Genomic DNA, 115,343 nt, shown 5'->3' with positions numbered 1-115,343 from the left:
ATATAGAACCCTCAATATGTCGCCATTTTCGTGCACTTGTTCTAACAGTAGTTCAACTAGAGATTCGTACTTTTCCAATGAAGTCGTATCACTTTGAATATGGTAAAGTGCCGAGACATAAGCATCAGAAAAATCTTTTAAATGGTTTTGGCTAATCGCGTAGGGAGAAAGTATACGACTCTGCTCTAGCACGATATCTCTAAAGTCATCGTCACTAAAAGATGGAGACATCAAGATTCCCCAATCATTGGCAACGCCAACGCGATCCTCCCAAAATGGTGAACGACGACCTGCCACAAACGTACAAAAATCATTAGGATCAGCGTAAGTTTCCGTCGCAATATTTTCAGCTAAAGATTGATTCGGCGTATAAGAGTCTTGAGTTTCGCTAAGCACTAACTTGCATTCTTTTAAAGCAAGTCCACCAACAGATGCTTTTCCACTGGAATCTAAAGTTCCACTCCCAATGACAGCTCCAGAAGGTTCGGCTAAAGAGAATTGCGCATTAGAATAAGGCATACCGTTTGGATACTTACACTCTATATCCAGCGTATACGTCCCTTCCTGATCTTCCGTAACAGAAACCGATGGGTTTTGAGCGCCGCCCAAACACATAGTGTTGGCTTTGTTCATGGTCATTTGATCGGACAGGCGACATACGCCCTTGCCTTCAAACTTAACCGTTGGTGAGGCTGAAATGAATTTTGCTTCGGCTTCTATCGTGCCGGATGCAACGCCTTTTTTATCGCCGCCCGCATCACCGGTACTTTTTGAGAATGTACTGCCTTTGATTGCGACACTGTTACCACCATCCATAGAGATAGTCGTTGTGCCACCAGCAAGATCTGCTGATTTAGCATTGTTGCCATAAGGGATAGGAACGATCGGCTTGCCGACCTTCGTTAAACAAACATCTGGGAGCGTTGCATTCGCTTCACCACCTGAGCCTTTATGAACTACCGAAAGTCCATTTGCACCAACTGTTACGCCCATAACCAATCCATTTGAATTTTGTTGATTGAATAATAAAAGAGATCGCATATTGCAATCTCTCTAAATGACTAGTGAATTTCACTAAACCGCTAGTGATATTCACGATAAAGCTTAAAACTGGCAGAAGATCTCATTTCGAGATCTTCTGTTTATCGATACACTTCAAGCAATTGCTGAAACTTTAAATCTATAACGATGTAAGTCGCGGCATACATGATTGCGAAGGTAATCGCACTGACGCCTAAAATCAGCTTGGGTGAAATCACCCTTTTTAACGGTTTTTTGAGGTATTTGGCCTTAAGGTTAACCAGAGAGACTTTCTCTTGCTCCGCCAAACGTTCATCACGTACTAAGCGATAAATGGTATTGCCGATTTCTGCGAGCTTTTCGTTACCGCGCTCTTCGCGGCCATATTTGCCTTGAAAGCCAAGTTGAAGCAGCAAATACAAGAATTCGATGACCTGACGGTATTTGCGCGGGTCTGCTTTTAAACGCTCGAGAATAACGAAGAACTTATCGCCGCCAGATGTTTCGTTGTGGAACTCTGACAACAAACTGTTTTGGCTCCAATGGCTGTTAGCGCCCCACTCTTGTCGGCAAACCGATTCATCAATCGCAGCACACAAACAGTATCGGATGACCAAAATGGATGCGCGATCCAATTCCATTTCATTGAGCTTACGTTCGCCTTTTCTTATCTCGCGAGCCACTTGTTCACGGAACGGCATTGGGTCATCAAGCCAAGGAATTGAGGACATACAAGACAAACTGGCGATCAACCATGAGAATTGATCGACCAAAGGGTTGATGCCCATGTTTTCAATGTTTAAGTCTTGTACCGCGATGTTACGAGATAAGTCAGGCGCTGGCATCACCTCCATCGGTTTGCCAGGCTCTGGTTGGAATAAGACTACGGTGACGTCGGTTTCTGCATAACTCATAGACGAACAGCCCATAGTTGCAACGACAAGTTAGCAAAGTCGCCGGCTACGTGAACCGCTATCGCAGCAGTGTTTTTCAGTGCCGCCCACTCTTCGCCTGTCTTATCCAGTTCGAAGTAGGTGTAACCTGCGTGGTAAGGCAATGCTCGAGGTACGACTGGCATTGGTTTAATCTCGATGCCCGGCAGTTGAAGGTTAATCAAGTCACGAATGTTATCGATAGAACCGATCTTCGTTTGGCTAACAAACTGAGTATGTAGAACATCCAAAGTAACATCAGCTTTAACCGCAAGAATAAAGGTTGTGGTATCGATGATCTTGCTGTCTGGAATCGCTGCCGTTCTAATACCATAGTTTTGGTCTCTCAACGTCAGTGGGATTGCACGTTGCTCAGACATCACACTTAGTGTCATCTTCGCACTATCCAATGTACGCGATAGACAGCTGGTTAGGTCGCCATGGTTGTATTTGGTGAACTCGACTGGACGACGAGACGCTGAACACAAAGTCGAAAGCTCACCTTCCGCCTGAAGAAGAATGCGATAAAACGACTCAGGATGAACCCCTTCAGCGCTTGCAAAGTGCCAGAATAGCGGCTCGTATCGGTTTAGGGCTTGTAGCAGCATGAAATCAGAAACTGAAGATACGCCTTGCTGGTCAACCACACCTAAGCGCTGAACGATAGATTCTGCACGGTGTTTCAACATAGATGCGAATTCGGTGGCGAACTTGTTCAGTACGGTTGAAGCATGGATATCAATACAAGTCGGAATAAAGCTTTCATCCAAGATAACACTGCCGTCTGGCTTTACTTCTGAGATCTTTAGAATTGGAATCGATGTGTAAGCACTCTTATCTTCATGGTCATACATCAAACAGAAGTTAAGCTTACCCACTACGATGTTCGCCATATCTTCCGAATCATAACAAGCGTCAACCGCCTCTTGAGATTCCATCGTGTAACGTGCGCCGTCTTTCTTGGTACCGAATAGCTCAGAGCGCTCAGAAGGTAGCGGACAACAAAGGTAAACCACCTTGTCAGCAATCGAAGGATCAACGTCTTTCACTTCTGGAAGTTCGGCCAGCAGCGGCAACTCAAATGGCGTTCTGTCTTGAAGAATACCTTCAGCACGAGTGATACCAATTTTGCCCAACGCCAGCAGTTGCGAGTTAATCTCTAAACGCTTAATGCCCCAATGCAAAGGTGATGCATTTGCGCTCAACATGCTCGACAGTTTACTTTGCGAACGATCGAGTTGCTGAAAGTGCTGCGGCTTCATGAACATTCCATCTTGCCAAACAACTGGATTGTATAAAGACATGCTTTTATTCCTTAAAAGTAAACTTGTTCAATGCCGCGAGTGTTGTCAGAAATTAACTCACTGCCTTCTAACTTGAGTTTGATGTAGTACTCACTCTTCTCTTCAATCACTTCGACTTTACGCCAAGAAGAGCCGTCGATATCGCGAAACGCGACTGAGAATCCAACCGCACGGGTTGCTGGGTCAAGCTCCAAGAATTCGTGGATCTTTTCACCAGGCTGCATTTGGTATTCATAACGTTTGATGTATTCATCACCCAGTGATGCTTTATCGTTCTCAAACAAAGCGAAGAAGTCTAGGCTGCGAAATAACACGGGTGATGTCAGCTCATGAACTCGCAAAATAACTGGAGAGGATTGCCCACCTTCACGAACATTCAGAACCGAATACGCCTCGATCACTAATTCGATTGAGGACGTTTCTGGCGTAATACCTGTTGATTCTTTAAATTGCCCCCACATGGAACAACCGGATAGCAAAGCGCATCCGAGTAATATAGCTATACTACGCATGGCTTCCCTTAATCGCTTTGGTGTAGTTTTTCTTGATCAAGCCTTTCAATGACGTCTCATTCATTTGGCGACGGTTATTGGCGTAAAACTCAAGATACTCACCCCATAGCTTTGATTTGGTGGTGAACATGGATTTACTTGCGACGACGTTTGCAAACGTGACAGGGTCATTCGTCTCTGATTGTTCAATCAGCAACTCATTGAGAGCCTTGTTAAAAATAATTTGATGATCGTTGAGCTCATCCAACATTTGCTCCACCAATTCATTCGGAGACAGCAAGTTTTGGCTATTTAGCGTCAACATCAGCTCCGCTAAGTTTGAATCCGCTTCACTTAAACCCTGTTCACCTTTGAGTGACTCAACTTCATGCAGGTCTTTTTGCAGGTTATCGATACATAAACGAAGACATGTACCCATCTGTTTAAACAGCAGAGCTTCGTTACTGATCAGATCTGGGTTGCTAATGCCTAAACCTTCATAAAATGCCTTACCAATATCGGAAGAATGCGCAGAGCTCTCAGTCCCTAGAGGATCATTGCTTACAAAGCCGACTTGGTTCTCTGTCGCTTTCGTTTCTGTCTGAGTAGGTTGTGCTGATGGAATAAAAGCTTGTGTTACCTCTTCCCATTTCTGACCAACAGGCTCTGCTCTTTGAGCAACATTTGATGTCGCGTGATCAAGTGGTGTTTGATATTGAGGCTGTTGAGGCTGGATAACCTCTGGTTCCACCCTACTAGTTTGAGGTAGAACGGCTTCCGTTTGCGCAAAATCTTCTGGAATGAACGCCGCTTGCTTAGTTTGTTCTGCCGCGGGTTCGACAGATGCTTTACTCGTGGCAGCGCCGCCCAACCAATCTTCTGGGATTAAGTTTGGAATATCGAACTCAGAATGGATGCTGAAGCTGTCATCAACGACTTGTCGCGTGTTTTCGACTGGCTTAGCCTTTGCAGGCTCAGGCTTTTCGACATCGCGGATAAGATGGTCGTCTTCACGCTGCATCGAAAACTTTAGATGCGCAATAGGATCGTCAGTATTGACATCATCTTGCTTGGTCTCCATGAACAAGTCTTCTAATGCACCGACTTTTTCTTCCTCTTCTACAACCGCCTCACCGAGATTGACGAGTGGATCATTCGATACACGTTCTGGCGCAATGTCAGAAGCAATATCTTGCGCTGCTGTGACATGCTCTAGCGAAACACCAATTTCGTATTGACCCAGAGAAATCACATCGCCATCAACGATGGACACAGGTTGGTTCTTTAGTATTTTGTTACCATTCACCATTGTACCGTTGGTTGACACATCGCTGATGTAGTACGTATCTCCGTATACACTGATCAGACAGTGTGTGCCAGAGATGAAACGGTTATGATCAACTAAAGGCAGTGTACAGCTCGACGCTCGACCGACTGAACCACCACCCTCTGGCATTTCAACATGCTTCGCGCCCGTATATTCCTCCGGGCACTTTGAAATGAATAGGACTAGCTGATGTGTTTGCATTGCTAAACCTTAAAATAATAGAGAAACAGACAGCTCTAACCCACCAATTCCATCATTGACTACTGGAAGAATGTAGGAAGCTTGAGGGATGATTTGGATGTGTGCATCTGGATTACTGCCAAGTTTGATTGCAGTGCCAAGCGTGACTACCGCGCCAAGTTCAAACTGGTCGATATCTTCAATCGCTTCGTAACGAAAGCCGTCTGGGTCTACCTTCCAGCGGTTGGAGTATTGAGAGTAACCTAGTGACAAACCAGCACCGATGTAAGGAGTAAAGATGCTCCAAGAGCTCAATGCGTATTGTGGGACAACACGGAACTCGTAGTTGGTCACTTCTTGATACACGCCATTTGAAGGTGCATCAACATCTTCTGCAAGGTAGTTCAAGCCAAGCCACCAGCGCCAGCGGTTGTTGTTCTCATCAATAGGGCGAGTGTGTACCAGTCCGTATCGCAGTGTATCTACGTCACCACTAGAACCTTCGTCATAGTCAATACTTTCAATCGTTAGCATATTGACTGAGCCGCCGTATCGTTCCCCTTTAGCAACCGCAAAAGTAGAAAATAGGCACATGGCTGAGATTAGCCCAACTTGACTTGGTTTTAGCATTTCGTCCCTCTTGGAAAGCCTTGTAATAATATTCAGGGGCGAAAGATATCAAGTCTCTTTTCTTTTTCAATATGGTAAAAAATAGCGCCATCAAATAAGGCAATTCACCTACAAATAAAAGCAATTTAACTAGCGTTATATTCATTTAAACGGTTGACTCTATTCCATCAAAAAATCAGAAAATTAATCACACCTCCTAAATTAGACTCAACTTAATTAGAAACGCATACATTCGTACTGTGAAAACGATCTCCAAATTTCCATCACCATAGACTATACAAGCGGTAACTAATCAAGGTAGTCTTAATTTTAATAATATGACGTCACTTCAGACATTTAGATACATTAATAACTGATAAAAATATTAAAAAATGTATTAACCTGCAACATTTTCTCAATTATTGGAATGCACATCACTTTGTGTAGTGCCAAAAAAATCAGCATAAAACCTCAATTTTGTGAACGCATGTCACACTAAATCAAATTATATTGATTTAGATATTATTTATTATTCTATTTCTTTCTTTTGCCTATAAAATCCATAAAAAAAAAGATGATAGTCCCGTCTTTATAATTAAAGAGCCGGCTGACTACCCTTCATATATCAGTGGAATTGGAAAATATGTTTTTCAGCGACTTCGCTAGAAGGCCGATCGATGAAAGTAATCCAAGCGGCTCAAACCCTAATGGCTTAGATGATTTTGACGAAATTAAGCGCCAAATAAATAACCTTAATAAAGTGACTGGTCGAGTATCATGGAAAACGATTCAAACACTTTCTAAGAAAATTCTCAGTACTCAGGGGAAAGATTTTCGTTGTAGTTGCTATTTTACCGTGGCGGCTACGCACAACGATGGCTTGAAAGGCTTGGTGGAAGGCTTGAACTCACTGCTCGACTTATGTGTTGTGTATTGGTACACCGCCTACCCAGAGCACGCGAAGGCCAATGCACGTATCAGTGCCATCGAGTGGATGGTCGAATACACTGAGAAGCGAATTAAAAAGCATCGAGCCTTACTAGAAGAGCTCCCGCTTATTGAAGCGGCGCATCAACTGTGTTTACGCATCGAAGAAGAACTGCGCCTACATTATGGGATTAAAGCGCCATCATTCGGTCGCATTCGTCGTATATTGAACCAATGGATTGAAGAGATTAAAGAAACAAAAGCAAAGGAAGCCAAAGCATTAGAAGTCAAACAAGCGAAGCCAGAAACACCATCGAACCCAGGTGGCATCCAAGTCAATATTGCGCCACCACCAAAAACAGAAACCAAGCCGACGCCTCAGCCGCAAGTAAAAGAAGCGCCTAAGTCCAGCCGCGCGGTTGTATTTTCTGTTATTGGATTGCTTGTCGTTGCATTTGCTTCCCATTTTGTTTACAAGCAGCACAAATACCAGACTCTGAAAGATGACATTGAACACTCGTCACTAAAACAGCTAGCAGCAATCGTCGATTCATTGAGCGTTGAGAACAAAGAACACCGCATCGCTTTACGTTCTGCGACGGTCGAACGCCTTGATACATTAATGACCGATTGGGCAATCGATCCTGTAAAAGTCAGCGAGGTGAATACCATTGATGAGCTTACTAGTGAATTGACGGAGATCTACCCGGATTCATCATCTGCTCAGCAACTTCGAGAGAATTTTTTAGACCAACGTTCTCGTTTCGAAAATGAATTCGATGTCATATACAAACGCTTTGCCTATGCTAGGACGGTATTTGCCAACGTAGCGAAACAGAACACCGACAAGGACTCGAAGAAAGCGTATGAATACAGCAATTCGCTGTTCCCACTTCTTGGGCGGATTGAGTACGCAGAAAAGAATGCGCAGCAAAAGGAAATTGAACGCTCCCTCCTTTTACTGAACACCTACCTATATAAGATTAACCAGTTGCAAACTGCAACAAACGACAATAAATAACAATACAAGTAAAGAAACTATAGGCTTATGTTCAAACAAAAAATACTAAGAAACCCGATTGTGGTTTCTACCATAGTGGCTTTGCTATTAGCCGCGATATTTGCAGCAGTGTATTTATTCTTACTTGAAGATTCAGATAAGCTATATCTATGGATTGGCCTTGGCGTCATTTCTGCATTTTATCTTATATTCCAGTTGTCACTATGGTTTAAGAAAAAGAACAACTCGAAAGCCCAACGTTTGGAAACCGAGGAAGAAGCCCTTTCTATGGTTATCCGCCCTCTTCTTTCTCATTCAGGCAAGAAACCAATCTACCTAATGATTGGTAATAAGGGGTCTGGCCGACGTCAATTTTTGTTTAATTCAAGCGCAATTAAACCAATGGATCGTTCTCGCACTGCAAAAAACGATTTCTTTGAATGGTATGAATCTGACGGTGCGGTTTATGTAAAACCAGACCAACGCCTCGTATTCCAAGAAGTATCCAGTAGCGATGCTTCATTGTGGAACACGTTTGTTGATGAAGTTATTCGTCACCGTCCAAGAAAACCGTTTTCTGGCTGTTTATTTTTTACTGACTTTGAGTTCATGATCGTCTCAGAACCGGAGCAAAAAGATTACACCATTACCGCACTATTGCAGCGCCTAAGTTCTATTAGCGAAAAAACATCATCGGCACTACCAGTTTATTTGATGATGTCTAAGCTTGATAAGTTGGACGGTTTCAAGGAGTACGTACATTTCAGTTCTCTGAAAACTCGTGTGGAGTTCCTTTCTATTCCTCTTAAAGAAGCGAAAGGCGTCATCACTGAGTACTACCGAGATGGTTACCGTAATCTGGTGAAAGTACTGGAAAGCAATGCTCTGGACGCTTCTGCAAATTCGACAGACATCGATGAAAAGCAAGCAATTCTGTCATTTCCGAAACAGTTCGAGCTTTGCCAAGCAGAAATCAGTTACGTTCTTGAACGTCTTTGCGATGCGAACAGCGGCGCTTACTCGCTCGACATTCGTGAGATCTTCTTCTGCTCTAGCTTACAAGGTGGTCGTAAATACAACCTGTTAGCAAAAAGCTGCAGCAATTACTTTAATCTGCCGATCATTGCTTCAGAGCACACGCAGTTGACAGAAACGCCTTACTTCTCTCGCTTCCTAATTGACTCTCAGATTTTACCTGAGAGCGACTTTGCGGGTGAAAATAAAACGTATCTACGCTTAATCCAACGTCAAAGTCATTTGGCCATGTTAGCGTCCGTGATCTTGTTGGCTGGCGGTACCTACTTCTTTGTTACCACACTAGACAGTAACTTGCGTGTGATTAACCAATTGCTTGGTATTGATGACAACGGTCAGGTTGAACAAGAAGCAAGCTTCAATCAGCTTCTCGTAAACGCCACTCGCGCTATTCAACCTTCGTACAGTGCATGGCTAGAAGGCTCTCGAGCTCTAGATGAAGAAGTACTTCCACTGAACATTAGCCGCTTGGACCAAAGCACACGTCTGGCTTACGAAGCACTGCTTAAAGAAGTGGCACAACAGCTTATGCCCGTTGTGGAGAGAGGTTACCGTCTAGAGTTGACGCACAACCAACATGACGTTGCCGCGACACTGCCATTGCTAAAAGGCTACTTGATGCTGAACGATCGCTCAAAGCGTGACATTCAGTTCCTACGTCGCCAGACCTTGCAAACCCTTAATGATTTGAGCGACAAGCCGGATGTCGTAAACCAGGCAATGCGCTATTTAGACGCTTATTTCCGCACTCAGTTTGCGCCTGTTGATATCAATATGGACATTGTTCGTGCCACTCGCCGTTCATTACTGGCGAACTCTAACGTCGACCTTGTTTATGCGGGTATTTTGAATCAAGCCGATGCTATCGACCTTGGTACGCTAGATCTTCAACGCGCTGTTGGCTTTGAGTTCAACAACGTGTTTAACGAACCGCTAGACGACAACCGCTTAGTGATTGACAAAGTCTACACGTCCACTGGCTTTAGCACCTTCTATCGCCCTCGTGTGGACCTGATGTCACAGCAAGTTATCAGCGATAACTGGGTTCTTGGCTTGTCTAATCACGTGATCCCTACGAAACAAGAGCAGGATAAGTTTAAAACTCAGGTACGTAAGAAGTACACCGATGACTACATCAACTACTGGCGTAATGCACTGAGTGAACTGAAAGTACAGCACTACAGCAATGTGGGAGACTTAACGAATGCAATCGACCTGATTTCTGGTCCGTCTTCTCCGATGACCACGGTATTAAAACAAGTGTACGCGAACACCCAGTTTTCTCCGGTTGGTGAAAAGAATGCATTAATTGCCAATGTAAACCCTAAGCTAGCGGAAGTTGCAGATACGGCCTCAGAAGCAGTAGAAGAAGCCGTACAGCCAGATTACTTACTGATGAAGCGTGTTGAGCAAGCCTTCCACTTGTTAAACCAACTTCAAGTCAGTGAGACACCTAACTCCCCGACTCCATGGGATGAAACCATTGCAGCATTAAGCCGTGTTCGTACTTACATGAAAGACATCGCTGATGCGCCAGATCCACAAATGGCCGCACTTGCAGCAGCGCAGCACCGCATGAACAGTACAGAAGCGGATCCGCTTATCAAACTGAAGCAGATTGCGCAGAAGTCTCCAGAGCCAGTGCGTAGCTGGTTACTTGATGTGGTACAGCAAAGCTGGTCAGTGATGATTGCTGAGTCAGCAAAAGGCATTCAAACCCAATGGTACAGCGAGATTTACACCAAGTTTAAAGAGCTAGGGCTTGGCAAATACCCATTTGATCTGAACGCGACAGAAGAGATTTCGATTGAAGACTTCGAGCTGTTGTTCGCATCAGGTGGTTTATTAGATACGTTTATTCAGAAGAACTTCGCACCGTTCTACGATACAAACTTGTGGACACCAAAGCAGGTAGATGGCGAGACAATGCCTCTTTCGCCTGCCCTATTGGTGCAATTGCGCAATTACAACGTTATCCGTGATACGTTGATCAACAAGAGCACAAACCGAGTTTATATCCCGTTCAGCGCGAAAGTATTAGACCTTGATTCCAGTGCTATCCGAGCCAGTCTGAAAATTTCAGACACGGATATCAACTACTATCATGGTCCGAGCCGAATTCGTGAGATGGAGTGGCCGCCGCAGAACGGTGACTTCAACATTAGTATCACGATCCAAGATGTGACAGACGAGGGCAAACAGCACGTTCTTAATAAGAGTGGTCAGTGGGCGATATACAGATTGCTAGGTGATTCGACCCTGACAAACACTCATAACGGTAGCTTCGTCAGTGACATAAAAGTGTCTGGAAGGGACTTGAGCCTTCGTATCACTCCTTTGACACAGAAAAACCCATTCACTCTTGCCGAGCTGTATAACTTTACACTCCCTGAGTCGATTTAATAACAATATAAAAACCAGAATAGGCAGAACAAATGATTTCGAACATGACTTTACAAGGCTTAGACAAGTTAGACCGCAAAATACTATCCAGTCTGTTATCTAACGGACGAGAGTCGATTGCGAATCTATCACGAAATATCGGTTTGTCTCGTACTGCTGTTGCAGAAAGAATCAATAGGTTGGAAAAGACAGGGATCATCAAGGGCTACACTGCTCAGATCCGTGTTGAAAATGAGGGTCGCAAAGCTGCCAGCTATCTGCTGATCTCTTGTGAAAAGGGCAAGAAAAATGAAGTAACGAACGCCCTTAAAGAGATTCCAGAGGTACGATTGACCAGCGTTGTGGGGGGTAGCTTCGACATTATTGCTCTCATCGAAGCACCTGACTTGCAGTCTATTCACCACCTATGTAATGAAATTGAATCTTTTAGCGGAATTCAGAAACTCGACACAACAGTGGTACTCCACCAACCAATTAGTCGATAAGTTTTTTAGGTTCCCGCCGAACGTTCTTTTCAGACTAAAAAGCCGCGAGTCAATCGCGGCTTTTTTGTACTTCAATTTTCGAATTCCTGGCAGCCAATGCTATATGCTACCAATCAAACGTATCTTGGCATCTTTCTCACCTGGGTTACCAAGCCAAAAGGTTTGACCCAACTGATTCCCTTCCCCATTACCCAACTGATTCTCTGGGATAGAATCGAGATTCACAGTTAGCTTAAGGTCCCAAGACATCGGGTCGCGTAGAATAAAACGCATCAATCCCACCAGCGTCTTGTGCAGCTCGCCATCGTAGGAAAATTGCCTAAACGTCTCAAAATCAATGTTGTCGATGCACAAGTTAAATTTGCCGTTCAAATCCGCAATACTTTGCCCCAAATGTAAGGTCTGCCCTAATACACAGTTGGCACGGTTAAGCTTGTTGCGTTGACTTTCTGCAATGTCTACTCGTCGATACACCCACTCTTCGATTCGTACACTCGGTAGCGAGAAGTAATGGGAAACAATACCGGAAATCAGCTTAGGAGATCGTGTGCGGGTAGACAGCTGGTTAACATAAGAGAGGATCTTTGCTCGATCTAACTCCGCGACATCGCAATCTTGCATGACATCAGACAGGCCGGCCAAATGCAGGATCCGCCCTGAGAATGCGTCACTTGCGCCGCTTTGGTACTGCACGTGATAACGGTATTTCTTCCAGACACGGTACAGCAAGCTAGTGTAACGATTGTGGAAGAAATCAAAGAAGTCTTTTACCGGGTTATCATCTGGGTCACGACCAGCAAGCTTTTCGGTATACGACGCTGGCAATGGCGAACTTGACCCATGTAAACCTAAAAAGTTCGTCTCGACGCGCGAATACTGTTGCCCATTTCTTTCCATGTGAGTGATAAATTCCATATCACTCTTTGGAAAAGCCATACTCGGCGAGACACTAAACTCTATGCGCTCTTGGTGGAAGTACTTGTTCTCACCAACCGCGACAAAGTTAGAATTTGGCTCTAGCTGGTAGTGCTTCTCAAGCAACAATACCGCTTGATAGAAGCTGAACTCATACGACTTGTCAGTAAGTGTTGTAATCATAGAATCGTCTGCTGTCCAATCAGGCTTGCCCAGTTGTACACTTCACCTGTCGCTTCATCAAACACCTCCAATTCAGTAAAGGAGTTCACACTCGAATACAAACGGATGAATTCATTGAGTACGGTTGCCATCAGGAACATATCGCCTTCATTTACGAAGAACTTCGAATTGGTCACCAGCTTAAATTGGTTACCACGTACAGATACGCCACGGAACACGCGGTCAATCGGTTTCATCTCAGACGAAACAATACCATCGAGTCGGTGTATCGACGCACGATGAGCTTGTCTATCGACACGAGAGTGGAAGTCGTATGTCGAGAGCAGTACTTTCAACACATCAATGTTCGCCAGTGACAAATAGTTAAGTGACATATTGGCGATCAGCTGCCACTGAAGCTCGCCGTTCACCTGTGGGCTCACCGATTGTGTCGGCTTGGTGATGTTTTTAAATGTCGCATACGTCGGCGATTTGTGGGTCGCATAAGTAATGTCGCCCACTGAAAGGCGTTCAGCTAGATCGGCGTTGCTGCATTGCAGTTTCATCAGTACGGTTTCTGTACCTAAATCCGCAATATCACCATTATGCGTATGGAACGAAATATAGCGCTCTAACCCTCTTCCGCTTACTCGCTCGCCGACTTTTGATTTGTAGAACTCTCGCTTATCACGCTGGTTAATTTGGTGCTCAAACGATTCGAATTCGATCAATGGTTTACGGCGACGCTCGTCTTTGCTCCAACTCTCGACCTGCTCAATTCCGTAGACTTCATAGTGGTCTTGAGTATTGCTTTGAGGGCGTACTTTGTATTCATTGCGACGATGCTCCAAACGAATTGGATCGCCATCTTTTTCAAATAAGTTCACAGCAGGGGTACAATGCAGCCTGAAGTGTTTATCTTTAAGCACAACCTCTGATGGCAATGCGCGCTTAAAGAAGAATTTCACTTTCACTGTACTGCGCTGAGGAATGCCTTTTAACCACTCTAGACCTTGAATATCGAAGAACATGAACTTCTCAGGCAAAGAGAAAAACTCTTGCAACAAGCGGTATCCTGCGAAAGAGTTTTTGCTATAAGGCAGCAGCGCTTCGTCTTCTTCATGCCCTACCGGCTTGACATATTCTGGCCCCAAGCGATGTTTGTAGCCGCCACCGACATCCAGCTCCACGTAATCCAAGTAGCGGAACAGCCAGAGAAACACAGTGCGAGTAACATAAATTTCACCATGCAAGTGCAAACGCAACGTATCTAAACCAATTCGAGACAGCTCTAGACCATGCTCCGTCGACAACGTTACATCAACCGCTGAACTGGTGCGGCTGTTGGTTTGTTCAATATTGGTTATCGTGATTGGGTATAGGTTCACATCGTAGCAAGTGCGGAAAAGGCATTGCGTGCCCTCGACTTGCTCACTGGCCATTTCTGCACCACGTTTTACCACCGTTTTCTCAGTAACACTTCCGGTATGCGGTTTTAGCTCACTGATGCACAAAGACGGAATTGAACGCATGTAATGCGGCCACAGCAAAGTCATCAGAGATTGCGTCAGTTCTGGCAGTTCGTCGTCGATCTTCTCTCGAATACGCCCAGTCAGAAAAGCGAAACCTTCCAGCAGTCGCTCGACGTCTGGGTCGAAGGTTCCTTCAGAGAGAAAGTGAGTTAACTTCGGATGATATTTGGCAAACTCACTACCCGACTCGCGCAAATACGTGAGTTCATCTTGAAAGTATTTACTGTTACTCAAGTGGCACCTACTAAACGTTAAATTGGCCGTCGGTTCCCATGTAGACATCGATCGACATTGGGACTTTACCGCCGTTATGGGAAACTTCGCCGCGAATACCAAAGCCGAGTTGTAATGGGTTATGGTGGTCTTCACGGTAATGAACCTCGACATTCAGCAGTCGCGGTTCAAAGCGTTCTATGGTTGATGTGATGTTTTGTTGAATGTGACGAACGAGGTTCGTGTTATTGGAAAGCACGTCGTTAAAATCTGGCAGGCCATATTCATTGTCGATCATTGCATTACCAGAGTGGGTATTCAGCAAATCAGCGAGGTGAGAGTGTATGGATTCGATCAAATGCTTATGAGACACTACTTTCTCGTAGCAATTTTTTGGCTCACCCAACTCAATTCGCTCTAAAAGACGATAACCTTTTTCCATGTTCGGTCCTACGAAAAAAGCAGCCAGTCTTCACTGGCTGCTTGATGGTTTCAGTAATGGGTTACTGGTCTAGTTTACCCACTAGAGACAAGTCGAAGCTTGCGCCCATGTACTTGAAGTGAGGACGGACAGACATTGATACTTTGTACCAGCCTGGATCGCCTTCTACGTCTGATACCTCAACCTTAGCAGCACGCAGTGGACGACGCCCACGAACTTCCGCTGGCGGGTTTTCCTGATCAGAAACGTATTGACGGATCCACTTGTTCAGTTCGATTTCTAGGTCAGAACGCTCTTTCCAAGAACCGATTTGCTCACGCTGTAGCACTTTGATGTAGTGTGCCAGACGGTTGATGATGAACATGTAAGGAAGCTGAGTACCTAGCTTGTAGTTCATCTCTGCTTGTTTGCCTTCTGGCGTGTTCGCAAACACTTTTGGCTTTTGAACAGAGTTAGCAGAGAAGAATGCCGCGTTGTCAGAACCTTTACGCATGGTTAGAGCAATAAAGCCCTCTTCTGCTAGTTCGTACTCACGACGGTCAGAAACAAGGATCTCAGTTGGGATCTTAGTTTCAATTTGACCCATTGCTTCAAAGTTGTAAACCGGCAGGTCTTGAACTGCACCACCACTTTGAGGACCAATGATGTTTGGACACCAACGGTACTTAGCAAATGACTCACTTATCTTAGAAGCCATTGCGTACGCAGAGTTACCCCATAGGTAGTTATCGTGGCCATCTGTAACTTGCTCATCGTAGTCAAACGCCTTAATTGGGTTATCTTCTACTGAGTAAGGCGTACGTAGCATAAAGCGAGACGTACATAGACCTAGGTAACGTGCATCTTCGTGTTCACGTAGACCGCGCCATTTCGCGTATTGTGGGCCTTCGAATACTGACTTAAGGTCTTTCAGGTTTGGTAGCTCTTCGTAGCTATCTAGACCAAAGAACTTAGCCGAAGCAGACGTGATGAAAGGTGCATGAGACATTGCACCCACGTTCGCCATGTATTCCATCAACTTAATATCTGGAGAGGACGCTGACATCGCGAAATCACAGATAACAGCACCAACTGGTTTACCACCAAATTGACCGTATTCACGTGTGTAGATCTGTTTGTAAAGACCAGACTTCACCACTTCTGGAGCGTCTTCGAAGTCATCAAGTACTTCATCTTTCTTCGCAGAAATCAGTTCAATTTGAATGTTCTCACGGAAGTCAGTGTGATCAACAAGGTACTTAAGACCACGCCACGTTGACTCAATCGCTTGAACTTCTTCGCTGTGAAGAATCGCATCAACTTGCTTAGACAGTTTTTGATCGATTTCAGAGATCATTAGGTCAACCAAAGATTGGTCTACTTTCTCTGTGTTCGAGCTGCTTAGTAGCTCACTGATGAACGCTTCTACGCCGCGTTTTGCAACGTCAAAACCTTCATCACTTGGCTTTAAACGAGTTTCGTTAAGAATGCTATCCAGAAGTGAGCCTGATTCAACTAAGGCTGCTTCTTGTTCTGGAGCTTGTGCTTCTGCAGACATGATATCCCTTACTCTTCTTTCGCTTCTTGGTCGTCGCCAATGCTTAGTTCATCCAACAGTTTCTTTCTCGCTTCTTCGTCTTGAAGAACCGATGCGATCTTCTTACGGAACGCAGGAACGTTACCTAGAGGGCCTTTCAGTGCAACCAACGCTTCGCGAAGCTCAAGCAAGCTGTTTAGCTCAGGTACGCTTTTCGCGATCGCTTCAGGAGAGAAGTCCTTCATGTTTTGGAACGTTAGATCAACACCGATTTGGCCGCCTTCTTCGTCAGAAAGGCGGTTTTCAACGTTCACTTTAACGTTTGGAGACATGCCTTCTAGCACTTCGTTAAAGTTGTCTTTGTCGATATTGATTGGAGTACGTTCTTCGATAGGCGTCTCATCTGCACGTGCAGTAAAGTCACCAACCACCATCATGCTCAGCGGCAGTTCTACGTCGTCTTGCGTATCACCAGTTGCTGGAACATAACGGATATTAATTCGCTCTTTAGGAGCCACCGAGCCGTCACGTGACATAATTAGTTCCTTATTTAACTCTTTAATTAGTCATAAATTGCTTGCCACTCTTCATACTTCTCAGGCAAAAGATCCTTACTTCTGAATAACTGATGGAGTGTTTTTCGAATCAGATCTTCTAACTGTGACGATAAGTGGGGTTCCCAGCTCGCGAGATTAAACGCTTTTTGTACTTCCCAACCCTTCTCAAGATAAGGCAGACACAATGGGTATAATCCAACAGACTGGTAAGCTGCTATCAATTGTAAATACAGCATAAACTGTCCACGTCCCGAGCTATCCAGCTCGAGTTTGCGGGCAAGTTCTGCGGCATATTCCCCTAGGTTTTCTAGAGTGATATCCTCCATCGGCAGCGAATCTTCTTCAGAGATCACAACTGTTTGCACTACAGGTTGAGAAGTTGAAGAAGCTGCATCTTGAGTCGATAACCAGCTCAAGGTTGCTTCATCTGCAAATGGTATAGAATTCTTAAATGAGAGGTGCTCAATGCCCTCTAATGAATCAACAAAACGTTTCACTTCTTGCTTTACAGCAATGGCCGCATCATCAAAGCCCAAGTTATTGAGCATCGAGTACACGAAGTGATGCCCCGTCAGCCAGAATGGTGCATCAGTTAATGTACGCTCCAAGCGTTTAATCGTGTCGATGTCGCTTTCTTGATTAGCTTTGTCACGATAGTCCGCCTGTTGATCCGAAGACACCGCCAAGCTCAATGGCGTTTCGTTGTTTTGATGATCAGGAAGACCATCAATGTCATCCCAAGTCAGATGACGATAAATTCGGTATGCCAAAGGGTCACTTGGGTTAGCGTGAATCATCACTTCCGCGACTTTCTTAAGCGTACGTTTCGATGCCGTCGGTGATGAGAAGTCCGTATCAACATCGACTTCTTGTGTGACGGCCTTCTTGACTGGCGCTGGCTTCGGAACTGGCGACAGAGGCTTAACTGGTGCGCTTTGAGCCTCTTCAGGCTTTGGCGAATCAACAGCAGTATTCGTTTGCTCAGGTTGAGTAGTGCTTACCGGCACAGAAGGCGCTTGTTCAGGTTGAACTTCACTTGCAGAGCCGTCATCGCTCTGGCCATCGACAGCAGCTTGCTGAGATAACATATTGAGCTGAGTACGGATCTCAAAAAAATCTGCTTCTGAATCTTGATAAACGTCGTCGTACTGACGCTGCACTTCTTCGATAGTAGAAATACAACTTGAAACCAACGCCCAAGACTGCGGGCTTTCCGCTAACTTACCGCTTACCAGTTTAAACTGATGGTTTAGCCATTCTACCGCGCCATCTCTACCACGCTTACGTGAAGGGTAAAGCTCACCACCAAACTGACTTAACGCATGACTAAGCAGCTTCAAGCCTTGTTCGAAACCTTGTAGGCCAAACTCTTCCGTTAGTGCCCGAATCAAGTAACAGATCGCTTTTAAATCTTTACTGTGCTGCACTAAGACTTCTGTTGCGTGCGTTTTAACGACCGTCCAATCTACCGTTTCACCAAATAATGAGCCGAACTTCTTCACTTCGGATTCCATCATTTCGTAGCAAAACTCGTAGCGCGCGTCTTCACCTACTGGAGCAGCATCAGAAATTGGCGTAAGCAAACGTTCGATATCGATCACTGACATTAGCCTCTCCCCTCTGCTTGGTAGTCTCTTAACGCTCGTTCAACCGCTATGGCACCGCGTGCAGGACGAGAAAGTTGATGGCTTTTATCAATGGAGTCCGTTGCCATGCTCTCAAGCAAGTCGGTGATTTCACCAAACTTCTTAGGTGCATTTCGCTCAAGATCGGTAAGGGAATCGTGCAGTTTCTGTTTATCAAAGACGGATTGCTCAGTGACCGTGCTAAATAGGATGTATTCGCTACGAGCGACAATCAGATCTTTGACTTTTTTGGTTAGTTCTGGAGTATTACCAAAGTACGCCTTCGCCGCTTTCGCCTCTACGATGGCTTTGGTGTAGTAATGATCCTTTGCATGCAGCTCAATAGAGTCATTGATGTTCTTCATGACCTTGTTTGGCAACACTTGGCTGTAGAAATACGCCTCAGATTGGTTTAGTAACCAAGCAGCTTTCATTTCTTTGTCCGCAAGCTGCACTTCACCATCAAGGATCAAGCTGGCAATCTGCTCCTCTTTACTTCCTACGATGGCAGAAATTTTCATCGAGTCGACCGAAGCCACATTCAAACCCGCCATCACTTTAGTCAGAGTTTTATCTGCATAAGGGAATAGCGCGCCATCATCGACAAGTTTTTCGCGCAATGTGACTAGCTCTTTACGCAGATCGACCAACGTTTTTGGTAACTCATCGGCCAAGGCTTGATAAGCCGTCAATTCACCTTGGTTCTTTTTGTACAGCTTGGACAGCTTCGTTTGCTGAACTTGGTACGCTTCACGATATGGCGCCGTCGATATAACGTCTTTTTCCATATCATTGAGCGCCTGTTCAATCGCCCAAGGAGGTTGCGCCAAGAAAGAAGCCGTTTGCGCAGGCTTAATAGTGCTAACCAGCGGCGTTCCCGCTTGTGAAATCGTTGGTTCAGATTTTACGATTGCTTTCCACTCTGGTTGATTTTGCTCGTACAGATAATGGCCTGTCACTGCCATCACACTTAATACCAAGCTTGCTTCAAGCACTTTAAAACGGCCGTAACCGCCTTTGTCTTGAGGCTTACAATGCGTCAGCAATAAATCAGCATTACGCAGACTACTAAAAATAGGCGCATTCGATTGAGAATCGATAGACTGAGTATCAATGCGGGCAAGTTGCTGAGCAAAAGAAATAGCGGTATAGCCATGCCCTCTTGGATTATTAATCACTTGCTTGAGCAGCTTCCAAATATGATTTGGAATCAGTGCCGGACGCTTACGATCTTTTAATTGCTTGTGCCATGCATCACCAAAAATAGAACCAATAAATAAATGGCCCGTCAGCAGTGCAAGTGAATAAACATCGTCTTGTGGCTCGGTCGTGCCAGTCTCAAGGTAAAGTGGCGACGCATAACTTAAACTCGCTTCGGCGTGAGATTCAGCCTCACCGATATAGCGCGCTGCACCAAAGTCAATCAGCTTGACGTAATCGCCTTCGCTAACCAGAACATTCGATGGTTTGATATCAAGATGACAAATACCTCGAGTGTGCATAAATTCAAGCGCACCAGCGAGTTGGTAAACTAACCAAGCAATGTGATCGTGACGGAAACCTTTAGAGGAATGACGCTCCATCTTTTCTGCCAGTGATTCACCTTGGATCCACTCGTACATTAAGTATGGACGTTCAAATTCGTTACCGATTTTAATGAAATCCGCAACGCTTGGATGTTGAGAAAGCTCTAGTCTACTTGCCTCATTGACCAACATTTTGCTGGCAATATCTGGCGCGTCCTCATTGACGACTTTACAGCAGATTTGCTTTTCAGGTTGGCCTTTTTTGGCGAGATGGTAAACGGTTGTTCTACCATTTTTCGACGGCAAGGTGTCTAGTACATCAAATTGTGAAAAAAGCACGTACTCAAGCTTTGGCTTATTTTTCTTCGCCAACCTTTGCTCGTTATGTTTCTTTTTCTCAATGGCTTTGACAACCAATTGATCAATATATCCTTTGGCCGCTCCCTGCTTATCAGACACTTTGCACTCTTTTATCGAACAAATATTATTAGGACGAAATAATATTGTTTGAAACATCCTTGTTTCAAGGCTGGTATTTAAAACGAACAGTAAGTCTATTACTTTAGTTATTATTACTAAGTTATTAGACTCTTTGACTTACGCTTTCACTACATCAGTCATGCTGTTTTCTCGTATTAAAAAAAAAGTCATTATTATACCCAAGTGACTTCAAGATGCAGGATTCAGAGCGTTGTCACTGATTCAAGTTCAAGGAAAACAACGCTGCGTAATAGCAAGCTCTTTCCAAGTTGTTTGACGACGAAATTGTTTCAGTGACACGCTCCCAAAGGGCGAGTTGTCTTGGTTCGTATGCTTCGTTAACAATTTTTGATTTAGAACCACTAGATCTTCTAATTGTTGCCTCGCCTTCAAACCAAGTCATTCTCGCTGAACCTAGCACCTTGAGGTTACTTGGGTATATAAGAGCGTTTTCATTAATATTAACGTGCTGATTCACACTAGCAAGCGAGTAATTGGAGTAGCCCTTTGTCACCATTAAAATCAAACATCAGTAGCGATGAAGGTTGGTTAAAATGATGATTTTTAACTGTAAATGCCAAGAGCGCTAGTGAAGAGCAACTGCCCATTGTTCCCCATAATTCATTGATAAGCATAGGCAGTTCGGGATGAGTAAAGCGCTCTGCTTTTGCGCCCAGCGCGAAACCGTAATCTTCGCTGTGCGCGCGCAGGTTCGTCATGTCAGAATACACCTCTCCGAAAGCATTAAGCTTTTTACTCGCACGCTGTACAAGGCGGTACATGCCTCTACGGTCTGTCGTATTCAGTTCGGTATCGATATAACCAAGTTGCGCTAAAGGCTTAAGCTTAAGTGTTTCTACGGTATTTCTTCGACAAAGAATGAGGCCCGAGCCCCCTTCACTTGGAATCACTCCCCATGGATTATTAGTACTCATGACCATGTTATCGTCGATAAGTTCTTGCATCCTGTTGACCATAGAATCGACGCTAATGCACATCATGGCATCGTATTTATCCAACGACTTCATGGCTTGTAGCACGAAGCTAGGACCGCTTGCGTGAACGGTTTCGACCACAGAAAGAAAGTCAGAATAGTCACTTTCACCAAGCCATTCTTGCATCTTCACTAATGAAATTGTCGTAGGCACAGCAAGAAGTAATGGAATCGGCTTCAAAGAACGAGGCAGCTGGGCCAAGAGCGAATCCAATAAGTTCGCCGTTAACTCACAGGTTTTTTCGAACAAACCGCTTTCTTTGGTATATTCAATTTTCGCGAATGTGAAACGCTCAATTCCGTCCTCACCAACGACTTGGTCGAACCTCGCTAAGTCAGCATTTGCTGCATCAGTAGCGATATCCAAGTTCATGCCTGTGGGCGTCATCACTTCCATCCCCAGCACGTAACGACCTGTAGAATTATGCATGCTCGCTCACCTCTTCCAACTTAGTGATAGACGTAGACACCAACAAATGCTCTTTTCCCTGACAAGGAAATGCAGCCGTATAACTGATTGATATGGTTTTCTTCTCAGCATCGACAAATAAGGTATACATCGCCATATCAACTTGATAGGCGCCATCTTTGAACGTGGCAATGGCACGGTATTTCTCTTTCGGTATACGGAATGAGAGCGTGTCATCGTGACAAAAACCACTCATCATCAAGCGCTCACCACCATGAAGAAAGCCTTTGCATTGTTGATCTGCAGGTGCGCTTTGGAAGAAACGTCGGTCAAAATCCAGCGGTAGCATTGGCTTGCGGTTCTCAATCCAATTTTCATCAAACGTACCCGCCAATTTTTGGCGAGATTCGAAGAATGGAGGAACAGGCCCAAAGCCCGCGACTCGAATATTTTTTGACGTAGAGCTCCACTCTTCTCTAGGATAGAAAATCGAAGGCACTTGCTGTTCAAGCAGCTCTTTGCTGGAGTCCGCAACACCACCACCAATTCGGTTACGCAAGTCGCCACCTATCGCGCAGGTGTAATCAATGTCCTTTTCAATGAAAGGTACAGGCTTGCTAAGTGTGATACTACCGCCATGCTCTACCCAAACCCGATCACCATGTATCGCGAGGGTTTTATCAATGTGGCCATCAATCAACACGCGGCATTCTTGGTATGTCACCGGCTTTTTCGCGTAACTGCGAGCTTTACCGTAAACAAGTACATCCGTGTTGTCTTTGGTATAAGCGAATTCGTGGTCGACCTTCATTGCAGAGAAGCCTTCTTCGCCCAAATATTGGGGATCATCGAAGATTTCACTTTCACCTAATTCATGCCAAACCACACCATCGAATTGCCAAATGCGTTTAGCGACAACAACCCAAACTTCATCGCCGTTTTCGTCACGTTGAAAACGACCTTTAAGTGATAGCTCAGGGTGCGCTTCAATATCCCATAATTGCATTGCTATTCCTTAAATTGAATCGTTCGCTCGCAGAAGGTGCGGCCTTTAAATTATTGAAGTTCCAATCTTGCTGATGAATTGGCATCACCATATCCCAAGGTACGTATGCTCGGGATTGAATACAGATTTGTCGCCATAGCCAATCTCGGAACAGCACGTCAACGTTGGCATCTTGCATTGCCGCTAACGTGGATTCGAAGCTCAATGCGTATCCCAATCGGCTTGGCAGATTTTGAATGTGCTTTTCGTCTTCTAACCATTCATTAAGTAAGTCGATTACTTCTTCCCACTCATACTCAACACCAACGTCTTGTGGCATTAGTGGTAGAAGCTTCCCGTAAACCACATACAAAGCTTGAATCCAAGTTTCACCGCCATCCTCTTCTAGAGTTTCCAAGTGCTCAATGATTTCTGGGACTAACTTCCAATCGCCACTCAGAGCAAAATCAACGGGGGCTAATGAAGAAGAGATATCGAACGCTTCAAACTCTTTTAGCTCTAGTAGCTTCGCGAAGGTCAATACTTGGGCCGAGGGCAAACCACTCGGTTCAATACCAAAGTACTGTCGGAACCAAGTGCCTCTGTCACGCTTGGTGATCAAACGTTCAAACAGATACTGCTCACCATTTGCATGGTCGTTGATCCACTCAATGCCCTCTTCCACATCCTGCAACGCTAAAAGCGGTAGCGCGATGTTAGGACGTATGATTTCAGCTTTGTGCCAACGTTTAATCAGCGCAACACTCAAAGCTTGGCGCAGACGTAAGCATTCAAAGTAAAACGGACTGGATTTCGCTTTGCCCTCAATGAGCTCCGACATCACGCTATCCATGTGTTCAACTGGAGATTGCGTGACAATGAGCTTGGCGGTGTGTACGTCTAATTCTTCGAGTGAGCTCAATCCACACAAGAGATTATCGAGCTCAGAGCCAAGTTCTTTCTGTAGCATCAGCCAAGCGTAGATTTCTGGCTCTTGGCTTCTTAGCTGATGAATTAACCCCGGAGCTAATCGATAAAACGACAGATACACTTGTTTGAGCTCTTCTATTTGGCGCTCAATCAGTTTGAGGTAATCCAGATCACGACTCGGATAGCCTCGTTTATGAAGTTGTACACGCTGCTTGATTAAAAAGCCGATGCTCTCAGAAGCAATAGACAGCTTTTCATTACAAAAGCTCAGCCAAGTTGGCGGCAATTGGGAAAGGTCGTTCACAGCACGCTCAGCTCTTGCTAACGCGCCTTCGACTTCTTGATTGGTTATGGGTGTCTTTAGGTGCTCGACACCGATTCTTTGTCGCATCTACTTATCCATTGTTAGCGTGCGATAACGCGATTGCAGTTAGTTAAACTCGAGTGGCTAGTCAATTCGTTACCACGAGATAAAGAGTTAAAACGAGCTAACTAGTTAATCGCGATCGTTCCGCCTTGAATTTTTTGTGCTTTTTCTGCTTGGGAAGTGACGTACTTCGCTTTAGTCGTAATGCGGCTATCGCGCCCGCTGTAACGAGTTTCAGTTTCACCACTTTTGACGATCAGTTCTTGCTCCGTCTCTATGACCATCTTCTTAGCTCGCAATACAAACTCATCAGAATCATCGAGAATCGAGAAGAAAATGTCCGTCACGAGAGGCAAGCTTAAATCGTCGTTCAAGAATTCGATTCGACAACTTAATGAATTATCGATAGCCATTTGTAGTTCAGAACGGCGAAAGCCTCGCCCTAACCTTGCCGTTAGCGGTTGGTTAAATGGATTACCATCAAAATCAACGCGAACACTGCCTGTTGATTCGTTAATGGCGACTATGGTTCCAAAACGCGAAAAGCAAGCCGGTGTCTCGGCTTGCTGTTTCGTGATGGTTTCTGTAATAAGAGGTTGTTTTTCCATCATTAGTTAATCGCTACGTTACCACCCTTCACGACGACTTTATCGCTGCCTTCAATGGTGATTGAAGATCCTGAAAGCTTGATTGAACCATCACTGTTCATCACTAAGGAAGACCCACCAGTTTTCAGCACAATCTTGTCACCACTGATGATTTGCGTTGCGCCATCGGCTTTGTAAGACGTATTGCCTTTTACTGATACGGTTAAGTTACCACCCACCGTTTGGTTATCGTCTGCACCAATGTCTGAGCTTTTCGACGCACCAACCGTTAAGTTGCTGTTCTCGCCCACATCCAAGTCATCGTTTTTGCCGATCTTGGTTGTACGGTTATCGCCAATCTCTAAACCAGAATTGTTCTTCACATACTGAGTTTCGTTGGCGTTGTAAGTAACAGTGACGTCTTGCTCTACGGTTTCAGTAAACATGCTGTTTACTTGGGTTGTCTTGTGGCCATCAATGGTTTCTTTGTGATCACCATGGACTTCGTTCGTCTGATGACGCGCAACTTTTAGGAACTCGTCTTGACCGATATCGCGGTAACGGTTGTTGAGTACCTTCGTCGACATGTCTTTTTGAGCGTGAATGTAGACTTCTTCTTGGTTCGCTTCGTCTTCAAAACTCAGTTCGTTGTAGCCAGTGCCTTTATGCGTTTGGGTACGGAACGTAGTACGAGTTTTGTTCTCCGGTAACGAGTACGGAGGGAAGTGAAGACCGTTATAAACCGCGCCAGTCACTAATGGGCGATCTGGGTCGCCCTCAAGGAAGGTGACAACAACTTCATGACCAATACGTGGCAAGTAAACAGCGCCCCATGTTGGCGCAGCCATAGATTGGCTTACACGGATCCAGCAGCTTGCGTGTTCATCGTTATCGCCGTAACGATCCCAATGGAACTGAACTTTGATTCGCCCAAGTTTGTCGGTGTAAATCTCTTCACCTGCCGGACCGACAACTACCGCCGTTTGTGGACCATCAACAACAGGAGGTGCAAGCTTTGGCGCTTTGAACACCACATCACGTGAGATACAAGAAAACTGGTTGTAATACGTGGTTGGCATACCGTTTGTTTCGTCTTCATGCACTTGCGGATCTTGGCCTGTGTGCATGACAGATAACATGATGTAATCACGGTTGATTTCAGAACGAGGGTGATCGCTAATGCTGAAGCTGTAGCCGGACGCTAAACGCATCACATCACTGCTTGCTTCGACTTGTTGATTGTCGACGATGTGCTCAGACATCCACTCTGTTGTTCTCACCTGCCCCATTGCAGGATCAACATAACGGCCAGGGTAATCAAACTGCTTTAAATCTTGGTCAAGATCGCCCGCATGGGTCATCTCTTGAGGGATTTTAGGCTGTTCGTAGTTGTAATCGGTGTAAGTAACTTGGCCTGTTCTCACGCGGTTAACAAGCTCAAGATCTGAGATATGTTCACGATCAGCAACACCGCCACCGTCAGCATGGAAAACAATCGGACCGATGTAAGAAGCGTTGAGTGGTGAACTCACCAGTGGCGCAATCGCGTCGTTGCTATCTACAATCACCATGGTGTGATTGGCTTCGGTATGGTCAAAGTAATACCACATACCGTGCTCAGCCATCATTCGCTGAACAAACTGAAGGTCAGATTCACGATATTGCAGTACATACTCTTTTGGCGGATACGTCCCAGAGACTTCAAAGCGGTAATCCGTCACGCCTCCATCATCAAGTACTTCGGTGATGATGTCTTGCGCTGATTTTTGTTGGAATATACGACAGTCTTGACGCTGAGATAAGAACCAAGCTTGAGGCACAAGAACTAACTGGTAGCGAGAAAAGCGACGACCCGTTCCAAGGTAACGAACTTCGTTTACCACGCCATTAAAAACGCGCGCAGCCCCTACCCCTTGTCCATAAAGAGTCAGCGTTCCCGCTTTGCGAATTAACGCATCAAAAGAGATATCTGGATCAAGTGAAAGTAATGAGAGACTGATGTGAAAAGGTTTCGACAGCTCTTCATTCACTTGAAAGCTTTCTACTCGAAAGTCGTGCCCACACCCTGGCACTTCAAATTTAAATTCTACGTCATTCACCATATCTTTTACCTGATACAAATAATCGAATTAGGGCCAACAATTGTTGGCCCTGAAACTTTACGCAAAAAGCAATTATGCTTCGCGTGGAGCACGCCAGTCGTCGTTACCAGCTGTACCACAGTTTTCGTGAGTTACTTCGATTGCACGGTAAGTCAGCTTAAGAACTTCTTCTGTCACGCGGTCTGCTGTTGCAGCGTCTTGACAGTGGTTCATGCGAGTTTGGATGTCTACTAGTAGTGCATCAATCAGTTTGATTGAGTAGTAGTGCTCTTGCTTACCTTGAACTGAAGTACGGTAGAAACGGATCACACACTCAGGAAGTTTTTCGCCAGATACTAGTGCGTTGAATAGTAGTGGAGAACAACGGTCTTGAACTTTAGTTACAACAAGTGGACGGTGAACACGTTGACCAGTAGGCTGACCACTTTGTGGGTCACGCGGTACTGTTAGTACGTGGTCTAGTTCTTGAACTAGGAACTCATCAACGTGAGCTTCTTGCCATGTGTTACCTACAGAATCTGCAGAGTAAGTATCTTTAGTGATGTGACCTTGAGTTTCACCTTTGATAGACATATATGCTGGAGTTGGCATCGTTATTTCCTTTTCTAAAATCTGTTTTGTTTAAATCACCAAATCGCTTATCACCGCGACTACTTGGTATAATCAAACTCCGTGCCAACTTTTATAAACCTTAAAATACAACCACTTAGGTTAAATTCAGCTTTATTTATCAATTTATTAAGTACAATTTATTGGATAAAAAACCAAAAAGTTGGAAAAAGATAATAATAAATTGTTTCTCAGATAAAAAGTGAAAATAACCATATATCAAAGGGAGAATAAAGTTATTAACACTGGCTATTTAGTTAGATTAACCATTAATTAATTCAAAATAACAAAGAAGCGTTATTCAAGATAAATATTCACACTAATATTGTCATTAAAATCACCAACAAACGATAGTCAAAATATCTTGATAAAAAAAGAGCGTTATCACTTTTAGTATAATAGTGGCCACCTCTTTTCCTCTAAAGAATAAAATGGCTATGATAAATATAAACCTTTCTTCATTAATTCAGCGTCTACACCCGATTGCAAAAGTGGCATTAGAAGACGCGGCTGCACTTGCAGTCTCTGAAAAAGCAAACGAAGTTCAAATTGAGCATTATTTACTGAGTCTTTTAGAAAGGCCAAATAGTGATTTTGACGTCTTATTAAGTCATTTTGATTGTTCTGAGAACTTATTAAGACAATCGGTTCGATCCACACTCGATACCAACGCCAAAGGAAATGGCAGCAAACCTGTTTTTTCTGCTTTATTAATCGAATGGTTACAAGAAAGCTGGCTGGTTTCTTCTTTAGATCTATCCGAAACACAAATCCGCTCTGGCGCCCTACTCCTTACTCTTGTTAGCAACCCTCTCCGTTACGGCCAACACGGTTACGCCTCTATCCTCGAAGCGGTCAACCCTGACAGCCTTAAGCGTAACTTTGCAGAGCTAACAAGCCACTCTATTGAGGCGCAAGTCGCGACTTCCGAAAAAACACAAGCTCGCGAAGATGGCTCGGCATTGAGCAAGTTCACGACAGACTTCACTGGTAAAGCACGCAAAGGCGAAATCGATCCTGTTTTCTGTCGTGACCAAGAAATCCGCCAAATCGTGGACATTCTTGCTCGTCGCCGTAAAAACAACCCTATCGCTGTCGGTGAGCCGGGCGTTGGTAAAACCGCAGTCGTAGAAGGCTTGGCGCTAAAAATCGTACAAGGCGACGTACCAGACAACCTTAAAGGTGTTGAGCTTTACGGTCTGGACATGGGTCTTCTACAAGCAGGTGCAAGCGTAAAAGGTGAATTCGAAAAACGCCTAAACGCAGTATTGGATGAAGTGAAAAACTCGCCAACGCCAATCATCCTATTCATCGATGAAGCACACACTCTAGTCGGCGGCGGTAACCAAGCGGGCGGCAGTGATGCAGCCAACTTGTTAAAACCTGCCCTAGCACGTGGCGAAGTGAAAACAATTGCTGCAACAACCTGGTCGGAATACAAAAAGTACTTCGAGAAAGATCCAGCGCTTGCACGTCGCTTCCAGCTGGTAAAACTTGATGAGCCTTCTCCAGAGCAAGCGGCATTGATCATTCGTGGTCTGCGCCCAGCTTACGAGAAGTCACACAATGTTTACGTGCGTGATGACGCGATCACCGCAGCTGCAGCGCTTTCTGCTCGTTACATCTCTGGCCGTCAACTACCAGACAAAGCGATCGATGTACTAGATACGGCATGTGCGCGAGTGAACATCAGCCTTAATGCTATCCCTGCTTCTGTAGAAACACTTCAGCAAGAACTTGCTGCCCAACAGCGCGAGCTTGAAGCACTTGAGCGTGATGCTCTGCAGCAAACTGGTGACAAGCACAGCCTTGCTAACATTCCGGACCTAAAACTGGCAATGGAAACAACCAAAGAAGAGTTAGCAGAGCAAGAAGCGCAATGGCACAAAGAAAAAGAGCAGATCCAAGAGATGATTGCTCTACGCTCTCGCTTGCATGAACTGGTGTTTGGCGAAACAAACGAAGAAGAGCTTGTTGCAGACGAAGATTCAGAACAAGAGCAAGACGTTTCTCCATATGCAGAAATGGATGAAGAAGCGGTTCGCATTGCAATTTCAGCCTGCCAAGAACAGCTAGACGCAATCCGCAATGGCAACCCACTGGTTCATTTTGAAGTTGGCCCAGATGAAGTCAGCCACGTGATCTCGGACTGGACCGGTATTCCAATGGGTAAGATGCTTCAAGACGAAGCAGAGACCACGCTAAAACTGAAAGAAAGCCTAACACAAAGCATCAAAGGCCAAGAATACGCTATCGATGCACTGTCTGAAGGCATTCAAACGGCGAAAGCTGGCCTAGGTAATCCAGACGCACCAACAGGCGTATTCCTGCTGGTTGGCCCAAGTGGCGTGGGTAAAACTGAAACGGCTCGTGCGATCGCTGATCAAATGTTTGGTGGCGAGCGCTTTATGACGACCATCAACATGTCTGAGTTCCAAGAGAAGCACACGGTATCTCGCCTAATTGGTTCACCTCCGGGTTACGTAGGTTACGGTGAAGGCGGCATGCTGACAGAAGCGGTACGTCAACGCCCATATTCTGTTGTACTGCTAGATGAAGTGGAAAAAGCCGACCCAGAAGTGTTGAACCTGTTCTACCAAGTGTTCGACAAAGGTACGTTAAACGACGGCGAAGGCCGCACCATCGACTTCAAGAATACGCTGATCATCATGACCAGCAACCTTGCGACGCACGAGATTGAATCTTTGGTTCATCAATCAAAAGACATCGATGCAAACATCATCGCAGAAGCTATCCGACCTACTTTGAACCAACACTTCAAACCGGCGCTGTTGGCACGTATGTCTGTGCTTCCGTTTGTTCCGCTATCTGATGAAGCAATGACAGAAATCATTCACCATAAGCTGAACAAAGTCTCTCAGCGTCTACAGAGCCATCACAAATTGTCTCTGAGCTACGAAGAAAGCTTGGTTGAATTCGTACTGGGTAACTGTCGCCTTGCTGAAACAGGCGCACGTAACATTGACGCGGTCATCAACCGTCAGTTACTGCCGCAGCTATCGACACAGCTACTGGTGCATGACAAGGATGATTCACATACGCAAATCGCAGTTTCTGTCGATGAGCAAGGAACACTAACCTATGCGTTCAGCTAACCATAGCGAACTTAGCAACGCCCTACTTGCGATCAGCCAATCTTTGGCTGATCGCAGCCAGCTGACCCAAACGTTAGATGCCGTGTTGACCGCTGCGAGACAAATGACACTCGCAAAGCATGGCATCATTTACGTTTTAGACCAGACTGGTCAAGCGTTGATCCCAAGTACCGCTCACCATAACGATAAAACGATTGTTTCCCACCCTTGGGAAGCATTGCAGATAGATTCTGCCAGTGAGAACGACCCATTTAACTTTGCGATTCGCAATGGTGAAGTGGTGTTGATCAACGAGCTGTATAAGTACAACGGTTACGACTGTGAAAGCATTTATCAAAGCGAGCAGATACTTGGACTAAAGAGCGAAAACTTATTGGCTTGGCCACTTATCGACAACGATAGTAAAACCATCGGCCTGTTAGTATTACTCGATTTAAGCGTTATCGACAACGAAGCCGCACTCACTGAGTTCTGTCGTATGGCCGCGAGTAATATTCGCCAAGCAGTTTGGTTAGAGCAATATGGGCAAGTGATTAAAAGCCTGAGTGCCGATAACCAAGCACTGCTCCGTGAGAACACTCAGCTTAAAAAGCGTACCAAGAAAACCTATCAAGGCCCGATTGCAGAGAGCGAAGAAATGCTCAATGTTTTAAATCGTCTTGATAAGGTGCTATCACTTCCTGTCGACGTTCTGTTGCGTGGTGAAACTGGTGCAGGTAAAGAAGTGATCGCGAAGTACATTCACGAGAACTCTAACCGAGCAGACCAGCCTTTGATCGTTCAAAACTGTGCGGCTATTCCAGAGCAGTTATTGGAATCGGAACTTTTTGGGCATAAGAAAGGCTCATTCACGGGCGCAGACAAAGATAAAGTGGGCCTGTTTGAAGCAGCCAACGGTGGCACCCTATTCCTAGATGAGATTGGTGATATGCCAATGCTACTTCAAGCTAAGCTGCTTCGAGTACTGCAAGAGCGTAAGGTTCGCCCTATCGGTGCCAGTAAAGAGATTGAGGTAGACGTTCGCGTTATCGCAGCCACCCACTGCAATCTTATGCAGCAGATCAAAGACGGCGGGTTCCGTGCTGACTTGTTCTATCGCTTGAATGTATTCCCGATTACGCTGCCTCCATTGAGAGAACGTGAGTCAGACATTATTCCTCTCGCAGAACATTTCGTGCAGCACACGACCAAGACCCTAGGCTTACCGCAAGCGCCAGGGTTAAGTGCCAACGTGCGTAAACAGCTGCTTGCTTACTCTTATCCGGGTAACGTTCGTGAGCTGAAAAACATCATCGAACGCTCGGTACTGCTGTCAGATTTTGAAACCATCACTCACATTGAGTTCGGTGAGCAAATCCCAGAAGACACGCCAAGTATTGAAGTAAAAGCGGCATCACCTGCTCCAGAACAACCTGCTTACGAGCCAGCACAAGCGGATTTAGAAGGCGCGGCAATCGGCCTAAAGGACGTTGTCAGCCAATACGAGCGCACAGTGATCATCGATTGCTTAAATGCCTGTAATTGGCACACCAAGAAAGCCGCCGAGCAATTGGCGCTGCCAATGAGCACACTCAACCATAAAATGAAGAAATACGATATTTCTGCAGCTGGTTAAGCGAGAAGCGAGAAGCGAGAAGCGAGAAGCGAGAAGCGAGAAAATCTTACTTCAGTTTGCATTGGTAAGAAAAGAAAAACCGCCCGAAGGCGGTTTTTTTATTTTCCATCAAACAACCACTTTTTGAGGATTTGCTCTCGTTGTGCAGATAGTGGAAGCTCCTTAGCTACTGAGTAATCTTTCATGATTGGTTCCGCATTCATCCAAACACTCAAAGGGGTAGCCTTATGGGACATCTTACTACGATTTAAACTTGCTAAGTTGGAATCAGCATCGTCAGTCGTTCCTGCAGTATATTCAGAAATAGCTTTAAACTCTTTCTCACTCATCTCATACCAACTATGGTTGTAATGGATTTCTCGCAAGTTGAACAAAGTTGGCGCCGTTGTATCTATAGCTCGAACAGGGAGCCTTTGTGATGAAGCGTTTAAAGAAAGTCCAGCTTTCCCATCAATATCGAGCATAATGTATGGGGCATCGTTTCCTCTAGTAATAAACGGGCGTAAGCCAGTCATCTCTTTCCCGGTTGCATTAATGTATTTTAATGATATCTCGACTGCGTATAGATCAGTGTCGACAAAGTCTGGTGATAAAACACCTTCCTTAACCACCAAGTCGTTTACAAGTTTACTTAGGTTGCTAGAAAGATGATCCGATACCTCACTCAGGCTTTGCGGTATTGATTTAGGTTTGAATGACACCTCTTTCTTCTCGAGGTTCACTTCTACCTTTCCTAATGGATACAAATCTACATCTTGATGTTCAAAATTATAGAGACCTCTTGCATCGTTTGCTTTCAAACGAATGTCCACGGGTAAGCGCTGACGGTCAAACCCTCCTCGCTCAAGTATTTGTTCTACATTTTCAACAGATTTTGTACTGACGATGAGCAACAACTTCGTTGCTTTTTCAGAAGTATCATAGGATGGCTGCTTCTTCGTCCAGCCGATCGCCTCCATTATATCGTCGTGCTTACTTCCGGGAATGAGGCTCTTCACGCTAGCGTCATAAATGTACAAATTTGCCTTAGCATCTGAGAATAGCTCCGGATATTCGACCGCTTTTTTGCCCGCTCTTGCTAAGAAAGTTTTCTCATATAAGAATTCATGCTCTTTTGACATAGTCAAATTAAAGATGGATGCCTTATCCGTACTAGAGGTAATCTCCTTACCGTCTTGAGTTTTAAGTACGAGCTCTCTCTTATACGTTAACTTTGATTCTGTTTTACTGACATTTGGTACACCGACTTCTAGAAGGTAACGCATCACATAAGCCGCTGAGTGCTGTTCATCTACCTGACCAAACACCGACTTCCATTCTTTGCTACCGTAGTCATCAGCAATAGGTTTGATGCCACTCATGATGTTGCATCCAAAGTAATAAGTAGGACTTACAACAACACCGTATAGTGTCGTATCTGTCTCTAACATTTGTTTCTCTGTTAAATACGCCCTCTCAGTTTCAACTAGTGATTCCGGTGCAATTTCACGAACATATTCAGTAGTGTAAGACCCAAAATCGTCAAAGAACCTATTTTGCCGCACAGGTCTAACACCCACAGGCACAAGAGTAAGCAAACCTTCTTCTTTGAACTTGGTCAGCGTTTCATCCTTCATATCAAGAATAATAAGTACTCTAATTGGCATAGTCGGCGTAATGGCTTCACCGCTATTAACCCTGTCTTCGAGTGGGAGCCATTCATCATTGACTTTTACGGAAACCATATGCCCAGCAAACATAGAGTCATCGAGCTTAGATAAATCGGGCGCTTTTAACAGAGATCTAAGCTTAGTTAAACTAGGGTCCGCAACAGTATGTATAGGACAGAATTTTTGATATACCTGCGATTGTTCAAGCGCTTTTACCCCAACCTGAGATTGCTTCGCTCGGTATGTTACGTAACTCGTCATTGCAGCAAAACTCAGCACACTTTCCGAAGCACTACGGTAAATATTCTTTGTTTCTAGCCAAGCTTCATCAAGGTGGAAAGAAGGAAGCCAAGTCCCCCCCAAATCCCAATCATCACTTAAAAGATAGGTCTTTATATAGCCTTCAATATCAAGATCTCTTTGCCCTGACGTCAAGTGATTAACCGCGTTATATTCCGAAACGTAATTCGTTGTTTTGTTCTCTTCTTTTATTTGAGATTCAAGTAGAAGCAATCGCAGCAGCCCATTGAGCGCTATAGCGCGTTTTATATATGCCTTGCCAACAACACTCAGTTCATCGAACGCAGGTAAACCGCGATACAGTAACGCCTGTCCGACAACATCAAATTCAGAAAAACGTTTCTGCTTCTCTTTGTATTCTTCTACTTCTTTATTAAGAATTTTGGCTGCACCATCCAGAGTAGAAACCAAGGTTTCACCTGACCAATACAACCCATATGCTAACGCCGCTCCTGGCCCAAGCATTGGCGCAGCAAAGCCTAATGCAATATCAAAGGCTTGGCCGGAAAATTTCCAAATGTCCTTGTGGACTTTCATCTCTGCTAAAACCGCTTTTTGTCGATTTTTCTCCAGAGCTAGTAGCCAACTTCGACAAGCAGGGTATTCAAAAGCAGAGTTGAGGTAGAACTTCATCTCCGCTCGACGACTTAAGCGCCTATTACTCGTATCATTATCGGCATAAACGCCTTTACCCAGAGCCGATATTCGATGCTCCCACTTAATGGCATCAGTGCCAAGATCTTCTAAAATAGAAGATTTAAGCGCCGCAGCACGTTTTTTCGACAGTTTAGTGTTGTATTCCACCGAGCCAATATCACACGTATATCCTTCAATGTTCAGCAACATTTCTGATTCTGTATTACGCAGATATTCAGCCACTTTAGAAACGAGCTTCTTATCGGAATTGGTTAGTTCATCATTTGCACTATCAAATTCAAAAAACAGTGTGAGATAGCTTGCCTCACCCTCTTTTGCCTGTTTTTTTTCTAATAGCGGACTACCATTTAACAGCACTTTATGACTTACACTTTTATCAGAGAATGCTTCAAGGAGCGCTTTTTTATGCTCCGCTTCAGACTCAAGCAGTGCCTGACGATCTTTTTCATCACTCAATAAAAGTGTTGATATTACCGATTGTGTTTTCTGACCATATTCCTTTGATTTATCAATATAGGCGTTAAACGCCGACTCGGAATTCTCAATACCTTTCGGAATTTCAAGGCCACTAGAAACAAGTTCTGCAAAGCCAAAAGGCTTATCAAGTGCATATTCAATAGCCCGAACGGCCGGCTTTAAAGGGGTTAAGATCTTATCGTCAACCTTATGCCAGAAATGCTGTAACACCGGGGGAATCGTATAAACGCCCGGTAAGGCCCCCCCAAGATGATTTGACCAGTTAAGTGCGTTCGCTAAGTCAGAAATAGGCGTAAGTGTACCTTGTGCTGGCGGCTTTAGCTTTTGTGCATAATCTAAGAACCCCTTAGCTTTAGCATCAATACCGACCGCGAGTTTTAACGCATCTAACGTAGCCCCGGCTTGGCCTCCATTCAAACCTGCGCTGAACGCTTTGTGGACTGTTGTCATGCTGAATGGGTCCATCACACCAGAAGCTGATGCGGCTATCACCTCTTTATATTTACCAATTGAATTGAGAATATTAATCGACGGCTGCACATCATTGGCAGGTTTGTTTTCGCCAGTGTAAGGTTGATTCTTACTCCAATCGAGCCAGCCTTTAAACGTATCTGGTGCATGTTGAAACAGTGACTCTTCAACAGAGATGGGATCACCAGAGAGGATTATGCTGCGCCCTGCTATTGAATAAATAGGCAAGTGTAAGACTTGCTCAGATAATGAGTAACAATTGTTTGGGATATTTAACTTGGCAACCTGAGCCATTTGGCTGTCCGACGATACATCTTTTGCCTCCCAGTACCGCTTAATTCCTTCTAGATCTATATCAAAGCGAACTAATTGTTTGATTTGAGCATCCTCATCTAGATGACCGCCCGTGATCCAAAATGTGGCAACATATTGGGTTACTTCCTCTGCCACGTCAGAGTCACTGGCCTGATTAGCAATATCAAAGTATGTTATCGGCCTCACACGACTGGTGATTTTATTGCCTATATCTTTAGCATCCCCTTTGATGATTAGGTTTTCCGGCTGTCCAGACAAAGTAACTTCTGCACCCTCAAAATAGTCGGCAGAGAAAAACAGGTTGATAGTCCAAACCTGAGGAATACGCAGATAATAAAATTCCTGCTTATACTCTCCGCTATAAATTCCTTTATACAGGCGCTGATATGCCCCTTTATTTTGCGCTTCTGCCGCTTCAGCTTTATGGATAAAGAATCTCGCTAATTCGGGAGCTAAAAATCGCCTCTCGGTAGGGTCTTTGCTTCGCTTTTGGTCCTGTTCAATATCTCTGTTAGTTACTACGCCAACTTCAATGCTTTCATCACTAGAACTTACAACATCCTTGGCCAAGGCTGTTAAGCGTTGTGTCCAAGCAGTATCTTCAGACATGACCGCAGCGGGAATTAAGTAAGGTGGAATATAGACGGGTTTTAGCTTATCAGTCGTACTAGAAATCAATAGTGGCGAAGAAGAAAGCTTGTTCCCATCAAGATCTTCAACCGATTGAACCTTGGTATTCCAACCTTGTAGCCGGCCTGACGAATCACTGAAGTATAATGGTGACTCATTCTTACTATTGCTACCATCCGCAGTTTTATCTACCGCCAACTCGGGTAGGGCAAGCGTAAAACCGGGTAATGGATAGAGCCCATTGCCAGTAATAGCCTTCCCATCTGGTCCGACTAATTGCCCCATCAAATAGAGAGCGTGCTGTTCAATCTTAGCCCTAGCCATTATTACGCTCCTCTAGAACGGTTCTTGCTTTTTCGATGTCAGCATAACTTGGTAGCGGATAGAGTGACTCACTCCAATTATCCGTCTTTTTATGCTCAATTACATAACGACTAAAACCCAAACCGAAAGCTGATTGTTTTACGCGCTCGCCATTTTTCAGCGCCCTATATGTGTATATCATCTCTGTAGTAGGGCTATTGTCGGTCGGTTTACGTAACACGCGAGTAATATTTCGACCATGAGCGGGGATGAACCACATATCACCGCCGTTGAAAGCCAACAAATCAGCTGTAGCAGGGAAGTTACCCATTTTTTCAGATGGTCTGCCCGAGCGGTATGCCGCACCTCCAAGGCAATAAAAGCCATCTCCATACTTTCCGCCCCAAACATTACAATCGTAGCTATCCGGAGTAAAATCGCCGCGATCGACCAGTTTTAAGGTTTTGGCATCAAACACGAATGTATTACCGCATTTGGGTACATCGCTCTCCCCAAAAGTTCCAAGGTATTCGTCATTCTCCCACCCACAGCCAAACCCCGCCAAACTCGAATCAAAACTCAAATAAATCGCTTGCTCTGACTGGCTCATATAAGGCTGAGCAAAAGACGTCATATAACGTGCGTATGAACCATTTACATCAGTAAATTTCACTACCTCTTTGGTGTCTAGCTTAACCAGCAGAAGCTCATCTCTTTTTTTCACAACAACTTGTGTGCTGTCTGTATCCCACATGATGTCGTGACGAGTTGAGCCAGACTCCTCACTAATGTTTGTTACTTCTCCGTTATCTAGATCGTACAACACGGTGCTATTTTTCTGAGGGATAACAAGGTAGCGACCGTTTGGCGAGCGTGACATATATTTTGCGTAATCAGTCGTACTTCGATAGATTGGCGGCGGAAATACCCCCTCAGGGATCAGCAATTGAGGGTTAGTACCGTCTATATTCACAGCCCAGTAACTAACCTTAGAATTGTCTTCTGGGTTTTCGACTGTAAACAGCAACTGAGGGAGTTTCACATTCTCAGTATTCCAATTTGCCACCTTCGAGTTCGTTGGGACTTTAAAATCATAACGATAAAGCCAACTCTTAGTATCTCCCCGGTTTGTATCTAACCAATCAGCTAACAAGCCTATTCTTGCTTTTTCATCAAAATAGGGTTTAGTAGCAATGTAACCAACGCCTGCGACAACAACAGTCGTCAAACCCAAGCCGAGTAATATTTTCTTTTTCATTGTTAATCCATTTTCTAATTTTGTTACAACGACCAATCCAGCACTAATGACTCAAAGCGTTGTTTCTCTCCTGTTGTCATACCTTTAGGCTTGTCGTTTGGCAGAGCTTTTGGCGGAGTTTCAGTAGCGCTCTCAGGTTCAACAAATAAATCGTTGTAAGCGACCCGATCAAAAAGTATGTGACGACTGTCTGGATCTTGGTCATGTACCAGGGACATAGTAAAGACCCCATCCGATGGTAGCCCACTTAATAACGCTTGCTGCCAATCGTGGTCTTCCCCTTCATAAAATTCTAAATCAAAGACGTCTCTATAATCGCTATTGTGATCAATCACATAGAGTGAATTCAAAGCGGTGATGCCAGACGTACCAACATCCACCCGGAATAATAGGCCACTGTTTTTGCCATCCACATAAGCAATCACGGTGTTGCTCTGGTCATAGCTGCGAACGATGGCTTGTTGGTCACTCAGCCAAGGCATGTCGTCTTCGGTAACTTTGTGGATGGCTGCGCTGTCTACATCGGAGGTGAATTCTTTTGCACTGAATGAATGTGCGTCACTGTAACTGCTTAATTCATCTAATGGTGTACTGGATTTCTCTAGCAAAGCAGCATCCGATTCTAATGCTTCAATTTGAGCAAAGCGCTTTTGCTTTGGTGAGAAAATGATCTTGAGTCCATTTTCTCCCTGTTGGACTTCGCCCGATATTTTGTAAGGTGCCCAGAAATGCGCCATGGCAAAACCGCTTGCGCTTCTTTGTATTACCTGAGGTGTGTCTTTTTTCTTTTCTTCTTGCTCTAGGGTACGGTAATACTCGACGTCAACATCTTGGTAGTAACCTTTCTCGTTTATCGCCATCTCTCGCCAAAGCTTCCCTTTCCAGAACACATAAAGGAAACCACCACGCAGGTCAGAAGCTTTTGCTTTGTCGTTGCTACCATCTAAGTAAGCCAATGGTCTAACCGGCACCAACACGTTATCCCACTCATCCATCTGCGTTTCTTTATCGACGGGTTGCAAATCTTCGGCGAGTTTAAGCAAGATTGGCTGAGGCTGGTCGGAACAAGGAATTTTGATATAAAGCGTTTTGCCTTCAGCATCCAGATCTTTAAACGTGGCAAGGCTACGGTGTTTGTTCTCGGTATCAGCCTTGCCTACAGCAACTTTTTCTTTTTGAGCGTCGGTTTTTCCCAACATCAAACAGGCTGCATTGCTAGACCACTGCCCTGCAAACTCGACAACAATTTTGTGTTCTGGACTTGGCTCATAAGGCACATGGGCGTAACTGCGAACCAAAGTAACATCGTCCGTTACCTGCTTATAACCCGCTTTATAGACTTTGCTCTCACCAGTCGATGAGACAGATTCAAGCTGTGCTTTTAGCCTTGGGAAACTTTGTAATTGGGTATCTGTTAACGGTGTTCTACGAGAGAAGGAAGACAACGCCACCCAGTTCCCACTTCCTAACTCATTTCGAATAGCCGTTAGCAAGCCGGCGCTAGACTTTTTGGCAGAGATTGAGATCTTCTGAGCAAGCTCTTTAGGCAGGTTTCTGAGAATATCTTCTGAATTTCGCACACGCGAAAGCTGCCCTATACATTCATCAGGTGTAAGGACGTAGGATAGCTCGTTGGAGGAAAGCTTCGAGCTAGGTATAAATTTGCAAACTAAATGCATTTGAATTCTCCACAACCAACATCGTAAATATGGTTGCGGTGATGTTTAAGCTGATAAGGCTTACTGGTACGATTTGGTGTGCTAATGCTACTAATTTAATTCATAACATTCAATCACATAGAAAAGCCTAAAGAAAAAACAAAACAGCCCAAACGGACAGTTTAACAACCCATAAAGTCATTTTAACTAGTAGTTTAAACTTATTACCTACCCCTCTTATTCAAAAAGAAGGCTTTCAGCAAATCAGTTTTTTTTACTTTTGGGCAGAAGTTAACAAATTCAGATTAAGCGCTGATTGCTACAGGTTGAGGTTTTTGTAGGGGTATGCACTCCTCAGTAGCAATAATTAGCTTATCGCTACTGAGGAAGTATGAATAAAAAAGGTGAGTGCGTGTCACACTCACAAAAACGCGTAATCGCTTTGATGTGATGCTAGGCTGGTGCCACTTCATTACAATTACACAACTGATAGGTAGTACCCTACCTTATGCAGAACTCTATACTTGGGGTATAGAAGTGCGTGTAACTATATAATATTGCGAAAATTTCTCAACGTGGCACATTCACCACCACATATCAGTATTGACCCGCACAATCACTTTAATAATAACTAAAAGCAAAATTGCTCTAGGCATACTAGATGTTTGACCTTGTAGAAGGACCGTCGATTCATTTGGCTTAATTATGAAAAATACGAATAATTTGACTTAGATCACTTAAATACTGACAAAAAAAGCGAGCTAAATGCTCGCTTTCTTTTAGGCTGCTTTCAGGGAGGGTAATTCCGCGGAATATCTTTCCCAATAGTTTGGAACAACAAGCGCTGTAGTACTTGAGTAATTGAATGTTGTACTCATCTCGTCAGCGATCGCAGATAGTGAATTGGTACCATTTGCATAAACGGTTATTTCTCCGTCTTTCAAGGTAGTCAAATCAAGATCAACGGTCCATGTACCATCATCTAGCACCGTTGCGCTGCCTAGAACCTCCAAGCTATCGGTATCAACAGCTTTGAGTGCTATTGTGTCCCCCGCCTCAAAACGAATAGTTGTGCCATTGATAGTTGCTGTTGTACTACCCACTACATCACTGATGGTTCCGATCGTGATCGTTGGAGTAATTGGCAATGCATATTTTTGGTCCACCGTCACCGAGTTACCCGATTCGTCCTCAAAACCACTGACGGCTAGGGTTGCACTCAGCACTGTATCACCCGGATTTGCCAAAGAAGCCACCTCTGCTTTCCACGTTGTAGCATCTCCCTGCATCGTGAAACCTGATACTGCTTCACCCGCAAGCGTCGCTTGAATGGTGTCTCCTTTAACCGCTTTACTGAACGTCAAAGTGACTTTCACAGGGTCATTCACCAAGTGATGTGGCTTATCAAACGATGCATTAGTCAGCGAAGGCAATGCCTGCTCTAACAGGAACTCACCCTGTTGCAGCGCTTCCATATCAATGCCATCGACTGTACTCGTCCCCGTTACCACTACTTTGTACCTGCCATTTGGTTGACCGCTAAGGTTTATCCCACGGCTCGTCCAGTTGCCGTTCTGAACCTCAGCATCACCGGTTGCGATAGTTGCTGAAGCGTCTAGAGTTTGGATTTCTACACTCAGGGTTTGACCATCAAGACGTTTCGCGGTGCCTGTAAACTGATAGTTTTCTGCCTCGCTCTCGTCCACCTTATCCACAGTGTTAATGGTCAACGTTGGCGTGATTGGCAATGTATATTTTTGGTCCACCGTCACCGAGTTACCCGATTCGTCCTCAAAACCACTGACGGCTAGGGTTGCACTCAGCACTGTATCACCCGGGTTTGCCAAAGAAGCCACCTCTGCTTTCCACGTTGTAGCATCTCCCTGCACCGTGAAACCTGATACTGCTTCACCCGCAAGCGTCGCTTGAATGGTGTCTCCTTTAACCGCTTTACTGAACGTCAAAGTGACTTTCACAGGGTCATTCACCAAGTGATGTGGCTTATCAAACGATGCATTAGTCAGCGAAGGCAATGCCTGCTCTAACAGGAACTCACCCTGTTGCAGCGCTTCCATATCAATGCCATCGACTGTACTCGTCCCCGTTACCACTACTTTGTACCTGCCATTTGGTTGACCGCTAAGGTTTATCCCACGGCTCGTCCAGTTGCCGTTCTGAACCTCAGCATCACCGGTTGCGATAGTTGCTGAAGCGTCTAGAGTTTGGATTTCTACACTCAGGGTTTGACCATCAAGACGTTTCGCGGTGCCTGTAAACTGATAGTTTTCTGCCTCGCTCTCGTCCACCTTATCCACAGTGTTAATGGTCAACGTTGGCGTGATTGGCAATGTATATTTTTGGTCCACCGTCACCGAGTTACCCGATTCGTCCTCAAAACCACTGACGGCTAGGGTTGCACTCAGCACTGTATCACCCGGGTTTGCCAAAGAAGCCACCTCTGCTTTCCACGTTGTAGCATCTCCCTGCACCGTGAAACCTGATACTGCTTCACCCGCAAGCGTCGCTTGAATGGTGTCTCCTTTAACCGCTTTACTGAACGTCAAAGTGACTTTCACAGGGTCATTCACCAAGTGATGTGGCTTATCAAACGATGCATTAGTCAGCGAAGGCAATGCCTGCTCTAACAGGAACTCACCCTGTTGCAGCGCTTCCATATCAATGCCATCGACTGTACTCGTCCCCGTTACCACTACTTTGTACCTGCCATTTGGTTGACCGCTAAGGTTTATCCCACGGCTCGTCCAGTTGCCGTTCTGAACCTCAGCATCACCGGTTGCGATAGTTGCTGAAGCGTCTAGAGTTTGGATTTCTACACTCAGGGTTTGACCATCAAGACGTTTCGCGGTGCCTGTAAACTGATAGTTTTCTGCCTCGCTCTCGTCCACCTTATCCACAGTGTTAATGGTCAACGTTGGCGTGATTGGCAATGTATATTTTTGGTCCACCGTCACCGAGTTACCCGATTCGTCCTCAAAACCACTGACGGCTAGGGTTGCACTCAGCACTGTATCACCCGGGTTTGCCAAAGAAGCCACCTCTGCTTTCCACGTTGTAGCATCTCCCTGCACCGTGAAACCTGATACTGCTTCACCCGCAAGCGTCGCTTGAATGGTGTCTCCTTTAACCGCTTTACTGAACGTCAAAGTGACTTTCACAGGGTCATTCACCAAGTGATGTGGCTTATCAAACGATGCATTAGTCAGCGAAGGCAATGCCTGCTCTAACAGGAACTCACCCTGTTGCAGCGCTTCCATATCAATGCCATCGACTGTACTCGTCCCCGTTACCACTACTTTGTACCTGCCATTTGGTTGACCGCTAAGGTTTATCCCACGGCTCGTCCAGTTGCCGTTCTGAACCTCAGCATCACCGGTTGCGATAGTTGCTGAAGCGTCTAGAGTTTGGATTTCTACACTCAGGGTTTGACCATCAAGACGTTTCGCGGTGCCTGTAAACTGATAGTTTGCTGCCTCGCTCTCGTCCACCTTATCCACATCGTTAATGGTCAACGTTGGCGTGATTGGCAATGTATATGACGTGTTATCCTCGCCCACATTACCTACTAGGTCTTTATATTGACTCACCACTAAGCCAACACCGAGATCTGGTACGTCTGGGACTTTCACGCTTCCGGTCCAAACTTTCTTATTTTCATCATCAGCAATCAAAGTAATGTTGTTAGCGCCTAATGTAGCCGTGGCCGCTTGCAAATCTTTATCAAACTTAAGCTCAACTTGGACATCTTCACCGATTTTTTGATGCAGTGGATCAAACGTTACTTGTTCAAGCGTTGGCAACACCCCATCAACGTCCAGTTGAAGGCTATTTCCTTTACCATTTATATTATTGGCACTCTTGTAAGTGTTATCTTCAACCGATATGGTTACTTTTTTATTTACATCTTTTGGAGTTACGTATGTAACTGTCCAAGTTATGTTGTCTGTGGTACTCCAAGATAAAGGTTTTAGCTCACCGCCATTATTCTCATCTAACTTTACGTCTGAAATATCGAATTCTTTTTCTTTGACTTCTTCAGTAAAAGTAAACGTAAGCGGGACTTCGACGCCACCAGCCAAAGGTGTGCTTGCAGTCGTCGATATTGTTAGCTCAGGGACTGTCGCTGCCACCACTTCGTAAGTTGTCTGTCCATCCTTTTGATTGCCGACAGCATCAGTCGCGATTACTTTTATCGTATAGTCTCCTGGCGATAATAAGTAGCGGAACACATAAGGGGCGCCATCGTTAGTAGGTTTCTTGATTGGGTCTGGCCTTACTGTTTGACCCGAACCATTATCAGCCTCTGATCTTACCGAACTTAAGTTTTTATCAGTCACATCAGCAGTTACATCCAAATAATATTTGCCATCATCTGTCGCTTCGTCTTCTTGCTTGCTATCGCGAATCGACACTTCAGGATCTTCATAATCAACAACTGATTCGATACCTTTGGCATGATAGGTCTTATTAAAAAGCTTAAAGTCTGTAACAGCACGTCCCATTGAGTCAGTGACTGTCAGTTTGTACATGTATTCAGCTTGGTCATCAATTGCAAAATCCATGGTACCTTCAGCAATACTAGGAGTCGGGTTTGATGACGTGAAATTACCGCTGAAGTTCAGCGGCTCTCCGCTGAACTTCGGCGGTTCTTCGCTAATTGGGAGCATATCAATGGAATATCGAGTTGCCTTGACATGCTCCCCCTCTGTAGACGTAATCGTGAACGATTGACTTGCTTTGGTGAATGGTATGCTCTCATTATTCAGCAAGCTAGATATATCAGTAAAATCGAGACTAATAGTCGGCGCTGTCAGATCGATAGCCTTGTCTTCACTACTCTGGTTATCCACCGCATCTTTCGCGATTACTTTAACCTCAATTTCATTAAGACCTGAAAGCTCACCTTTGGAAAGCTCGAAATAAGTTATGTATTTCGTATCGTCTTCCTTGTATATTTTTTCCTCTTCAAAATCAAGCACTTGCACCATATACTTAACCTTGGCTAAACGGCTGTCGTCATCTTTCATATCGACAAAAGTGAACCTAACTTTGTCATCTTCTTGCTCAGTAACCTTGATGGCATCTCCAATAACAGGAGCAGTATTATCGAACCTAATATTTTCAACGTCTGCTTTTCCGGCGTTATCCCAAACATCTTTAACAGTTACATTTATATCTAATAGTTCGTTTGCTAAACCCTCATCCAGCTTATTGCTACGAAATGTTGAACAGAGAAATGAATCGTCATCAGCACAGTCAGTGAAATTTCTGAAATTATCAGCATTATTTTTGAGGTCATAAGACTCATTACCAAAGGTAACACTGACATTTTCTATTTTCGAGTTTTTGGCAAGCTTAACTCTAAAGTCCACATCGAGGAATGTACCATTTAATACATCATCAGCTACAGGGCTTGTAATACGAACTACCGGTTGTTGAGTTGGTAATATAAATTTAAACGCATAATCTGGTGCTAAGTTGCCTACATTATCCTTTATGTTTTCAATTTTGTAGGCATGCTCACTATCCACCTTTCGAAGAATATCGTAATACTTTTCTTTGTAACGGCAAACAGTTTTCTTATCGCCATTGACGCCACAACTCTTGGCATCAAATGTCGTATCCCCAGACATCTCACTTAACTGAGGTTGATCGTTCTCGGACTTATTTACTCCTGACAACTCATCTTCGAATATCAGGTCGAATGCAAGGTACTTAGTTGAGTCATCTGAGTTGTAGCTTACCTCACCACCTTGAAATTCGAATTTACCATCTTTAGGTGAGACTGTATCTGGAGCCTTTGCATCCATCATGTCAAAGTTAAACTTCTTCACTGCTACGGCTCCATTAGTGCCCGTAGTTTGCACAATCAGAACAGGGTCTGGATACGAAGTACCCTCCGAGTCAACGCTACAACTAGGCTCTTGACCCGAAGAGACATTCTTCTCGCCAGAGGTAGGCTTTCCTTCTGGGGGATTAGGTGCGACGTCGCTATCATAATGTTGACGAACCCAACATTGAATTTTGGCTGCTTTTACTTCACTTTTCGTTGTGAATTTAACGTCTAACACCCCGTCAGATTGATACTTTTGAAAATCTTTAGGCTCATCAATTTCAAGAACTACACCATTACGCTGGACGCTTAACATTGGGTTAATCTCGGTAGATAATGGAGTACCGTTATGTTGGACCTTATTTTCAACACTAATGCTTAACGCATAGTTTCCATCAGTTTTTAGGTCAAACTTGGTTAACGTCGCTTCCCAAGTGTCCTCTGAACCGTCGACTGGATCAAATGAAAAGTCTGTCGCTTTACTTGCCTCCGAGTATTGATAAGTAGATTTAATTTCTTTAACACCACTCACATCGGTTACTTTTAAAGTTAGCTTGATGTTACGACTGTCATATATAACACCACTGGGAATTTCACCACCGTCTGAGTAAGCAATCGTAAGACCCAATTGGGGACGCTTACTACTCACATTAACTAAAAAGTCTTTTTCTGATGAGTTACCACGAGTATCTGAACCTTTAACTCTAATCGTATGCTCACCATCACTTTGCCCACCTAAAGGGATTTTAAGAGCGTCGGCGTTGACTATTTTCGTGCCCAGAGCCCCCGGAGCTGGATCATCACCCTCAAATATCAAATACTCTAAGTTTTCTCGATTTACCCCTTCAGGAGAAATGTTACCATTAGGACCTAAATCTGTAGCTCTCAGTTCGAAGACATAATCACTTCTGTAATAACCATCATTATGCCCGAGCAAGCTAAATTCTGGGCCTTGATTATCAAAAACTACGCTATTTGTATTCGATTGACTTTCAAAACCATGAACATCTTTTGCTTTAACATAGAGACGAATGAGATTTCCTTCAGTAGGGTTAAGGTGAATATTCTTAGTATCATCTTCCACAAGTGGCATTTCGAACTTTTGACTTGGGTTCTCAGGCTTAAACGTTTTTAACACTGTAGGGTTATCTACCTGGAACAAGGACACTTCCTCAATACCAGAATCATCTGTCACAGATTCAAAAAGTACATTGAACTCACGTCCTACTACGGTGTTTTCTTTATTCAAAGCGTCTTCAATCCAAGGGGTAGAAAGTAGAATTACTGGTCCCTTGTTATCAACTTTGAAGCTGAACGCACCCTTCCTACTCTTATTTGCTGGAAAGGCTTTATCCGTTGCCGTTACATAAAATTCATTTTTGGAATCATAATTAAAGGCTTCAGCAACCAATTGAACTTTAACATCCGGCTGCTCGCCAATGAGGTATGGTTGTTCGCAAACGCTTGTATCAGGATCGCAAGCTTCTAACGTCTCGGACTGACCTGAGCCTTTCCTTAGTTCGACTTTTACATTGCTACCTTGACTAAGATCACCCCAGTCGATCACCGGAGTCCAAACATCGTTGCCACCCAATCGCTCTGTAATTTCCGCATCCTTAACCACTGGCGGTTCAGAGTCTATATGGATAGGAAATCTTGGAGCTGCGTTGTCGGCATCTGATACCGCGTTCCCTAGGTTATCTTCCGCGCTAACTACCGCTAACCAGTCACCATCACCGGGGTTAATTGTTGTTCCTTGGGTAGAGCAATCTTCCTGACTGCATAGGCGCACGACAAAACGATCGCTTTGGTTAGTATAAAACTGCTCATATGAAACTGGGTATCTCTCACCTGATGTCTTATAGAAAAGTAAGCTACGTTTCTCGAGTTTGTCATCAACCACATCATCCAACGCAAAAGTTAAATCGTGGATGTTATCTTTAATACTCAGATAAACATCTTGCCCAATAGGGTTTTTATCTGGTCCTACAGGAGGGATGTAACTCGCTATCGGATAGTCGTTATCTACATGAAGGCGCGCAATATGGGGTTCTTTATAAGTGTTGCCTTTGGTATCAGATGCCGTTATTTCAAGCGCAAACTCGATGATATCGGTGAGATCTGTTGATTCTGTATTTAGGGTAAAGAAGTACTCTTTTCTAAATTTATTACTGTCGCCAGACTCTTGTGGTTGAAGCTCCAATGGAATCGCAGTATTGGGGTCACCCATGGCATACCACATGCTTTGGAAGTTCGGGGCTTGGTCACCTTCCTCTACGACCCCAGATGGATCTTCTAACACTACTCTAGATACTACTTCACCCGCGACATAAAGCTTGTCACCAACCATTGTTTTGCGGCCGTCCACTATTTCTATCTCTGGGTTTGGTGGAGTCGTATCAATACTTTCACCATCACCATCAATGATATCGTCTTCACCAAGTTTTGGATTAGCCATGGAAATATCATCGGCAAAAAGCTGAGCAATGTTTTTGGGGATCTGATGATTCTCAGTCATTACTTTATACAAAGCTTCTGCAAGGTCTTTGCGGTAGGTATCAGAGTCGAATTCGTAATCATCCAATTTGATTTGATTCCCACCAGCGCCAATTCCATTGGCTTTACCATCGTAGCTAAGATCGTCATAAATAGCGGAGGCGAAATCAGAAGAGTTATTACGAGGCGTATCTTGTGCTAAGTCGTCAATGGCTTCAACAAGAAAACGATGCAGGTAGTCGTTAGATAGATCGCTAGGAATTGGCTCCTCAAGCATCTCATTTGTAGCGTAAGCCGTCACGGTTGGATCGAATCCGAAGAATGAATCATTACCGCCCGCTAAAGCGTATTTCACTTCCGTCAAAATTTGTGAGGCGCGTTCTGATGTCTTGTTACCCGCCTCTACCTGATTCCAACGAGAGTCAAATAGTCCTGTTTGGTAAGCAGCAAGCTCAGTCACGTAATACGTTTTTGATCCATCAAGTTCAAAATATGCGCCGATGTTGGCATTATTTAGATTAACGCTCGCTTTAGCGCCTGCATCATCTTTCCATTGATAGTAGTGAGGGTCCGTCCCTTCTACGCCAATCAAACGTACTCGCATGAATTCGTAATTAACAACGTCCGTCGTGGTTTCACACGAAGCAACATCAAGCGCGGTAGTTTGATCACTTTCTTGCTGCTGAATGGTGGTACAACTTGCTAGAGAGGTGAATTCACCACTTGGGTTCAAACCTTCTAATTGCACACGTGCGCCAATGAAAGGGGTCACAACTGTCATCGTAGGTAGGTCAAAACTGCTTCGGAAGTAAACTTCTTGAGTCGCACTCTCATTGTTGGACCCATCGATGGTTTGAATCACCAGTTTTTGACTGGCGTTTTCTGAGACGTTCTTAAAACCATCACCAAGTACCTCTTTTACGAAAGGAACGTAATAAATAACTTCTTCGACTCTGCCTCCACTATCTAAAATAGTTTCGTGGGGGATACTCGCAGTGATAGCGTCCGTCGATGCTACGGTTTGTGTTGTGTTTTGAAATGCGTAGTTGTTGTCGTTATTTTGGCTTACGTAGTACTTCACAACGAGTTTAAGCTTATCGGCACTTGAGCCTAAAATCGTATCGGGGTTCACATCAGCAACTCGAACTCGTACATACGGAATCTTATTCTCTTTCAATACGTTGACGTGGAAATCAGCGAAATCAACGCCTTGAATGGATTTCAAGCCAGAAGCAGCATAGACATAATCGATCTTCAAGTAGTCTCGGCTCGACTGCACGTTATCTGAAGTATAAGTATCTTGCGTGTAAGCTCCTTCGTATGTAGATCTTTCTCCATCGACAGTCACATTGACGTAATTCATCGATGTCCCTTCAGGGTATGTGATGATCTGAGCAGGGGCTTCGTCATCTCGGCTTACTGCATGTGGTTCTGTACCGACGTTGTCTTTGGTATCAGTGGCCTTGATATCGAAGGTAGTCCTTGAAAGGAATTCGCTCGTCTGATAGGGCTCTGAAAATTCACAAGCACTGCCTGACTCCGCCGTTACAGGTTTACAATCCACATTTTTTGGTAGCCCACTTTTAAATGACACGCTGACAGATTTAATGTCTTGAGACGCTTCTTTTACTATGCCCTCTAGTACGTACTCTTCGACTTCTTTATTGATGGTTGTACCAGATGTAACTGAAATGACCGGTGCGTCATTATCCCACTCGAAGTTCACGTAGTGGCCCGAATTGCTACCAGGAATAAGTTCATTGCCTAAAACGTCTGCCGTGTAAAACACCAAACGTGCTGCAGTCACATTCGACAGGTCACTATCTGAGTCGACCTCAACCGCATCAATCGCTTTTGTATCGACACTTACCTTGATGTTTGTTTCACGAACACCGACTTCAAGGTCGGTTGTATCTACCGTACAGAACTCACTACCGGATGTCTGCTGATCGTTACATTTAAATTCATCCGACCAAACACCGTTAAGTTGGTATTGCACATAAGCAGAAACAGATTGAACACCGATCTCGTCATTGAGCTGGATATCTACATTATCTGTTCTAGCCAATACATCATTATCGGTACGCGTGACAATTGGCGGAACGGTATCAATTTCTGTTCCATCGCGTGGTGGAATAACACCATCAGTTTCGCCATGGCTACCCAAGTCATTAATTTTTCGACTAAATGCAACGTAATCATCAGCGTCCGTCCCTGAGATATTAAGCTCTGGATCGTTCACCACAATCAAAACGTGCTGGGAAAGATCTTGAGTGTAGACGTCGCTGGTAATTCTCTGCTGGCCAAACGTAAGCGGCGTCACCGCACCAGTAGACTCACTGATCTCTAAACCATCTAAAAGACCATCAGCGATGACATCGCGAAATTGAATGTCAGCGAAATGCATTGAGGTATAGACCTTGTCCTCAGACTGGCCGTATTTTTGAATTAAGTCATATGAGTAAGATGAATAGGCAGTCAGCAAAGCACCATATTGGTGTCCTGGTGAAGCAAAACTGCTCTGGCCACCTTTGGTGATATCAATTGGCTTGGTTTCGTTAACATTAAACCCGTACATGCCATTGATACTATCTAAGGCTTCAGAAACCGCATCTGAGCCGGATTCACCATTGGCGATTTTATACTTCGCAAGCCCAGAGACGATATTCGTCAGTGGTGTGAGCATTAATTGTTGGTCACTACCTTCACTAAAGTTCACGACCCCCTCTAAACGCAGGGTTTTACTCGCGCTCGACGATACAATCTCTTTTGTAAGGGGATCGGTATAGCTACCCTGTTGCGCGACAACATACAAAGGCATCGAAGAAGATTCGAATTCTAGCTTGTAGTCACCAAAGGCATTGGAAGTTGTGCTGTCTAGCTTACGACCAACCTTTCCATCCTTGTATTCAAACACATCGATCTTGGCACCGTTGACCGGAGCGTCAAAAACGTTACCCGATATGCTTCCGGTATCCCTTGCTGGCGGAGTGCTATCACCACCATCCCCACCGCCACATGCACTTAATAAAAGTGAAGCAGCCATGAGACCTAACGTTGGTTTTATCGTATTTTTAGTGAACATAGTAATTTGGCAGAGTCTATTTTGCCGCGATTATATTATTGTCTGGAATTTTCTCAACGTGACAAAATAACCATAAAATTAAGCATAAACGCTAAACAAATAGGCAGTTTTCAACCTCTTTAGCAGCGCTACTTCACATCTATCGTTATTTACTTAGTAAAAATACAGGAATTGCCATTAGCGGCGTGTAAGATTTTATTTTAAATATTATACTCCCCTCAATTTTTCGCCGATAAGCATAATTTCGATTTAATGACAAGTTTAATATTAAGACAGTATACTCAAAACATTGCGTTACCCCTCGTATTCATTGCATTCGTTATCATTGCTGGCGTGTCTTTCACTCATTACCTGCTCACTCCGGAAGAACAGGTTCAACCTGTCACCAGTAGGCTTCAAGCAACTGTTTTTAAAGAGATAAAAAACAACGACATTGAACACATCTACGAAACCTACTTTCAGCGGGAAAAGATCACTACTGGTGTTGTTGATTACTCTTTCGTGACCTCTTTAATTAATGCTGGACTGTCTCAGCATGAGATAAAGTCTTTAATAAAATTAATTGAGAATGAATTCGATATTATAGGTTCGGTCCGAAAAGGTGACAAATTCTCTATAAAAACCAAAACCAATAGTTATAATGAAAAATACATCAGTTCTTTTTACTATTCTGGTAGTAAAAAAGACTTCTTTGTTATTAATGATGGCAATAACAACGCCTACGATCAATATGGTAATAAGTTAATTCGCCAGCCTTATTATGCATTTCCACTAGCAAAAAAGTACAAAGTGAGTTCTGATTTTAATTTAAAGCGAAAGCACCCAGTTACCGGTCTACTCGCTCCACATCTAGGTACCGACTACGCAGTGCCGATCGGAACACCAATACAAAGTATCGCAGATGGTATTGTTGTTAAGTCACGTTACAACCGCTTTGCTGGTAACTATATTAACATCCGCCATAGCAACGGTTCCCTATCTCGTTATTTACATCTATCTCGTAGCGATGTTCGCGCAGGTGACCACGTAACTAAAGGACAGACTATCGGCCGCACAGGTAATACAGGAAGAACCACTGGCCCTCACTTACATGTCGAACTCATTGTAGATGGCGTCCCTGTTGATTATGCACGTTACATCCGAACTAACCCTGCGCCGCCTGCAAACACGCAGATGATGCTAGCGGCAAGAGCAGAGCGTGCAGAGCTTATTAAAGAGCTGCATAAATACGCCTCTTAGTTTATGGGGTGATTTCTTTTCAGCTCATCGCGAAACAAACTTTGGGACATGATGAGCTGAGATCCCATCACTGTTAATGAGCTTCGATTCGAAAGTGACCAAATGGGGCCAAAGCTGTACCTAAGTCCTTAAATATCCTCCTATCGCTCTTGCTCTAACATTCCCGCTCTCCCAATAAGTGTTAAAATCATCACATGACTCGCTGTAGTGGTAACGAGTGGTGATAATTAGCCCCACTCCCTTAACATCCTCTTCAATGATGTAAGTAAGACGAATAACCCACCAGCATAACCATGAAACAATAAGTCGATTTCTCAGATGGTTAACAACTCTATCCAGTGGCTTCCGGGCCACATGTATAAAGCTCAGAAAGAAATCGAAGATGTTATCCCACAAATTGATGTGATCATTGAAGTGAGGACATTTCTCAATTTTTAAACGAGTTAGAGAAAATGCTTTCAATCTCATACCATCAGCTGCCCTTAGCGAAACACAAAATGCCCCACAATATTGCGGGGCATTTTTCTATCATCAATCGGTTAATACTTATTCCGGCTTTGGCACGACACGCATGTTGTCCATATAGTAATCAGGAATAATACGAGGGTAAAATCTATCGTCTAAACACTCATAAAGGTACTCTTCATCATCTCGCCCCTGAGGTGGCAAACCACAGACTTTGATCGCACGAGTTTTGTTAACGTATTGTTGCATTTGGTTATCAGAAATCTGTTCAACAAAATAGAATTTATTGCCTTTGACAACGCCACCATATCTGCGGTCAAACATACTTTGACTTAGAGCGAAGCTCGCGACTTCGTTGTTATTTAAGTTGCTGTAAACTTTCAGTGTGTAATGACTAACATCGACATCAAATAGCTGGTCTCTTGACAGGACTAATTCTTGTTTTGCAAACATAATATTTCGATACACGATAGCACCACTATCATGCACTAAAGTCACACGGTAACCCATGATATCTTGGCCATATACTCTTACGTCCACGCCCGTTATCGCTTGTAATCCATTGAAAATCCATTCCCAAGGGTTAATTACAGATGGAAGAATTTTATAAAGCGTCGTCATCGCAGTATTGCCGCCAGTCAGGTCTTCAATAATCGCAGAGCCTTCACTTTGATCAAGTAACGAGCCCACAGTAATTGGGAAATTTTGACTCCTAAAATTCGGAACATAGACACACAACTCTTCAAGCGTAATACCATTAGTAAAACCACTACCTTCAATCTCGTCACTGTTACATAATTGACGCTCTGCCTCTCCGGTGGCCACTTTAGGAATGTGTTTTACAACCGCATTTACCGCACTCGTTAAATTGAATGTTTTGCCGATATGTGCAAGCTTAAAGTTCGTTGTAACAGCGCTGTTCATCGCCTGAGAAGCTGAATTGACGAAAGTTGCACCTGTAGGCCCTGTTGTTATCTTCACCATTGAATTGAATAGCCGGCGAATATTTGGAACCATGGCTTTTTTCCAGATATCAGAGCTTAGATTTACATTAGCAACACTGTTTGTCATCACCTCCCAAGAGACTTGGTCTATATCACCTGGTTTTGCATCGTTATTTATCTGTTCTTTTGACACAAATAAAGTGGATTCATTTTGCATAATATAAGAACGAAGGTTAGATAAAAACTCAATAACAGAAATCCCTCCATCAACTGGCTCAAAGTACTCTGCAGGATAAAGAATTTCTGCGTTCCTCGTCGGTGTCATCCCAAGCCCGAACAACATCAACTCTGAAAGACTCATTTCTTTGTACGCCACATAAGAGTTGTTCCAAGTTTTAACTATCGGAGTAGTCGTACACTCGGCACACCGAACTAGATCTCGAATTACATCTTTTAGAAGCTTGTCTAACTCCCTTTCCGCAGTTGTCATCGATAACTTTTCTAAAAGATATTTTTGTATAAACAGTAGCTCTTGATAATGGATTTTCTCTGCTTTTGTTGGCTTTGGCGAAGAGAAATCTATTTGCTCAATTTCAGCATCATGAAACCGCTTTGCTTCGTTATTATACTGAACGAACAATTGTTGTTTTGCCCCGACAAAATCTAGCCCTGTTTTACCGTTGTTTTCACTCAGCTCTCGGCGAATGATTGACTGTAATTCAGGATTAATACGAGCGTCCATAATGGACTGGGTGTCTGCGATAATAGGGCTAAAATAACCCTGATCTCCATGATGAACGTCGGCAAGAACGATTTTAGTATTACTAATCATCTCGAGCTTTATATTAAGATATTGCTTCTTAATTGGCTCTTGCTCTTGATACCAATCCGAAGAAACCGAATCGTATTTTTCTTTTAGATAATCTTTGCAAGCCTCTTCTTCCGCACGATAAGTTAAGCAATTCTTTGAAAGAACCAGCTGAAATAGATATAGGGAGTCATGATACTTAGGATCCACTTGGTTATAGAACGCCGTTTGAACAACCGACGAATGGTTTACGTCTTGTGCAAAAGAAGTATTCGACAAAAGCGCGCTCATTAATAAGAACGGCAAAGTCTTAGATATTTTCATGTATTTTTATTCTCGCTGAGATTTTATGCTTCTCCGCTAATAATAAAAGTAACAATAAAACTATCAATCAAACTTAATGATAAAACCATCAAAAAGATATAAAGAAAAGCCTCCCCCCCCTGTTAATAGTAAAAATATATTTATGTGTTCACATGTTAAAATGAATGATTAAAAGTAAAGCAGCCTCAAGCTTTAAGGAGCAGATTAACGAGGAGTTCCTTGAGTGATAAAATAGAGACGGTGTCTTTAGGATAGGACCTTCGGCTTCAGTTCCTCCCCAGATCCTAACAACTGTTGTATCACTTGCTCTGAGAATGCACACATGTGATCTAATAATCATTTGAGTATTAAAACCGCTATCGACACGCCCATAGTTCGACAAACCACCACGCTTATTCTGTTTGACCTACGCCAATACCAACACCGCTCAGCCACCAAACCAAATCAGAGAAACTAAGTTTAACGAGTAATCTGTTAAGATACTCTCAACTACCTATCTTAGTTCTTACCTATGCTCTCTGAGCTTGAGCTAATATCATATTAGAGGACCACTCAAGAGCGACCTTTATCGTCCCTTTATAGATATGGCTTTACACGCCCTATCGAAACCTTACAATGTGCAGCAACTATATTTATCAAGGTTTATCTCTATGTCTATTCAATGGTTTCCGGGCCACATGCATAAAGCCCAAAAAGAGATTGCAGAAGCGATCCCTCAAATAGATGTCATTATCGAAGTGCTTGATGCTCGTATCCCTTTCAGCAGTGAAAACCCTATGATCGCGGAGCTCAAGGGCGATAAGCCAGTAGTAAAAGTGCTTAACAAACGCGATCTTGCGGATCCGGAGTTGACTCAAGTTTGGATTGACCACTTCGAGAAAGAGCACAACGTAAAAGCGATTGCCATTACTACTTCTCAACAGTCAGAAGTCCAAAAAATTATGGAGTTAGTACGTAAGCTTGCTCCGCATCGCGAAGAAATTGGCAAGAACATTCGTACCATGATCATGGGTATTCCAAACGTTGGTAAATCCACCATTATCAATGCCTTGGCGGGCCGAACTATCGCAGTGACGGGTAACCAACCAGCGGTTACACGTCGCCAGCAACGCATTAACCTTCAAAATGGCATTGTACTTTCAGATACTCCTGGGATTCTTTGGCCAAAAGTAGAAAACCCGCACAGTGGCTTCCGTCTGGCTGCAACTGGCGCAGTAAAAGACACGGCAATGGAATACGACGAAGTGGCATTTTACACAGTCGAATACCTAGCCGCTCACTACCCGAAGAAGTTGAAAGAGCGCTACCAAATCGATGAGCTTCCAGAATCGGATATTGAGATCATGGAAGAGATTGGTCGTCGTCGTGGTGCACTTCGTGCTGGCGGTCGTGTAGACCTTCACAAAGTATCAGAGATCCTTCTTCATGAACTTCGCCAAGGCACCTTGGGCCAGATTACTCTAGAGCTTCCTGAGATGATTACTCAAGAGCTAATTGAGGTAGAAATCGAAACCGCTCGTAAAGAAGAAGAGAAAGCGAAACGCAAAGAAGAACGTCGTAAACGCTACCTTCGCAACAAACGATAATAGCGCTCCTATCTCCCTTCTCAAGGCACGTGTTACACGTGCCTTTTTTTGTGCTTAAATTTTTCATTTCAGTGCAAAAGCGCGACGCTTTTCTCATTACTTATGGAATGAAGACCACTAAACGTAGATCACCACTCAATACCTTCCAATTTGCATTTCATCTAAGTTTCGTAGGAAAAACCAAACAAATTCATAAATATTTATTATGTAATTTGACGATTATTTTTTAAGCACGATCTTAGTTAGACCCCCGAACAGTAAGGATTTACAAAGCTCACCCAACCGTTAAATGCGGAGTTTGCAGGCGCACGCAAACTTATGCAACTTGACTAATGACATCGAGCTCATATTGGTCAAACTATATAACTGTCAGCGCTGGCGTTTTCCTGTGTTACGAAGAGAACTTATTATGAGTGATAAACCGAAAACAAAACCACTTCCTTCCTTTGTTGAGGAACGCCTAGACTTTTATATTCAAGATCTGATTGAGCAGAACGAAAACCAAAAGCACTTGGTATTAGGGAAGCGACCACAACAAGGAGCGGTGGTCATGCAAAGTAACGACTACTTGTCATTGTCCCACAATCTACAAATTCAACAGGCACATCGTGATGCTATCTGCGAGCACGATGATAACGTTGTCATGTCTGCGATTTTCTTACAAGATGACGACTCAAAACCTGCATTTGAAACGCAGCTCGCGGATTATGTCGGTATGGGCAGTTGCCTATTATCCCAGTCCGGATGGGCAGCCAATATTGGCTTGTTACAAACGATTTGTCCGCCAGAAACACCGGTCTATATCGATTTCTTTGCACACATGTCTTTGTGGGAAGGGATTCGAGCGGCAGGAGCGCAAGCGCATCCATTCATGCATAACAACATGAACCATTTGCGCAAGCAGATACAGCGTCACGGCTCTGGCGTTATCGTTGTGGATTCAGTCTATAGCACGATAGGTACGATCGCCCCACTCCACGACATCTACGAAATGGCGCGTGAGTTTGATTGTGCCTTGGTGGTCGATGAGTCTCACTCATTAGGCACCCATGGACCAAATGGTTCTGGCTTGGTGAAAGCATTAGAACTCACTGATCAAGTGGATTTCATTACGGTGAGTTTGGCAAAAACATTTGCTTATCGGGCTGGGGCGATTCTTGGTCCAGAAAAGTTGGCTAGAACGCTACCCTTTGTCGCATTCCCAGCCATCTTTAGTTCGACGGTCCTGCCACAAGAGATCGTTCGACTTGAAAAGACTCTCGAAGTCATTAGAAGCGCAGATGATAAGCGAACCATGCTGTTCAACCGCGCTAAAGAGCTCAGAACAGGCCTAAAGCAGATTGGCTTTCATATCCGCAGCGAATCGCAAATTGTGGCGTTAGAATGCGGTAGTGAGCGAAATACGGAACGAGTGCGTGACTTCTTAGAAGAAAGAAACGTGTTTGGCGCTGTATTCTGTCGTCCTGCAACGGGCAAGAATAAGAACATTATTCGATTTTCGATCAATGCTGATATGACATCTCGTGACATTGACCATGTCTTGACGGCTTGCCAGGAAGCGTATAACCACCCAGAACTAGAATTCGCCTAACGAATCGAAAGCGGCACATTTGAATGGAAGCTTGTGAACGCCGGAATACAAAGAGCTCAGCATAGTGCTGAGCTCTAATCGTTTTCGTCACCCTATTGAGCAAGAACTAAATCCAGTTCGCAATCTTGTCGAACAACCTGTTCTTATCCGCAGGTTTAACGATGAAATCCGACATGCCAGATGAACCAATCTTGTCGAGTGTTATCGGTGAGCTATCACCAGTATGCGCAATAATAGGTACCGAAGCGTAGGCCTTATTTGAACCTCTGATTTGACGAGATGCTTCTACACCATCCATCACTGGCATTTCGATGTCCATTAGGATTAAGTCAACATTGTTCTCATTCAATGCGTTGATTGCCTGCAGCCCATCCTCGGTTTGGATCACTTCAAAACCCTGCTTCTCAAGCAGCATGGCCGTAAACTTGCGTAGAGACTCATTGTCGTCAACCACCATAATGGTTCGCTTGTTTGTTGAATCGAGCGGCTTCGCTGGCATCGATGGAACAACATAATTAGCGTCATACAGTAAACGGTCGATGGTCGCTCGAGTATTCAGAAGCCAGGCTTGTGTCTCTACCCAAATAGGTTCAAAAGAAACGCTTCTCGCTCTTTGAATTGGATGGTGCTCAAACATGTAAACAATGCGAGCTTCAGTGAACGACAGTAACGACTCAACCTTATCTATATGGCTGCCAAGGGCGTCTAAACTCTCCATGTCGATCAGGATCAAATCAAACTCGAACTCGTATTCTTTCTTTTTAAGAACCGCAGGAACATCGAGAACCGTGAGTTCGAATCCCATAAAACGAGCAATGTCCGTCACTTTCGAAACTAAGATGTTTTGCTCACTCACAAACAAAATCGTTTTTAGCTTGGTTAGCTCACTCTTAATCTCTTTGACTGCGCTTGAGCCAATCGTAGGGAAAGTCATCGTGAACTGAGACCACTCGCCGACTTCTGATTGGCAACGAATATCACCACCAAATGAACGCATCACTTTCTTACAGAAAGGCAATCCAAGGCCATAGTTTCCTGACTTACCCGTGGTGTAGAAATCTTGGAAAATACTTTGAAGAACTTCTGGTGCAATGCCCGAACCGTTATCAGTCACCACAATTTGGTTGGCAAATTCATCACTGTACATGGTGACGTGTATGTGGAAGTCTTCTGAACTACGGTGTTGGAAGGCGTTCTTGAACAAGTTGTACATCACATACTTAAGCAATGTATCGCTGCCCAAGAAATCGAACTCACTTCTTACATCCAAGGAGATAGCAAAACGGTCTGTCGATCGTTTGTAACTGAAACTTTCAATCGCACTCTCAACGACAGATTGTGCAGAGTGTTTTTTAAATGTCGAGCGAGAAACACGGTTCTCATCAATTGAAGTAAGAAGCAAATCAATGGTTTCGTTTCCGGAATGAATGATGTTCATTGCGTCACTGCTGACTTCTCGTAACAGTGTCACATCTTCATCACTTAACGTGTACTGCTCTTTCTTGCCCTCTTTCGGATTTGGCAACACGGATCGAATGACATCGATAGAAGTTAATAAACCGCTGAGTGGGTTTCGCATTTCATGGGCGATACCCGCCCCAAAAGACTTTGCGATTGAGACTTTTGCTTCATGCTCTACCTGGTTTCGGAAGTAGAACAAGTTACCAAAGAGATAAATAAACAAGAAGATCGGTACGTGCGTCCAATCCATGGTGAGTTCGAGGTGAAACCCCTGTGCTACCCAAGCAAAAAACGTCGCAAGACCAATTCCCACAAATGTCTGAACAAACATCACCGATGTGATATGCACGAGCAGTATGTGCAAAAAAATCGCCGACATAAACGACATCACCCAAACATTCGACCAATTGTTCATCAGCAACATGTAAAAGAAGAAGCAAGGTAAGCAGAGCGTTGTGACCACTTGATAATAGGCGGGTAAAAATCCACGCCACTCAAATGGCGTACGATTACGATAAATGATGCCGAAGAATAATATTGAGCAAAGAATACGAAGCGGTAGGTTTTCGTATGGCTGCGGGAACATGAACTCCCAAACGATGTAGTAAATAGGAAAGCCTATGAAGCCCATCCATCCTACGAGGCTAAGGTTGGGTTCTGCGTACTGATATACTTTGCGAATCGCGTCCATATTTACTTTATCTACTGAGCCTAGCACTTACTAATTTTATGTTTAGCATTGTTTTCTTTGTATTTGTCTTTCAATTATATATTAGTTATCGCACATAAGCAGTGAGACATTAATCAAATATTTCGCGACACTCCTCTTTTAAATTCAGAGTTTTATATTCACAAAAAGAATCTCCGGGTAACTTTGATTGTTAATTAATCAGAAACTGAGAAGTGGCGCAACGTCATGTACATGAATGCCATGCAACATACAAACACCAGCACAGTGCTCACTTCCCTATTCAACTTATCAAACAAGGACACCTATGCAACCAGTAGAAATTAAAAATGTCGTATTCGATGTAGGTAACGTACTCGTAAGGTGGTCACCAATCGAAATCGTGAGACTGACCTTTGGAAATGATGTCGATGCCGAGGCGTTAGCGAAAGATCTTTTCACGAGTGCGATTTGGTTGGATTTGAACAAAGGGCTGATTACAGAAACACAAGCCAAACAGCGGTATCAACTCGAAAAACAGTTGTCTGAGAGCGAAGCAGAGCGTTTCTTTTACTACGTGAAGCATACCCAACTTCTGATTTATGGCAGTGTGGACCTTCTAAAGCGCATAAAATCAGCAGGATATCGTGTGTTCGCTCTGACTGACAATGTAGTAGAGATCGTTGAATATCTAAAAGCTACGTATGACTTTTGGCCGTTATTTGAAGGCACAACAGTATCTGCAGAACTTGGCTTGTTGAAGCCTCAACCAGAGATTTATCAGAGCCTATTAGAAACCCATCAACTTTTAGCGAAAGAAACCGTGTTCCTCGACGATATGCCCTATAACGTTGAAGGCGCACGCAAGGTAGGCATTGAGGCGATTCAATTTAAGCACGCAGAACAGCAGAACAATGTGAGTGTGAACTAAAAGCCATGGGGTTGAGCTTTTAGGATTGGTTCTAACGACAAAGAGCAGCACTTGGCTGCTCTTTTAGGCTCTACAGGGTGTATACCCAAGTGACTTCAAGATGCAGGATTCAGAGCGTTGTCATTGATTCGAGAGCAAGAAAAACAACGCAGTGTAATAGCCAGCTATTTCCAAGTTGTTTGACGCAGCAATCGGGTCAATGACACGCTCCCAAAGGGCGAGCTGTCTTGGCTTGTATACTTTGTTGCCGATTCTTGATTTAGACCCACTAAACCTTTGAATCGCCGCCGCGTCTACAAACCAAGTCAGTCTCGCTGAACCTAGCATCTCGAGGTTACTTGGGTATAAGTCAACGACAAGGGCTATGAGTAAACCACGTTCTCTTCGATGCCATTAACGAGTGATTGCGCACTTGACCAACGAAACACCTTCTCTAGCACTTCATTACCACCTGGCGTTTTCCAGTTTCGCTCTTGGCATTCTTGTCCACCAATGTGTTGATAAAACTCAACCGCAGGTTCGTTTTGGGAGACCACTTCAAGGTATAAACCACTGTCCTTAAAGTATTGCTGGTGCCATTCTGCTACAGCAAGAAGTAACTGTTTACCAATGCCTCTTCCGCGGTAGCTATCATCAACGTGTAATGCCTCAATAAAGCTACCACGCTCAAAGTCATGATTACCAAACACGCAAATGAAACCAAGAAGAAGTCCCCCCTCTTCTGCTAAAACAATGTGTTGGTTGAATGGCGGGTTGGTTAAGCGCGTTTGCCATATCAACAGCTTGTCGTCGATGGCTTCACTATCCAAGTACGCATCACTTAACACTCCGCGGTAATGACGCTTCCAGCTGTCCGCATGTAACTGCGCGATGCGTTCATAATCCTTATATTCCGCTAATCGTAATTCCATTACGTATTCCTATTTTCTTTTATTGCTTCTCTAACGAGCTTTGGCATTTTCCACCTCATTAACTACATATTATTGGCAGATTTTACAAATCTATAGCCACAGCTCATTGATTAATACTACTCATTATTCGTTTAAAAGCAAAATATCCCACAGACAACCGCTGTCTATTGCGAGCTTGCCCTTAACGATAGAACTGTCACAACTCGAAACAAAGTCATCTAACTTTAGTTTGACTTACACGTGTACGCTGATATTCTAGCGTACAGTTGTTAGCTCAAAGTTAGGGACACACCGTGACGCATAATAAACCGCCTCTTATCTGGCGGAATATATTGATATTTTCTGCCAGTTTTATACTGACCTTCGTTGTATTGCCTTGGTATGCATACCATTACGGATTAGGTTGGGAACATTTGATCTGGGGCATTCTCGCCTTTAGCTTTACCAATCTCTCCATTACCGCGGGTTATCACCGCCTATGGAGCCACAAAACCTACGAAGCTCACCCAGTTTTACGATTCATCTTTGCCATCGGTGGTGCCTTCTCTCTTCAAAACAGTGCGATGCATTGGTCCTCAGATCATCGAGTTCATCACAAACATGTCGATGATAACGACAAAGACCCGTATTCAGCGAAACGCGGTTTTTGGTACTCGCACATTGGTTGGATGCTTCGTGATTACAACAAATCAAGAGAGAACGAGTACACGAACTGTCGCGATTTGAAGCGAGACAAAATCGTTGTATGGCAGCACAAGTATTACGTTCCTTTAGCTATTGTGACTAATATCGGCTTCCCTCTTTTACTGGGTCTTATCTATGGTGATATCTGGGGAATGTTCCTGATCGTTGGTGCTGCTCGCCTGTTTTTGAGCCATCACACTACTTTCTTTATCAACTCATTGGCGCATGTTTGGGGCAAACAAACCTTTACTGATAAGAACACCGCTCGTGACAATGGTATTTTGGCATTCTTTACGTTTGGTGAGGGCTACCATAACTTCCACCACATCTTTGAAAACGATTACCGCAACGGTGTTTACTGGTGGCACTACGATCCAACCAAATGGCTGATCAAATCTTGTTCTTGGTTGGGCTTAACAACGAAGCTTCGCACGACATCGACGTTTCGTATCGAGAAAGCGCGTGCAACTCAGTTATTGAAAAAAGCGAAAGAGAAACTTGAGAGCAAACCGAACAGCCAATCAATCAGAGACCAGCTCCAGCAAGAGTTTGATGCTCTAGTCCATCATATGCAGGAATACTACGAAGTGCGCAAAGAAGTGCTCGGAGAGAAAACAGCGACAGTAGTGAAAAAATACGAGCGCTCGGTATCAAAGTTGAAGTACCAACAAATTAAAGAAGAATTTGAGCGTCAACAACGCAGTTGGAACCTTTTAGTACGTCGCTACGCCTAATCTGCGCTTCAATATAACGACGTTGAAATAACGACCTCAAAACAAAAGCTCCGATCATTTGGAGCTTTTTTGTACAATCAAACCCCTTTAACGTGATCTAGCTCTAAGTATCACCTTTCCCACTTTTTAATCATTTCGTACGATTTTTATTCGATAAATTGTTCATATTTTCGTTTCATTAAAATTCATAAAACCAGTACATAACACCTAAAAAACGTAATTTAAACAATATAATACAAGGCAATTATTTATTAACCTATTATTTGTTTTAGATCATGCTAGCTCTAATTTAGTCTCGTGGCACAGGAAAGAATTCTGTAAATTCCCAGACATAAACTAAAACAGTTTCTTTCTTTTTTCATAATATATGGAGACAACCCTATGTTAGAGCTCTTAATTGGCTTGGTAGTGACCATTGCTGTGGGTTATTTCATTGTCAAAGGCTACAAAGCCGCTGGCGTGTTATTAACCGCGGGTATTAGTTTGCTTCTAATGACTGGCATCCTTGGCCATGACGTTCTGCCATCAAAAGTAACCTCAACGGGTAATATGGTGACGGATGCACTAGAGTACGTAAAATACATGCTTCAATACCGTGGCGGCGGCCTTGGTATGCAAATCATGCTACTTTGTGGCTTCGCGTCTTACATGACCCACATCGGCGCAAACAATGTAGTAGTAAAACAGTTCTCTAAACCGCTTTCTGTCATCAAGTCTCCATACGTCCTTTTGGTAGCGGCTTACATCGTGGCATGTTTGATGTCTCTTGCAGTGAGTTCAGCAACAGGTCTAGGCGTGCTATTGATGGCTACTCTATTCCCAATGATGACGGCAATGGGTATCTCTCGACCTGCTGCGGCAGCAGTATGTGCTTCACCTGCGGCAATCATCCTTTCGCCAACTTCTGGTGACGTGGTTATCGCGGCAGAAAAATCAGGCCTCGCACTTGACGTGTTCGCGGTTCAAACCGTACTACCTGTTTCTATCTGTGCAATCATCGTAATGGCTGCAGCGGCTTTCTTCTGGAATAAATACCTAGATAAGAAAGACAACACGCCAATGGAAAAGATTGACTTATCTGAGATCAAAGCAGATGCACCAGCGTTCTATGCTGTTCTTCCTTTTCTACCAATCATCGGCGTATTCCTATTCAACGGTCGCACGATTCCTGGCCTGACTCTAGACATCTACACGATCGTTGTAGGTTCTATCTTCTTGGGTGCAGTAATTCACTATGTGGTGAACAAATTTGACGGTAAGAAGTCGCTTGAAGATCTTGATTCTTGTTATGCGGGCATGGCAGATGCGTTTAAAGGCGTAGTAATGCTGTTGGTTGCGGCGGGTGTTTTCGCACAAGGTTTAATGTCAATTGGTGCTATCGATAATCTACTTCATCTTGCAGACAATGCAGGTGCTGGCGGTGTTGCACTAATGCTTATCCTAACTGGCCTAACTGTTGCCGCTGCGATTGCAACAGGTTCTGGTAACGCTCCATTCTATGCGTTCGTAGAGCTTGCTCCTTCACTGGCTGCGAAGATGGGATTAAATCCTGCGTTCCTAATCATCCCAATGCTACAAGCTTCTAACCTAGGCCGTACTATCTCGCCAGTATCTGGCGTAATCGTTGCGACTTCTGGTATGGCAAACATCAGTCCGTTTGAAGTAGTAAAACGTACATCAGTGCCAGTTCTTGCAGGTCTGATTACTGTGATCATCGGTACTATGGTGCTTGTACCAATGACGGCATAAACTACGGTTACATCGCGCTAATCAATAAAGGCTCGGCTTCTATGTCGAGCTTTTTTATCCATTCAATACACCTTATCGTCACCTATCCCCTCTCTTAATACTCCGCATTGAATACGCAATGTGTTTCTTGGAAGTTCCAGAACCGCCGCTTACAGTGACGCTGTAAACACAGAAAGTAAAACGCCAGCGATGATCGCTGGCGTTTTTGTATTCGGCTATAAGTGACGCTGATTAAGCAGCTTTAAAGCGCTCTGGAATCTTAGTGATGCTTTGACGATAACTGAACCACAAGTAGGTCACAGATAGTGAGAAGAACAAGTAAGACAAAGCAAACACAATAGGAGAAGTAATCAGCTCTGCTGACATACCCCACATTACACCGATCACTGTAATCATCAATTTAGACAACATGCCACAGATCAGTAAGAACAATGCGAACTCTGGAAAACGCGAACTACGGAATGCGAAGAAGTAACAGCTACCAACTGCAAGCGATGCAATAGAAAGACCTAGCATGAATGAATGGATGTGATCTGCTGATGCGACACCTGCAGAAACAGAAGCCATAAGTAATAGGAACAATTTCATAAGTCACCTCACTACGAGTAGAGAAAAGCATCCTTTCATTAATGAAAACTCATTTTGCGCCCTATTTTGCTTATCTATTTAGCAATTACAAGCACATTTTTTGCTCACTTTATGTCCGCCCTCCTCCTTGAAATCAAGTTATTACAAGTGGTTAACATTCTCTAATTTATAAACCCTTTATATCCTGCACTTACAGAAAACAGTCTCTATTTTGGCCACTTTTGTTACAGAACATTAACACTAAAATATTTTGAAACTTTTTGCTTAAACTGTGAGCCAAACACTTAACTTCACGCTATCCATCTCGTTTCACTTAGGATCTCACTACCAAATCAACGACTCTTTACGTTAGATCAACATTTCCTTCATATATAAAACCATCTCATTACAAAAATTTTTAATGTTTCAAATTATTTTTAGTTATAGGGGTAAAAAGAGATTCCAATCACACATTTATTGGTTATAATCCGCGCTCATTACGTTATACGTTGAAAAACGCAAACTTATTTTGATTAAAACCTATCTTTAAACCGACCCCTCTTTGCTATCCGCCAAGAGGTATTACTGAGAACAAAAATGAGCAAGATTGATAAAGCTATGCGCATCCTGCTAGCAGGATTCTGTATCAACCTTTGTCTTGGCATCCTGTATGCTTGGAGTGTATTCAACAAAGCACTAGTGACTGAGTCAGGCTGGAGCGCAGCAGAAGCATCTGCACCTTACGCGACTGCAACTATTACTTTCTCTATCTGTCTTCTTGTTGCAGGTATTCTTCAAGACCGTATGGGTCCACGTTTGATCCTTATCCTAGGTACTGTTCTAACAGGTCTAGGCATGATCGCGTCTGGTTTTGTTAACTCACCACTAATGCTGAACATCACTTTCGGTGTGATAACTGGTGCAGGTATCGGTTTTGGTTACGCGTGTCTTTCTCCTTCAGCAATGAAGTGGTTCCACTCATCTAAGAAAGGTATGGTTAACGGGATCATCGCAGCAGGTTTCGGTCTAGCAGCTATCTACCTAGCTCCTGTGACTTCTGCGCTGATCGACAGCATGGGCATCCAAACGAGCTTCCTAGTTCTTGGTGTTGGTATCCTTGCTATCGCTGTTCCTCTAGCAGCAACAATCAACAACCCACCAGCGGATTACACGCCAGCTGAACCTAAAGTAAAAGAAGGTCAAGCACCTAAGGTTGTGAAGAAGTCTGACGACCTAACTTGGAAAGCAATGCTTAAAACGCCACAGTTCTACTCTCTATGGATCATGTACGCGTTCGCAGCTTCTGTTGGTCTTATGATCATCGGTAACATCACAACTATCGCAAGCGTTCAAGCGAACCTACCAAACGCGGTTTACCTAGCGTCTATCCTTGCGGTATTTAACTCAGGCGGTCGTGTAGCAGCTGGTATGCTTGCAGACAAGATCGGTGGCGTACGTACTCTTCTTCTAGCGTTCGTTCTACAGGGCATCAACATGGTTCTGTTCGCAACATTCAAAACTGAGTTCACGCTAATCATCGGTACAGCAATCGCAGCAATAGGTTACGGTACGCTTCTAGCTGTATTCCCTACTCTAACGGCTGAATTCTACGGTCTGAAGAACTACGGTACTAACTACGGCGTGCTTTACACGGCATGGGGTATCGGTGGTGCAATCGGTGCTGCTGTTGTTGGTTTCTCAATGACTAACGGTGACGGTTACACGCTTGCTTACACTATCTCAGCGGCAATGATGGCGGTATGTATCGTACTAGCGTTCATCACTAAGCCACTGACTGAAGCGAAAGTAGCGCAACTGAAAAACGCTTAATCGCCAGTTCAGGTCTATTTATCTAATAGATCTGCAGAAATTGATTCGAAAAAGGCTTAACCTATGGGTTAAGCCTTTTTTATTATTAGTTGGTTATGGAAAACACCGTCGAACTCGCGCCAGATTACTATCTCGATAACTTCTTTAAACTCACTCAGCACGCTACCGAATGGTACAGCGACTTACTTACCAAAGATGAACACCAATGGCTGTCCGCGCTTGGTAGCTTAAACAAACCCGCACAATGCCTTCTCGTACGTCTTTACAGCCGTAAAGGGTGTTGGTTTCGCAGCGACAAACTCAGCTATCAAGAAATCGAGAACATCCAGGCGGCTTTGGATGAATTGGCAGCTCATGATTTTGTCTCGCTCTCCCCAGACCTAACAACGCAAGAATTAGCAGCGAATCTACTGACCAAGCCAGAGATCGTCACGCTCTATCCTGAGCATCCTAAATCCCTCAAGAAAGAGGCGTTAGTGGCATGCCTGAGTGAAGAGCGTTTCGAGCTATTTGAGGCTCTGGATTTCACGGTGATTAAGCTTAACTCCGCACACATGATTGATGTTTTGCTGACGCTGTTTTTTGCGAATACCCATCAAGACCTCAGTCAGTTCGTGCTTGATGACTTAGGCTTACACCAATTCGAACAATACCAATTAAGTAAAGCGCGTCGATTCTTCGAGAGTAGAGAGCAAATCGATCGCCTTATTGAACTCAGCCAACTCTCCAACCTTTATTGGCAATGCGACAGAAAACAAAAAGCGAACCTCGATATTCTTATCGAAGCAATGCCAGGACAGGTTGAACATCGCTACGTCGACCGTAAGCGCGAGCACCTGATTAACGACATTGCCCGTGATTACGAGCGCATAAACGAGCTTGAGATCGCAATTGCCTTGTTTGAGACAACCGCACTACCCCCAAGCCGAGAACGTCGTGCTCGCATCTACGACAAGCTGGAACAAAACGATTTATTTAGTGACATTGTCACGGACATGCTCGTTGACCCTATCGATGTCTCTGAGTTTGAGGTAGCACAGAAGCTCGAACAACGCGTTAAACGTAAACAAGGCTTGAAAGTCCAGAGAGCTACCAAACCAAAATGCAGCGAATACCACATCGAATTGGATCTATCCCAGCAACGTGTGGAGTTGGCAACCAAAGCGCATTTCGAAAGTTTAGGTTGGACCGTTTTCTATTCCGAGAATACCCTACTCAACAGCTTGTTAGGATTGACCTTGTGGGATGCGATTTTTGCACCGATAGAAGGCGCATTCATCAATGCTTATCAACATCGACCATTGGATTTGTATCACGCCGATTTTGCCGATAAAAGAAAGCAGCTTATCGACAATGCGCTTGAGCAAGTTCAACAAGGGAATACACAAGCGTTGATTGATACATACAGAGATAAAGTTGGGGTAAGTAATCCCTTCGTCAGTTGGGCGTATGTGAACGAAGAGCTGATTTCCCTAGCATTTGAACACATCCCTAATGCCCTGTTGGTCGACCTGTTTAACGTGCAATTAAGCGACCTAAAACTCTATCGTAACGGTATGCCGGACTTGATTGCTTTTAAAGATGGGAAGTTTGAATGGATCGAAGTGAAAGGTCCAGGCGATAAACTCCAAGATAACCAATGGCGTTGGATCAAGGAGTTCAATCGCCTCGATGTGCCGTTCTCAGTCTGTTATGTAACAGCAATCTGATAATAGGAGAGGCAAAATCATCTTCGTTTTGCAGCTTGGTTTTCTTCTCCACCAATCTTTCATTTCGATTTTTAAATATGATTCTCGATGAATCATAGTCTACGTTAGCGTCCCTTTAAGGCATATCACTATGCCTTAAAAGGACGCCATTTCCTGTCACTAAACAAACCTCCTAGCTTTAGATCTTCATCTTTTTATTGACAATTTTTCCTCAAACATTAACATGCATATAAAATACATGTTAATAGGTGTGATTATGGAGTTTAAAACTGTATCAATGCTTGGTGGGATCGTAATGGTTATATCGTTGGCAGTAATGAGCACAACAATATTGATCAGTTTTCCTTACGCAAATCACTTCTCGATCATTCAACAAGCCATCGCACACATCGGGACGATCATCTTTGCAGGTGTATTCAAAGTTGGATATGTCGCTTATATCGTTGGTCGCTACGAAAGAAATCTAGCAATCTGAGGAGTTCATTATGAAGAAGGCATTTTTAATCTATTTCAGCATGGCGGCATCACTTGGCTTGATCGCACCTTTCATGGTGCTCTATCTCGCAACACACAGCTAAGACAAATTGGTCAATAATAAATTAGACGAACTACTTCTGGGAGCGGCATGATATCCATGTCGCTCTTCGGGATTTCGAGGCTTTAGAGAAACCTAACCAACGTAAGGTTACGACTTTCCTAAGTAAGGCGACAGGAACGCACTCGCCTCTTCACCGCACAAACCAATTTCAACTTCTACGCCACCTTCTTTTAGGATATCAATACCACGACCAGCGTTACGCGGGTCAGGATCTAACATGGCAACCACCACTTTTTTGATGCCGCAAATCACTAGGGTTTTAGCGCAAGCAGGTGTACGTCCAACAAACGAACACGGCTCTAGTGTTACATACGCGGTTACGTCACTTAGATCGCCCTTGTAAGCCTTAAGAGCTTCAACTTCTGCATGATTACCACCAATCGCCTGTGTGTGCCCCTCTGATACGATTTCACCGTCTTTGACAAGCACGCAACCAACAGGTGGGTTTGGTTGACAAGCAGGCAGCGCGTTGCGTGACACTTCCAACGCACGAAGCATAAATTGTTGGCTCATTTGGATCTGATACTCGTTATTCAAAACTTGGGTGATGGATTCTAACGCCAGCATGCTTTCCTCGCTATATAAAAGTGTTTGCAAAGCTCTTACGTTTGGCCTCCCCAAACAAATCAATCCCTTTATGATTTTCACTAAAAATAAAACGGGGCGAACCGAAGTTGCCCCGTTGATTACCACTCTTCAGACCGCATTCCGAAAAAGTGACTAACGAATTCTCATCGTTAGTTCTACTGCACGAAGTTGCGCCAATGCTTTGTTCAACTCCATGTGTGCCTGTGCAAAGCTGATGTCGTCCACATGCGCGCGAATGTTTTCTTCCGCCGCTCTGCGAGCTTCTTCTGCCCTTGCCTTGTCGATGTCTTTGCCGTGTAGCGCAGTATCCGCTAGCACAGTAACCACATCGGGTTGGACTTCGACCAAACCACCAGAGACATACAGAATCTCTTCAGGCTTCGACAAGTCACCGGTAATACGAGCAACACCCGGCTTGATTTTACTGATCAGCGGTGAGTGACCAGGACGAATACCTAACTCACCATCAGCACCTGCTACCGCGATAGCGTGCGCTGGACCTGAGTAAAGTGTGCCCTCTGCACTTACCACATTCAGTTGAAACGTATTTTGTGAAACCGCTATGGCCATATTGCCTCCCGCGCTTTACAGTTTTTTCGCTTTTTCAAGCACTTCGTCGATGTTGCCGCAGTACATAAATGCCTGCTCTGGGATGTCGTCGTACTGACCATCAAGCAACGCTTTAAAGCCTGCAATGGTGTCTTTTAGCGGAACGAATACACCCGGTTGACCCGTAAACACTTCAGCTACGTGGTAAGGCTGAGTTAGGAAACGTTCAACTTTACGAGCACGAGATACCAAGCGCTTATCTTCTTCAGACAGTTCATCCATACCTAGGATGGCAATGATGTCTTTTAGCTCTTTGTAACGTTGTAGCGTTTGCTGAACTTTACGCGCTACATCGTAATGCTCTTGACCAACCACTTGAGGATCAAGCTGACGGGATGTTGAATCCAATGGGTCAATCGCTGGGTACAGACCCAAAGCAGCGATGTTACGAGACAGAACGACCGTCGCATCCAAGTGCGCAAAAGTAGTTGCTGGCGATGGGTCGGTCAAGTCATCCGCTGGTACGTAAACCGCTTGGATAGACGTGATAGAACCATTCTTAGTCGACGTGATACGCTCTTGAAGCACACCCATCTCTTCTGCCAGTGTTGGTTGGTAACCTACCGCAGATGGCATACGACCAAGCAATGCCGACACCTCAGTACCTGCCAATGTGTAACGGTAAATGTTATCCACGAACAACAGTACGTCACGACCTTCATCACGGAAACGTTCTGCGATGGTCAAGCCTGTTAACGCAACACGTAGACGGTTACCCGGTGGCTCGTTCATCTGACCGTAAACCATGGCTACTTTGTCGAGAACGCCCGCTTCCTTCATTTCGTAGTAGAAGTCGTTACCCTCACGAGTACGTTCACCTACACCGGTAAATACCGACAAACCTGAGTGAGCTTTAGCAATGTTATTGATAAGCTCCATCATGTTTACCGTCTTACCTACACCCGCACCACCGAACAGACCGATCTTACCGCCCTTCGCAAACGGACAAATCAAGTCAATGACTTTAACGCCCGTCTCTAGTAGCGCGGTGCTATTAGATTGCTCTTCGTAGCTTGGTGCATCACGGTGGATCTCGTAAGACACTTGCTCACCGATTGGACCACATTCATCGATTGGATGACCCAACACGTTCATGATACGACCTAGGGTTTCTTCACCAACTGGAACCGTGATCGGGTGACCCGTAGATTCCACTTCTAAGCCACGTTTAAGACCATCTGAAGAACCCATTGCGATACAGCGAACCACACCGCCGCCCAACTGTTGCTGAACTTCCAGCATCAGTGAGCCATCGCTGCCATCGTTGATTTTCAGTGCATCGTAAACTTTCGGGCCTTTGCCTTGTTCGAACTCGACGTCGACCACAGCACCGATGACTTTGACGATTTTGCCAATACTCATAATTTAAACCTCAAATTCTCTCTCTAAACCGCTTGTGCGCCGGATACAATTTCACTCAACTCTTGAGTAATCGCCGCTTGACGCGCTTTGTTGTAAACTAGCTGTAGGTCTTCAATCAGTTGCGCTGCGTTATCAGTCGCGGCAGACATTGCCATCATCCGCGCGGCTTGTTCACAAGCGATACTCTCAACCACACCCTGATAAACCAGTGATTCCACGTAGCGTTGAATCAGGTGGTTGAGAATGTCTTGAGGAGACTGCTCGTAGAGGTAATCCCAACGAGCCTCTTTATCACGTGAAATGTCTTCTTTCGGAAACGGCAGCATCTGCAATACCGTTGGTTTTTGCACCATGGTGTTTACAAACTGGTTGTAAACAAGGAACAAGCGGTCAATTTTGCCTTCGGAGTAGTGCTCCATCATGGCGTTAACCGCACCCAACATATCTTCCAATTTTGGTGCATCACCAAGCCCAGAAGTCTGTGCCATTACTTTCCCGAGGGACTGGAAAAAGCTGATTGCTTTCGAACCAATGAGCGTCGTATCTACTTCAACGCCCTTCTCTTGCCAGTCCTGCATTTCTGCCAATACTTTTTTGAACAAATTACTGTTCAGGCCACCACACAAACCTCGATCGGATGAGATGATGATGTAAGCCACTCGCTTCACTTCGCGTTCTTGAAGGAAAGGATGACTGTACTCCAGCGTACCGGACGAGACGTGACCGATAACCTTACGCATGTTCTCTGCGTAAGGACGGGACGCCTGCATGTTCTCCTGCACTTTGCGCATCTTGCTGGCGGCGACCATTTGCATCGCACTCGTAATCTTTTGCGTGCTACTCACGCTAGCAATTTTGGTGCGAATCTCTTTGGTATTTGCCATAACGGACTCCTGTTAGTGGTCCTACGATTGCAGCGCAGTGAACTCTTTCAGCAAGCTGTGTAGCTCACTCTCGATCTCGTCGTTGTAATCACCGGATTGGTTGATCTTGTCCAGTAGCGGCTGCGCGTTTGTACGACCAAATGCCATCAACTCTTCTTCAAAACGAGAGATTTGGTTTAGTGCCACATCAGTGAGGTAGCCCTTCTCTGCTGCAAAGACCGCCAGTGCTTGCTCAGCAACCGTCATTGGTGCGTACTGCTTCTGCTTCATGAGTTCCGTTACTTTCTCACCGTGGTCAAGCTGACGACGAGTCGCTTCATCGAGGTCAGAAGAGAACTGAGCAAATGCGGCCAATTCACGGTATTGCGCCAACGCGGTACGAATACCACCCGACAGTTTCTTGATCACTTTGGTTTGCGCTGCACCACCTACACGAGATACCGAAATACCTGGGTCAACCGCTGGACGTAAGCCTGAGTTGAATAGCTGAGTTTGTAGGAAGATTTGACCATCGGTAATCGAGATTACGTTGGTTGGTACGAACGCCGATACGTCACCCGCTTGGGTTTCGATGATTGGCAATGCGGTTAGAGAACCTGTTTTGCCTTTCACTTCACCGTTAGTGAATCGCTCTACGTATTCTTCGTTAACACGTGCAGCACGTTCTAGAAGGCGTGAGTGGAGGTAGAAAACATCACCAGGGAAGGCTTCACGACCTGGTGGACGTTTTAGCAGTAGTGAGATTTGACGGTAAGCCACCGCTTGTTTTGATAGGTCATCATAAACAATCAGCGCATCTTCACCACGGTCACGGAAGTATTCGCCCATGGTACAACCTGCGTATGGCGCGAGGTATTGCAGAGCTGCCGCTTCTGATGCTGACGCAACCACAACAATGGTGTTTTCTAGTGCGCCGTGCTCTTCTAGTTTGCGAACCACGTTGGCAATGGTCGATGCTTTTTGACCAATTGCGACGTAAATACATTTAACGCCCAGTTCTTTTTGGTTGATGATGGCATCAATCGCCATCGCGGTTTTACCTGTCTGACGGTCACCGATGATCAACTCACGTTGACCACGACCGATTGGCACCATGGAGTCTACCGCTTTGTAACCGGTTTGGATTGGCTGATCGACAGACTTACGGTCGATAACACCAGGGGCAATCACCTCAACAGGGTCCATACGATCGAATGACACTGCGCCTTTACCATCGATTGGTTGACCTAGCGTGTTCACTACGCGACCTAGCAAACCGTTGCCGACTGGCACTTCAAGAATACGACCGGTGCCTTTTACTTTCATCCCTTCTGACAAGTCCGCATATGGACCCATCACAACCGCGCCGACGGAATGACGCTCTAAGTTCAGTGCCAACGCGAAGCGATTATTTGGCAGTTCTAGCATCTCGCCTTGCATAACATCTGCAAGACCGTGAATTGTGATGATGCCGTCACTCACAGAGACGATAGTACCTTCATTTCTCGCTTCACTTTCGAGGTTGAAGTTAACAATTCGCTCTCTGATTAATTCACTGATTTCATTTGAATTTAATTGCATTTCTATACCCCGTTACACATGTAGGTTAGTCGCCAATCGGCTTAGGTTGGTGAGGACACTGCCGTCATACACGGTCTGCCCTGCTGTGATCACCACACCACCTACAAGGGATGGATCCAGTTGTGTTTCTAGTGTGATGGCTTTACCGTATTTTTCGGTTAACGCTTGTTTAAGCCTTGCCATCTGTTCCTCATCCAGAGGTTCTGAAGCACGCACTGTTACTATCATGGTTCGTTCGTAATCCGCTTTCATCTCTTGGAACTGAACGTTTACTTCACTGAGCGCTTTTAAGCGCTTGTTCTCTTGCATAATGCGAAGAAAATTCTCGAAGTTTTGATTCAACCATTCACCGCCAGCATGAAGAATCAGATCCAACAATGGTTGTTCAGAACCGTCTTCATCAAGATCATTCAAGACCAGAAGCGTGTTAGGTTGTTCCAAGACCACTTGGGTAATCGCAAACATTTGTTGCCAATCGTCCAAGCATTCTGCGTCGCGTGCGTAATCAAACGCCGCTTTTGCGTAGGGTTGAGCTACCACTGTCAATTCGGACATGTGCCCTCCTACATTTCGTTGATGAAGCGGTTCACCAAGTCGCGGTTAGCCGAGCTATCCAGATTGCGATTAATCAGCTTGCTGGCACTTTCAATCACCAGGTCCGCCATTTCATCTTTCAGCTCTTGGCGAACTTTGCTGCGTTCGCTTTCCACTTCTGCTTTGCCTTCTGCGACAATGCGCGCTTTCTCTTGATTTGCCAGATCAACCGCTTCCGCTACCATCTGTTCTTGACGTTGCTTACCTTGGTTAATGATGGCTTGAGCTTTTGAGCGAGCTTCTGTCAGCAGCGCGTCACCATTCGCTTTTGCTAGTTCTAACTCTTGTGCTGCTTTTTCTGTTTGCTCAAGACCTTGGGCAATTTCAGCACGACGCTCATCAAGCAGTTTTACAAGTGGTGGCCAGACATATTTCATGCACAGCCAAACGAAAATCACGAAGGAGATCGCCTGACCAAACATTGAGGCATTTAAGTTCATAGCACCCTCTCTTCTATAACGTTATGAAAATTATTAATTCGAATTACGCTACAGCGAAGATGATGTACAAGCCGATACCTACACCGATCATTGGCACCGCGTCCACAAGACCCATCATGATGAAGAACTGAGTACGAAGCATTGGGGTCAGATCAGGTTGACGAGCCACACCTTCAAGGTATTTACCTGCAAGGTTACCGATACCTGCTGCGGCACCCGCTGCACCAAGACCGATCAGTAGTGCACCCGCCACGTAAAGAACTGCGCTAACGATATCCATAACAACTCCTAGAATTGAATTTTTTAATTAAGAAACAAGATTTTTGAAATTAATGCTCTTCAACAGCCATGCCGAGATAAACCACGGTCAGTACCATAAAAATAAACGCTTGAAGAACAACAATAAGAATGTGGAACAGTGCCCAAGGAACACTTAGTGCCCATTGCATCCACCACGGCATTAATGCAATTAGAATGAAGATCATTTCACCTGCATACATATTGCCAAACAATCGAAGACCTAAAGATATTGGTTTAGAAATTAACGTTACCAATTCAAGAACTAAGTTCACTGGATATAACAGCGGATGTGAAAATGGTTGAGTAGTTAACTCTTTAATAAAACCTTTCACGCCTTTGTTTTTAAACGTATAACCCAACACCAAAATAAATACGCCTAATGCCATCGACATCGTAATATTGACGTCGGCGGATGGTAAGTCACGGAAGTGTTCAACGCCTACAGCACGAGTAAGTGCAGGAATTAAATCAATCGGTAACAAATCCACGGCATTCATTAATAACACCCAAACAAATATTGTCAGTGCTAAAGGACCAATTAACTTGTCCTTAGCTTGAAATATTTCTTTTACGATGTCATCGACGAACTCAAATATTATCTCGATCAAACACTGGAATCGTCCTGGTACTCCTTTCGTTCCTTTCGTCACCGCATAACGGAATGAAAGGATGAAAACGAGCCCCGTCAGCCAGACCATGATCATGGAATCAAGGTTAATTCCAAACCAACCGTCGCCGGCGGTGAGAAAGGTCAGGTGGTGCTCAATATATTCATGAGCGGACTGGACAGTCTCCATTTATGCCTTCCTTTCGAAGCGGTCTCTGAACAGCGGCGTTAAGAAGTGACCAAACATCGTCACACAAAAGCCTATCAGGACCACGATGTTGCGAAGAGCCATAAATCGAAACGTCAAAACAAACATCACAATGGTGTAAATGACTTTGATATTTCGACTCAGATGCATGAGGTCACGCAAACTCTCTTCTGGTTTCACCCTAGATTTAATGGACGCGAATACCATGCCGAACAGAGATGGAAGAATCGCGATAAGCACCCCAGTAATCGCTGACTCAGCACTGAGAGAGCCGCTTCGCATGTACTCATACGCGATGAATACCAGACCCAAAGTTGCTTGAGCAATCAGAATCCTCTTGCCTGCCACCAATATTGGATCGTCGTGAATACTAGCTTCCATAAATCACCCTTTAAAATAATTTCGAATTAAACTTCTGATAATTAAACTTCACAAAATAAAACTGCCTAGTGACGAAGAATTATATTAAGATAAATTTAATACACAGAATTAAATTTAATCTGATAATTATTATTCACATATTTAAAAATCAAAACGGAATCACTCCGTATTTCCGTTCCCCAAGAAATATACACCGATAATTTTAATAATCTAAATCGGAAAACTTGCAAATTATCATTCCATTTTTGCAGTGTTATTTTATTTGAACATTTCAAAAATGAAATATACATTGATTAAGCCGTCTTTATCAGGGTTAAGACGAAAAGCTTGTCACATGGAAGTGACACTCCATCAGAAAGGAATAAAAGTGATTTTAGGGTATATATTTTTAAATATAACAATTGTAAATATATTATTTCTCTACGTCATTTGTAGCACATTAAAACCCACACCTCATGTGGTCATCGCGATCAAAGAACAAAAAAGAAAGGTCAAATGATGAATACTGCTTTCTATGGGCTACCAATCCCTAGACCTACTAGACAAGATTAATCAGCTACAGCAACTTCAGTCAGAAGTTAAGAAAATAAATAGTTTCTTTTGCTACTACTGAAAAAACCACCACGCCTGGTGTTTTTTTATGTCCACAGTGCATCGCCTCAGTATAAAACTTCCAAATATGTCGCAATTTAACGATACGATTGAAGTAACGAGCGAGCTTCTTATTGACCAGATTGATTGTTACTTGAGAATTGTTGATAATAATTTACATTATCAACAATTAATCATCTTCCATTATGTTCAGCTCAATACTAAAAGATATTAATACAAAGCCAATTAGATCTTCGATTCCACCCGCTCCCGCTCCATCAATTTTGTTGGCCGAAGATGACCCAGACCTGAACCTACAACTGACAGAGCTTCTTAAAGCGAAGTGCTACCAGGTTGTTTCAATGCTTGAAGGAGACGCCGCGTTAAAGGCATTCCAGCAACAAGCCTTCGACTTGGTCATTCTGGACGTTAACTTACCCAACCTAAACGGCTTTGAAGTACTCAATGTGATTCGCTCGCAGTCACAGACCCCAGTTGTCATGCTTACCGCTTACGGTGCAGAAGAATATCGAATTCAGGGACTTAAATGTGGTGCCGACGATTACATCACTAAACCCTGTAACTTCACGGAAGTGAGCTTACGCATTGAAGCGATTTTGCGTCGCACTCAACTTATCCAACAGCCCAACTCCCCCACACAATTGAGTGAAAGAGAGCTGCTGCTCGATAAACAAAATCACACGGTCAATATACATCATCGCCCTGAGATGGCCCCAATTCAGCTGACCCCTATTCAATTCAAACTTCTGTGGACCTTGGTCGAGCACCGTGAAGAAGTTTTGAGTAAACCCTTCCTTTATCAAACGGTTTTAGAACGTCAGTTCAGCCAATACGATCGCGCCCTCGACATGCATCTAAGTCGTGTGCGTAAGCGTCTTATTGCGGAGGGTATGTCGAACGACCGAATCCAAACCGTGCATGGTAAAGGATATATTTTTAAATGAAGAAGATGCTGTTTTGGCGATTGTTTGTCGTCTTATCCCTGGGCGTGGTGATCTTTTTCTCCTTGATTCACAGCGCTGCCATTCTCTCCAACGAGAAAATGAGCTATTTGAAAAAATCTCATCGCCAACAAATTTTAGACTGGGGACATGCCGCACAAACCTATGTAGACCAACAAGATTGGCAAGGACTGGACATCTGGTTAGAACAGCTCGCCATTGATGAGTCCACATGGACGACCGTGCTGCAATCCCGCCTTGACGTAAAAGGGGGAAACCAACTTAACGAACGTTTTTGGCAAGGCTATGGTATTGGCCGAAGCGTTGAATGGAAGATCCATCTCGATTTTCCAGACAACCCGATTATGGAAGTCCCTCTGTCCCCTTCCGGATACCACTTTTTGATTCTGTTACCTGACCGGATGAGACCGGGAACCTACATGTCTCACGCGTTTTGGTTGTTTCGCTTCGTTATCCCCTTTCTTTCTCTACTCGCACTGACTGTTTATTTGTACCGCTATGTCATGCGCCCGTTACAGCAATTCCACCGCGCAAGCCAAGCTTTCAGTCAAGGCGATTACTCAGCGCGAATTGGTCAGACTATGAAGTTGGGCAATGATGAAATCAGCCAAGTCGCACGCACCTTCGATTATATGGCAGAGCGCACATCGGATGTGATTCGCCACAATCGTAACCTTATTGCCGATATGTCCCACGAGATACGCACTCCACTCGCTCGAATTGAGATGGCCATTGATTGTGTAGATAAGAATATCGAACGTGAACAAATGTTGGAGCGAATCAAAAGCGATACCCACAAAATGCGCACGACCGCAGAAGACACACTCACACTAGCATGGATTGAAAACGAGCAACCAAATCTTAGGACAGAGGAATTTGACTTAGCTGAACTGGTTGAAATCATCGTCGAAGATGCCCGATTCGAGTACTCAGATAGACAGATATCACTACATCAAGACGAACCATTACCCATCCAACACTCCAATCAAATGGCTCTCAGTCAAGCATTGGAAAACGTCATTCGTAATGGCCTACGATACACCCAACCCGATGAGATACTCGAAGTTCGAATACTTAACCACCTCGAACATTATCAAATCCTCATCATTGATTCTGGCCCAGGTATAGACCCGAGTTTATACCAACAAATATTCAAACCTTTCTTCAAGGCCAACAATCAAGTCATATCCCGAAAAGGCTTTGGTGTTGGATTAGCATTGGCGAAACGACACATTGAAGCGGTTGGCGGCAAGATCGTTGCCTACAACGCACATGTGCAAGGTTTAACTATGGATATTACCTTGCCTAAGCGAGTTTAACGCCTGCTGACTACAAGGATTGTAACAGTTGTAAAAGTCGTTTACTCAGAGTGGAAGAATCACCAAAATCTCACTCGATAATAATTCTCATTAACAATGGAGGTTACGGTGTCCGCTTCAACCGTATTTAAGTTAAGCCCACTTACCATCGCCCTTTTCGTCGCTTCCCAAGTGACTTACGCCAACGATGACATGGAAGTGATGGAGGTGCTAGGCCACACTCCGGAAGGAATCGATATTACGATTGACTCCGATCAGCTCGCCAAATCTCAGGCACAAGATCTGAATGACATTTTCCGTAAAGATGCAGAAATTAGTGTTGGTGGCTCTTCTGGCGTTTCTCAAAAGATCTATGTCCGCGGTCTGGAAGATACCATGCTGAATGTGTCTATCGACGGTGCGGAACAATCCGGTAACCTATTCCATCACCAAGGTCGATTATCAATCGAGCCTGAACTGCTCAAGCAAGTTGATGTTAGTGCGGGAGCAGGACGAGCAACAGATGGCCCAGGAGCATTGGGTGGCGCTATAAAGTTCACCACTAAAGACGCACATGACCTCCTTACTGCAGGTGAAACCTACGGCGCTATGCTCAAAGGCGGTTACTACACCAATAATGAAGGTTACAAAGTTTCGGCAAGTTTGTATGGAGAAGTCGCCGATCAGCTTGGCCTACTTGCATCATTTGGTTACGTCGACGGGGATAACATCGAAGACGGCAAAGGCCAGGAGCAGCCGTACACTGCGTTAGAACAGCAAGTTGCGCTCCTTAAGCTATCCGGTCAACTCAACGACGAACACTACCTCTCGGTAAGCTACGACTATCGTAACGACGATGGCCGTCGCTTAAATCGCCCCCACTTCCAACCAAGCTTTAAAAATGCGCCTCTCGATCAAGAAACCGATCGTTCTACTTTTACGCTTAACCACAAATATAACGCAAGCGACCTTTTCAATCTCGACACCACTTTCTACTACACCGATAGCCACTTAGCTCATAAAGATCACCCTCGCTGGGGCACCAGTGATGGCTCAATTCAAACGTCCGGCGTAAAGATCTTCAATACGAGCAAATTAACAGGCCATACCTTGGTTTACGGTTTGGATTACAAGAAAGACAAATCTGAGTTTGAAACCAACTACGATGGTAAAAAGAACGATGAGGAGAAAGGCACCGTTTACGGCTTGTTTGTTCAAGATGATTGGATGCTAACAGAAACCATCATTCTTACCGCTGGTGCTCGTTATGACTGGTATGAGCTTACTGATAACATGGAGCAAGACTTCGATTCGAGCGGCTTTAGCCCTAACGTGGGTATTAATTACAATGCGTTGGAAGGTTTGAACCTATTTGCTAGTTATGCAGAAGCGTTTCGTGGCCAACAAATCAAAGAACTGTTTGTTATCGACTACCGCGAAAACGACCCAAATCGTAAGCCTGAAGAAGCACGTAACTTAGAGCTAGGGGCAAATTACCAATACGATGATTTCTTCGCTGGCATCACATTCTTTGATAGTACAATCAAAGACGTGGTAACAAACCAAGGCGCCATTTATACCAACGTTGGTGACCTTGATAACCAAGGTATTACTGCTTACTTAGGTTATGCAATTGCTGATGTCTCTGCTCGCTTGAGCTACAACCAATCTCGTCCAGAACTTAACGGTACTCCACTATCAGATGAAGACTCAACGCTGGGCACATCTATCGGCGACACTTGGGTTCTTGACCTCATTTACCAACCAATGGAGTCACTGGAGTTTGGCTGGAATGCTCGATTTGTTGAGCGCCTAACCGATGTAGCGGATCCAACCGTTCACCCAGAAAAGCTAGGCTATGGTGTGCATGATGTTTACGCATATTGGATGCCCATTGCAGACGAAGAGTTATCTCTGACGCTGTCTGTTAAGAATGTATTCGACAAATACTACTTTGACCACGCATCGTACATGGCATACATCGGCAGTCCTGTAGCTCAAGGTTATGCAAGCCCAGGACGAGACTTCCGCTTTAACGTCACTTACGCGTTCTAGTATTGGTCGACAAAACAGCTTTTTATCGAACAATGCCAACTCAAAAGTCGGAGCGAATTGCTCCGATTTTTGGTATTTAGCGGCGTATTTTGCTTTAATTAACGCAAATTCAATTTACTCAAAATAACTCAATGAATTTACGTTTGATTTTTATACTCTGCATCGCCACTTTATTCGCGGGCTGTGCAACTTACGCAGGGCTGAACTACGACCAACTGTTCGGCTCACAACAAGTACGTGAGCGAACGGCAACCATCGACACACCGCAAGCCGATTTCTTTCAACATGATGTTAAACCCATCGTTGATAACCGCTGTGTGGTCTGTCATGCCTGCTACGACGCCCCTTGTCAGTTAAAACTTTCTTCCGTAGAAGGCATAGACCGTGGTGCTAGCAAGGCCTTGGTTTACGAAGGTACACGCTTGACCGCTGCTGCTCCAACTCGCTTATTTGAAGATGCGCAAACCACTCAAGAGTGGCGTAATGCTGGCTTTCATCCTGTGCTCAACGAGCGTGAGCAGAGCATGGCGGCTAATATAGACGCAGGTTTGATTGCACGTATGCTGCAACAAAAAGAACGCCATCCATTACCGGACCAAGTTCAATTAGAAGGTTTTGATTTCTCCATCGATCGTGAACAAACGTGTCCAACCATTGAAGAGTACGATCAATACGAACGTGATAACCCGACATGGGGAATGCCTTTTGGTATGCCTAACTTAACGGCGGAAGAATATAAGACCCTGATGCTGTGGTTGGAAAATGGCGCCATCATGAATGCGCATGTACCACTGACAGAGCAACAACAAACAGAGATAGATAAGTACGAAGCATTACTGAACAAAAGCTCTCGTAAAAATCAACTTGCCGCTCGCTACATTTACGAGCACCTTTTCTTATCTCACCTATTCTTCTCTGAGTTGGATGGCGAACAGCCGCGTTTCTTTACCTTAGTTCGCTCTGCGACACCGCCGGGTCAGCCAGTGAAACGTATTACGACTCGTCGCCCATATGATGACCCGAAGGTCGAGCGTATTTACTACCGCATCATTCCAGAGCAAGGCACTATCGTCGATAAAACGCACATGCCATTTGCGCTCAATGAACAGCGTATCGAGAATTGGAAAAAATGGTTCATCGATGCGGATTATGAAGTAGCACAACTGCCGAGCTATGAGCCTGAAATTGCGGCAAACCCAATGACGGCGTTCATTGATTTGCCGGTGAAGTCTCGCTTCAAATTTATGTTGGACAACGCTCAGAACACCATCATGGCTTACATCAAAGGCCCGGTATGTCGTGGGCAGCTGGCGTTAAACGTGATTAATGACCGCTTTTGGGTATTCTTCCTAGACCCAGACAAAGCCGACATCCCTGAAGTGAACGAGTTCTACCACTCGCAAGCGGCCAATTTAAAGCTACCGGGAGAGCTTGAGAGTAATACCGTACCCGTGACTAACTGGGTGAAATACTCACGCCAACAAGCGCGTTACCTAGAAGCAAAATCTGACTTCATCAACAAATGGTTTAAGAACGGTGAAAACCTTTCTACGGACGTAATTTGGGATGGCAACGGCACCAACCCCAATGCTGCGCTTACCGTATTCCGACACTTTGACAGTGCATCGGTGGTACAAGGCTTAGTTGGTGAGCAACCTAAAACCGCTTGGGTACTGGACTATGCCCTCCTAGAACGCATTCACTACCTGCTTGTTGCTGGTTTCGATGTTTACGGTAACTTTGGCCACCAGCTGATCACTCGCATGTTCATGGACTTCTTACGTCTGGAAGGGGAAAGTAACTTCATCGCCCTACTTCCTGCGGATATGCGTCATCAAGAACATTCAAGCTGGTACCAAGATCAGCCCCGCCAGTTAAGTGATTTCTTGCAACGCAATGTCGCTCCATTTAGTCAGCCAACTAGCGTCGTCTACCATACTGATGATCCTAAGTCAGAGCTATTGGATATTCTACGTAAGCAAGTTTCACCTATCCTGCTGCCACGCTACGATATCATCGATACGGCGCTGACAGTAGAAAGCGAACAGCAATTGGCGAGTATCAACCAAGTTCGTGGAGAGGGATTAAAAACCGTTCCGCAAATCACCATGCTGATGGTTCGCAGTGAATCTGGGAAAGATGAGCTGTTTACCCTTCTTCACAATAATGCGCACATCAACATTTCGAGCCTATTTAATGAAGAGAGCAACCGTGACTTTGCCAACGATGATATGACCATCGTTCGAGGAGTCGTTGGTAGCTATCCGGCAGCATTTTTCTCGATCGAAGAAGATCAAGTAAAAGAATTTGTCGATCAATTTAGCACCCTAAAATCAGAGAGTGATTACGTTAAGTTACTGGATAATTTTGCGATACGCCGAAGCTCAGAAAAGTTCTGGCCATTTAGCGATCGAATCCACGCTTGGTATCGTACAAATCAACCAATAGAATCTGGTTTACTTGACTATAATCGTTTTGAGAATCGTTGATGATTTAAGGGGGTTCTCATGAGTATCCGAGACAACATTGCCGCTCTCGAGCAACAGATTTACGTTGCTTGCTCAGAGGGGGATTACGACACGGTCAACATGTTAGAGCACCAACTCGAATACTTGCGTGGCAGAGTTGAACATCCATTTGAAGATGATCCTTATGCCATAGACACTCGGTTTGAGTGGGAAGACGACATGACCAAATAGAAAAAAACCTCCGGCACAAACCGGAGGTTTTTGTTTATGGTTCAAGCAGTAAGCCTGTGAGGGGCTTATTGCGTCATCAAATTGTCCAAAGCAATCACTGACTCACTCACTTGTGTTTTTAACGCGTTGTGATGCTCTGTGTATGCCTCCAGCGACTCCGCTGCAACCTCAATGCTCTGACATGTTTTCATCAAAGCCGTTAAACCTAAACTACCTGCACTGCCTTTCAGTTTGTGGGCTAGATCTTTTACCGCTCGGCTCTCACCATTTTCCGCCGAAGCTTCCATTTGGCTTAATACATCAGCACTGGTTTGTCGGAACAAATCGATGATGTGCAGCATCTTCTCTCTGCCCAAAAACTTCATGTCTGATTGAATCACATTCGGGTTGATGATTACCATCGCTGGCTCCTCTGCTATTGGGTCTGTTGTGACTAACATTTCATTGTTATTCGTTGTTGTCGTTGTCTCATCTTGAAGAACGCACTCTTGAGGTAGTAAGAGCTGTTTGCCATCCAACATGTCTTGAATGAGCGCCGCAAGCGCTTCTTTTTCCATTGGCTTCGGTAAATAACCGTCAAAGCCTGCGGCTAAGTAGCTTTCCACTTCTTCAGCAAATACATGAGCAGAAACCGCGACCATTGGCGTAGGAGCCAATGCTTTGTCGGCTGGCTTATTACGCTCTATGCGTTTGAGGCGGTGGATTAAATCAGCACCGTTACAATCTGGCAAGTTGATATCAACCAAAGCGATGTCGAAATCATGCTTGTCAATGATCTGCTCCGCCTCTAGGCCATTTTCTGCCATCGTAACTTCATGCCCCATGCTCTCTAAAAAGCCTTCCGCCACCACGCGGTTAACAGGGTTATCTTCTACAAGTAGGACTTTTGCACGAACCTTACAACGGGCATTTGCAATCGTTACGGTTTCTACTGGCTCGCTTTCTTCTAGGGGAATAGAGAACCAGAAGCGGCTACCGTGACCTTCTTCCGAATCCACATCCAAACAACCACCCATGGCTTGAATGATGCGACGGCTGATCGCAAGACCTAAGCCAGTGCCACCAGTTTGGTTCATCCCACCTTCCGCTTGGGTAAAGGCATCAAATAACGTTTTCTTATCTTTCTTGGCAATGCCAATACCGGTGTCAGACACTTCAAACAGAACTTGTGACTCATCTTCTGGGTTAAGGCTAACGTAGATATCAATCTCACCTTCTTCAGTGAATTTAATCGCGTTTCCAACCAAATTGCTTAAGACTTGGTTGATTCGCGTAACGTCTCCTTTCCAGTAACGGCCGACGTCACTTTCAATATGGTAAGAGAATAATAGCTTCTTCTCTTGTGCCTTTCCGTTCATCAATTGGAAGGTATCTTCCACCATCTGATGCAAGTCGAAACCTAAGCTGCGGATCTCCAAGTGTCCGGCTTCGATTTTCGAGTAATCCAATACGTCATTCAAAATGGCTAACAAGGTTTTACCACTGCGGTTGATGATTTCCGCGTAGCGTTTTTGCATTGTATTCAAACCAGAGTCAATCAGTAGACGGGCAGTTCCCAACACCCCATTCATTGGCGTACGAATTTCATGGCTCATCGTCGCAAGGAAAGCAGATTTCGCCCGGCTTGCTTGTTCCGCTTGTTTGCGCGCTTTGGCGTGGTTTAACACCTCTTCGTTCAAACGACGGTTTGCTTGTTTCAACTGGGATGTACGTTGCTCAACCAGCTCTTCCAAGTGCTCCTTGTGCTCTTCCAGCTCACGTTTGGCTTTCGCCTCGCCTTCGGCGACAACTTTTAGTGCTTGTGCCGTGTTACGTGCCGTGATGATCGCTTGACCCATATGTGCCAGCTCATCTTTGCCTTTTACTTCTAGCTCGACCGCAAGGTTACCTTGGGCAACAGACAGTAGCGCAGATGAGTACTCTGCTAAACGCTTCACTACAGAGACATAAACAACGCGCCAAAGAATGATTACGACGATGATAAGGCCAATGATAGAAATCACCGTCAGAGACCACTGCGCGAACTTCAAGGTGCTGGTCAGTTGGTCAACAGCAACGCGCGTGGTCTGGTTAGAGTCGTCCACCAGCTTATTCACCGTGCCATTCAACTCAGAGAAAAGCTCAAGCGTTTTTTGCATTAACTCTTGCGACTGTTCATTGTTCTCATACTGTTGAAGCAAGATGGTAAACACCACTTGGCGTTTACCAAGATCAGTGAGCAACTGGCTCATTTGTTGTGAGCGAGTTGGGTCTTCTACCGCAAGCACACGACGCTTCATGATCTTGAGATTATCTTCAAACGCCGTTTGGATTTGTTGAATACGGTCGACGTTGGTGAGTGTGCGGGCTTCTTCAATCTGGTTGAGCATTTTGAACGCCAACAAATGCAGTTCATGCAGTCGCTCAGTAAGGTCTAAGTCGACTTCAACTAACGCATCCAGTGCTTGATACACTTGGGCTTTCTTGTTGGATTCCAACAGGTCATAAATATGGGTAACGTTAGCAACCGTAATCGTACTGGTGTTTTGTACTTGCGTACGTGTTAACTGTTCTAACTCTTCGCTCAACAAACGCATTTCCTCAACGCGAGTGTCGATCTCTTTGGTTAGCCACAATTTACGTTCTACTGTGACGCCGAGCTCCGCTAGGTTGTTAATAACGTTCTGGACGTTATTTTCTAGCGCTTCAAGAAGCTGAGCATCAAAAGATTCTCCGCCCAACTCTTTAATGTGCGTCAGCAATGACTCAAGTTGATCGAACAGGACGCGTCCCGCCTCTTTACGCTCTTGTTCATTTTGCGCATTCGACAACATTTGCACCGATGAAATAATACGGGTACTGAGCTCTGATACTTGTCGAGCTTCTATCATTGCCGGTATGGCAGAGTCCACGACGTTCCTTTCTGTTTTTGCCACCAGAGAGAACCCTGATACACCGATTAACGCTGATAACATCACCAACATTGCCATAGCAATGAAGGACAACAACAGTTTACGACCGATGCTTGCGGTAGCTAGCAACATATTTTCCTGACCTTAATATTCGTGTTCGGCGACATATTACGTTATATTTTGCAGTGTTTACTTAATCTATGCCAACGAACTTCATTTCATGGTTATAAATCAGCGTCCATATCGCACAATTTTCGCACATTCTACACTCGCATTGTCACTTTTCGCTTCAGTGCCAAGCTTTGCTGCAGAAAAAATCTGTGCCATTTACCCTCATTTAAAGGATTCATACTGGCTATCAGTAAACTATGGAATGGTTTCCGAAGCGGAAAAACTCGGTGTTGACCTGCGCGTTCTCGAAGCTGGGGGATATCCGAACAAAACCCGTCAAGAGCAGCAGCTTGCTTTGTGTACCCAATGGGGCGCCGATGCAATCATTCTCGGGACGGTCGATCCGCAAGCCTACGAGCACAACCTTAAAAACTGGGTTGGCAATACTCCAGTTTTTGCCACCGTTAACCAGCTTGAACTCGATGAAGAACAAACCAAACTGCTGAAAGGGGTAGTTGGTGTTGATTGGTACTGGATGGGCTACGAAGCTGGCAAGTACTTAGCAGAAAAGCACCCTAAGGGCTCAGGTAAAACCAATATTGCTCTGCTGCTTGGCCCAAGAACTCGTGGCGGAACAAAACCTGTAACGACAGGGTTTTATGAAGCCATCAAAAACAGCGACATTAACATCGTTGACTCTTACTGGGCCGACAACGACAAGGAGTTACAGCGTAACCTTGTTCAGCGCGTGATTGATATGGGAAACATCGACTATATCGTTGGTAGTGCCGTGGCTATAGAGGCCGCCATCAGTGAACTGCGCAGTGCAGGCAAGGCCAAAGACATTGGTCTGGTTTCTGTGTACCTCAGCCACGGTGTTTATCGCGGCCTACTTCGTCATAAAGTGCTGTTCGCTCCAACCGACAAAATGGTTGAGCAAGGACGCCTTTCTGTGATGCAAGCGACGCACTATTTACGCCATGAACCGTATGAAGAACACGCATCCCCAGTGATCAAACCGTTAACACCAAAGACGCTTCATGACGACACAATTGAAGAATCGTTATCTCCGTCAGAATATAGACCGACTTTCAGCGTTAAGGCTGTTGATTGATTGGCAAAAAAAGTGTTCTATTTGATGGTAGTGAATTTAAGATCATTAAAGATGGAAATAACTTAATGCAAAAAACAACTCGTACCATGCCAGCACACAAGCATGTGGCATTGGTTGCCCACGATAACTGCAAACCAGAACTGCTTCGTTGGGTAAAAGAGAATAAAGAAAAGCTACAAAGCCACTTCTTGTACGCAACAGGCACTACGGGCCATATGCTAAGCAAAGAAACTGGCCTTGCTATCAAAAGCATGATCAGCGGTCCAATGGGCGGCGACCAACAACTTGGCGCGTTAATTTCTGAAGGCAATATCGACGTACTGGTCTTCTTCTGGGATCCACTTAACGCTGTTCCACATGACCCAGATGTGAAAGCCCTACTTCGTATTGCGAGTGTTTGGAACATCCCTGTAGCGACAAACCGTGCAACCGCTAAGTTCCTATTCAATTCTCCACTGATCGACCAAGAAGTGGATATTGAAGTACCAGACTACGATGCATACCTAGCAGAACGCACTTAATTTAGATTAGCAGCTCTGTCAGTAGCAAATAAAGCAAAAGCGATACTCAGTATCGCCTTTGTTGTACCTAAATCACGGATAGATTTTATCTTGAAGTGACGATTGGATAATCGCCGTTAACCAACTCTTGCACAAACGCCGAACCCGCACCGGTATGGGTAATCCAAACTTTCTCTTTAGCACGCGTTAAAGCGACATAGAACAAACGACGCTCTTCGGCATACGGATATTTGTCTTTCGATTCACTCAACGCCCCATCGATATGCGCTTGCTTCTTCTTCGCTGGGAACTGGCCTTCATCCACAGACAGGATGATTACAAAGTCTGCTTCCCTGCCCTTACTCGCGTGGCAGGTCATAAAGCGAATCTCAAGTTTAGGGAATCGCTTCAACCAGTCATCATATAAATCAGGCTTGTGGTAATGGTTACGACCCAGTAGCAATACTGATTTGGTTTTCTTCGCCTGTTGGTTAAGCTGATCAAGAATCTTCTCAACTTGATTGCTTGGTGCAGTATGCACGCTCTTCTGCTTACGTTGCTTATGACTGTTCAGGGTCTTTGGCAACTGAGATGGGTTCTCTTGTACAAAGGTATTTGCCACATCACCAATTTGGTTGTTGAAGCGGTACGTGGTGTCTAAATGATGTACGGTTGAGTGTGTGAATCGATCTTGGAAGCCCGTTGTGAGATCCACATCGGCCCCTGCAAACTGATAAATTGCCTGCCAATCATCGCCGACAGCAAACAAGGTTGCTCCCGCTTGCTTCTCTGTTGACTCACATAGCGCTTCTATAAGCGCTAAACGGTCAGGAGAGATATCTTGGTATTCATCCACCATAATAAAGCGCCAAGGCGAAATGTATTTCCCTTTTTTAACGTAATCCGTCGCTCGACTGATCATCGTTGGGAAATCCACCTGATTGGTCTCTTTTAGCATCTTTTGCCACGCACTAAAGCACGGCCAACACAGTGCAAGCTCACTGTTCAAGCGCGTATAGTCTTGGTGATTCACCAGCTTTTCTTGCACTTGCTTTTTAGTCAGGCCAACCGCAGCAAGCTGTGACAGTTGATTGTCTAGCCAAGCGATCAATTTCGGGTTTTCGGAGTGACTACCTAGCTCATCATCACCTTTCAAGTACGCAATCGGCCACTTATCTAAGTGCTTTTGCCAGCGCTTAAAATTAGTCGGTGTCATCCAGTGCTTCTTGAGCCAATCGATGCACCATGCTGTACGTTGATTGTCATCTAAAGCAAGTGGGCTGATTTCTACCGGCTGAGGTTCCACTTGGTTTAAAATGCGCAGACCAAGTTGGTGAAAAGTATTCACGCGAACGCCTTCTGCCGCCAAGCCCACTTTATCGACCAAGCGCTCTTTCATCTCTTTCGCAGCGTCACGACCAAAGGCTAGCATCAAAAGCTCTTCCGCTTGTGTTTGGTGACTTTGCAGTAAATACGCCACACGCGCCGTCAGTACACTCGTCTTACCGGAACCTGCCCCCGCTAAAACAAGGTTGTGATCATCATTGAGAAGCACAGCATGCTGCTGCGAGAGATTCAATGGTGAAGATTCGATCCGTCTAAATAGCACTTCCCAATTCGGGCGTTCATTCTCAAGCCACTCGTGATTTCGCTTGCTCAGTGTTTGAGAAGTCTCTGAAAGCCACGGTTCAATCTCAGCCATTCGCTTGGGCATGCGCATTTTTGCTTCCACCAAGCTGGTTTTGATTTCGACTAATTCACTGTTGAGTTGGTCGACCCAGTTTTGAACTTTTGAATGCGATAGATAAGCCGGAAGGTGTTTAAGTTGATACAACTCATCTTCCCACTTAGGAAGGTATTCCGCGAGTTTGCGGCACTGGGTATTGTGCCAATCTTGATATTGACGTACCGCTTCAACCGCAAACTTACGACAATGTGGCCAAGGCAAACCTTGAACGAGCCAACTTTGTTGCTTGCCATCTTGCTCATGAGCAAAGAACTGAAGAGAACTCCAAAGTAGACCGCGTTTAACGCTCACTTTGCCATTCCAAATAGTAAATGGGATGTGCTCTTCACTACCCACTGAACTTAATAAAACACTGTTCTCTTTTATTTCGACTTGGTAATACTCATTTTGAATAAAAAACTGTGCTTTATTAGAGGCGGTAAGCTGCATGGAAGGTGCGCCTTTTGATATAGAAGTTCCAGTTTTATATCATTTTAGACGGTTAAATTGTAGCGATGGATGAGGCACAAATGGCCTTCTGTCGGTATTCTTAATTAAAAATCACATTACTGTTGAATTTGTGAACAACGATTATCCCTATCGCTCGCTATCGATGCGTTAAGTCAATGACAATTCTGTTGATTTCCTGAGCAAATGACGATTTTTATTAAATTAGGTCATAAACGCGCTATAGTGAGTTTGTTAAAATTCTCTCGTTTTCCACCGGCAACGAAAGGCGCATTGTGCAAGCTGCTTTAAAATTTCGCCTCTATTGGGCAAACAAAACCATCAACTACAGTATCCTGATCCTTATTACCTTATTAGGCGTCGTGATTCCTGCATGGTACTTTCAACAAAACTCATTGATCACGCCCCTCATCTTAGGTGTTATCGCGGCTGCATTGGCAGAGAGTGACGACAGCTTCACGGGAAGGGTCAAAGCACTGATTCTTACCTTTATCTGTTTCGCCGTCGCCGCTTTCTCGATTGAGATTCTCTTTGATACGCCATGGGCTTTTGCGGTCGGGCTGTTTGTCTCAACCTTTGGCTTTATCATGCTGGGTGCTATCGGCCCGAAATACGCCAGCATCGCGTTTGGATCGTTACTGATAGCCATCTACACCATGCTCGGCGCCCATGAAAGTACCAACATTTGGTTTCAACCGCTGCTGCTTCTCACCGGTGCGGCTTGGTACTATTTCATGTCGATGATTTGGCAGATGTTCTGGCCACTTCAACCTGTTCAGCAAAGCCTTGCAACTGTATTCCTCCAAATCGCCAATTATCTCGACGCGAAGGCGAAGCTATTTCACCCAGTAACAAACTTAACGCCTCAGCCAATGCGTATCGAGGCAGCAAAGTTAAATGCGGCTACAGTGAACGCTCTCGACGCTTGTAAAGCAACGCTATTAAGCCGCTCTAAGCGTGGGCACATTGATGGCCCAAGTGACCGATTTTTGAATATCTACTTTATCGCACAGGATATCCACGAACGAGTTAGCTCAAGCCACTATCGTTACCAAGATTTGGCAACCGAATTCGAGCGCTCAGACGTTTTATTCCGCTTTAAGTACTTACTTGAGTCCCAAGCTCAGGCTTGTCGCGATATTGCTCATGCGATTCGATTAGGGAACGAATATACCCACACTGACCAGTCGATTTTGGCGTTAGCCGAATTACAGAACTCATTGGGTTATCTGGAAGATCAAGAACAAGCACACTGGAAGCGTCTTCTGAGTCAGTTGACCTACTTGTTCAATAACCTTGCGACCGTAGAGAAACAGCTTAGTAACATTAACAACCCAGATGCAGAGCGCTTGGAAGAAGATGTGCTAGATGATACGAACCCACATACGCTTAAAGCGATGTGGCAACGTATCTCAGCGAACTTACACAAAGATTCCATGCTGTTCCGTCATGCATTACGTATGTCGATTGCACTAACGGCGGGCTACGGAATTATTCAAGCGTTTGATATTGATCGTGGCTACTGGATTCTGCTTACCACGTTATTTGTTTGCCAACCAAACTACAGTGCGACAAGACAAAAACTCACAGCGCGTGTAATAGGTACATTGGCGGGCTTACTGATTGGTGTACCACTTCTTACTTTCTTCCCTTCACAAGAAAGCCAACTGGTGTTTATTGTCGTTTCTGGGGTGATGTTCTTTGCTTTCCGAATCAACAACTACGGCTATGCGACGGGTTTTATCACTTTATTAGTGCTTTTCCTGTTCAACCAACTGGGCGAAGGTTATGCGGTAGTACTTCCTCGCCTTGCAGATACACTGATTGGCTGTGTGTTGGCCGTTGGCGCGGTCATGGCGATTCTGCCCGATTGGCAGTCAAAACGTTTACACAAGGTCATGTCAGATGCGATAGATGCAAACAAACAGTATCTGGGTCAAATCATTGGCCAGTATCGAATTGGCAAGAAAGATAACTTAAGTTACCGAATCGCCCGTCGGCAAGCACACAATAACGATGCAAACCTTTCTTCCGCGATCAGTACGATGCTGGCAGAGCCTGGTAAGTATCGAACCGCCGTGGATGAGAGTTTTCGCTTCTTAACGCTTAACCATGCCATGCTCAGCTACATCTCTGCTCTTGGCGCACACCGCACAAGAATAGAAGATGAGGCCATTCATCAATTGGTGCTTGATGCACACCGTTGTATCCACCAGCATTTAGATGTGCTTCACCAACAATTGCATCAACATTGTGAAGAATGCGATTTATCCTCAATTAACGATACGAACTTGGAGCAGCGCTTGAATGAATGGCGCGACGAGGACGATCATTCAGCTCGAATGGTACTTCAGCAATTGCATCTCATTTATCGCATGCTACCGGAGTTACATTCGCTCGCCTCTAAGTTTGCCGTTCGCGTGAACTAACTCAGCCTGTGGTCTCACTGAAACTATTGAACCGGCTTCGCATATTAAAGGGGTAGACTATGATTCTACCCCTTTATGATTACGGGACTTATTCATAAGAATATTCTTACACGTCACTTGATACCACCTGACATTTCTCGGACAAAAAATCACCATCCAAAACCTATTCTAACCATATTAGAACACTGTTTGATTGTGACCATGAAGGTCGCTGAGGTGGGTTAATGAAGGAGAAGCCCAAGAAACGCGAGGAGGTCGAGATGACTACTCAACAATTTAATGAGTTACGAAAGAAGATTAATGAGTTGACTGCTGCTCAGCTGAAATCACTACAAGGTGACATTAACCATTCTCTTCATAAAAAAGAAAGCCCTTTACTATCAAGTGAAGAACGCGAGATGCTGTCAAAACTGTTTGCTTAATCAAACATTGAGTAAAAGCACTTGCACGAAATAACAACACTTCCTATGCTAACAAAAGCATAACAAGTGAGAGGGTTAACATGCCAGTATCGGGAATTCAGTCCGGATATAATATGATTCAGCTGTCGCAGAAGATGGCTGAAGGTGCTGCGCATGAAATCCAACAAGACTTTGTTAAAGAAAACGATTTGACCTTCAATAAAGTGGATCTCGTCAAAGACAACGAGCTAGCGTTTAATAAGGTTGCCTCTGAATTACCAGCCAATCCAATCGAGCCTCTCGTCAACCTAACTCAAGCGGCAAGCTACAACCGTATCGGCGCCTCTGTTGTAGATAAGAACAACGAAGTGATTGGCAGCCTGCTCGATATCCACGTTTAGTCATTTCTTCACCTCTCATCATTTGCCCAAGTTTATCCATTTCTTTGCTTCATTCAGCCACTTTCTACCTTCTTTCGTTGATTTATGAACCATCATTGCTAGTAGATGTGCCGCTGAGCTATCAAACGTATCACTAGAGTGTGCTCGACTTCATACATAGTAAAAGGACTGAATACTAAAAAGCGCGATAACTCTATGAGCTATCGCGCTTTTGCTTTCGTGTTAGTTGCCCTTCTTTGAGCTAACGACTCTGTTGCCTCTCGTTAGCCATTACTTAGAACATTATTGTTCAGCAATGATTCAACGATTTCATTCGACGTTAGCCCATTGAAGTCTATCGAGTCGCCCAGATGTTCGACGACGATCGTCTGGCTTACATTTGCGTCCGTGGTGATACTCAAGGACACAGCTTCTGTCGACGCATCATAATCGGCTGTGATGTGGTCAAGCAGATCATCCATATCGATCATCGGGTTGCTTAGATCAGAGATAACCTCTCGCAAATCAATACTGTCCTCGTTCACAGTAAAATCAGTAATGGTATCAACTGCCCCTTCATCCACTGAATCAACTGTCCACTTGAAGATATCACTGCCGTCTCCACCCGTTAAGATGTCCGACCCCAAGCCGCCAATAAGCACATCATCACCGTCTCCACCGACGATAAGGTCATCACCCTCACCGCCCGTCAAGTTAATGCCGGCATCTCCACCAACAAGATAGCTGTCATCGGTCGTACTTGACTGATCAATATCGTCACTATCGTCGCTGACATCCAAGCTAATTTGGACAGGCGCAGACTGGGCTTCATCACCATTAGATTCTGTAGATATCGCCGTAACAGAAATATCGTAAGAGCCTATATCAATACCACTGTTGGTGTCCGTCGCCACTATTTCTAGCGTATCAATTTCATCGCTTGGTACTGTCCAAGTGGTACCATCGAAGCTGATGCCTGATGGAGAAACACCGCTTGTCACCTCAGCACTAGCAGGTACACCCGTTAGTTCCAGTGAAAGCACCTCGTCAATGTCGGTCAAGGCCGCCATGATGCCAACGATCGCGAGACCTTGGCCGCTTGCTGTTTGGCTCGCAGTAATCTGTCTAATGTAGTTAAACTGAGGATCAATGCCCAACGTCGGAGTATCAGCCACAGGCGTCACATTAATGGTGAAGTCTTGATTCGCTTCTAACGCCGTGCCCGCCGCGTTCTCGAAGTACACTCCATTATCTTCGACTTTCACCGACAAGGTGATAGAGGAAGCGTCAACATCTCCCGCATCGACAAATACGCCATCTGAGGCGTCAGTCGCACCAAGAACCGCGTTAATGTTATCTGGGGTACCCATCAGAATAACTTCACCAGCTATACCCGCTCCAACAGTAACGCCACTGCCTACAGGAGGCTCAACACGCACATCTCCCTCTGTCACACTCAAGGTAACGGTCATCAACTCATTCGCTTGTGCACCAGTAAAATCGATATCACTCACGCTAATGCCCGTAATCTTCTGACCACCCGCCTCGTTGATCGTATCTGTAACCGATGTCGCTGTAATTTCAGGAGCATCATTGGTTGCTTCAACATTCAGTACTGCCGTTCCCGCAATCGTGATTGGATCTGGCGCGCCGTTAGTGGTGCCGTCATCCGTGATTTCGTAAGTGAAGTTAACGTCACCAAAGAAGTCTGCAGCAGGTTCAAACGTCCATTCTGTCGCATTGACTTGGGTTAACGTACCAGCCGAAGGATCCGCCAAAGCGACATTACTAATGGTCAAGTTATCTGATTCAGGGTCACTCGCGTTACTTAGTAGCTCAGCTGCTGTAATACTTACAGCCCCGCCATCCTCTTCGGTACTGGTTAGCGTCACCTCTGATGTGACAGGAGAATCATTGACCTCTGTGACTTCGAAGGTTGCTGTTCCCGGCGTCGTTTGAGGATCGGATGCGCCATTCGTCCTGCCGTCATCGGTAATGTCGTACGTAAGCTCGACTGTGCCGTTGTAACCCGGCGCTGGTGTAAATGACCAAGTACCAGAGACGCTATTGAAATCCAATGTACCGCTACTTGGGTCGACTAATTGGACGTTACTCACAGTCAATGTGTCGCTTTCAATATCAGAGGCATTCGCCAACAAATCAGCTTGAGTAAGCTCAACCGCCGCACTGTCTTCCGCAACATCAGAAAGTGTCACTTCAGATGTTGTTGGTGCATCGTTCACTTCCGTTACATTGAATGAAGCCGTGCCATTAACCGATTTAGGATCGGATGCACCATTTGTCGTACCGTCATCTGTAATGGTGTAAGTGATTTCGACAGGGCCGTTATAGTCAGGTGCAGGCGTAAACTCCCATTCCCCCGTCACGTTGTTGAAGCTAACACTTCCAGAATTTGGATCCGTTACCTGCACGTTGCTGACCGTGAGGTTGTCGCTTTCAATATCCGTAGCGTTTGCAATTAACTCCGCTTCGGAAATAGAGAACACGCCACTGTCTTCAGCAATATCTGCTAGGGAAACAGGCGTCGTTTCTGGCGTATCGTTAACTTCTGTCACTTCAATAGTAAAGCTACTGCTGTTGGTGTTTAGTGTGTCATCCACGCCACCAATTACGAGGCCTTCATTACCTTGGTCATCGATAGTCACGTCAACTTGAACGTCACCAAAGAAGTTCAGGTCTGGATTGAACTCAATCAGCCCGTTGGCAATCGCATTGTTTAGATCAGCAACAGTGCCTTTAAGCTCAACAGAGTCCGTACCATCGCCACTCACGGTTAGGTTGTAGTTCGTCACGAGCGTTGGATTTAGCGCCAAGATACCATTGTCGACGGTAACATCGAGCACGTACTCAGCACTCGGATCATCCAACACGGCATCAACATCGGTAATGCTAAAACCATCTAACAGAAGTGGCGTATCCTCTGGTGTTTCCACATCCGCCGTGTTAACAAACTCTGGACGGTCATTAACCGCTTCGACTTCGACATTGACATCAAATTCTTTTGGCGTACCTAGACTTTGACTTCCATCTAGACCGGTATCAACAGCCTGAACTTTAAACCCTAGCGTGCCATTCCAAGAGTTATCGTTGCGATCGCCCGAGTTAAACACCACTTTATCGAGATCTTGGGCGTCAATCTCTAGGACGAATACACCACCGCCTTGGTCAACAAACGCCGTGCCGTCTGCAAGTTCAATACTTGCACCATCTGGCACATTTGTAATCTCGACACGTAGCGTTTCTGGATCGTTTTCTTGATAGTTCGCACCATCACCAATCGATTCTTTGTTATCAACCACCAGCGCATTGATGTTGATATCAATGTCCTCACCCTCGTTCCCTGACACCAAAGAATCTGGGTTTACATCAACATCATCACCAATTGGATCGATGGTGACCTTGAAAGTACCCGTATGCTCAGTCGGCACTTTCAGCAACTCCTCTTGAGTAAATACCGTGATACCGATATCCACCTTACCACTGAAGTTTTTCGGTGGTTGAATTTCAATGTCACTTAGGTCAATAGATGTCTGCCCTGGGTTGGCAAGTTGAATACTCCACTCACCTCCGCCATTATTTTTGACCGTGTAATCAGATGAGCTTGAATCCACGAGAAAATCTGTTGGTAGGCCCGTAAGCTTCAGGGATACAAATTCTTCAGAGCCGTCATTATCATTTAGGCTAATGGTGAGACCAGTGCCCGACTGACTGAGTGATATGAGCGTATCTTCATCACCCGATATCTCAATTGGCTGTGTAGGATCGGCGCCGCTGATCGTAATATCATCCACAACAGGCGTAATTTCAAACGATACGCTATCGGTAAATGTACGCACATCCACATTATCTCCAGGATTCGCAAGCGTCGTTTGATTGATGAGAGCGGTATCGGTGATCTCTCCTTCAATGTTAATTTGAACCGTATTTTGTCCACCACCAACTGGGTAGTTCTCTTTCGGCTTGAATAACACTTCATCCAAAGCACCCGCCGCAATCTCAGCAGCACTGAACTCAACACTTGTGCCTAATGAGTTACCACTGGAATCGACAAATTCGCCTAGAGTCGTATCATCCAGTGTCAATTTCACATTGGTAAGCGTTTCTCGCCCTGCCAATATGCCATTGCGATCGTCCGCAAAGTCGATATTCAAGTTCAGTTGAATCAGACCATCTTCATAGCCGACACCATCATTGGTAGGGACATCAATACTCAGATCATTTACTGGCTGTTTATCTGCGTCTAGGCCAAGCGTGCCAGTTATATCCAATGTGATATCTGGCGTCACATCAGTATCAAGCGGTTGATCACCAGAAGAACTCGGCACGTCCGCAATCGGCAATACTTGTACCGGGATAGATTCAAGTGTGCTCTTCTCATCACCTGACAATGTATCGGTAGTCACAAAGATAACTGGTAGCTCAAAGTCGCCTGCCCAGTCTTCACCAACACGTAAGGTGAGGCTGTCTAAGCCCGTAATATTGCCACTGGCATCAATACCAGCTTGGAAAACGTATTTACCATCGACAAAGTCAACGTCTGTGCCCACAACCACCAAGCCAGGAGGAGCCCCAGGAGCAGAAGGGTCAATCACAACCGTAAGAACATCTTCGACACCATCGCTGTTAATCGTGGTAAGTTTCGACGCAAGCTGCGAGCCAAAATCAATTAAATTGTCTTCATTGGCATCAATCTGGACGGTATTGTCTAAATCAATCTCAGCCGCCACACTCGTTTGTGGTGCGATATCAGTTGGGAACTCTAGAGTAATATCGGTTTGACGAATAACGGTCGCGTCTTTCTCTACCGCATCTTCACCTAAGTCATTGACTTCAGCAAAAATCGTCAAACCAATCGATGAAATACCACCATTGTCCGCATCATCAGAATCATCGTTTGGTGTTAGGTCCAACCCCGCTGGCGCAATAATCGAGAAGTTCTCTTCATCGGTGATCGTCCAACGGCCACCACCTTCATTAGAGGCACCAACAATGATTAATTGATCAAGAATTTCAGGGTCGGTATTGCTGAACTGCACAACTAGTTGCGTTACAACTTCATCTGACGAGTTATCAAATTCTTGATATTTGATGATGTTGGCACCCGTTTGGCCACCAGCGGATGTATTAATAGTAAAGTCTATATGACCTAGTGCATCCGAGCTCACGACATCGGTTGTTGTACCTCCGGCATCTTCGACGAGAAGACGAGTTTGATCGGCAATCGGCCCTGTTAAATCTTCTGCTTCAACAATTGGGTTAACAGTCACATTTACCGTACCGTTAATAACAGCTGAAGCAATGCCTTCACCCGGATTACTCGCATCGACATATTCAGCGTCAATTTCTTTCACCGTCACTTGGGTACTCAAGCTAAAATCAGTGCTTGAGTCTTGCTCGAGTTGAACTTGGATGTAGCCATCTTGAGTCACTCGCGCGGAGAAATCTTGCTCTGACTCGTTAGCCTCTGGGGTCAGCGTGATACTACCGCCTGTTACCGTTTGAGCAACGCCATCCACGTAGACAGTACTTCCCGCAGGGAAGCCACTAATAGTCAATTCCGCGTAAAACTCGTCGGCATCAGGACTTTGAGTCAACGTTGGCTCCCAATCAATATTGGTACGGGTATCTTCGTTGCCCTCAGAGCTCACAACATAGTTATCTTGTGCATCAATGATAGGCACAACTTTGATACGAATTTCGCCTACTGAAGAGCGAGTGTGACCATCATTTTCCGTGACAACGGTAGTTACCGTAATCGTGATATTTTCTGTTGACGAGTCTTCAGGTCGAATGATAATCCCTGAACTCACACTAGCATCGGTGATATTAGCCTCATAAATCGGTTCACCAGCACCGTCGTATCCGACAAATGTTAAGTCTATAGATGAACCATCGCTATCAAATAGATGCACACCTTCTGGTATATCTGATAGAAGAACCGTAATAGATTCCGAGTCGTCCACAGGATTATCTTTCAACTCTCCAGAAACTACACTAAATGCAAGGTCGATCTCGCCATGTTCATCGATCTTAGCCTCTATACCTCGAATGTTACCGTCATCAAAGACACTCCATTCCCCTGCAACATCGTTCAATTGAATATCCGGAATATCAGCGACACCTTTTACTGCGACATTCACGGTTTGTGTGCCCAACGAGAAGATATTCTGAGCAGAACCAGACGACAATGACGCGTTATCTTTTACTATCCCTTCAGCATCAAAGGTAAAGTCATTATTGCTATGCAGAGGAGGTAACACTTCCACGTCAGCCAAGTTAGCTTCTGGGATTTCATAGTACAATACGTTACCACCGCCATCCGTAACCGTGTTGATCTGGCTTGGGCTAGCATTGTCCAACCACACCAATGTCACGCCATTTTCAGAGAAGTTTGAAATACGAACAAACAACTCTTCCGAACCATCGATATCAACAGATGGCGTCATCGTAATGACTTCACTCAACTGGAGTGGATCATGGTCTGTCACAGGGTCTACGGTATCTTGAGTTCGCGCATTATCCTCAAAAATGTTGATGCGATTCACCACAAAATCGGCTTGGTCAGCCACTGGGCTAACGTCAATCACAATTTCTTCGGTTTCAGAGCGCGCCGTTTCTTTGCCCGTGAGTGGATTTGTGCTCTCAGTAGTAATCGCCGTCACATCAAGCTTAATCTGACCAGAGAAGTGCTCAGATGGATCCACTTCGACCTCATCAATTCTGCTCGCGTCTACTAGGTATTTACCACCGACCTCTGGAATTGGGGTACCGTCAGAGTAGACAAGCGTCGCGCTGGCTCCGCCCTCGGTAAAGACGAGCTCATAAACAATAGCCTCTGGGTTGCTGATGTCTTGCGTGTTCGCTTCGATATCCAATTGAACATTGTTGCCATCTTCGTCAACGGTATAATCGAAGATACTGCTTGCATTCCATGTCGCGATATCAGCGACCGCATCCACTTCGATATCCAAGCGACCGTTGATTGTGTGGTCTGGCGTACCATTATTAAGAATTTCAACACGGATACGAGGATTGATACCTGAAGCATCCGTTGATGAATGACGGTCCGGCACAAAATACAAGTTTTCTAAGGTAACAAACTCACCACTGAAGGACTGTTCTACATTTGATGCATCAAGAACGACGGTGTTACCCACAGGCGTTAATTCAATATAGTTGCCGCTACCATCTTTGTAGTAGAAAGTACCGTTATGGGTGCTTGCGTCTCGGATCGTAATATCACCCAGACTTTCTGTTCGATCGATATCATGCAAATTAATAACTAAGTCGACTTTTGCTGGGGTGATATCCAACGCTGATAAATTATCTTGAGTGTTTGCAGAATCAATACCTGCAACCACACCACCTCGCCCTTGGTCTTCAAAAGCGAGAACCGTAGACGTATCGATCTGAGCATTTCGGTCCGTAACCGAAATATCGACATCTGCGTCGCTGGTATCGCCGTCGCCATCGGTCGCGACAACGTTAATAGTGAAATCAATGGAGTCTGTTTCTGTATGATCAATATCGTCATTCGGACGGAAAGTCACTCGTCCATCCGTACGCACGACTAAGCGACCAATTTCTGTATCAACGCCATCAAGGACTTTATGGACAAAGACGGTTTGATCACTGCCATTTAGGTCTATGGTGTCGGAGTCTACGCCGTTTTGCTTGAAGTAAATTCCTGAGTTATCTGCGGTAAATGAGGTAATCTCTGCACTATCAGCACCGTAATTTAGGTCCCCTTCAACCGGGTCTGTAAACAGTTGTACTGTTCGACCACCCTGGCCTTCTACGCGCGAGATTGATGCATCATAAATGGTTGGAACGTCATCAGTAATAGAAACTGGCAGGGTGATTCCAGCCGTGTCACCATCAACATCTGTAGCAAATACAGGAAGGTTGAGGGTTAGTTCATCCTCCCCTTGTACAGGATGATCTAATATCCCCTCCAAGGTAAATTTGTAAGAGCCATCGGCATTCAGTTCTAAGGTGAATACTGAGTTTCCATCCGGAGTCTGCCCTTGATAGGTGTAGTTGTTGTTGCTTACTGCAGTTTGAACAATTGTCACCGATAACCCACCGGAAGTGGCTCCTGGAATAGGGTTTGAAGTCAGATCCAGTTGGTAAGAGACAACGGTATCTGCTCCTTCCACCGTATCGAAATTACCCGTTGCTTCTAGGCTGTCTTTATTGGTCAACTGCGAACCGTTAACTAAGTCATCCTCGTCTAATGAAAGCGCGTCGGCTGATGTGATTTCAGGAATATCATCAACAATGGTGATTGGAAGGTTCAATGATGATGACGTATCACCATCAAAATCTGTCACTGTAATTGGGATATCAATGACAAGGTTGTTTTCACCTTGAACAGCATCATGGTCGATTGGTCCCAACAGTTCAAATTGGTAACTGTCGTTATTCGCATCAAGAGACAACGTGAAGATCTTGGTTGAGGTGCCCGTAATCACTGCTTCATAACTGGTTACGCCACCAACAGTACTCACCAAGTTAAGCTCAATGTTTTGACCGTTGGAAGTTAACCCTGACACAACAGAATTAAGGTCAGAAACTTGGTAGCTGACAATCTCATCCGCCCCATCAACAACTTCAAATCCACCGGTTAGTACCGTTGAATCGCTACTTGTCGTGTCTGAGCCACCAGCAAGATCATCTTCATCGGCTGTTTGTTGGCTAGAGTCTGTCACTTTCACAATCGCTGGAACATCGTCCACCACTGTGATCGGCAAGGTGATATTATTTGAAACATCGCCGTCAGAATCGGTCGCGTTGACTGGGAAGTTGATGACTAAAGAGTTTTCATCGTTACCCGCAGGATGATCAAGTGCGCCCAACAGTTCAAATTCATAGCTGTCTGCTGAGCCATTTAGCGTCAGTTTAAAGACGGTATCCGTCGTACCTTGTACATAAGCTCGGTACTCAATCACACCGTTTGAATTTGAGAACTCAACCAACTCAAGCGGTTGACCACCTGAGGTAAGTCCAGATACAGGTGACGTCAAACTATCCAACTGGAAGCTAACGATAGAATCGGCACCATCCGTAACGTCAAAGTTGCCGCCAATGATATTGGATTCTGGCGTATCGTCCGAACCTTGACTTGGAATATCATCTTCATCCACAGACAAGGTACTACCAGAGCTAATAGCATCAATGGTTGGCTTGTCATCTACGATCATCACTGGCAAGGTCGCAGTGATGGTATCGTTGTCGCCATCCGTGATCTTCACAGGTAGATTCAGCAAAATCTCATCAGAGTTAACCGCATGATCTAACTGACCAGATAACTCAAAGTCGTATTTACCATCTTGATGAAGTGTCAACGTGAAGACCGTCACTCCACTCGGAGTTTGTCCTACGTAAACAAGCGCGTCAGCAGTTGAAGCACCAACGTCTTGAGAAAGTGTTACCTCTTCTCCACCCGATTTCAGATTCGGGACAGGATTTGAGTTTAGATCCAATTCGAAAGCATCAATACCATCTGCGCTAGTAACTTCGAACTCACCTGATACCGTTAATGGCTCTTTCGTGACATCAGAGCCAAGAGGTAAGTCATCTTCGTCGACACGTAGACTTTCAATATTGGTAACAACTGGAACATCGTCCACAACGGTAATTGGCAATGTGAAGGCTGGTGAAGTATCACCATCATTATCTGTCGCCGTCACAGGGAGGTTGATAACAATTTCGTTTTGCTGATTACCATCTGGATGATCAAGCGGCTTCTGTAAATCGAATTCGTAGGTGTTGTTCGTTGCATCCAACGTCAGTTCGAACACCACTTCAGCAGGATTGCCAGCGACACCTTGGTAGACGTTCACGCCGTTTACGCTAGAAAACAGAACTAAGGTTATAGCTTCACCATCTGAAGTCAGTGACGCAACAGGCGTGGTCAGGTCACTCAGCTGAATAGAAGCAACTTGGTCAGCACCTTCGGTGATATCAAAAGTACCCGAAATAACAGTATCTTCTGGACTTGCAGCATCCGTACCTGCTGGTAGGTCATCTTCATCAACGGTTTGTTCGCTGCCTGCTAGTAAACCATCAATGGTCGGAACATCATCCACAACCGTAATTGGTAAGGTGATGTTGTTCGACACGTCTCCATCAAAGTCAGTCGCGTTTATCGGTAAATTGATGACCAGTTCATTTTGGCCATCAGCATTTGGATGATCGAGAGGAGCAAGCAAATCGAACGTGTAGCTATCATCAGAAGCATCAAGGGTCACACGGAATACTGGTGTCGCCGTGCCATCAAAACGAGCTTCGTAAACTGAAACGTCACCTGCGTTTGATACTTCAACCATAACCAGTGATTGACCACCAGAGGTCAGGCCTTGTACTGGCGTCGTTAGGTCAGAAATACCGTACTCGACAATACCATCAGAACCATCAGTCGCGATGAAGTTACCTGCAATGCTGTTCGACTGCGTCCCATCAGATCCGACTGTTGGGATATCATCCTCATCAACCGTTTGCACACTTGTTGCTTCGATGCCACCAAGTGTCGGCTTGTCATCAACGATCTTGACAGGAATTGTCTCAGCAGACGTGTCGCCATCAAAATCTGTTGCGATGATTGGGAAGTTAAGCGTTAACTCATCACTATCAACAGCATGATCAATTGGCCCTTCTAGCGTGAAGTTGTAAGAGCCATCAGTATTCACTGTTAGCGTAAAGACCGCTTCAGTACCCGCTGTCGCCTCGTAAGTAAAGCTTCCATCACCATTTGCAGTTTCCGTCAGTGTGACTGCCACGCCTTGTGATGTAAGGCCAGCCACTGGTGTTGCAGACGCGTCAAGCTGATAGCTCACCACTCGGTCAGAGCCTTGTGTGGTAGTGAAGTTGCCATCGATTGAAATCGGGTCAGTCTGATCTGAGCCGATCGTGCCTAGGTCATCTTCATCAACGGTAATCGCGTCGACATCGGTAATAGTTGGCTTATCATCTACGATGGTGACTGGGATCGTTTCTGTGGTGGTATCACCATCAAAATCCGCCGCGATGATTGGGAAGTTCAGCGTCAGCTCATCACTGCCTACCGCATGATCGATTGGACCTTGAAGCGTGAAGTTGTATGAGCCATCCGTATTCACTGTCAGCGTAAAGACAGCATCGGTTCCCGCGGTTGCCTCATAGGTAAAGCTGCCATCACCGTTTGCAGTTTCCGTCAGCGTCACTGCCACACCTTGCGATGTTAGGCCATCAACTGGCGTTGCAGAAGCATCCAATTGGTAACTCACTACCCCATCAGAGCCTTGCGTTGTAGTGAAGTTGCCATCAATGGAAATTGGGTCAGAGCCGTCAGAGCCAATCGTCGTTAAGTCATCTTCATCAACCGTGATGGCATCTACGTCAGTGATGGTTGGCTTATCATCAACGATGGTGACAGGTAGTGTTTCTGTCGACGTATCGCCATCAAAATCTGTTGCGATAATCGGGAAATCGATTTGCAGGCTGTCGCTATTCACCGCATGGTCTAGTGGGCCTTGCAGAGTAAAGGTGTAGCTGCCATCTGGCTTCACAACCAATTCAAATACGGCATTGCCATCTGCTGTAGCAGTGTAAGTAAAGCTACCATCACCATTTGTTGTCTCAGCAAGTACGACAGGATCACCATGAGAGGTTAACCCTGATACTGGATCTGCTGTTGCATCAAGCTGGTATTTAACAACGCTGTCCGAGCCTTCCGTTGTGGTGAAAGAGCCCGACATAAACGCATCATCGTTTTGGTCTGAGCCAATTGAGGCAAGATCATCTTCGTCTACAGTCAGTGGGACAACGTTATCAATGGTTGGCACATCATCAGTAATCGTGACTGGAATGGTCGCGGTCGTCGTATCGCCATCAAAGTCTGTCGCAATGATTGGGAAGTTCAGAACTAATTCATCGCTATTTAACGCATGATCAACCGGACCTTCCAGACGGAAGTTGTATGTGCCGTCAGCATTCACATTCATGGTGAAGACAGGGTTGCCATCCGCGGTAGCCACGTAAGTAAAGCTGCCATCGGCATTCACAGTCTCTACCAAAGTAACAGGCTCACCTTGAGAAGTTAAACCTGCGACAGGGTCAGAAGTTGAATCAAGTTGGTAGCTCACTACACGGTCTGAACCTTGAGTCGTCGTGAATGCACCTTCAACATAAACAGCGTCAGATTGGTCTGAGCCAATGCCTGATAAATCATCTTCGTCTACAGCCAGAGGCACAACATTATCGATGATTGGTGCATCATCCGTGATCGTAACTGGAATGGTTGCCGTGGTCGTATCACCATCAAAATCGGTGGCAACAATTGGGAAATTAATCGTCAGGCTGTCGCTATTGGCAGCATGGTCAATCGGGCCTTGCAGCGTAAAGTCGTACGTACCATCTGTTGCTACATTCAACGTGAAGACTGGATTGCCATCTGAGGTCGCCACATAAGTAAAGCTGCCATCACCGTTGGCAGTTTCCACCAAGGTAATCGCTTCACCTTGAGATGTCAGACCCGCAACAGGATCAGCGGTTGAATCCAGTTGATAGCTCACCACTCGGTCAGAGCCTTGAGTGGTAGTAAACGCCCCTTCAACGAACAAATCGCCGCCTGAGCCTGAACCCACACCACTAAGGTCATCTTCATCGACACTCAACGCATCCACCGCTGTGATGGTCGGTACATCATCAACAATTGTGACTGGAATGGTTTCAGTAACAGTATCGCCATCAAAGTCGGTTGCGATAATTGGGAAGTTCAGTGTCAGCTCGTCACTATCCACCGCGTGATCAATTGGCCCTTCTAGCGTGAAGTTGTAAGAGCCATCAGTATCTACTGTCAGACTAAATACTGGGTTGCCACCCGCAGTCGCTTCATAAGTGAAACTACCATCACCATTTGCGATTTCTGTCAGTGTGACAGCCACGCCTTGCGACGTTAAACCGTCAACCGGTGTTGAAGAAGCATCTAACTGGTAGCTCACCACTCGGTCTGAACCTTGTGTGGTGGTGAAGTTACCATCAATAGAAACCGGATTGCTTTGGTCTGAGCCAATTGAGGCGAGATCATCTTCATCAACCGTAATGGCATCTACGTCAGTAATAACTGGCTTATCGTCCACGATGGTGACCGGGATAGTGGCATTTGTGGTGTCACCATCAAAGTCGGTCGCGGTGATTGGGAAGTTGAGCGTTAACTCATCACTATCAACAGCATGATCGATGGGGCCTTCAAGCGTGAAGTTATAAGAGCCATCAGTGTTCACTGTCAGTGTAAAGACCGACTCGGTGCCTGCTGTTGCTCGATAGGTAAAGCTGCCATCACCGTTTGCGGTTTCAGTCAGCGTGACGGCCACGCCTTGCGACGTTAAACCGTCAACTGGTGTTGATGTGCCATCAAGTTGGTAACTCACCACTCGGTCAGAGCCTTGTGTGGTAGTGAAGTTGCCATCGATTGAAATCGGGTCAGTCTGATCTGAGCCAATCGTGCCTAGGTCATCTTCATCAACGGTAATCGCATCGACATCGGTAATGGTCGGTTTATCATCCACGATGGTGACTGGGATCGTTTCTGTGGTGGTATCACCATCAAAATCCGTCGCGATGATTGGGAAGTTCAGCGTCAGTTCATCACTGCCTACCGCATGATCGATTGGACCTTGAAGCGTGAAGTTGTAAGAGCCATCCGTGTTTACTGTCAACGTAAACACAGCATCAGTTCCCGCTGTTGCTTCATAGGTAAAGCTGCCATCACTGTTTGCTGTTTCCGTCAAGGTCACAGCTACACCTTGCGATGTTAGGCCATCAACTGGCGTTGCAGCAGCATCCAATTGGTAACTCACCACCCCATCAGAGCCTTGTGTCGTGGTGAAGTTGCCATCGATTGAAATTGGATCTGAACCATCAGAGCCAATCGTCGCTAAGTCATCTTCATCCACGCGGATCGCGTCTACGTCAGTGATGGTTGGTTTATCGTCAACGATGGTGACAGGCAGTGTTTCAGTTGAGGTATCGCCATCAAAGTCTGTCGCGATAATCGGGAAGTCAATTTGCAGGCTGTCCCTATTCACCGCATGGTCTAGTGGGCCCTGCAGAGTAAAGGTGTAGCTGCCGTCTGGCTTCACCACCAATTCAAACACGGCATTGCCATCTGCTGTGGCAGTGTAAGTAAAGCTGCCATCGCCGTTAGCAGCTTCAGCAAGTACGACGGGCTCACCATGAGAGGTCAACCCTGCAACTGGATCTGCTGTTGCATCAAGCTGGTATTTAACAACGCTGTCTGAGCCTTCAGTTGTGGTGAAAGAACCCGACATGAACGCATCATCGTTTTGGTCTGAGCCAATTGAGGCGAGATCATCTTCGTCTACTGTTAGTGGAGCAACGTTATCAATGGTTGGCACATCATCAGTGATCGTGACTGGAATGGTCGCGGTCGTCGTATCGCCATCAAAGTCTGTCGCAATGATTGGGAAGTTCAGTACTAATTCATCGCTGTTTAACGCATGATCAACCGGACCTTCCAGACGGAAGTTGTATGTGCCGTCTACATTCACGTTCATGGTGAAAACCGGATTGCCATCCGCGGTAGCCACGTAAGTAAAGCTGCCATCGGCATTCGCAGTCTCTTCCAAAATAACAGGCTCACCTTGAGAAGTTAAACCTGAAACAGGATCAGAAGTTGAATCAAGTTGGTAGCTCACCACTCGGTCTGAACCTTGAGTGGTCGTAAATGCGCCTTCCACAAACACTGCGTCAGTTTGGTCTGAGCCAATGCCTGATAAATCATCTTCGTCTACAGCCAGAGGCACGACATTATCAATGATTGGTGCATCATCCGTAATCGTGACTGGAATGGTTGCCGAAGTCGTATCACCATCAAAATCGGTGGCAATAATTGGGAAATCAATCGTTAGGCTGTCGCTATTAGCTGCATGGTCAATCGGGCCTTGCAGCGTAAAATCGTAAGTGCCATCTGTTGCTACGTTTAACGTGAATACCGGATTGCCGTCTGCGGTCGCCACATAAGTAAAGCTGCCATCACCGTTGGCGGTTTCCACCAAGATAATCGCCTCACCTTGAGAGGTCAGCCCCGCAACAGGATCAGCGGTTGAATCCAGTTGATAGCTCACCACTCGGTCTGAGCCTTGAGTAGTGGTAAACGCCCCTTCAACGAACAGATCGCCGCCTGGGTCTGAACCCACACCACTAAGGTCATCTTCGTCGACACTCAACGCATCCACCGCTGTGATGGTCGGTACATCATCAACAATTGTGACTGGAATCGTTTCTGTGACGGTGTCGCCATCAAAATCAGTTGCGATAATTGGGAAGTTAAGTGTCAACTCGTCACTATCCACCGCGTGATCAATTGGCCCTTCAAGCGTGAAGTTGTAAGAGCCATCAGTATTCACAGTCAAAGTAAATACAGGGTTGCCACCCGCTGTCGCTTCATAAGTGAAACTGCCATCATCATTTGCAGTTTCTGTTAGCGTGACCGCTACACCATGCGAGGTTAAACCATCCACCGGTGTTGCTGAAGCATCGAGTTGGTAGCTCACCACTCGGTCTGAGCCTTGTGTGGTGGTGAAGTTGCCATCAATAGAAATCGGATTGCTTTGGTCTGAGCCGATAGATGCGAGATCATCTTCATCAACCGTAATGGCACCCACGTCAGTAATAACTGGCTTATCGTCCACGATTGTCACTGGGATAGTGGCATTTGTGGTATCGCCATCAAAGTCTGTCGCGATGATTGGGAAGTTCAGTGTCAACTCGTCGCTATCAACAGCATGATCAATTGGCCCTTCTAGCGTGAAGTTATAAGAGCCATCACTGTTCACTGTCAGCGTAAAGACCGCTTCACTCCCCGCCGTCGCCTCGTAAGTAAAGCTGCCATCACCGTTTGCGGTTTCAGTCAGCGTGACGGCCACGCCTTGTGATGTGAGTCCTGCAACTGGTGCTGCAGAAGCATCAAGCTGATAGCTCACCACTCGATCAGAGCCTTGTGTAGTAGTGAAGTTGCCATCGATTGAAATCGGGTCAGTCTGATCTGAGCCAATCGTACCTATATCATCTTCATCAACGGTAATTGCATCGACATCGGTAATGGTCGGCTTATCATCCACGATGGTAACAGGCAGTACGATTTGGCTTGTGTCACCATCGAAATCGGTAGCAATAACGCTAAAATCAAGGGTTAAGCTGTCGCTATTTGCCGCATGGTCGATTGGACCTTGCAGCTCAAAACTGTACGAGCCATCAGTATTCAAAATTAATGTGAAGACTGCACTACCATTTGCCGTTGCGCTGTAGGTGTAACTGCCATCTGCATTTTGCGTTTCGGCAATGGAGACGGTTTGCCCTTGAGATTGCAGGCCATTTAATGGATCAGCGCTTACATCCAACTGATACTGTACGACGCCATCAGAGCCCTGAGTTGTCGTGAACTGACCTTCAACCAACGTTGGCTGTGATTGGTCAGAGCCTACCGAACTTAAGTCATCTTCATCGACGGTAAGAGTAACAACGTCATTAATGGTTGGCACATCATCAGCAATGGTAACTGGTAGAACAAGTGAGCTGGTGTCACCGTCAAAGTCCGTTGCGACAATATTGAAGTCTAGAGTTAAGCTATCACTACCCGCAGCATGATCGATTGGACCTTCAAGGGTAAATGAATAAGAACCGTCAGGGTTCACTTGTAAGGTGAAGATAGCGTCCCCTTCTGCCGTTGCAGAATAGTTAAAGCTGCCATCTGAGTTGGTTGTTTCCGTCAGAGAGATAGGTCGACCCTGAGATTCCAACCCATTTAGTGGATCAGTGCCGCTTTTTAATTGATAACTTACAACACGGTCTGAGCCCTGAGTCGTCGTGAAACTGCCTTGCGCGAGCACAGAGTCGCTTTGATCGGAGCCGATGCTTGATAAATCGTCTTCATCGACGGCTAGTGCCTCAACGCCATCAATCGAAGGAACGTCATCTTGAACTTGAATGACAATTTGCGCTGCTTCTGGTGTGTTCGAACCGTCGGTAATCGAGGAACGGTCACCATCCGCATCTACCGCGTAAACTGGCAGTGAGAAAGTAAGCGAGTCATCGTTAGCACCCGTATGGTCAAGTTGTTCATACAAGTTGAATTGATATTCGCCCAATGCAGGTGCATCAATCGCCACATCAAATACCGTAATACGCAAACCATCCAGCTCAATGAAGCCTTCGTAAGTACGTACGCCGTTACTCTCGGACGCAAGTTCCAGTTGAACAACCTGCCCTTGAGATTGGAGTTCTCCACCAACATTAAACTCTGTAGGTTCCAACTCATAGTGATCAATGATGTCACTACCGACCGCTGTCGTGATCGCCCCAGTACCACTTGTTACTACCGCGCCTTCATGTGAACCTTGGTCAACCCCCGCCTCGTCTAAAGACAAGCCCGTCACGTTCTCAATCACTGGGTTATCGCCATCAAGGATGGTCATCGTAAAGGTGTTGCTTGCCGTATCTTGGTCAAAGTCGACGATTATGGTTGGCAAAGAGAGCTCAATCGTATCTTCACCGTTTGTTTGTTCTAACGGCTTAAATTGCTCAAATTGGTAGGTACCATCGGTGTTCAGACTGATGGTTAAGACGGTTTCACTCGAACCAGCAATGGACAAGGTGATAGTACTGCCGTCTTCAGAGAGTACCGCTTCTGTCGCCTGATTATCACTCAGTAGGCCATCGAACTCACTAAGTCCTTCTTGATTAAACGTGACCGTTGCTAATTGATCACTACCAATATCAACAAAGGTGCCAGTGATTGGTGTAGAAGAAGATTCAACGTTTTCAAAAGTAACGTTTTGCGGCGCAGGATCATCGCCATCAATAACGGTTGTCGTAAAATCAATAGGCGCTTGAATGCTGTTACCACCAATATCTGCGCCTGTAATATCAAAAGCGATATTGATTTGATCACCGACGATAGATACTTGACCATCAGCAACAGACGCGACATGGTCAATACCCTGGCTAATCGTGGTAACGACCTCTAACTCTAAATCACGACCTAAAGACGTCGCTTCGATCTCGATACGAAGTACTTCGTTACCTTCTTGGGTGCCAAAAATGGCATTTTGCGCTTCGTCATAAACGAACGCTACTGGCTGACCACCAGAAGTAATATCACTGTTAAGCTCAGTTAACAGAGACTCTAATGAGGACGTCTCAGGTACAAATGAAGCAGTATCGAGTGCGAGATCACCAGCTTCAACCTGCACAGTGGAAGAAATGGTTTGCGGGTAGCTTGATAGAGAAATGGAGCCTTCTACTACCTGAGAAGAAAGAGATTGGCCACCATCGGCAAAAACAGTGACATTTAAGCCGTCAGGATCATCTTCAGTATCCGTGTTACCAGTCGGAGCTGAGGTTTCAAAAAACGTTGAGGCCAATACTTCAGGGTTATTGTATTCAACAGTAACAAAGCCTGCGTTTGCAGACCCAGAACCACCGCCGCCACTAGCCGGACCCGCGGCTGTGGCTTCAAGGATAGCCGTAGGGTCAGCGCCTTCTAAAATGGCTTGCTGAATCGCGGCAACATCCTCAGCCCCAAATTCGGCGTCAGCCGCCGCTGTCGGATCGACATTGATTTGGCCATCAACGGGCGCTTGAACAACCGCGTCTGTCGGTTGTTGCTCTAAAGATGGTGCTGGTATGCAGGCTACACAATTCTCATCCACGAGATAGAGTGAGCCTTCCGCGATCACTTCAATTGAAGCGCCGTTTTCAGTGATGATGACATCACCCGGAACTAATACATCCCCAACGTTTATCGCTCTCACCTTCCCCTCAAGGCTTAGCGCGTAAACATCCCCTTTGACAGCATCTACTACAACTTCTTGCGGCACAGCTTGTGTACTCATCTGACCCCCGCTAATGGCTAACGCACTTCGTTAGACCTTTCTAAATTATTTTAGTTTATAGAAATGTGATTCACATTATCTCACCAGACTGATTTAACTAACTATTGAGTCAATAAACAATCAAATTTTGTTCTTTCATTAACAACATGAAATGAAAACCTCACCAAGTCACAAATATGCGACACATGTAGATGTAAATTATCTATTAATTATATGAAACAAAACACTTATTAAGCAAAAGTTAGTTTCAATCCAGTGAGAAGAAAAGTTGAACAACCTAAGAAGTGAGAATCAAGCCACCAGTGCCAATGAGTAAGGGTAGAAAGGCAAACAAAACATCGTATGTAGAGGAACGCTTTGCCAACCTAATAAGCAAAGGAGAAGTAAAGAACATCACGATAAGATACTGAATAACATAGGAAGAAGGGATAAAAATCAACAGTAGTATGTGAGTTAGGATATGAACCCCAGTTCCCAGTGAATTCGGTTTTGTCCGCATGATAAGAGCAAACGAAAAAATAAGACTAATAGCAATTGGCATAAATCAAACTTAATTAATAATAATTCTCATTTTCAATATTATGTTATTGTTTACCTTCCTTCAACTTTGTTTTATCTATTGTTGCCATCACTAATATCAATCAACACAATAAGTAAAATTATCAATAATTTCTCTCCTAAACGTTTGCGTAATCGCTAACCTTCTCTTAACCTTTATTTGAGGCTTTCATCACGGTTTTTCCATTGCTATAGTGCACCCATCAAAACGAAAAAGACCATTCGAGGCATGGAGCTTCCTCGTTAATCTCAAGATGAGAAGAAGTGGTACCGACAAAATTCGGCAGATTTAAGAGGGTCAAATAATGGAAATGAATATGGTTGAGATTCTAGGCTACGCGGCTTC

General features: G+C 44.9%; 64 protein-coding genes and 2 pseudogenes (1 of these 66 only partly in view). 26 read left to right on the top strand and 40 right to left on the bottom strand.

Translation table 11 applies throughout. The annotated features are described in order from the left end of the window. Positions 1-434: 434 nt before the first annotated feature. The 6 genes and pseudogenes from A8140_RS26015 to A8140_RS17745 form a co-directional block, all read right to left on the bottom strand. Positions 435-993, bottom strand: a pseudogene (locus tag A8140_RS26015) (DUF4150 domain-containing protein); the annotation flags it as partial. Between the two features lie 149 nt (positions 994-1,142). Next, the gene (gene icmH / locus A8140_RS17765) at positions 1,143-1,934 is read right to left on the bottom strand and encodes a type IVB secretion system protein IcmH/DotU (RefSeq protein WP_005532459.1); all 792 of its coding nucleotides are present in this window, start codon (positions 1,932-1,934) and stop codon (positions 1,143-1,145) included. Then, positions 1,931-3,256 (bottom strand): type VI secretion system baseplate subunit TssK, encoded by a 1,326-nt coding sequence (tssK, locus tag A8140_RS17760; RefSeq protein ID WP_005426887.1) that lies wholly within the window; start codon positions 3,254-3,256, stop codon positions 1,931-1,933. The genes icmH and tssK overlap by 4 nt, the downstream gene beginning before the upstream one ends. 11 nt (positions 3,257-3,267) lie before the next feature. Then, a complete protein-coding gene (tssJ, locus tag A8140_RS17755) occupies positions 3,268-3,768 on the bottom strand; it encodes a type VI secretion system lipoprotein TssJ (protein WP_080619530.1) in 501 nt (166 codons plus the stop codon). Next, entirely contained in the window at positions 3,761-5,275 is a 1,515-nt protein-coding gene (locus A8140_RS17750; protein WP_005532461.1) for an FHA domain-containing protein, read from the bottom strand. The genes tssJ and A8140_RS17750 overlap by 8 nt, the downstream gene beginning before the upstream one ends. Positions 5,276-5,284: 9 nt before the next feature. Further along, on the bottom strand, positions 5,285-5,884 hold the full coding sequence (locus tag A8140_RS17745) for a hypothetical protein (protein WP_005426726.1): 600 nt from the start codon (positions 5,882-5,884) through the stop codon (positions 5,285-5,287). A gap of 622 nt (positions 5,885-6,506) precedes the next feature. Between A8140_RS17745 and A8140_RS17740 the strand changes: the two genes are divergently transcribed. The 3 genes from A8140_RS17740 to A8140_RS17730 are packed head-to-tail and all read left to right on the top strand — an operon-like array spanning position 6,507 to position 11,713. Continuing rightward, positions 6,507-7,811, top strand: coding sequence for a type VI secretion system ImpA family N-terminal domain-containing protein (locus tag A8140_RS17740; RefSeq protein WP_005532462.1), 1,305 nt, complete (start codon positions 6,507-6,509; stop codon positions 7,809-7,811). A gap of 27 nt (positions 7,812-7,838) precedes the next feature. After that, positions 7,839-11,228, top strand: coding sequence for a type VI secretion system membrane subunit TssM (gene tssM, locus A8140_RS17735; protein ID WP_005532464.1), 3,390 nt, complete (start codon positions 7,839-7,841; stop codon positions 11,226-11,228). A gap of 32 nt (positions 11,229-11,260) precedes the next feature. Next, the gene (locus A8140_RS17730; protein ID WP_005427005.1) at positions 11,261-11,713 is read left to right on the top strand and encodes an Lrp/AsnC family transcriptional regulator; all 453 of its coding nucleotides are present in this window, start codon (positions 11,261-11,263) and stop codon (positions 11,711-11,713) included. Between the two features lie 99 nt (positions 11,714-11,812). Here the strand turns inward: A8140_RS17730 and tssG are convergent, their stop codons facing one another. The 13 genes from tssG to A8140_RS17660 all read right to left on the bottom strand — a co-directional run bounded on the left by tssG (position 11,813) and on the right by A8140_RS17660 (position 27,646). Further along, positions 11,813-12,811: a type VI secretion system baseplate subunit TssG gene (gene tssG, locus A8140_RS17725; RefSeq protein WP_005532465.1), complete on the bottom strand. Its 999-nt coding sequence runs from the start codon at positions 12,809-12,811 to the stop codon at positions 11,813-11,815. Beyond that, positions 12,808-14,556, bottom strand: a complete 1,749-nt coding sequence (gene tssF, locus A8140_RS17720; RefSeq protein ID WP_005532466.1) for a type VI secretion system baseplate subunit TssF — start codon at positions 14,554-14,556, stop codon at positions 12,808-12,810. The genes tssG and tssF overlap by 4 nt, the downstream gene beginning before the upstream one ends. A gap of 10 nt (positions 14,557-14,566) precedes the next feature. Then, positions 14,567-14,977 (bottom strand): type VI secretion system baseplate subunit TssE, encoded by a 411-nt coding sequence (tssE, locus tag A8140_RS17715; protein ID WP_005532467.1) that lies wholly within the window; start codon positions 14,975-14,977, stop codon positions 14,567-14,569. A 61-nt stretch (positions 14,978-15,038) separates the two neighbouring features. After that, positions 15,039-16,514, bottom strand: coding sequence for a type VI secretion system contractile sheath large subunit (gene tssC, locus A8140_RS17710; RefSeq protein WP_005532468.1), 1,476 nt, complete (start codon positions 16,512-16,514; stop codon positions 15,039-15,041). A gap of 8 nt (positions 16,515-16,522) precedes the next feature. Then, entirely contained in the window at positions 16,523-17,029 is a 507-nt protein-coding gene (tssB, locus tag A8140_RS17705; protein ID WP_005449476.1) for a type VI secretion system contractile sheath small subunit, read from the bottom strand. A gap of 26 nt (positions 17,030-17,055) precedes the next feature. Continuing rightward, a complete protein-coding gene (tssA, locus tag A8140_RS17700; protein WP_005532469.1) occupies positions 17,056-18,657 on the bottom strand; it encodes a type VI secretion system protein TssA in 1,602 nt (533 codons plus the stop codon). Continuing rightward, on the bottom strand, positions 18,657-20,660 hold the full coding sequence (locus A8140_RS17695; RefSeq protein ID WP_005532470.1) for a serine/threonine protein kinase: 2,004 nt from the start codon (positions 20,658-20,660) through the stop codon (positions 18,657-18,659). Before A8140_RS17695 ends, tssA begins: the two co-directional genes overlap by 1 nt. A gap of 500 nt (positions 20,661-21,160) precedes the next feature. Then, positions 21,161-22,105 carry a hypothetical protein gene (locus tag A8140_RS17685; RefSeq protein ID WP_005532472.1) on the bottom strand — a complete coding sequence of 315 codons (945 nt, stop codon included), beginning with the start codon at positions 22,103-22,105 and terminating at the stop codon, positions 21,161-21,163. After that, on the bottom strand, positions 22,098-23,090 hold the full coding sequence (locus tag A8140_RS17680) for a DUF2169 family type VI secretion system accessory protein (protein WP_005532473.1): 993 nt from the start codon (positions 23,088-23,090) through the stop codon (positions 22,098-22,100). Before A8140_RS17680 ends, A8140_RS17685 begins: the two co-directional genes overlap by 8 nt. Then, a complete protein-coding gene (locus A8140_RS17675; protein WP_005532474.1) occupies positions 23,071-24,390 on the bottom strand; it encodes a hypothetical protein in 1,320 nt (439 codons plus the stop codon). Before A8140_RS17675 ends, A8140_RS17680 begins: the two co-directional genes overlap by 20 nt. Positions 24,391-24,491: 101 nt before the next feature. Further along, on the bottom strand, positions 24,492-24,977 hold the full coding sequence (locus tag A8140_RS17670) for a hypothetical protein (RefSeq protein WP_005532475.1): 486 nt from the start codon (positions 24,975-24,977) through the stop codon (positions 24,492-24,494). Beyond that, entirely contained in the window at positions 24,977-27,055 is a 2,079-nt protein-coding gene (locus A8140_RS17665; RefSeq protein WP_005532476.1) for a type VI secretion system Vgr family protein, read from the bottom strand. The genes A8140_RS17670 and A8140_RS17665 overlap by 1 nt, the downstream gene beginning before the upstream one ends. 72 nt (positions 27,056-27,127) lie before the next feature. After that, positions 27,128-27,646: an Hcp family type VI secretion system effector gene (locus tag A8140_RS17660; protein WP_005426983.1), complete on the bottom strand. Its 519-nt coding sequence runs from the start codon at positions 27,644-27,646 to the stop codon at positions 27,128-27,130. A gap of 455 nt (positions 27,647-28,101) precedes the next feature. Here A8140_RS17660 and tssH point away from each other — a divergent pair, with 455 nt between their 5' ends. Beyond that, positions 28,102-30,780, top strand: coding sequence for a type VI secretion system ATPase TssH (tssH, locus tag A8140_RS17655; RefSeq protein ID WP_038863672.1), 2,679 nt, complete (start codon positions 28,102-28,104; stop codon positions 30,778-30,780). Continuing rightward, positions 30,767-32,395 carry a sigma-54-dependent Fis family transcriptional regulator gene (locus A8140_RS17650; protein WP_005532477.1) on the top strand — a complete coding sequence of 543 codons (1,629 nt, stop codon included), beginning with the start codon at positions 30,767-30,769 and terminating at the stop codon, positions 32,393-32,395. Before tssH ends, A8140_RS17650 begins: the two co-directional genes overlap by 14 nt. A 98-nt stretch (positions 32,396-32,493) precedes the next feature. Here A8140_RS17650 and A8140_RS17645 read toward each other — a convergent pair whose 3' ends face one another. The 4 genes from A8140_RS17645 to A8140_RS17630 all read right to left on the bottom strand — a co-directional run bounded on the left by A8140_RS17645 (position 32,494) and on the right by A8140_RS17630 (position 51,506). After that, positions 32,494-37,218, bottom strand: a complete 4,725-nt coding sequence (locus tag A8140_RS17645; protein WP_005532478.1) for an OmpA family protein — start codon at positions 37,216-37,218, stop codon at positions 32,494-32,496. Continuing rightward, positions 37,211-38,455, bottom strand: coding sequence for a hypothetical protein (locus tag A8140_RS17640; protein ID WP_025536468.1), 1,245 nt, complete (start codon positions 38,453-38,455; stop codon positions 37,211-37,213). The genes A8140_RS17645 and A8140_RS17640 overlap by 8 nt, the downstream gene beginning before the upstream one ends. A 23-nt stretch (positions 38,456-38,478) precedes the next feature. Beyond that, positions 38,479-40,134, bottom strand: a complete 1,656-nt coding sequence (locus A8140_RS17635) for a hypothetical protein (RefSeq protein ID WP_033000764.1) — start codon at positions 40,132-40,134, stop codon at positions 38,479-38,481. Positions 40,135-40,892: 758 nt separating this feature from the next. Continuing rightward, complete coding sequence (locus tag A8140_RS17630; RefSeq protein ID WP_087490663.1) at positions 40,893-51,506, bottom strand: tandem large repeat; 10,614 nt, start codon at positions 51,504-51,506, stop codon at positions 40,893-40,895. Positions 51,507-51,797: 291 nt separating this feature from the next. On the opposite strand from A8140_RS17630, the gene A8140_RS17625 reads away from it, so the two are divergent. Beyond that, positions 51,798-52,784, top strand: a complete 987-nt coding sequence (locus A8140_RS17625) for a peptidoglycan DD-metalloendopeptidase family protein (RefSeq protein WP_005535762.1) — start codon at positions 51,798-51,800, stop codon at positions 52,782-52,784. 318 nt (positions 52,785-53,102) lie between these two features. Beyond that, positions 53,103-53,201 (top strand): annotated as a pseudogene (locus A8140_RS17620) (ribosome biogenesis GTPase YlqF); the annotation flags it as partial. A gap of 129 nt (positions 53,202-53,330) precedes the next feature. Here the strand turns inward: A8140_RS17620 and A8140_RS17615 are convergent. Continuing rightward, positions 53,331-55,325, bottom strand: a complete 1,995-nt coding sequence (locus tag A8140_RS17615) for a hypothetical protein (RefSeq protein ID WP_227740700.1) — start codon at positions 55,323-55,325, stop codon at positions 53,331-53,333. Between the two features lie 650 nt (positions 55,326-55,975). Between A8140_RS17615 and ylqF the strand changes: the two genes are divergently transcribed. Then, positions 55,976-56,911, top strand: coding sequence for a ribosome biogenesis GTPase YlqF (ylqF, locus tag A8140_RS17610; protein ID WP_005535769.1), 936 nt, complete (start codon positions 55,976-55,978; stop codon positions 56,909-56,911). Positions 56,912-57,200: 289 nt separating this feature from the next. After that, positions 57,201-58,502, top strand: a complete 1,302-nt coding sequence (cqsA, locus tag A8140_RS17605) for an alpha-hydroxyketone-type quorum-sensing autoinducer synthase (protein WP_265101006.1) — start codon at positions 57,201-57,203, stop codon at positions 58,500-58,502. A 106-nt stretch (positions 58,503-58,608) separates the two neighbouring features. Here the strand turns inward: cqsA and A8140_RS17600 are convergent, their stop codons facing one another. Continuing rightward, on the bottom strand, positions 58,609-60,654 hold the full coding sequence (locus A8140_RS17600) for an ATP-binding response regulator (protein WP_005536511.1): 2,046 nt from the start codon (positions 60,652-60,654) through the stop codon (positions 58,609-58,611). Between the two features lie 304 nt (positions 60,655-60,958). Between A8140_RS17600 and A8140_RS17595 the strand changes: the two genes are divergently transcribed. Beyond that, complete coding sequence (locus tag A8140_RS17595; protein WP_005536509.1) at positions 60,959-61,561, top strand: HAD family hydrolase; 603 nt, start codon at positions 60,959-60,961, stop codon at positions 61,559-61,561. A 362-nt stretch (positions 61,562-61,923) separates the two neighbouring features. On the opposite strand, the gene A8140_RS17590 is transcribed toward A8140_RS17595, so the two are convergent. Continuing rightward, positions 61,924-62,472 (bottom strand): GNAT family N-acetyltransferase, encoded by a 549-nt coding sequence (locus A8140_RS17590; protein ID WP_005426812.1) that lies wholly within the window; start codon positions 62,470-62,472, stop codon positions 61,924-61,926. A gap of 293 nt (positions 62,473-62,765) precedes the next feature. Between A8140_RS17590 and A8140_RS17585 the strand changes: the two genes are divergently transcribed. Both A8140_RS17585 and dcuC read left to right on the top strand, forming a co-directional pair. Then, positions 62,766-63,890, top strand: coding sequence for an acyl-CoA desaturase (locus A8140_RS17585; protein WP_038862894.1), 1,125 nt, complete (start codon positions 62,766-62,768; stop codon positions 63,888-63,890). 381 nt (positions 63,891-64,271) lie between these two features. Further along, positions 64,272-65,639 (top strand): anaerobic C4-dicarboxylate transporter DcuC, encoded by a 1,368-nt coding sequence (dcuC, locus tag A8140_RS17580; RefSeq protein WP_005536503.1) that lies wholly within the window; start codon positions 64,272-64,274, stop codon positions 65,637-65,639. A gap of 231 nt (positions 65,640-65,870) precedes the next feature. Here dcuC and A8140_RS17575 read toward each other — a convergent pair whose 3' ends face one another. After that, positions 65,871-66,227, bottom strand: coding sequence for a hypothetical protein (locus tag A8140_RS17575; RefSeq protein ID WP_005536502.1), 357 nt, complete (start codon positions 66,225-66,227; stop codon positions 65,871-65,873). A gap of 576 nt (positions 66,228-66,803) precedes the next feature. Between A8140_RS17575 and A8140_RS17570 the strand changes: the two genes are divergently transcribed. The 3 genes from A8140_RS17570 to A8140_RS17560 all read left to right on the top strand — a co-directional run bounded on the left by A8140_RS17570 (position 66,804) and on the right by A8140_RS17560 (position 70,220). Beyond that, positions 66,804-68,036 carry an L-lactate MFS transporter gene (locus A8140_RS17570; protein ID WP_005537087.1) on the top strand — a complete coding sequence of 411 codons (1,233 nt, stop codon included), beginning with the start codon at positions 66,804-66,806 and terminating at the stop codon, positions 68,034-68,036. Positions 68,037-68,131: 95 nt separating this feature from the next. Next, the gene (locus A8140_RS17565; RefSeq protein ID WP_038862891.1) at positions 68,132-69,745 is read left to right on the top strand and encodes a VRR-NUC domain-containing protein; all 1,614 of its coding nucleotides are present in this window, start codon (positions 68,132-68,134) and stop codon (positions 69,743-69,745) included. A 256-nt stretch (positions 69,746-70,001) separates the two neighbouring features. Continuing rightward, positions 70,002-70,220, top strand: a complete 219-nt coding sequence (locus tag A8140_RS17560; RefSeq protein WP_005533302.1) for a hypothetical protein — start codon at positions 70,002-70,004, stop codon at positions 70,218-70,220. A gap of 210 nt (positions 70,221-70,430) precedes the next feature. On the opposite strand, the gene A8140_RS17555 is transcribed toward A8140_RS17560, so the two are convergent. From A8140_RS17555 to A8140_RS17510, 10 genes are all read right to left on the bottom strand, one after another. After that, positions 70,431-70,856 (bottom strand): bifunctional diaminohydroxyphosphoribosylaminopyrimidine deaminase/5-amino-6-(5-phosphoribosylamino)uracil reductase RibD, encoded by a 426-nt coding sequence (locus A8140_RS17555; RefSeq protein WP_005533305.1) that lies wholly within the window; start codon positions 70,854-70,856, stop codon positions 70,431-70,433. Positions 70,857-71,063: 207 nt separating this feature from the next. Continuing rightward, a complete protein-coding gene (locus A8140_RS17550) occupies positions 71,064-71,501 on the bottom strand; it encodes a F0F1 ATP synthase subunit epsilon (protein WP_005431788.1) in 438 nt (145 codons plus the stop codon). A gap of 15 nt (positions 71,502-71,516) precedes the next feature. Continuing rightward, positions 71,517-72,902, bottom strand: a complete 1,386-nt coding sequence (atpD, locus tag A8140_RS17545; protein ID WP_005533307.1) for a F0F1 ATP synthase subunit beta — start codon at positions 72,900-72,902, stop codon at positions 71,517-71,519. A 23-nt stretch (positions 72,903-72,925) separates the two neighbouring features. After that, a complete protein-coding gene (gene atpG / locus A8140_RS17540; RefSeq protein ID WP_005431811.1) occupies positions 72,926-73,786 on the bottom strand; it encodes a F0F1 ATP synthase subunit gamma in 861 nt (286 codons plus the stop codon). 21 nt (positions 73,787-73,807) lie between these two features. Beyond that, positions 73,808-75,346, bottom strand: coding sequence for a F0F1 ATP synthase subunit alpha (atpA, locus tag A8140_RS17535; RefSeq protein WP_005533308.1), 1,539 nt, complete (start codon positions 75,344-75,346; stop codon positions 73,808-73,810). Between the two features lie 12 nt (positions 75,347-75,358). Beyond that, a complete protein-coding gene (locus A8140_RS17530) occupies positions 75,359-75,901 on the bottom strand; it encodes a F0F1 ATP synthase subunit delta (RefSeq protein ID WP_005533310.1) in 543 nt (180 codons plus the stop codon). A gap of 8 nt (positions 75,902-75,909) precedes the next feature. Further along, positions 75,910-76,380, bottom strand: a complete 471-nt coding sequence (locus tag A8140_RS17525; protein ID WP_005533312.1) for a F0F1 ATP synthase subunit B — start codon at positions 76,378-76,380, stop codon at positions 75,910-75,912. Between the two features lie 43 nt (positions 76,381-76,423). After that, positions 76,424-76,660: a F0F1 ATP synthase subunit C gene (gene atpE, locus A8140_RS17520; RefSeq protein WP_004727739.1), complete on the bottom strand. Its 237-nt coding sequence runs from the start codon at positions 76,658-76,660 to the stop codon at positions 76,424-76,426. 49 nt (positions 76,661-76,709) lie between these two features. Next, the gene (gene atpB / locus A8140_RS17515) at positions 76,710-77,477 is read right to left on the bottom strand and encodes a F0F1 ATP synthase subunit A (RefSeq protein WP_005533315.1); all 768 of its coding nucleotides are present in this window, start codon (positions 77,475-77,477) and stop codon (positions 76,710-76,712) included. Continuing rightward, positions 77,478-77,876, bottom strand: a complete 399-nt coding sequence (locus A8140_RS17510) for an ATP synthase subunit I (protein WP_005533316.1) — start codon at positions 77,874-77,876, stop codon at positions 77,478-77,480. 797 nt (positions 77,877-78,673) lie between these two features. Here A8140_RS17510 and A8140_RS17505 point away from each other — a divergent pair. From A8140_RS17505 to A8140_RS17485, 5 genes are all read left to right on the top strand, one after another. Further along, the gene (locus A8140_RS17505; protein ID WP_005533318.1) at positions 78,674-79,432 is read left to right on the top strand and encodes a response regulator transcription factor; all 759 of its coding nucleotides are present in this window, start codon (positions 78,674-78,676) and stop codon (positions 79,430-79,432) included. After that, positions 79,429-80,769 carry a sensor histidine kinase gene (locus A8140_RS17500; protein WP_005533320.1) on the top strand — a complete coding sequence of 447 codons (1,341 nt, stop codon included), beginning with the start codon at positions 79,429-79,431 and terminating at the stop codon, positions 80,767-80,769. The genes A8140_RS17505 and A8140_RS17500 overlap by 4 nt, the downstream gene beginning before the upstream one ends. Positions 80,770-80,877: 108 nt before the next feature. Then, the gene (locus A8140_RS17495; RefSeq protein ID WP_005533321.1) at positions 80,878-82,803 is read left to right on the top strand and encodes a TonB-dependent receptor domain-containing protein; all 1,926 of its coding nucleotides are present in this window, start codon (positions 80,878-80,880) and stop codon (positions 82,801-82,803) included. Positions 82,804-82,934: 131 nt separating this feature from the next. Then, a complete protein-coding gene (locus A8140_RS17490; RefSeq protein WP_033000302.1) occupies positions 82,935-85,292 on the top strand; it encodes a fatty acid cis/trans isomerase in 2,358 nt (785 codons plus the stop codon). A gap of 18 nt (positions 85,293-85,310) precedes the next feature. Beyond that, positions 85,311-85,502: a hypothetical protein gene (locus A8140_RS17485; RefSeq protein ID WP_005533325.1), complete on the top strand. Its 192-nt coding sequence runs from the start codon at positions 85,311-85,313 to the stop codon at positions 85,500-85,502. Positions 85,503-85,567: 65 nt separating this feature from the next. Here the strand turns inward: A8140_RS17485 and torS are convergent, their stop codons facing one another. After that, a complete protein-coding gene (gene torS / locus A8140_RS17480) occupies positions 85,568-88,525 on the bottom strand; it encodes a TMAO reductase system sensor histidine kinase/response regulator TorS (RefSeq protein WP_005533326.1) in 2,958 nt (985 codons plus the stop codon). 64 nt (positions 88,526-88,589) lie between these two features. Here torS and torT point away from each other — a divergent pair, with 64 nt between their 5' ends. Both torT and A8140_RS17470 read left to right on the top strand, forming a co-directional pair. Next, a complete protein-coding gene (torT, locus tag A8140_RS17475) occupies positions 88,590-89,618 on the top strand; it encodes a TMAO reductase system periplasmic protein TorT (protein WP_265101007.1) in 1,029 nt (342 codons plus the stop codon). A 65-nt stretch (positions 89,619-89,683) separates the two neighbouring features. Continuing rightward, a complete protein-coding gene (locus A8140_RS17470; protein WP_005431754.1) occupies positions 89,684-90,139 on the top strand; it encodes a methylglyoxal synthase in 456 nt (151 codons plus the stop codon). An 85-nt stretch (positions 90,140-90,224) separates the two neighbouring features. Here A8140_RS17470 and helD read toward each other — a convergent pair whose 3' ends face one another. Beyond that, positions 90,225-92,294, bottom strand: coding sequence for a DNA helicase IV (gene helD / locus A8140_RS17465; protein WP_005533332.1), 2,070 nt, complete (start codon positions 92,292-92,294; stop codon positions 90,225-90,227). 293 nt (positions 92,295-92,587) lie between these two features. Here helD and yccS point away from each other — a divergent pair, with 293 nt between their 5' ends. The 3 genes from yccS (at position 92,588) to A8140_RS17455 (ending at position 95,543) form a co-directional block, all read left to right on the top strand. Continuing rightward, positions 92,588-94,741, top strand: coding sequence for a YccS family putative transporter (gene yccS / locus A8140_RS17460; protein ID WP_005533335.1), 2,154 nt, complete (start codon positions 92,588-92,590; stop codon positions 94,739-94,741). 260 nt (positions 94,742-95,001) lie between these two features. Then, on the top strand, positions 95,002-95,163 hold the full coding sequence (locus tag A8140_RS25440; protein WP_005431757.1) for a hypothetical protein: 162 nt from the start codon (positions 95,002-95,004) through the stop codon (positions 95,161-95,163). Between the two features lie 113 nt (positions 95,164-95,276). Continuing rightward, entirely contained in the window at positions 95,277-95,543 is a 267-nt protein-coding gene (locus A8140_RS17455) for a hypothetical protein (protein WP_005533336.1), read from the top strand. A 263-nt stretch (positions 95,544-95,806) separates the two neighbouring features. On the opposite strand, the gene A8140_RS17450 is transcribed toward A8140_RS17455, so the two are convergent. After that, positions 95,807-114,439: a retention module-containing protein gene (locus A8140_RS17450; protein WP_087490662.1), complete on the bottom strand. Its 18,633-nt coding sequence runs from the start codon at positions 114,437-114,439 to the stop codon at positions 95,807-95,809. Positions 114,440-115,302: 863 nt separating this feature from the next. Between A8140_RS17450 and A8140_RS17440 the strand changes: the two genes are divergently transcribed. Beyond that, positions 115,303-115,343: the start of a YgjV family protein gene (locus tag A8140_RS17440; RefSeq protein ID WP_005431786.1), read on the top strand. The gene runs 208 nt beyond the window's last position; only the first 41 of its 249 coding nucleotides appear in the window; it begins with the start codon at positions 115,303-115,305; the stop codon falls past the right edge of the window.

This window comes from Vibrio campbellii CAIM 519 = NBRC 15631 = ATCC 25920, from assembly GCF_002163755.1.
GTDB lineage: Bacteria > Pseudomonadota > Gammaproteobacteria > Enterobacterales > Vibrionaceae > Vibrio > Vibrio campbellii.
Note: the sequence above shows the minus strand (reverse complement) of the source record. Positions and strands in the feature narration are given on the sequence as shown.

What these genes read in the sequence shown, in the direction of transcription:
- icmH (WP_005532459.1), bottom strand. Translation starts at nt 1,934, where the DNA reads ATGAGTTATGCAGAAACCGACGTCACCGTAGTCTTATTCCAACCAGAG.
- tssK (WP_005426887.1), bottom strand. Translation starts at nt 3,256, where the DNA reads ATGTCTTTATACAATCCAGTTGTTTGGCAAGATGGAATGTTCATGAAG.
- tssJ (WP_080619530.1), bottom strand. Translation starts at nt 3,768, where the DNA reads ATGCGTAGTATAGCTATATTACTCGGATGCGCTTTGCTATCCGGTTGT.
- A8140_RS17750 (WP_005532461.1), bottom strand. Translation starts at nt 5,275, where the DNA reads ATGCAAACACATCAGCTAGTCCTATTCATTTCAAAGTGCCCGGAGGAA.
- A8140_RS17745 (WP_005426726.1), bottom strand. Translation starts at nt 5,884, where the DNA reads ATGCTAAAACCAAGTCAAGTTGGGCTAATCTCAGCCATGTGCCTATTT.
- A8140_RS17740 (WP_005532462.1), top strand. Translation starts at nt 6,507, where the DNA reads ATGTTTTTCAGCGACTTCGCTAGAAGGCCGATCGATGAAAGTAATCCA.
- tssM (WP_005532464.1), top strand. Translation starts at nt 7,839, where the DNA reads ATGTTCAAACAAAAAATACTAAGAAACCCGATTGTGGTTTCTACCATA.
- A8140_RS17730 (WP_005427005.1), top strand. Translation starts at nt 11,261, where the DNA reads ATGATTTCGAACATGACTTTACAAGGCTTAGACAAGTTAGACCGCAAA.
- tssG (WP_005532465.1), bottom strand. Translation starts at nt 12,811, where the DNA reads ATGATTACAACACTTACTGACAAGTCGTATGAGTTCAGCTTCTATCAA.
- tssE (WP_005532467.1), bottom strand. Translation starts at nt 14,977, where the DNA reads ATGGAAAAAGGTTATCGTCTTTTAGAGCGAATTGAGTTGGGTGAGCCA.
- tssC (WP_005532468.1), bottom strand. Translation starts at nt 16,514, where the DNA reads ATGTCTGCAGAAGCACAAGCTCCAGAACAAGAAGCAGCCTTAGTTGAA.
- tssB (WP_005449476.1), bottom strand. Translation starts at nt 17,029, where the DNA reads ATGTCACGTGACGGCTCGGTGGCTCCTAAAGAGCGAATTAATATCCGT.
- tssA (WP_005532469.1), bottom strand. Translation starts at nt 18,657, where the DNA reads ATGTCAGTGATCGATATCGAACGTTTGCTTACGCCAATTTCTGATGCT.
- A8140_RS17685 (WP_005532472.1), bottom strand. Translation starts at nt 22,105, where the DNA reads ATGCATAATTCTACAGGTCGTTACGTGCTGGGGATGGAAGTGATGACG.
- A8140_RS17680 (WP_005532473.1), bottom strand. Translation starts at nt 23,090, where the DNA reads ATGCAATTATGGGATATTGAAGCGCACCCTGAGCTATCACTTAAAGGT.
- A8140_RS17675 (WP_005532474.1), bottom strand. Translation starts at nt 24,390, where the DNA reads ATGCGACAAAGAATCGGTGTCGAGCACCTAAAGACACCCATAACCAAT.
- A8140_RS17670 (WP_005532475.1), bottom strand. Translation starts at nt 24,977, where the DNA reads ATGATGGAAAAACAACCTCTTATTACAGAAACCATCACGAAACAGCAA.
- A8140_RS17665 (WP_005532476.1), bottom strand. Translation starts at nt 27,055, where the DNA reads ATGGTGAATGACGTAGAATTTAAATTTGAAGTGCCAGGGTGTGGGCAC.
- A8140_RS17660 (WP_005426983.1), bottom strand. Translation starts at nt 27,646, where the DNA reads ATGCCAACTCCAGCATATATGTCTATCAAAGGTGAAACTCAAGGTCAC.
- tssH (WP_038863672.1), top strand. Translation starts at nt 28,102, where the DNA reads ATGATAAATATAAACCTTTCTTCATTAATTCAGCGTCTACACCCGATT.
- A8140_RS17650 (WP_005532477.1), top strand. Translation starts at nt 30,767, where the DNA reads ATGCGTTCAGCTAACCATAGCGAACTTAGCAACGCCCTACTTGCGATC.
- A8140_RS17645 (WP_005532478.1), bottom strand. Translation starts at nt 37,218, where the DNA reads ATGGCTAGGGCTAAGATTGAACAGCACGCTCTCTATTTGATGGGGCAA.
- A8140_RS17640 (WP_025536468.1), bottom strand. Translation starts at nt 38,455, where the DNA reads ATGAAAAAGAAAATATTACTCGGCTTGGGTTTGACGACTGTTGTTGTC.
- A8140_RS17635 (WP_033000764.1), bottom strand. Translation starts at nt 40,134, where the DNA reads ATGCATTTAGTTTGCAAATTTATACCTAGCTCGAAGCTTTCCTCCAAC.
- A8140_RS17630 (WP_087490663.1), bottom strand. Translation starts at nt 51,506, where the DNA reads ATGGCTGCTTCACTTTTATTAAGTGCATGTGGCGGTGGGGATGGTGGT.
- A8140_RS17625 (WP_005535762.1), top strand. Translation starts at nt 51,798, where the DNA reads ATGACAAGTTTAATATTAAGACAGTATACTCAAAACATTGCGTTACCC.
- A8140_RS17615 (WP_227740700.1), bottom strand. Translation starts at nt 55,325, where the DNA reads ATGAAAATATCTAAGACTTTGCCGTTCTTATTAATGAGCGCGCTTTTG.
- ylqF (WP_005535769.1), top strand. Translation starts at nt 55,976, where the DNA reads ATGTCTATTCAATGGTTTCCGGGCCACATGCATAAAGCCCAAAAAGAG.
- cqsA (WP_265101006.1), top strand. Translation starts at nt 57,201, where the DNA reads ATGCGGAGTTTGCAGGCGCACGCAAACTTATGCAACTTGACTAATGAC.
- A8140_RS17600 (WP_005536511.1), bottom strand. Translation starts at nt 60,654, where the DNA reads ATGGACGCGATTCGCAAAGTATATCAGTACGCAGAACCCAACCTTAGC.
- A8140_RS17595 (WP_005536509.1), top strand. Translation starts at nt 60,959, where the DNA reads ATGCAACCAGTAGAAATTAAAAATGTCGTATTCGATGTAGGTAACGTA.
- A8140_RS17590 (WP_005426812.1), bottom strand. Translation starts at nt 62,472, where the DNA reads ATGGAATTACGATTAGCGGAATATAAGGATTATGAACGCATCGCGCAG.
- dcuC (WP_005536503.1), top strand. Translation starts at nt 64,272, where the DNA reads ATGTTAGAGCTCTTAATTGGCTTGGTAGTGACCATTGCTGTGGGTTAT.
- A8140_RS17575 (WP_005536502.1), bottom strand. Translation starts at nt 66,227, where the DNA reads ATGAAATTGTTCCTATTACTTATGGCTTCTGTTTCTGCAGGTGTCGCA.
- A8140_RS17570 (WP_005537087.1), top strand. Translation starts at nt 66,804, where the DNA reads ATGAGCAAGATTGATAAAGCTATGCGCATCCTGCTAGCAGGATTCTGT.
- A8140_RS17565 (WP_038862891.1), top strand. Translation starts at nt 68,132, where the DNA reads ATGGAAAACACCGTCGAACTCGCGCCAGATTACTATCTCGATAACTTC.
- A8140_RS17560 (WP_005533302.1), top strand. Translation starts at nt 70,002, where the DNA reads ATGGAGTTTAAAACTGTATCAATGCTTGGTGGGATCGTAATGGTTATA.
- A8140_RS17555 (WP_005533305.1), bottom strand. Translation starts at nt 70,856, where the DNA reads ATGAGCCAACAATTTATGCTTCGTGCGTTGGAAGTGTCACGCAACGCG.
- A8140_RS17550 (WP_005431788.1), bottom strand. Translation starts at nt 71,501, where the DNA reads ATGGCCATAGCGGTTTCACAAAATACGTTTCAACTGAATGTGGTAAGT.
- atpD (WP_005533307.1), bottom strand. Translation starts at nt 72,902, where the DNA reads ATGAGTATTGGCAAAATCGTCAAAGTCATCGGTGCTGTGGTCGACGTC.
- atpG (WP_005431811.1), bottom strand. Translation starts at nt 73,786, where the DNA reads ATGGCAAATACCAAAGAGATTCGCACCAAAATTGCTAGCGTGAGTAGC.
- atpA (WP_005533308.1), bottom strand. Translation starts at nt 75,346, where the DNA reads ATGCAATTAAATTCAAATGAAATCAGTGAATTAATCAGAGAGCGAATT.
- A8140_RS17530 (WP_005533310.1), bottom strand. Translation starts at nt 75,901, where the DNA reads ATGTCCGAATTGACAGTGGTAGCTCAACCCTACGCAAAAGCGGCGTTT.
- A8140_RS17525 (WP_005533312.1), bottom strand. Translation starts at nt 76,380, where the DNA reads ATGAACTTAAATGCCTCAATGTTTGGTCAGGCGATCTCCTTCGTGATT.
- atpE (WP_004727739.1), bottom strand. Translation starts at nt 76,660, where the DNA reads ATGGATATCGTTAGCGCAGTTCTTTACGTGGCGGGTGCACTACTGATC.
- atpB (WP_005533315.1), bottom strand. Translation starts at nt 77,477, where the DNA reads ATGGAGACTGTCCAGTCCGCTCATGAATATATTGAGCACCACCTGACC.
- A8140_RS17510 (WP_005533316.1), bottom strand. Translation starts at nt 77,876, where the DNA reads ATGGAAGCTAGTATTCACGACGATCCAATATTGGTGGCAGGCAAGAGG.
- A8140_RS17505 (WP_005533318.1), top strand. Translation starts at nt 78,674, where the DNA reads ATGTTCAGCTCAATACTAAAAGATATTAATACAAAGCCAATTAGATCT.
- A8140_RS17500 (WP_005533320.1), top strand. Translation starts at nt 79,429, where the DNA reads ATGAAGAAGATGCTGTTTTGGCGATTGTTTGTCGTCTTATCCCTGGGC.
- A8140_RS17490 (WP_033000302.1), top strand. Translation starts at nt 82,935, where the DNA reads ATGAATTTACGTTTGATTTTTATACTCTGCATCGCCACTTTATTCGCG.
- A8140_RS17485 (WP_005533325.1), top strand. Translation starts at nt 85,311, where the DNA reads ATGAGTATCCGAGACAACATTGCCGCTCTCGAGCAACAGATTTACGTT.
- torS (WP_005533326.1), bottom strand. Translation starts at nt 88,525, where the DNA reads ATGTTGCTAGCTACCGCAAGCATCGGTCGTAAACTGTTGTTGTCCTTC.
- A8140_RS17470 (WP_005431754.1), top strand. Translation starts at nt 89,684, where the DNA reads ATGCAAAAAACAACTCGTACCATGCCAGCACACAAGCATGTGGCATTG.
- helD (WP_005533332.1), bottom strand. Translation starts at nt 92,294, where the DNA reads ATGCAGCTTACCGCCTCTAATAAAGCACAGTTTTTTATTCAAAATGAG.
- A8140_RS25440 (WP_005431757.1), top strand. Translation starts at nt 95,002, where the DNA reads ATGACTACTCAACAATTTAATGAGTTACGAAAGAAGATTAATGAGTTG.
- A8140_RS17455 (WP_005533336.1), top strand. Translation starts at nt 95,277, where the DNA reads ATGATTCAGCTGTCGCAGAAGATGGCTGAAGGTGCTGCGCATGAAATC.
- A8140_RS17450 (WP_087490662.1), bottom strand. Translation starts at nt 114,439, where the DNA reads ATGAGTACACAAGCTGTGCCGCAAGAAGTTGTAGTAGATGCTGTCAAA.